This is a genomic window from Leclercia adecarboxylata (assembly GCF_035787115.1).
GTDB classification, from domain to species: Bacteria; Pseudomonadota; Gammaproteobacteria; order Enterobacterales; family Enterobacteriaceae; genus Enterobacter; species Enterobacter adecarboxylatus_E.
In genome coordinates this window covers 57,209-172,551 of the sequence record NZ_JALKTL010000005.1, presented here as the reverse complement: position 1 = coordinate 172,551, position 115,343 = coordinate 57,209, and the positions used below count along the sequence as shown (strand labels likewise).

The window sequence follows — 115,343 nt, the reverse complement described above, 5'->3', positions numbered from 1 at the left end:
TGCAACTGCGCCAGGTGTTACAGCATTTAGTATAGCGTCGACAACTAAGCTTCTGTTGAGTTATGCCCCGTAGCGGGTATTATGCAACGCAACAAAAGTGAAGGGAGAAGAAAAGATGCCATCTTTCGATATTGTTTCCGAAGTTGATATTCAGGAAGTACGTAACGGCGTAGATAACGCCAGCCGCGAGGTTGAGTCTCGCTTTGATTTTCGTGGCGTTGAGGCTTCATTTGAGCTGAACGACGCAAATAAGACTATTAAGGTGCTGAGCGAGTCTGATTTCCAGGTCAATCAGCTGCTGGATATCCTGCGCGCCAAGCTGCTGAAACGCGGCATTGAAGGCACGTCCCTTGACGTGCCGGAAGACTTTGTCCACAGCGGTAAGACCTGGTTTGTTGAAGCCAAACTGAAGCAGGGCATTGAGAGCGCGGTTCAGAAGAAGATCGTGAAGCTCATTAAAGACAGCAAGCTGAAGGTTCAGGCGCAGATTCAGGGCGAGGAGATTCGTGTGACCGGGAAATCCCGTGACGATTTACAGAGCGTCATGGCGCTGGTGCGCGGCGGCGATCTTGGCCAGCCGTTCCAGTTCAAGAACTTCCGCGACTAAGAAAATGCCCGGCTTTGCCGGGCATTTTTTCAGGCTCTCAGCGCCTGCTCAACCTCGAAGCGGTTTGTTATTTTACTGTCAATTTTGACATATACACTGCGCTCTTCGGGCACCAGTAATACCTCACTGATGCCTTCTTTCGCTTCAAGCCGCTGTTTTAAGCCATTGCTAATGTCCACATCACGCGGAATTTCTACCCGCAGACTGCTGACGTACCTGGGTTCTTTCATGGTGCTGGCCACCAGCAGCCAGAGCGTCGCCAGTAACGCACCCGCCAGGAAAACGGTTTGTGAATCAAACAGACCATCAACCCAGCCACCCAGCGACCCGCCGATGGCCACGCCGATAAACTGGCTGGTGGAGTAGATCCCCATCGCCGTCCCTTTGTAGCCTGCCGGTGACTCTTTACTGATCAGCGACGGCAGCAGGGCTTCCATCAGATTGAAGGCGAGGAAAAACAGCTGTACACCTGCAACCAGCTCCCAGAAGTGCGGGCCCGAGCCCCACAATACGATTTCCGCAATCAACAGCAGGGCGACGCAGGCGATAAAGACGCGCTTCATGCGACGCTTCACTTCGGCATAGATAATAAACGGCACTACGGAGACAAACGAGATCAGCATGGTCGCCAGGTAAATTTTCCAGTGCTCGGCCGCAGGAAAACCGGCTGCGGCAAGCTGGCCGGGCAGGGCGACGAAGGTGGACATCAGCAGGATATGCAGACACATGATGCCAAAGTTGAGCTTCAGCAGACGCGGCTCAACCAGCACTTTGCTGAAGCAACCCTTTACCATGCCCGACTCGCGGTTCAGCACATGATTTTTGCTGTCCGGCACCACCCATATTGTCAGGGCGATACCGACAGTAGCCAGTACGGCGATCATCCAGAACAGCGCGTTTAATCCCAGCGCATGTGTGATAACTGGACCAAGAACCATTGCGATGGCAAAGGTTACGCCGAAGCTGACGCCAATAAAAGCCATCGCTTTAGTACGGTTCTGCTCGCGGGTCAGATCGGAGAGCAGTGCCATCACGGCGGCGGCAATAGCGCCGGAACCCTGCAATGCGCGTCCCAAAATAATGCCCCAGATGGAGTGGGAGAGGGCGGCGATCACGCTACCGAGGACGAACACCAGCAGGCCACCGACGATCAACGGCTTGCGGCCGACGCGATCGGATAGCAGGCCAAAGGGGATCTGGAAGACCGCCTGCGCCAGGCCGTAAATACCGATAGCGATGCCAATTAAGGCTTCGCTTGCCCCCTGCAATGCCATGCCGTACGTGGTCAGAACGGGCAAGACCATAAACATGCCGAGCATACGCAGTGAAAAAACCGTCCCCAGACCCCAGGTAGCGCGTAACTCCCCCGGCGTCATTTTATAATCGTTCATTACCACCTCTGTCTAAAAAGCGCGTTCAGTGTAGTGCGAGCGGGCGCCGGGGTAAACAGAACGATGGTGAATAAATATTAATTGCATGAATGTTTTGTGCGATTAAATCGGAGAAAATAGCGAGGGGATCGGGGGAATATATGGGTAGGATAAATACCCTACCCATAATGTAAGGCCTGTTTTACGCGTTAGCCTTGTTCAGGAATGTGTTCCAGTCGCTGGCGGCGTTATTAACAAAGTTTGACCAGCTATTTCCCGCTGTTTCAACAAAACCATTCCAGTTATTTGAACCTGTGGTAACAAAGGTCTGCCAGTTTGACCCGCCAAGTACGAAAGAGCCGAAAGCTAACGCGTTTTCTACTACCATCTCAGCGAAGGCTAAGCCTGATTTCACAACGAAGTTTCCAAAGCCCTGACCGGAGTTAGTGACGAAGTTCAGGAAACCTGTACCGGCGCCAAACAGACTGAAACCGCCAGAGACGTAATTAATTTCCGCTGGAGTAAGTTCTTTCATTTTTTATTTCCTTATTAAATGAATAATCAATATGAGCGCTGTGCTCACTGCGCAAGACTAACACTTTAAAATAAGGATTGAACGGTTTGGTTGTAATTCTCTGCTTTATATGCTGTTTTTTGCCACAAGCAATAAATTATATTAATTGCAAAATGAGTAATAATTAAATATTTATATAGGAAAGGGCAAAGAAGAGTGGCGGTGATAAAAAAACTATCCGAAATAAAAATCCCGCTACCTGGAAGGGAGCGGGATTTTGTACAACAGCGTCGTGCTTACCAGACGTAGGTCAGCAGATTTTGTGAATCTGGCACCATGAAATCGACGGACATCATCACCGAGAGGGAGGTGATAGCGACAATCGAGAACACAAACAGTTTGCGCGCCCAGACTTTGTCGTCTTCCACTTTATAACCTCGCAGTGCCATACCGAGCCACCAGACGCTTACCGCCGCAGCAACCACCAGGTATTTATACCCGGCGTAACCGCCCAGAGAGAGCATCAGCGTAGCAACAGCAAAAGCAATAATGTAGAGCGTGATATGGTTCTTGGCAACGGAAATGCCTTTCACTACCGGCAGAACCGGAATGTTCGCTGCCTGATAATCCTTGAAGCGGAAAATCGCAATGGCATAGGAGTGCGGCATCTGCCACAGGCTAAAGATAGCCAGCAGGATAAGCGCACCGCTGTCGAACTCGTTGGTGACCGCGCAGTAGCCAATCACCGGCGGCGCAGCGCCGGAGAGTGAACCAATCAGCGTACCGTAGACGGAGTGACGTTTCATATACAGACTATAGACGCCCACATAGACCACGAAACCCATCACCCCCAGCCAGCAGGCCAGAGGGTTGGCGCCGAACCACAGCAGCATAAAGCCAGCAATACCCAGCAAGGTGGCGTACACCAGCGAGACGGCAGGGGACATCAGGCCTTTTACCAGCACCCGATTTTTCGTCCTTTCCATCTTCCTGTCGATATCCATGTCGATGTAGTTGTTAAATACACAACCGGACGCAACAACCAGTGACACTCCAATCAGCGTGTAGATAAAGAGGGTGTAATCGATGCTGCCCTTAGAAGCCAGCAGGAACCCTCCGATCACCGAGATCAGGTTGCCAAAGATGATGCCTGGTTTTGTTACTTGCAGGTATTGCTTAAACATACTCGCCGCTCTTAGTGAACCATCATGTTGTAGTTGAGGTTCCACATAATCCAGATGGATCCGACTACCAGGATTGCGATGATAATCACGGTAAAGATAAATGCTGTCATATTCCAGCCTTCATCAGACTTGGTGTTCATGTGCAGGAAGCAAACCAGATGCACCAGAATCTGCACTACCGCGGTAACCAGGATGGTGCCCAGGATTGCCGCGTGAGAAGCCGTACCGCTCATCACCATCCAGAACGGAATGACCGTCAGGATGATCGACAGGATAAAACCTGTCATGTAGGTTTTTACGCTGCCGTGGGAAGCGCCATGATCGTTAGAATGACTCATTACATCGCCCCCATCAGATACACTACAGAGAACACACAGATCCAGACCACATCCAGGAAGTGCCAGAACAGGCTCAGGCACATAATACGGGTGCGGTTAGTGCTGGTCAGGCCGCGACGGGAAATCTGGAACATCAGTACTGCCATCCAGATAAGACCAGAGGTCACGTGCAGGCCGTGAGTCCCTACCAGCGCGAAGAACGCGGACAGGAAGCCACTGCGATCCGGGCCGTAGCCTTCCATAATCAGGTGATGGAATTCATAGATTTCCATCCCGATAAATCCAGCGCCAAACAACCAGGTCAACGCCAGCCAGGAGACTACCTGGCTCTTGTTGTTTTTGTACATGGCGATAGCCGCCATGCCGTAGGTGATGGAGCTGAATAACAGCAGGGCGGTTTCAACCAGAACGAACGGCAGTTCAAAAATGTCCTTGCCGGTCGGGCCGCCCGCTGTGCCGTTCACCAGAACGGCATAGGTCGCGAACAGACAGCAGAACAGAATGCAGTCGCTCATCAGGTAGATCCAGAAGCCGAAAACTTTCGTCGGCCCTGTATCGTGGTGCGCGTGGTCATGCGCATGGGCAGTTGAGTGCGTCAAAGTATCAGTTGCCATTTTTCAGCCCCGCTTTAGAAATCTCATCGAAATGCTGGTTTTCCAGTTTTTCGACTTCACGGACTGGTACGTAGTAGTCCACGTCCTCGTCAAAGCTCTTCACAATCCAGCTAATTACGATGCCGGCGAAGCCAACAATCGCAAGCCACCAGATGTGCCAGATCATTGCGAAACCAAATACCGTTGCGAAGGCGGCGATAACAATGCCCGCACCGCTGTTTTTCGGCATGTGGATCTCTTCGTAATGCGTAGGCTGTTTGTACGCTTCGCCTTTTTCTTTCATTTCCCAGAATGCGTCACGCTCATGAATGTGCGGCACAACGGCAAAGTTATAGAACGGCGGTGGAGAAGAGGTTGCCCACTCCAGCGTACGGCCACCCCACGGGTCACCGGTCAGGTCGCGGTTCAGGTTACGGTCACGGATAGAGACGTAGTACTGAATCAGCTGACATGCAATACCGCAAGCGATCAGCGCCGCGCCGCCCGCTGCAATCAGCAGCATTGGGTGGAACTGCGGATCGATCTGCTGGCTCAGACGACGGGTCATACCCATGAAGCCCAGCACGTACAGCGGCATAAACGCAACGAAGAAGCCGATGATCCAGAACCAGAACGCGCGTTTACCCCAGGTTTCGTTCAGCGTGAAGCCGAACGCTTTTGGCCACCAGTAGGTTACGCCAGCGAAGCAGCCGAAGACGACGCCGCCGATGATAACGTTGTGGAAGTGCGCAATCAGGAACAGGCTGTTGTGCAGAACAAAGTCAGCACCTGGAACAGCCAGCAGTACGCCGGTCATCCCGCCTACGGAGAAGGTCACGATGAAGCCGATAGTCCACAGCATTGCTGAGTGGAACACGATACGGCCCTGGTACATGGTGAACAGCCAGTTGAAGATCTTAACCCCGGTTGGGATTGCGATAATCATGGTGGTGATACCGAAGAAGGCGTTTACGTTCGCGCCCGCACCCATGGTGAAGAAGTGGTGCAGCCAAACGATGAACGACAGAACGGTAATACACACGGTTGCCCACACCAGCGAGGTGTAACCAAACAGACGTTTACGCGAGAAGGTCGCTGCGATTTCGGAGAACACGCCGAACACCGGCAGAACCAGGATGTACACTTCCGGGTGGCCCCAGGCCCAAATCAGGTTGATGTACATCATCATGTTGCCACCCATATCGTTGGTAAAGAAATGGGTGCCCAGATAACGATCCAGGGTCAGCAGCGCGATGGTGACGGTCAGAATTGGGAACGACGCGATAATCAGGACGTTGGCGCACAGAGATGCCCAGGTAAATACTGGCATCTTGAACATCGTCATACCTGGCGCACGCATCTTCAGGATGGTCACGAAGAAGTTAATACCGGTCAGGGTAGTACCGACACCGGAGAGCTGCAGCGCCCAAATCCAGTAATCAACACCTACGCCAGGACTGTATTCAATTCCCGATAGCGGCGGATAGGCCAGCCAACCGGTCTGCGCGAATTCACCGACGCCCAGAGAGAGGTTAACCAGGATCACACCAACAACCGTGAACCAGAAGCTCAGGTTGTTCAGGAACGGGTATGCAACGTCACGCGCGCCGATTTGCAGCGGCACGACCACGTTCATCAGACCGATAACCAGCGGCATCGCCACGAAGAAGATCATGATAACGCCGTGAGCGGTAAAGATCTGATCGTAGTGGTGCGGCGGCAGGAAGCCTGCTTCACCAGCTGAGGCAAGCGCCTGCTGGCTACGCATCATAATCGCATCCGCAAAGCCACGAATTAACATGACGATACCGACGATGCAGTACATGATGCCGAGTTTTTTGTGGTCGACCGAGGTCAGCCACTCATTCCACAGGTAGCTCCACTTACCAAAGTAAGTGATCAGGCCAACTAAGGCCGCGCCACCAATGATAATTGCAGCAATCGTGACCATGATAATGGGTTCATGGTACGGCACTGCATCCAGTGTCAATTTTCCGAACATTTTCTTCCTCGGCCCCTTAGTGAGCGGTTTCCGCGTGGCTCATGTCCATGCCTTCCATACCTTCATGCGCGCTATGCTCGCCTTCAGGCTGGGTCACGTCCATGCTCATGCCATGTCCCATAAATTTGCCAATGACATCTTTGAACAAATTCGGTTTCACGTTAGAGAAGTACTCCACTTTGTTGTATTCGCTAGGCGTTGCCACTTTGTTGAACGCAGCCATGTCAGACATGGTGTTCGGAGACTGTTTCGCTTTAGCAACCCACTGGTCGAAAGCGGCACGGTCAGGCGTGGCAATGGCTTTGAACTTCATACCAGAGAAGCCCGGGCCACTGTAGCTGGCGGAGATACCGTCATAGGTGCCTGCTTCATTGGCGATCAGGTGCAGGTTAGTCTGCATACCGGCCATCGCGTAAATCTGGCTGCCCAGACGCGGAATAAAGAAGGAGTTCATCACGGAGTTAGAGGTCACTTTGAACTCTACCGGAGTGTTCGCCGGGAAGGCGATTTCATTCACGGTAGCAATGCCCTGTTCCGGGTAGATGAAGAACCATTTCCAGTCCATGGAGACCACTTCGATGGTGATAGGTTTCTCATCGTGAACCAGCGGTTTGCTAGGCTCAAGCGAGTGAGTGGTTTTCCATGTCAGTACGGCAAGGAACAGGATGATCAGGATAGGAACCGTCCAGACCACAGCTTCCACTTTATTGGAGTGTGACCAGTTAGGGCTATACTTCGCATCTTTATTGCTCGCACGATACTTCCACGCAAAACCAATAGCCATCAAAATGGCAGGAATAACGACGATCATCATCAGGCCGAAAGCCGTCAGAATCAGGGAACGTTGCTCCAGTCCAATCTGTCCTTTGGGGTCCAGAAGCGCAGAATCACAGCCACTGAGTAATACAGTGCCTGCAATTAACGACAACCAGCCCAAACCTTTATTGTATTTCCTAAGTGTCATTTAACGACCTCAATTCCACGGGGACCTTGGTGGCGTTTAAAGTGTGGGGGCATTTTACGGGAAGGTTACATTACTGTAAACATGATTAGGCCTGTGTCAGGAACGTGTTACCGGGTTCTGCCGGATAAGTCACACATGTTGCAAAGTATGACCATTACCAGACGGGAGTCCCGCTGCACGGGGCTTATAACGGATCCAGCCCTGCCAGGAGCGGAAAGGGGGTAATTGGTATAACCATTGTGAAAAACACACAAATAATTAACAAATAATTATCAATAAGAAGACAATTAAAAAACGGAAAATTAATCTTTCGTTTGCTGAATCGGTTTAAGAAAAATAATGTTTATTCAGCTTCCAATAATTTCCGGAATTCTAAGACGCACGAAACAACAAATATTATTTTAAGCAGGACAGATTTATTCGCCGTTATAATTTCGAAGGGTGATTACAACGGCAAATAACGTTTTTTCCATTTTACGCCGTCTGGGTTTTACGCATGGCCAGATAATCGAGAAGCGCCCCGGTCACGATACCGATCAGCGCCAACAGCGCGCCAACGTCCAGCAACAGCAGGGCAAACGGCAGGGCAAGATCGGTTGTGGCATTCACGATCAGCACAACCAGCCACAGCGCCAGGGCCAGGCATCCCGCCAGTAATACTCTTAAGGCGAAGCGATAAGCGGACGGGTAAAGCGCCCTTTCCATAAAGTGTTCGGTTTGCTGGGTATATTCCAGCGAACGGCGACATATTAATAAAAGGAGTAGTCCTGGAATGGCTGCAAACACTGAGAAAAGATAGAACTCAGCCCAGCCGTGCGTTTCAACGAACCAGCCCGCAATAGGACCGACGTAAACCCGGCCCACCGCAGAGAGCGCGGAAAGCAGGGCGAACTGGGTGGCGGAGAAAGATTTATTGCACAGCGTCATCAGCAGCGCGACAAACGCAGCGGTACCCATCCCACCACACAGGTTTTCGAAGAATACTGCCGCCGCCATGCTGAGCATATGCTTATCCGTGATGGAGAGCAGCCAGTAACCGGCGTTCGAAATTCCCTGCAGGATGCCGAAGATCAGCAGGGCGCGGAACAGGCTTAAGCGTTGCATCAGCACGCCGCCATACAGCGCGCCGATAATGGTAGCAATGAGCCCAAGCGTTTTATTAACAACCCCCACTTCCCCGGCATCAAAGCCCACCCCGCGGATCAGAAAGGTGGTGGTCAGGCTCATCGCAAACGCGTCGCCAAGTTTGTACAACACGATCAGCAGCAGAATGAGCCAGGCATTGTTGCGGCCAAAGAAGTCGCGCAATGGTTCAGCAACCGCCTGTTCGAGCGATCGGGGAACGGGGATAACATCGCTCGGTTCCGGGGCGAGGAGCGTAGCGATCATGCAGGGAATAAGCAGGGCAGCCATCAGCCAGTACATGCCCTGCCAGCCGAGATATCTGTCCGCCAGCCATAAGGCCAGCCCCCCCGAGACCAGCATGCCCAGGCGGTAGCCCAGCACGCTGATGGCGGCTCCGGCACCGCGCTCTTCGGCTGACAGGACGTCCGTTTTCCAGGCATCAAACACGATATCCTGTGATGCAGAGCAGAAGGCAATCACTACCGCCAGCGCGGCCATCCAGCGAAGCTGCGAAGCAGGTTCAAGGAAGCCCATAGCCGCAATCGCCAGCAGCAGCATCGCCTGGGTCATCAAAAGCCAGCCACGACGCCTGCCGAGGAAAGGCGGCGTGTAACGGTCCATCATTGGCGACCATAAAAACTTAAAGACATAGGCCTGGCCGACCAGCGAGAAAAAGCCGATGGTTTTAAGATCGATATTTTCAACGGTCATCCACGCCTGTAGCGTGCCGGAGGTCAGCGCAAGGGGTAAACCGGAGGCGAAACCAAGGATCAGCAGGATAGCTGATTTAGGTTGCTGGAAAATGCGGAAGTATTGATTTGACATGCGTTAAAACTGACCCGACCGAGAGTCGGGTCAGCAGGCAGACTTAACGTGCGTTCTGCTTGATGAATTCGTGAATGCTGGTGTCCTGCGCCATGTCGGCGATGGTATCGGTCAGCACGCTGTTCACCGCGTTAGCAATGTTCTGGTTGGATGCCTGGAACGCACCTTCAACAGAGTAGCTTGCACGGTAGTTTTTGTTCATCTTATTGCCGTTCTTCGCGGTGGCGATGATGGCGATATCGGCTTTGGTGGCGATGTTATAGCGCACGTTGCCCTGAGAGACGTCGGCATACAGGTTATTGACGATGATCTGCAGATCGACCGCACCGCTTGGCCCAACCATATAACCACGAGAGGTCATCTGCTTCTCAAGCACTTCCTGCAGCAGGAAACGCAGATCGCGAGAGGCGGTCAGGGTAACGACCTGGTTGTCGCGGGTGACTTTCGCCAGCGCCTGGTCGCGACGCTGGTCAGCGCCGTTAATGCTCACGGTCACGCCCATCAGGCTTGGATCCTGCTGTGGCAGCGTGATCTTAGGTGAAACATCAATGGTGGTTGGCGGGGTCGCGCAACCAGCCAGCATAAACAGGGCTACTAAGGGGAAAAAGAGTTTTTTTAACATGTTCAGGCTCTCAGAGAATCGTAAGCATATATAGAAAAAAATTGCCGCCATCATAACATCGCCAACGGCAAGGGGAAGTGGTCAACGCATGTAAATTCATCGCCTTGTCTGAAAACTGACCACCTGAAACGCTTTTCCGTTATTCGGACGACAAAACGACTCTTCCCTTATATGACTTCATACGGTTGAATGAGAAAATCAGACGAAAGCTAAATTTTTGTTGTCTTGTTGTTATGCAAGCGGTAAAAGCGGCTAACATTTAAAGGGATGGGTGACATCTCAGCGTTGTCGGAGGAGTAATTTCATGATGATACGTGAACAGATTGAAGATAAGTTAAGGGCGGCGTTTGAACCTGTGTTCCTTGAAGTCGTCGACGAAAGCTATCGTCATAACGTACCGGCAGGCTCCGAGAGCCACTTTAAAGTGGTGCTGGTCAGCGATCGTTTTGCTGGCGAGCGTTTTCTCAATCGTCACCGTATGATTTACGGAACGCTGACGGAAGAGCTCTCAACCACGGTTCATGCGCTAGCACTGCACACTTATACGATTAAAGAGTGGAAGGGGTTACAGGATACGATTTTCGCTTCACCACCCTGCCGGGGAGCGGGGACGATCGCGTAAGAAATCCAGTTTGCAACAGCAGGAGCTTTTCCAGTATGTTGCATAAAGATTACGTCAAAGCGGCCTGCGGGCCGTTTTGTTTTGTCCGGGTTTTGAACCGCTGGCGCGATTTTGAGGCTAAAAATCGCCTTAAATTGTGAAAAAAGCCGCAGCAACATGCGCCAACCGTTCTCGACTCACCAAAGTGATGCCGCTATAATGCCGCGTCTTAATGAATGTCTTCGGGATGATTCTGGCGACAGGGAATGTGAATCTGCTACAAGAGAGCATCCCGGTATTGCGAGGCAAATTCAGAGTTGACCGAGCACTGTGATTTTTTTGAGGTAACAAGATGCAAGTTTCAGTTGAAACCACTCAAGGCCTTGGCCGCCGTGTAACGATTACAATCGCTGCTGACAGCATCGAAAACGCTGTAAAAAGCGAGCTGGTCAACGTAGCGAAGAAAGTCCGTATTGACGGCTTCCGTAAGGGCAAAGTACCAATGAATGTCGTTGCTCAGCGTTATGGCGCTTCTGTTCGCCAGGACGTGCTGGGTGACCTGATGAGCCGCAACTTTGTTGACGCGATCATCAAAGAAAAAATCAATCCAGCCGGTTCCCCGACCTATGTTCCGGGCGAGTACAAACTGGGTGAAGACTTCACCTACGCGGTCGAGTTCGAAGTTTACCCAGAAGTTGAGCTGAAAGGTCTGGACGCGATTGAAGTTGAAAAACCAATCGTTGAAGTGACTGAAGCTGACGTTGACGGCATGCTGGATACCCTGCGTAAGCAGCAGGCGACCTGGAAAGACAAAGACGGCGCTGCTGATGCAGAAGACCGTGTCACCATCGATTTCTCCGGCTCTGTAGACGGCGAAGAGTTCGAAGGCGGCAAAGCGTCTGACTTCGTACTGGCGATGGGCCAGGGTCGTATGATCCCAGGCTTCGAAGACGGTATTAAAGGCCACAGCGCTGGCGAAGAGTTCACTATCGACGTGACCTTCCCGGAAGAATACCACGCTGAAAACCTGAAAGGTAAAGCGGCTAAGTTCGCAATTACCCTGAAGAAAGTTGAAGACCGTGAACTGCCGGAACTGACTGCAGACTTCATCAAACGTTTCGGCGTTGAAGATGGTTCTGTTGAAGGCCTGCGCGCTGAAGTGCGTAAAAACATGGAACGCGAGCTGAAAGGCGCCGTGCGTAACCGCGTGAAGTCTCAGGCGATCGAAGGTCTGGTTAAAGCGAACGAAATCGAGATCCCATCCGCTCTGATCGACAGTGAAATCGACGTTCTGCGCCGTCAGGCTGCACAGCGCTTTGGTGGTAACGAGAAGCAAGCGCTGGAACTGCCACGCGAGCTGTTCGAAGAGCAGGCTAAACGCCGCGTTGTTGTTGGCCTGCTGCTGGGCGAAGTCATTCGTACCCATGAGCTGAAAGCTGACGAGGAGCGCGTTAAAGGTCTGATCGAAGAGATGGCTTCTGCCTATGAAGATCCGTCAGAAGTGGTTGCTTTCTACGGCAGCAACAAAGAACTGATGGAAAACATGCGCAACGTCGCGCTGGAAGAGCAGGCTGTTGAAGCCGTTCTGGCCAAAGCGAAAGTGTCCGAAAAAGCCACTTCTTTCAACGAACTGATGAACCAGCAGGCATAATTCTGCCCGCTTCGTTTAAAGTTTGACCAAAAAACCCGTTGCCTTTCGGCGGCGGGTTTTTTTTATCACAGTTATAAATCACGAAGCGTGATAAAACGCTTTTTCAGTGTTAGCGTTACAACAAAAGATTGTTATGCTTGAAATAGGGCTGAGGCGTCCCCATTAGTGGGAAAGCAGTATTAAAGAGACTGGCTGATAATCCGTCCGCAAGGTTACAATCAGTACAGCAGGTATTTTCATTTTTTATCCAGGAGACGGAAATGTCATACAGTGGCGAACGAGATAACTTTGCACCCCATATGGCGCTGGTGCCAATGGTTATTGAACAGACCTCTCGCGGTGAACGTTCTTTTGATATCTACTCCCGTCTGCTTAAAGAACGCGTTATCTTCATGACCGGCCAGGTGGAAGACCACATGGCGAACCTGATCGTAGCGCAGATGCTGTTTCTGGAAGCGGAAAACCCGGAAAAAGACATTTACCTGTATATCAACTCTCCGGGTGGCGTGATCACCGCCGGGATGTCCATTTACGATACCATGCAGTTCATCAAGCCTGATGTGAGCACCATTTGTATGGGCCAGGCGGCCTCAATGGGCGCATTCCTGCTGACCGCAGGGGCGAAAGGTAAGCGTTTCTGCCTGCCGAACTCCCGCGTAATGATTCACCAGCCGCTGGGCGGGTACCAGGGCCAGGCGACAGACATTGAGATTCATGCCCGTGAAATTTTGAAAGTAAAAGGGCGCATGAATGAACTTATGGCTCACCACACGGGTCAATCACTTGAGCAGATCGAGCGTGATACTGAGCGCGATCGCTTCCTGTCCGCACCAGAGGCAGTTGAGTACGGCTTAGTCGACTCCATTTTGACCCATCGTAATTGATGCCCACGACGCGGGTGTGCCGCTATACTATGGTAGGGCGGCACTTTGCTTACGAGCAGCTTGCGTCTGAGAATGGCATTTGCGTCGTCATGTGCGGCACAAAGAACTTAAAAAGAGGTTTTGACTCATGACAGATAAACGCAAAGATGGATCGGGCAAACTGCTTTACTGCTCTTTTTGCGGCAAAAGCCAGCATGAAGTGCGCAAACTGATTGCCGGGCCATCCGTGTATATCTGCGACGAATGTGTCGACTTATGTAACGACATCATCCGCGAAGAGATTAAAGAAGTCGCACCACACCGTGAGCGCAGCGCGTTACCGACCCCGCATGAGATTCGTCATCATCTCGATGACTATGTCATCGGTCAGGAACAGGCGAAAAAAGTGCTGGCAGTGGCGGTGTACAACCACTACAAACGTCTGCGTAACGGGGATAACAGCAACGGCGTTGAGCTGGGCAAAAGTAACATTTTGCTGATCGGCCCAACCGGTTCCGGTAAAACCCTGCTGGCAGAAACTCTGGCACGTTTGCTGGATGTTCCATTCACCATGGCTGATGCCACCACCCTGACCGAAGCCGGTTACGTGGGTGAAGATGTGGAAAACATCATTCAGAAACTGCTGCAGAAATGTGATTACGATGTGCAGAAAGCACAGCGCGGTATCGTCTATATCGATGAGATCGATAAAATCTCGCGTAAATCCGATAACCCGTCGATCACCCGTGACGTTTCCGGTGAAGGTGTGCAGCAGGCATTGCTGAAACTGATCGAAGGGACGGTGGCCGCTGTTCCACCGCAGGGTGGGCGTAAGCATCCTCAGCAGGAGTTCCTGCAGGTTGATACCTCCAAAATCCTGTTTATCTGTGGCGGCGCGTTTGCCGGTCTGGATAAAGTCATCGCTAACCGTGTTGAAACCGGCTCGGGTATTGGCTTTGGCGCTACGGTGAAAGCGAAGTCTGAAAAAGCGAAAGAGGGCGAACTACTGATGCAGGTTGAACCAGAAGATTTGATCAAATTTGGTCTGATCCCTGAGTTCATCGGTCGTCTTCCGGTTGTCGCTACTCTGACTGAACTGAGTGAAGACGCGCTGATTCAGATCCTGAAGGAGCCGAAAAACGCCCTGACCAAGCAGTACCAGGCGTTGTTCAATCTGGAAGGCGTTGAGCTGGAATTCCGCGATGAAGCACTGGATGCCATTGCTAAAAAAGCAATGGCGCGTAAAACCGGTGCGCGTGGCCTGCGTTCCATTGTGGAAGCCGCCTTGCTTGATACCATGTACGATCTTCCTTCAATGGAAGAGGTCGAGAAAGTGGTTATCGACGAGTCCGTCATTGCTGGTCAAAGTAAGCCGCTGCTGATTTACGGTACGCCGGAAGCGCAGCAGGCATCTGGCGAATAATTCACCAGAGCATACAAGCAGTTAATCAAAAAGGGGGGATTTAATCCCCCCTTTTATTTTTCCGTAAACATGGCGTTGAATGTGTGGGAATCATCCCCATATACTGGATTACATGTTAATGGTTGCATGAAGCACAGTCCTGCAACCTGCTTACCTGGCGGACACTAAACTAAGAGAGAGCTCTATGAATCCTGAGCGTTCTGAACGCATTGAAATCCCCGTATTGCCGTTGCGCGATGTGGTGGTTTATCCGCACATGGTCATACCCTTATTTGTAGGGCGGGAAAAATCTATCCGTTGCCTTGAAGCTGCCATGGATCATGATAAAAAAATCATGCTGGTTGCGCAGAAAGAAGCATCAACGGATGAGCCGGGTGTAAACGATCTTTTCACCGTCGGGACCGTGGCCTCTATTTTACAAATGCTGAAGCTGCCTGATGGCACCGTAAAGGTGCTGGTTGAAGGGCTGCAGCGTGCGCGTATCACCACGCTATCGGATGATGGCGAACACTTTGCGGCAAAAGCGGAATACCTCGACTCGCCTCAGCTTGATGAGCGTGAGCAGGAGGTGCTGGTTCGCACCGCAATCAGTCAGTTTGAAGGCTATATCAAACTGAACAAAAAAATCCCGCCAGAAGTGCTGACGTCGCTGAACAGCATCGACGATCCTGCGCGTCTGGCTGACACCATTGCGGCCCACATGCCGCTGAAGCTGGCCGACAAACAGTCCGTGCTGGAGATGTCCGACGTTAATGAGCGTCTGGAATATCTGATGGCGATGATGGAGTCGGAAATCGATCTGCTGCAGGTTGAGAAACGTATTCGCAACCGCGTTAAGAAGCAGATGGAAAAATCTCAGCGCGAGTACTATCTGAACGAGCAGATGAAGGCCATTCAGAAAGAGCTCGGTGAGATGGACGACGCGCCGGACGAAAACGAAGCGCTGAAGCGGAAAATCGACGCGGCGAAAATGCCGAAAGAGGCCAAAGAGAAAGCGGAAGCCGAGCTGCAGAAGCTAAAAATGATGTCTCCGATGTCTGCGGAAGCGACCGTCGTACGCGGCTACATCGAGTGGATGGTTCAGGTTCCCTGGAACGCCCGCAGCAAGGTCAAAAAGGACCTTCGCCAGGCGCAGGAAATCCTGGATACCGACCACTATGGTCTGGAACGTGTGAAAGACCGTATCCTTGAGTATCTCGCGGTTCAGAGCCGTGTTAACAAGCTCAAGGGCCCAATCTTGTGCCTGGTAGGGCCACCGGGGGTAGGTAAAACTTCTCTGGGGCAGTCCATTGCCAAAGCCACCGGCCGTAAATACATCCGTATGGCGCTTGGCGGCGTGCGTGACGAAGCGGAAATCCGTGGTCACCGCCGGACCTATATCGGCTCTATGCCGGGTAAACTGATCCAGAAAATGGCGAAAGTGGGCGTTAAAAACCCGCTGTTCCTGCTGGATGAGATCGACAAAATGTCGTCCGATATGCGCGGCGATCCGGCTTCTGCCCTACTTGAAGTGCTGGATCCGGAGCAGAACGTGGCGTTCAGCGATCACTACCTGGAAGTGGACTACGATCTGAGCGATGTGATGTTCGTGGCGACCTCTAACTCCATGAATATTCCGGCACCGCTGCTGGATCGTATGGAAGTGATCCGTCTTTCTGGCTACACCGAAGACGAAAAACTGAACATTGCCCGACGTCACCTGCTGTCGAAGCAAATTGAGCGTAACGCCCTCAAAGAGAGCGAACTGACCGTTGATGACAGTGCGATTATCGGCATCATTCGTTACTACACCCGTGAAGCGGGCGTGCGTAGCCTGGAGCGTGAAATTTCCAAGCTGTGCCGTAAAGCGGTGAAACAGCTGCTGCTCGACAAGTCGTTGAAGCATATTGAAATCAATGGCGACAACCTGCACGAATACCTCGGTGTTCAGCGCTACGACTATGGTCGTGCGGACAGCGAAAACCGCGTCGGCCAGGTGACCGGTCTGGCATGGACGGAAGTGGGCGGCGATCTGCTGACCATCGAAACCGCCTGCGTGCCGGGTAAAGGTAAGCTGACCTATACCGGCTCGCTGGGTGAGGTGATGCAGGAGTCCATTCAGGCTGCGTTGACCGTGGTGCGTGCGCGTGCGGAAAAACTGGGTATCAATCCGGACTTTTACGAAAAACGCGACATTCACGTTCACGTGCCGGAAGGGGCAACGCCGAAAGATGGTCCAAGCGCGGGTATCGCCATGTGTACCGCTCTGGTCTCTTGCCTGACCGGTAACCCGGTTCGTGCTGATGTGGCAATGACCGGCGAAATCACTCTGCGTGGTCAGGTATTACCGATTGGCGGTTTGAAAGAAAAACTACTGGCAGCACACCGTGGCGGTATTAAAACGGTCCTCATCCCGTATGAGAACAAGCGCGATCTGGAAGAGATTCCGGACAACGTTATCGCCGATCTGGAGATCCATCCGGTGAAACGTATTGAGGAAGTTCTGACACTTGCACTGCAGAACGAGCCTTACGGTATGCAGGTTGTAACCGCAAAATAGTGACCTCGCGCAAAGAGCGTCAATAAAAACAAGGCTGGTGAGCTATTTCGTGCTTGCCAGCCTTTTTTTGTATAGCTAATTTAGATTGCTGATTGGGCCAGCCATCAACAACGGGTGTTGTAAGGTCATGGCAGGCCTGATATAACTGCTGCGCGGTCGCGTTGTGAAGGATTCAGACGCGATATAAATTATAAAGAGAGGAAGAGAAGAGTGAATAAATCTCAACTGATTGACAAAATTGCTGCGGGTGCTGATATCTCCAAAGCTGCGGCTGGACGTGCGTTAGATGCTTTGATTGCTTCTGTTACCGAATCTCTGCAGGCTGGGGACGACGTAGCGCTGGTAGGTTTTGGTACTTTTGCTGTTAAAGAGCGTGCTGCCCGTACTGGCCGCAACCCTCAGACCGGTAAAGAGATCACCATCGCTGCTGCTAAAGTTCCGGGCTTCCGTGCCGGCAAAGCGCTGAAAGACGCGGTAAACTGATCGCTTTCTTACTTCAGGGAAGTTGAAAAGTACAAGGGCGCATCATTTGATGTGCCTTTTTTGTTTGTCCAGGCCTGATTTATGCGAGTTTATGCGAGTTGTGGGCTGACAATAGCCCCGGTTTCTTGTCACAATACGCCTTTATGCGCTGCGGTCAGGATTCCCGCCAGCGTCAGGTCTCCAGTCACCTACAGCGGAGTGTGGTTACACCATGATGGACAGCTTACGCACGGCTGCTAACAGTCTCGTGCTCAAGATTATTTTCGGTATCATTATCGTGTCGTTCATTTTGACCGGCGTGAGCGGATATCTGATTGGCGGTAGTGCAAACTACGCCGCAAAAGTGAACGACCAGGAAATCAGCCGTGGGCAGTTTGAGAATGCATTTGCTGGTGAACGTAACCGTATGCAGCAACAGCTGGGCGATCGGTTCTCTGAACTGGCGGCGAATGAAGGATACATGAAGAATCTGCGTCAACAGACGCTGAACCGCCTTATCGACGAAGCGCTGCTCGATCAGTACGCCCGCGATCTCGGTCTGAGCATCAGCGATGACCAGGTTAAGAAAGCGATTTTCGCCACCCCGGCTTTCCAGAATGATGGCAAATTCGATAACACCCGTTATACCGCCATCGTTAACCAGATGGGGATGACGCCGGATCAATATGCTCAGGCGCTGCGTAATCAGCTCACCACTCAGCAGCTTATTAACGCTGTCGTGGGCACCGACTTCATGCTCAAAGGCGAAGCAGATGAGCTGGCGACGCTGGTTTCTCAACAGCGCGTCGTGCGCGAAGCCACTTTCGACGTTAACGCTCTGGCTGCTAAACAGCAGGCGAGCGACGAAGAGGTGAAAAGCTACTACGAGCAGAACAAAAACAACTTTACCGCCCCGGAACAGTTCCGTGTGAGCTACATCAAGCTGGATGCAGCAGAGATGCAGGAAAACGCCTCCGAGGCGGAGATCCAGTCTTATTACGATCAGCATCAGGATCAGTTCACTCAGCCACAGCGTAACCGTTACAGCGTTATTCAGACCAAAACCGAAGCCGAGGCAAAAGCGGCGCTGGATGAGCTGAACAAAGGCACCGACTTTGCGACGGTCGCAAAAGAGAAGTCCACCGATATCATCTCTGCGAAAAATGGCGGTGATATGGGCTGGCTGGAAGAGGCTACCACGCCGGACGAGCTGAAAAATGCTGGCCTGAAAGAGAAAGGTCAACTTTCTGGCGTGATCAAATCTTCCGTCGGCTTCCTGGTTGCGCGTCTGGATGATGTTACGCCTGCGACCACCAAACCGCTGGCGGACGTCCATGATGAGATCGCAGCGAAAGTGAAGCAGGAGAAAGCGCTGGATGCCTTCTATGCGTTACAGCAGAAAGTGAGCGACGCGGCCAGCAATGATAACGAATCGCTGGCAGGCGCTGAGCAGGTTACGGGCGCGAAAGCGGTCACTACCGGTTGGTTTGGACAAGATAACCTGCCGGAAGAGCTGAACTTCAAGCCGGTTGCGGATGCCATCTTTAATGGCGGTCTGGTGGGCGAAAACGGTACCCCGGGCAGCAACTCTGACATCATCTCCGTTGACGGTGACCGCGCCTTTGTTCTGCGCGTCAGCGAGCATAAGCCGGAGGCTGTCAAGCCGCTGGACGAGGTGAAAGATCAGATTACTGCGCTGGTGAAACATAACAAGGCCGTGCAGCAGGCGAAGCTGGATGCTGAAAAACTGCTGGCCGATCTGAAAGCCGGTAAAGGTGATGAAGCACTGAAAGCGGCAGGCCTGAGTTTTGGCGAGGCGAAAACGCTGAGCCGTACCGGCCAGGATCCGATCGGTCAGGCGGCATTCACCCTGAGCCAGCCGGCGAAAGACAAACCGAGCTTCGGTATCGCCAACGATATGCAGGGCAACGTAGTGGTTCTGGCGCTGGACGAAGTGAAAGCGGGCACCATGCCGGAAGCGCAGAAGAAAGCGATGGTACAGGGTATCACCCAGAACAACGCCCAGATCGCTTTCGAAGCGCTGATGAGCAATCTGCGTAAAGAAGCCAAAATTAAGCTGGGCGATATCATGACTCAGCAGTAATTACGGCGCTGCTCGCAAATTTGAGCAACGTACTGCAACACCAAAAGGCCGCCTTCGCGGCCTTTTCCATTTCTGTAATCTGCTGTTTGTTCCTGAAAGTCGGCCCGACTAAGGTGAAGGGGCTGTCAACAAACAAGGAGAAAACAGCATGAAACATGGAATTAAAGCCCTTTTTGTCACCTTAGCCCTGGTAACGGCAGGGCTGAGCCACAGCGCGCTGGCGGCGACGCCGGCGGCCAAAACACAGGCCACCCAGAGTAAATCTGAGGCCTCGGTCTCAACCACATCGTCACAGCCGTCGAAAGCGGCGAGCAGTAAAAGCGCTGATGAGGAAGGGGTGCGGATCAGCATCAATTCTGCATCGGCGGAGGAGCTGGCAAAGGTGATGAATGGCGTGGGGATAAAGAAAGCTCAGGCGATCGTCAGCTACCGGGAGGAGTATGGCCCGTTTAAAACGCTGGACGATCTCAGACAGGTTCCCGGTATGGGCGGGGCGCTGGTGGAACGTAATCTTGCGCATCTGACGTTGTAATAACTTGCACAGTGGCAAAAATTTGCCAGGATAAAGAGGTCGTACCAGTTATGACCTCTGAATCTTATAATTAACTACCCTGAAGGCTATTGCGCTATGCAGACCCAAATTAAAGTTCGCGGCTATCACCTGGATGTTTATCAGCACGTTAATAACGCCCGCTATCTGGAGTTTCTCGAAGAGGCACGCTGGGATGGGCTGGAAAACAGCGACAGTTTTCAATGGATGACCGCACACCGTATCGCTTTTGTGGTGGCGAACATCAATATCAACTATCGCCGTCCCGCAGTGCTCAGCGATTTACTGACTGTGACCAGCCAGCTCCAGCAGTTGAACGGTAAAAGTGGGGTATTGAGTCAGGTAATCACCCTGGAGCCGGAAGGGCAGGTGGTGGCAGATGCGCTAATTACCTTTGTGTGCATCGATCTGAAAACGCAGAAAGCGCTGCCGCTGGAAGGCGAGCTGCGTGAGAAGCTGGAGTTATTAATTAAATAACGCAGCAGTGCGATGCCGGGCAGAGCGTACCTTTCACCCGGCATACTGAGTGTGCTTACTTAAGACCGGTTTTCTTCTTCAGGGCCGCCATCACCCCGGCTTTATCCGCCAGGTAGTGATTCAGGCCGTTGGCGCGCAGGTTACAGGCCGCGCACTGACCACAGCCATCGCCTTTAATACCGTTGTAGCAGGTCAGCGTCTCGTTACGCACCAGATCCAGCTTGCCCCAGTAGTCGGCCAGCGCCCAGGTTTCCGCTTTGTCCAGCCACATCAGCGGCGTTTCAAAACGAATATCTTTGGCCATGCCGAGGTTAACGGCGTGGTTAAGGGCTTTGACAAACTCATCGCGACAGTCCGGATAACCCGAGAAGTCAGTTTCACACACGCCGGTGATCACCGCTTCGGCTTTGACCTGATAAGCATAGATTGCCGTCAGGGTCAGGAACAGAATGTTACGTCCCGGCACGAAGGTATTGGGTATACCTTCTGCATCTGGCTCATAGTCCGGCACCGGAATGCTGTCGCGGGTGAGGCTGCTTACCGCCAGTTCATTTAGCAGGGTAACATCCAGCACTTTATGCGCTCGCGCGCCGAGTTCCACGGCCAGTTTCTGCGCGACCGCAATCTCCTCACTATGGCGCTGGCCATAGTCAAAGGTGACACAATGGACTTCATCATATTGCTGCAGAGCCTGTACCAGACAGGTAGTAGAATCCTGGCCTCCACTGAACACGACAACAGCACGTTTCATAAATCTTCCCAACGTTGAGGATTAAACAGATATGTTAACGTCTGCCCGTGATGGCGACCAGCTTCTTCACGTTTTCGGGGCGGGCAACCAGGCTTCGGTAAAATCAAACCAGCCGCGCGGATTCAGCCGGATTCCGTTTACACCCGGCGGGGCGCTGATTTGATATTGATAATTGAACAGCGGCGTCAGTACGGCACGCGCCATCAGGCGGGAGTAGACCGCCTTTAACCCCAGATGACGGGCCCGCGCGTCGGGCTGCGTCTGAACGGCATCCAGGGTCGCCATCAGGTGTGCAAACTGCGGTGCGCTCAGCAGGTGAGGCCACAGTGCGTCGCAGCGCAGCCACTGCTCCAGGGTATATTCTGGCGCCTCGCCAATCAACCTGTCGCCCATCATGATATCGGCGTCTGCCAGGGCAGTGCAGCCATCCCAGTTTTTGGCGTCATGAAAAATCACCGTCAGCTCACACCCTTCCTGCGCCAGAAAGCGCTTAAGCTGCTCCGCCATGGTGTGTAATTCCACCGGCAGATGGTAAAGCAGGGTGAGCCTCTCCGGCAGAACGGTCTCTTGTTCCTGTGGCCACCGGGGAATTGACCAGCCCGGCAGCAACTCCTGGGTCGGGGTGATGAGGTTTTCCTCCAGCGGCAGCGTATACAGCAGCGAGGTATGATGGATGATATCAATCACCCTGCGGGCCTGCGCTTCGCTTAGCCGTTCGCTCTGCTTCAGCGTGAGGTAGCAAAAACCGAGGCTGATGCTGTTGCTGACCAGCCGCAGACTGGCAAGCTCCTCCGGCTCGCCAATGGCGATCTGCACCGGATGACGACAGCTGGTGCCAAGATCCCGATCGAAGAGCTGGGGCGTGATCCAGTATTCAATCGCTTTTAGCAGCGGATGCCCCAGATGGTACTGCTCGTGACTTTCCAGCCGGACAAGGTCGGGGTCGAAGATCGCCAGGCGAAACGGTCCACTCCCGATCAGGGGTTGTTCAGGATGGGCAAGGTGGCTGCAATAGCTTGCCAGCCGGTGCGCCAGCCAGTAGTCGGCGTGATGTAAAACAAAGGTCAGGCACTGAGGGTGGGTTACCTCTATTTGCCTCACGCTGTTAAACAGTTTGCGCAGCGCGGGCAGGGTCAGCAGCTTTGTCAGCTGGCTCTGAAGCTGGGCCGCCTCGACTTTGTCACCGTTATGCCAGTGCAGCGTCGAACGAATATAGAAGTGCCAGCGTAACCCGTCGGGGGCAATCTCCCAGTGATGCGCCAGATCGCCCACGGGCTCGCTGCGGGTGTCGTTAAACCGGGTCAGACCGGAAAAGATCTGCCCCACCAGATGCTGTTCAGCGCGCCCCGGTAAAAAGCCCGGCTGGAGCGGATCGAGTGGACGGTAGTAAGGGATGCGCAGCGTCGGGGTATTGTTCTGCCACTGTCCGCCCAGAAAAGGATGCAGCAGGGCACGCAGCGCCTGGGGAGCCAGCTGTGCCAGCGCCAGGGCGTTGTGCTGCTGCCCGCTTTTCAGCGCCTCTTCCATCATCGCATTACGTAACGATTCCGGCGTGACGTGAAAGCGCAGCTCGCCGCGCTTTCCGCGCCCGGACTGTGCATGCCAGCTTAGCCAGCCCGCCTCCTGCGCCTGGCGCAGCAGCGTGCGGATATGCCGCTCACTGCAAAAACAGCGGCTGGCCAGTTCGGCCACGCTCACCTGCTGTGGGGCTCCGGCTGAGGGTTGCCACAGCCGCTGGTACTGATTAAGTCGATTAAGCTGGCGCATTCTAAACCCGGAACAATAATTTCCATCTATTCAGTATTACTTCCGTATATACCAGGTAATACTGATGCACAAGTTATCCTCTTCACACTTTCGGAGATCCTATGGCGCGGCTGGCTGCATTTGATATGGATGGCACCTTGTTAATGCCGGATCACCGTTTAGGTGAAAAGACGTTAAGCGTACTGAAGCGTTTGCATGAGCGTGATGTCACGCTGACCTTCGCCACGGGCCGGCATGTACTGGAGATGCGCCACTTAATGGGGACGTTCTCTCTCGATGCCTTTTTGATTACCGGCAACGGCACGCGTATTCACTCTCTGGAAGGGGAGGTGCTGTATCGCCAGGATCTCGCCCCGGATGTGGCGGAGCAGGTGCTTCACTCGACCTGGGATACCCGGGCCAGCATCCACGTTTTTAACGATACCGGCTGGCTGACAGGTAAAGAAATCCCGGCGATGCTGGAAGCGCACGTCTATAGCGGTTTTCAGTACCAGCTGACGGATCTGCGCCGGATCCCGGCCCACGCGGTAACCAAAATCTGTTTTTGCGGCGATCATGACGATCTGTGCCGCCTGCGCATTCAGCTCAATGAAGCGCTGGGCAGCCGCGCGCATCTCACCTTTTCGGCAATAGATTGTCTGGAGGTGCTGCCGGTCGGGTGCAACAAAGGTTCCGCTCTGGCGGTGCTGAGCGAGCATCTGGGACTGAGCCTGCAGGAGTGTATGGCGTTTGGCGATGCGATGAATGACTGCGAGATGCTGGGCAGCGTGGGGCGCGGCCTGATTATGGGCAATGCGATGCCGCAGCTGATCGCCGAGCTCTCGCATTTACCGGTTATTGGACACTGCCGCAACGAGGCGGTGTCCCATTTCTTAACTCATTGGCTGGATACACCCGATCTTCCTTATTCCCCCGAATAGTGAGACCCTTCCAGCAAGCCAGACGACAGTCTGGCTTTTTTTATTTTACCAGCCGGGCGATCTCAGCCAGCCAGGGCGCCACATCACCGATATTCGTTTTTACCCACTCGGCGTTGTAGTAGGTGTCCAGATAGCGCTCGCCGCTGTCGCACAGCAGGGTGACAATAGAGCCGGTTTGCCCCGCGTCACGCATCCGCGCGGCCAGCTGCAATGCTCCCCACATATTGGTGCCGGTCGAGGCGCCCACCTTGCGACCCAGCTGCGTTTCCAGCCAGTGGGCGGTGGCGACACTGGCGGCATCGGGCACGCGGAGCATCTCATCCACCACATCCGGGATAAAAGAGGGTTCGACACGCGGACGGCCAATGCCTTCGATTTTACTGCCCACCGGGCTACGCAGGGCAGGGTCGCGTTGCTGCCAGTAATCGAGGAATACCGAGTTCAGCGGATCCACAACCATCAGGCGGGTATCGTATCCCTGGCAACGAATATAGCGGCCAATTGTCGCTGAGGTCCCGCCGGTACCGGCGCTCATCACGATATGTGCGGGCACCGGGTGGGGCTCATTCTGCATCTGACGGAAAATGCTGTCGGCAATATTGTTGTTACCGCGCCAGTCGGTTGCCCGCTCCGCGAAGGTAAACTGGTCCATGTAGTGACCGTTGAGCTCCCGGGCCAGCATCTCAGAGGCGGCATAAATCTCGCAGGCGCTCTCCACAAAGTGGCAGCGTCCGCCGTAAAATTCGATCTGCTCGATTTTGCGTTTTGCCGTACATGAAGGCATGACGGCGATAAACGGCAGGCCGAGCAGGCGGGCAAAATAGGCCTCTGAGACGGCAGTCGAACCGGAAGAGGATTCAATAATGGTAGTGCCTTCATTGATCCAGCCGTTACACAGCCCGTACAGAAACAGCGAGCGCGCCAGACGGTGCTTAAGGCTGCCGGTCGGGTGGGTGCTTTCGTCTTTCAGATACAGCTGGATACCCGGAAAGCCGGGCAGGGTAAGGCGAATAAGGTGAGTATCCGCCGAGCGCTGATAATCGGCGTTAATTTCACTGATGGCGTTTTTAACCCAGGTGCTATTCATCGAAGTAATCCATTTGTCATTTTGTGCCCAGCATAGCGAAAAGCACAGAAAAAATTGTTGCTATCTGGCCTTTAAAATAGAATGACAAGAGAAAAATTTTCTCTGTGGGGTGGGTATGCTAGATAAAATTGACCGTAAGCTGCTGTCCTTACTGCAAAGCGACTGCACCCTCTCTTTGCAGGCGCTGGCGGATGCCGTTAATCTGACCACCACGCCCTGCTGGAAACGCCTGAAACGACTCGAAGACGAAGGCATATTGCTGGGGCGCGTGGCGCTGCTCGATCCCGAAAAACTGGGGCTTGGGCTCACCGCCTTTGTATTGATAAAAACGCAGCACCACAGCAGCGAGTGGTACTGCGGGTTCGTCAGCGTCGTCTCGGAAATGCCTGAAGTGCTGGGCTTCTGGCGCATGGCGGGCGAATACGACTACCTGATGCGCGTTCAGGTGGCGGACATGAAGCGCTATGATGATTTCTATAAACGGCTGGTCAACAGCGTGCCAGGTCTGTCGAATGTCACCTCCAGCTTTGCGATGGAACAGATAAAATACACCACCGCCTTACCCATTGAATAACTTCCCGGCGCTGCCGGAATACGATCCTCAGGAAAAGACCGCGTGCGATTATTTGCTCAGTTAAGCTGGTACTTTCGCCGGGAGTGGCAACGCTATCTCGGTGCAGTGGCCCTGCTTATTATCATTGCTGTTCTGCAGCTCATCCCGCCGAAAGTGGTGGGCTATGTCGTGGACGGCGTCACGGAACAGCATTACACCGCCGCACGGGTGATGATGTGGATAGGCACGCTGGTGCTGACGGCGGTGGTGGTCTACCTGCTGCGTTATGTCTGGCGCGTGCTGCTGTTCGGCGCGTCATACCAGCTTGCCGTCGAGCTGCGGGAGGATTTTTACCGCCAGCTCAGCCGCCAGCATCCGGAATTTTATCTGCGTCACCGCACCGGGGATCTGATCGCCCGCGCCACTAACGATGTCGATCGCGTGGTCTTTGCCGCCGGGGAAGGGGTGCTGACCCTGGTGGACTCGCTGGTGATGGGCTGCGCGGTGCTGATCGTGATGTCGACGCAAATCAGCTGGCAGCTGACGCTGCTGGCGCTCCTGCCGATGCCGCTGATGGCGCTGGCGATCAAGCGCTATGGCGACCAGCTTCACCAGCGCTTCAAGCTGGCGCAGGCGGCGTTTTCCTCCCTTAATGACCGTACCCAGGAGAGCCTGACCAGCATCCGGATGATCAAAGCCTTCGGCCTGGAAGATCGCCAGTCGGCCCTGTTCGCCGCCGATGCAGCGGACACCGGAGCCAAAAACCTGCGCGTCGCCCGAATCGACGCCCGTTTTGATCCCACCATCTACATTGCCATCGGCACCGCGAACCTGCTGGCCATTGGCGGGGGAAGCTGGATGGTGATTAACGGCTCGCTGACGCTCGGACAGCTGACCAGCTTTGCCATGTACCTGGGGCTGATGATCTGGCCAATGCTGGCCCTGGCCTGGATGTTTAACATCGTTGAGCGCGGCAGTGCGGCCTACAGCCGGATCCGCGCCATGCTTGCTGAAGCGCCGGTAGTCGATGACGGTAGCGAGACGGTGCCACAGGGACGCGGAGAATTGAACGTTGCCGTGCGGACTTTTAGCTATCCGCACACGGAACAGGTGACGCTCGAAAACGTCCATTTCATGCTGCAACCGGGGCAGATGCTGGGCATCTGCGGTCCAACGGGGGCGGGAAAGAGCACTATTCTGTCGCTGATCCAGCGTCACTTCGATATTACCCAGGGAGAGATCCGCTTCCACGATATTCCGCTGCCGCAGCTACAGCTGGACAGCTGGCGCAGCCGCCTGGCGGTCGTCAGCCAGACGCCGTTTCTGTTTTCCGATACCGTCGCCAACAATATTGCCCTGGGCTGTCCGCACGCCACCCAGGAAGAGATCGAGCATGTCGCCCGTCTCGCCAGCGTTCATGATGATATTCTGCGCCTGCCGCAGGGCTATGAAACCGAAGTAGGCGAACGCGGCGTAATGCTATCGGGCGGGCAGAAACAGCGTATTTCTATTGCCCGCGCGCTGCTGCTGAACGCCGAAATTCTGATCCTCGACGATGCGCTTTCCGCCGTTGACGGCCGCACCGAACATCAGATCCTTCATAATCTGCGTCAGTGGGGTGAGGGGCGTACGGTCATCATCAGTGCCCATCGCCTGTCGGCGCTGACGGAAGCAAGCGAAATTCTGGTGATGCAGCACGGGCACATTGCCCAGCGCGGGCAGCATGAACAGCTGGTGGAACAGCCGGGCTGGTATCGCGATATGTATCGTTATCAACAACTGGAAGCGGCACTGGATGACGTGCCGGAAACGGACGAGGAGGTCGCCGATGCGTAGTTTTTCCCAGCTGTGGCCCACCCTTAAGCGTCTGCTGGCCTATGGCTCGCCGTGGCGCAAACCGCTGTCGCTGGCGGTGGTTTTACTGTGGATTGCGGCAATAGCCGAAGTGACCGGGCCGCTGCTGATTAGCTATTTCATCGACAACATGGTGGCGAAAAACTATCTGCCGCTCGGCTTAGTCACCGGGCTGGCGGTGGCCTATGTCGGGCTGCAGCTGCTGGCGGCAGGTCTACATTACGTGCAGTCGCTGCTGTTTAACCAGGCCGCCGTTGGGGTAGTGCAGCAGTTGCGCACCGATGTGATGGACGCCGCGCTCCGCCAGCCGCTGAGCGCGTTCGATACACAGCCTGTCGGGCAGATCATCTCCCGCGTCACCAACGATACGGAGGTGATCCGCGATCTGTATGTCACGGTGGTGGCCACGGTACTGCGCAGCGCCGCCCTGGTGGGTGCCATGCTGGTGGCGATGTTCAGCTTGGAGTGGCGAATGGCGCTGGTGGCGATGGCAATCTTCCCGGCGGTAATGATTGTGATGATCATCTACCAGCGTTACAGCACCCCGATTGTGCGCCGCGTGCGAACCTATCTGGCAGATATCAACGATGGCTTTAATGAAGTCATCAACGGGATGAGCGTCATTCAGCAGTTCCGCCAGCAGGCACGCTTTGGCGAGCGGATGGGGGAGGCCAGTCGCTCCCACTATATGGCACGTATGCAGACCCTGCGGCTGGATGGTTTCTTGCTGCGCCCGTTGTTAAGCCTGTTCTCAGCGCTGGTGCTGTGTGGGCTGCTGATGCAGTTTGGTTTTGCCGCGCGCGGCACTATCGAAGTGGGAGTCCTGTACGCCTTTATCAGCTATCTGGGTCGCCTTAATGAGCCCCTGATCGAACTCACTACGCAGCAGTCGATGCTGCAACAGGCGGTTGTCGCCGGTGAGCGCGTCTTTGAGCTGATGGATCGCCCTCGCCAGGCCTACGGCGATGACGCGCGCGAACTGCAGAGCGGCGCGATTGATTTTGACAACGTCTCCTTTGCCTATCGCGACGATCGGCTGGTGTTGCAGGATATTAACCTGCGTGTGCCGTCCCGCAGCTTTGTTGCGCTGGTCGGGCATACCGGCAGCGGTAAAAGCACCCTCGCCAGCCTGCTGATGGGATATTACCCGCTGACCGAAGGGGAAATCCGTCTGGACGGGCGCCCGCTCGCCACCCTGAGTCATGCCGTGCTGCGTAAGGGGGTGGCGATGGTGCAGCAGGACCCGGTGGTGCTGGCCGACACCTTCTATGCCAACGTGACGCTGGGGCGACCGTTTAGCGAAGAGCAGGTGTGGGACGTGCTGGAAAAAGTGCAGCTGGCGGAGCTGGCGCGCGGCCTGCACGACGGCATCCATACCCGGCTGGGCGAGCAGGGTAACAACCTCTCAGTGGGGCAAAAGCAACTCCTGGCGCTGGCCCGGGTATTAATTGATACGCCACAGGTGCTGATACTGGATGAAGCGACGGCCAGCATCGATTCCGGCACCGAGCAGGCTATCCAGCAGGCGCTGGCGGCGGTGCGCGAACACACCACGCTGGTGGTGATTGCCCACCGTCTGTCGACCATTGTCGAGGCGGATACCATTCTGGTGCTTCACCGCGGCCAGGCGGTTGAGCGCGGCACCCACAAGCAACTGCTTGAGGCAAAAGGGCGTTACTGGCAAATGTATCAACTGCAGCTGGCCGGTGAAGAGCTGACCGCCAGCGCGCGGGAAGAGTCACTCAGCGCCTGATGCACTAAAAATAAGCAACCTGCCAGCCGCTGAATCGGTTGGTGCAAAAATGAAACGCACCCTGCACTGTCATGGTGCGTTTTTTTTCGCCACCCTTTCGCCATGCCTCGTATTCCCTCTCTTTTCAACTTTGGCACACCCCTTGCAATACCTGATTCGTTAGCTCGCCAAAACCGAATTTTGACCGGAGGGATATATGAAGCTGGTTACCGTGGTAATCAAACCATTCAAACTCGAAGATGTGCGCGAAGCACTCTCTTCAATGGGTATTCAGGGCCTGACCGTCACCGAGGTGAAAGGCTTTGGTCGACAGAAGGGTCATGCGGAGCTGTATCGGGGGGCGGAATACAGCGTCAACTTTCTGCCAAAGGTGAAGATTGACGTGGCGATTGCCGACGATCAGCTGGATGAAGTCATCGACGTAGTGAGCAAAGCAGCCTACACCGGCAAAATTGGCGACGGCAAAATTTTCGTTGCTGAGCTGCAACGCGTTATTCGCATTCGTACGGGCGAAGCCGACGAAGCGGCACTGTAAAACAGCAGGCACACAGTGATAGGGATCGAGAAAATGAACACAACAACACTTAAAGCAGGTCTGGGGTCTCTGGCGCTGTTGCCGGGGCTGGCAATGGCTGCACCGGCGGTAGCAGACAAAGCCGATAACGCCTTTATGATGATTTGCACCGCGCTGGTGCTGTTTATGACCATTCCCGGGATTGCGCTGTTCTACGGCGGCCTGATCCGCGGCAAAAACGTTCTCTCCATGCTCACCCAGGTCATGGTGACCTTTGCGCTGGTTTGCGTCCTGTGGGTAGTCTACGGCTATTCGCTCGCCTTCGGGGAAGGTAACGCCTTCTTCGGCAGCTTTAACTGGGCGATGCTGAAAAATATCGAGCTGACCGCGGTGATGGGCAGCTTCTATCAGTACATCCACGTGGCGTTCCAGGGCTCGTTCGCCTGTATCACCGTCGGGCTGATTGTCGGGGCGCTGGCGGAACGTATTCGCTTCTCCGCCGTGCTGATCTTCGTGGTGGTGTGGCTCACGCTCTCCTATGTGCCGGTGGCGCACATGGTGTGGGGCGGCGGTCTGCTGGCCTCGCATGGCGCGCTGGACTTTGCGGGCGGTACCGTTGTACACATCAACGCCGCGGTGGCGGGGCTGGTGGGTGCTTACCTGATTGGCAAACGTGTTGGTTTTGGCAAAGAAGCCTTCAAACCGCACAACCTGCCGATGGTATTTACCGGCACGGCTATCCTCTACTTCGGCTGGTTCGGCTTTAACGCCGGTTCAGCAAGTGCGGCAAACGAAATCGCGGCGCTGGCCTTCGTGAATACCGTGGTAGCGACAGCGGGTGCTATCCTCTCCTGGATCTTTGGCGAGTGGGCGGTACGCGGTAAGCCTTCGCTGCTGGGCGCCTGTTCCGGCGCGATTGCCGGCCTGGTAGGCATCACCCCGGCCTGTGGTTTTGTCGGTGTCGGCGGCGCGCTGATCATCGGTATCGTGGCGGGTCTGGCCGGTCTGTGGGGCGTGACGGCGCTGAAACGTGTTCTGCGTGTGGACGACCCTTGTGATGTCTTTGGCGTGCACGGCGTGTGCGGCATCATCGGCTGCATCATGACCGGCTTTTTCGCCTCAACGTCACTGGGCGGTGTGGGCTATGCAGAAGGCGTGACCATGGGACATCAGGTTCTGGTTCAGCTGGAAAGTATCGCTATTACGGTGGTCTGGTCGGGTGTGGTGGCCTTTATCGGCTATAAACTGGCGGACATGACGGTAGGACTGCGCGTACCGGAAGAGCAGGAGCGCGAAGGTCTGGACGTCAACAGCCACGGCGAGAACGCGTATAACGCGTGATAAACAGCAAAACGGCAACCTCGGTTGCCGTTTTTAGTGTTTGTTCCCTCTCCCCGTGGGAGAGGGGCAGGGTGGGGCATCAGGCCGCACATACCATCATCCCCGGTTGCGCATCACCCCTTCCTGCACGGTAGAGGCTACCAGCACACCATCCTGGGTATAGAACTCACCGCGCACAAACCCGCGAGCGCTGGACGCAGACGTACTCTCTACGCTGTACAGCAGCCACTCATTCATATTAAACGGACGGTGGAACCACATCGAATGGTCGATAGTGGCAACCTGCATCCCTTTCTCAAGGAAGCCTACGCCGTGGGGCTGCAGGGCAACCGGCAGGAAATTGAAGTCCGACGCATAACCCAGCAGATACTGATGCACGCGGAAATCTTCCGGCATGGTGCCATTCGCGCGGATCCAGACCTGACGGGCAGGCTCTGCGGTGTGGCCTTTCATCGGGTTATGAAACTCCACCGGGCGGATCTCCAGCGGCTTATCGCAAAGAAACTTCTCTTTAACCTGTGGCGGCAGCAGATGCGCCAGCGCGCGGGCAATGTCAGTTTCTGAACGTAGCTCGTCCGGTGCGGGAGCAGGCGGCATCGTTTTCTGATGTTCATAGCCCGGCTCCGGCGCCTGGAACGATGCCGTCATATAGAAAATCGGCTTGCCGTTCTGCACTGCCGCCACGCGGCGGGCGCTGAAGCTGTTACCGTCGCGCAGGACTTCGACGTCATACACGATGGGCTTCTGGCTGTCGCCAGGGCGCAAGAAGTAGCTGTGAAAAGAGTGCACAAAGCGTTCTGTAGGTACTGTCTCTTTGGCGGCGTAGAGGGCTTGTCCCACAACCTGGCCGCCGAAAACCTGGCGTAAACCCAGATCTTCGCTTTGTCCCCGAAAGAGTCCTTCTTCAATTTTTTCCAGGTTTAATAATGTCAGCAGATTGCTTAGTGCCTGACTCATAGTCGTCCTCAATTAAAACGCCGTGGCGAAAGATAGGCAGAGTATAACGCAGAATTGAAAGTGGTCCGATGGGTGCAATAATCTGAATAACCGGGGGATTCCAGGCATAAATAATTGACATGTGCCACACTTACTCACGTTATGTTTATGTTAGCCACTCATCTGGCGGTATCGATCCCGCTGGTGCATTGATGATAAGGAGAACTCAATGAAACTCGTGCACATGTTAAGTGGTGTAGCGTTAGCGGTTGCTCTTTCTGCCTGTGCGGATAAAAGCGCAGACATTCAGACGCCAGCGCCGAACCCTAACACTGCCGGCGTAGCGACGCAGCCGACCATTCAGCAGCCAAATGTTTCAGGTACGATCTGGATCCGCCAGAAAGTTGCTTTGCCGCCGGATGCGGTATTAACCGTGACCCTGTCTGATGCCTCACTGGCCGATTCACCATCGAAAGTGCTGGCGCAGAGGGCGACGCGTACCGAAGGTAAACAGGCCCCATTCAAATTTGAACTGCCGTTTAATCCAGCGGATGTTCAGCCTGACGCCCGGATTTTGCTGAGCGCGGCGATCACCATTAACGATCAGGTAGTCCTGATGACGGACATCGTGAAACCGGTGATCAACCAGGGCGGTACGAAAGCCGATCTGGTGCTGGTACCTGTGCAGCAGACTTCGCTGCCGCTGCAGCCCGGCGGCGGTGCGGCAACAACGTTGCCTTCAACATCGCCAACCCAGGTCAGCCCGTCTACGGCAACCCCGGCGCCAACCCAGCTTTAATGTTGCACGCCCTTCTCGTCTGAGAGGGGCGTTTTAATATCGCCAGCGGTAACGCTGCAAATCAATCTGCCCGCCCCCTGACACCTGTACCCCTTCGCTGAGCAGTGCCTGACGCTGACGCTGTAAATCCGGCCCTGTTAAGGAGATTGCGCCGTGGCGGTTGACGACCCGATGCCAGGGCAAGGTACTGCCTTCAGGCAGCCGCCTGAGCACGCCGCCCACCTGTCGCGCAGCGCGCGGAGAACCCGCCAGGGTCGCCACCTCACCATAGGTGGTTACGGTACCTTCGGGGATAGCGGCGACTATCTGCCATACCCGCTGGGGAAAAGCGTCGTGTTCGTCCATTTTGATCTCCTGTGTTAAAGGCATGATAAAGAGTAACGGACAAGACAGGAAGAAAACGTCCACTCAGTAAACGCTTTGCGCAATAAACCATCACCCGGTCGCGGTTAACTTGCAATTACTATCCTGTACAGTGATAATGCGCCAGCGCGTTGGTTAACAACGCTCTCAATGGGGGCTCTGTTGGTTCTCCCGCAACGCTACTCTGTTCACCAGGTCAGGTCCGGAAGGAAGCAGCCAGGGCAGACGACGTGTGTGCCGGGATGTAGCTGGCAGGGCCCCCACCCATTTCTGCCTTCCTCAAAATTCAATCCTATTTTCTCTGCGCCTTTTTCCCGCTAACCGTAAGCCCATTCTATTTTTTTAATTCGACCTGTATATTTCGCAAGTTGTCATCATACTGAAACGTAACTGTCATTATTCTGTCATAAATTTTCTGCAGGGTAAGTGTGACATTTTTATGATGTATAAGCAGAGAATATATATCTGGATAATAATGTTAACTTCGTGTATTAATTTAATAAAAAATTGCCAGGGATGTTAATACGATGACGACTGCTGTCCTGAATGTGAAGATTGACGAAGCGCTGAAAGAGAAGCTTCGTCACTATGCCGAAGTGAATAATGAGAATCTTAGCGTTACCACAGAGAAACTGCTGCAGATGGCGTTTTCTGTCGCAGATGAGGCGGGAGTAACGGAGGAGGATATCGACAATCAGCATACGGAAGAAGAGAGTGTAGCTCCATTTACTCCTAAAGAAATCAAAGCATTAAGAAAAATTCTGAAGAAGAAAAAATGAAACAACATCAACAATCAACCGCCAGCAGTTACTCAGAGGCTTGCTCGCTTCTGCGCTCTGGTTATGTCAAACATGTCCGCCTGGGCTGGGACGTTGGCAGTGATGAATTCTTTAGAATTGCGTCTGACTGGTGTGATACAGGCGCAAAAATAAAGAAAGAAGGCGATAGTTTTATTATTTCCCTGAAAGGTTTCCCAATCCCTGCTCAGCACTGATCGCCCCTATGCTGAAAATGTCTGACTGTAACCACTACAGTCAGACATTTTTAAATTGCCTGTTATTCGCCGCTATTTGTGCACCCGCTCACTTTTTCCCGCAATAAATATCAATGTTACAGTCGCTCACAGTACAAAAGCGATTACACCAGTGTGCGTTTTACGGTCTGTCCGCCGTTAATCAGCGCCAGCCACAGCGGCTTGATCCGCATCAGCGCGTTTTCCAGTTCTATCGGCTCCAGTGAAAAGGGCATGCGCAGGTAGCGGTCAAACGCCCCGGAAAGGCCAAAACGCGTCCCGGTCCCCAGATGAATGCCAGCCGCTTCGGCGCGGGTAGCCAGCTGGGTTGCCAGCATATCCGGCAGCTCCACCCAGAAGGAGAGACCCCCTTCCGGCATCCGGAAGCGCCAGTCCGGAAAATGTTCCCGCAGCAGCGCCGCACAGCCATCCCGTCGCTCACGCAGCATCTGCCGCCGGGCAGGTAAAAATGTTTCGCCATTCTCAATCAACCACAGGGTTGCCAGCTGTTCCAGCAGCGGTGAGCCGAGATCGAGCGTATCGCGCGTTTGAGCCAGCGTTGCGATGGTGCGAGCGGGGGCGCGAACCCAGCCCAGACGCAGGCCGCCCCAGAAACTTTTACCCGCCGAGCCGAGGGTAATGACATTGCCACTCTGGCAGAAGGAGGCCAGCGGCGGCGGGGGAGGTGCATCGAACCACAGATCAACCATGGTTTCATCGACCACCAGCGTCGTGCGGGCGCGGGCAGCTACGGCGGCGATGGCCGCCCGGCTCGTCGCCTCCATGCAGCGGCCAGTCGGATTATGAAAATCCGGCATCAGCCAGGCCAGACGCGGCGCGGTCTGGGCGAGGGTGGCGGCAAAGCCGTCGATATCCCAGCCGGAATGCGGCAGCGAGACGCCGACGGGCCGACAAGAGGCTCCCTGAATCGCCGCGATAGCCAGCGGGTAGGTGGGGTGATCCACCACCACCCGGTCCCCCGGACCGGTGAACATGCGCAGCACCAGCGCCAGCCCGCTCACCGCGCCGTTAACCACCATCACCTCCTCTGCCCGGGTAGGCAGTCCCCGTGCCGTGTAACGTGCGGCGATGGCTTCGCGCAGCGCCAGCAGGCCCAGCTGATCGTAGCCGGTTTGCGTCAGATGCTGGGTAATGGCGGTCAGGGCGTAGGTATAGGCCTGATGGATCTCCGGCCCGGCACCCAGCGCGGCGGTAGAGAGATCCAGCGCTGCGCTGGCATTGGCGCGGGTGGGGGGCGTGCGGCTGTCGGGCAGGATCACCCGCGATCCACTGCCGTGCCTGCTTTCGAGATAGCCTTCATCCCGCAGGTGCGCCAGGGCGCTGCTGACGGTGGTCCGGCTGATTTCCAGGGTTAATGCCAGCTCCCGCTCTCCCGGGAGGCGCGTATCCAGCGCCAGTCTGCCATCCAGAATCAGCAGGCGCAGGGCATCGGCCAGCTGGCGCCACAGCGGAGTGCGGGAAGCGCTCTCCTGCCAGTGACCCAACAGGCGAACTAATGACTGGCTTCCAAATCGACGTGATGACACAGGCAGTCCACTTTTTGAAAACTGGACATTAATCATAGGTCCATTTCAGGCAATGATGAAAGCACAAACTACCGGAGAGAGATCATGTTGCGTCGATTACTTCAGCTTTATGTCGGATTGTGCCTGTACGGCCTGTCAACGGCGATGTTTGTGCGGGCGGATCTGGGAGCCGATCCCTGGAATGTCTTTCATCTGGGCGTAGCGAAGCTTCTGGCAATGGATATGGGGACCGTCATCATCCTGACTGGCGTGCTGGTGCTACTGCTCTGGATCCCGCTGCGACAGCGTCCGGGGCTCGGCACCATCAGTAACGTGATTGCCATTGGCCTGGCAGCTGATGTCGCGCTGGCGTTTATTCCGGCTATTGATTCACTCCCGGCCCGCTGTGTGTTGCTGGTGAGTGCGGTGATCGTCAATGCGCTGGCCACCGGGATGTACATTGGTGCCGGATTTGGCGCCGGGCCCCGCGACGGTCTGATGACCGGGATTAACGCCCGCACCGGCTGGTCGGTTCGCACCGTGCGCACGGCGATTGAAATTTCTGTCCTGCTGACTGGCGTCGTGCTGGGAGGCACTTTTGGCGCGGGAACCATACTCTATGCGCTGAGCATTGGTCCGCTGATCCAGATCTGCCTGCCGTGGTTTCGCCAGAAGCCGCGCACGTTAGTCCCGCAGCCTGGCCGCATTGTCTGATTTTGCGAAGCGCTCACATGCTTTACCCCGGCTCTTATGCCAGAATATGCGCCTCTGTCAAAGCAACGTGAAGCGCATGAAAGCCATAACTCTCTATGATGTCGCCCGCCTGGCGGGCGTTTCTTATCAAACCGTCTCGCGAGTCATTAATGATGCGGCTCACGTCTCTGCCCGTACCCGGGAGAAAGTACTGCAGGCGATGGCCGAGCTGCACTATGTTCCCAACCGCGGCGCCCAGCAGCTGGCAGGCAAACGCACCCGCACGTTGGGGTTGATCACCACCGATCTGGCGCTGCATGCCCCCTCGCAAATTGCGTCGGCGGTAAAAACGCGTGCCGGCGAGCGCGGAGCCAGCGTGCTGATCTCGATGGTCGAAAATCCACAGCAGTGCCTGGCGGCGGTGCAGGAGTTGCTGGCGCAGCGCGTGGAAGGGTTACTGGTTAACGTCCCGCTGGAAGACGAGCTGGCAGAAAGCCTGCAGGCGCAGGCCGTTCCGGTACCGGTGTTGTTTCTTGATGTCACGCCCAACGCCCGGGTACATAGCCTGGTATTCGATGCCGGGCAGGGGGCAAATCTGGGGGCGCAACATCTGCTGGCGCTGGGCCATCAGCGGATCGCGCTGCTGGGCGGACCGCAAAGTTCAGTGTCTGCCCGGGCGCGTCTGGCGGGCTGGTTGTCTGCCTTAGACGAGGCGGGTCTGGCACCCTGCGCCATCGCTCAGGGCGACTGGAGCGCGGCGTCGGGTTACGAAAAAGGTCATCAGCTGTTGGCCGGGGGCCTCCTCCCGCAGGCGATCCTGGTGGCAAACGATCAGATGGCGCTTGGCGTAATGCGCGCCTGTGCCGAGAAGGGCATCAACGTGCCGGGTCAGATCTCGGTAGTGGGTTTTGACGATACCACGGACAGCGCATGGTTTACGCCGCCGCTAACCACGGTTCGTCAGGCGTTTCGTGAGGCGGGGCTGCGCAGCGTGGAGTGGCTGCTGGCACAGCAGGGCAATGCCGGAGAGAACCCAATGCAAACCCGCCTGCCGGTGACGCTGATCGAGCGTCATTCCACGGCCCGGGAAGGGATCCCGCAGGGCAGCGACGATCTGGCCCGGCAGCTAAAAAACCTGGCGCTGCTGGCCGAACAACTGGCGCGACGGTAGTGCTTTTGTGATCCTCATCGCTTCATGAAGCTCTCCTGCTTTACCCTGTCACCGCGACAGGGCATTGTGGTTGAAAATTGTGAGCGCTTCGCAAAAGAGGTAATGATGACCCATTCTGCTCCGCTGACCCTCAGCACACTTCTTGCCCGCCGTGACTGGGAAAATCCCGGCGTCACGCAATGGAATCGCCTTCCTGCCCACGTGCCCCTGAGTGGCTGGCGTGATGAATACGCGGCACGGGATGAGGATCTGTCTCCGGCCATCCGCTCGCTGAACGGTGACTGGCGGTTCAGCTTCTTCGCTGCGCCAGAGCAGGTCCCTGACAGCTGGACGCAGGAGGACTGCGCGGATGCGGTTGTTATGCCGGTTCCCTCTAACTGGCAGATGCAGGGCTTTGATACCCCTATCTATACCAACGTCACTTATCCCATTGCGGTGAACCCGCCGTTTGTGCCGACAGAGAACCCAACCGGTTGTTACTCGCTCACATTCGATATGGACGCCAGCTGGCTGGAGAGCGGACAGACGCGGCTGGTTTTTGAAGGCGTCAACTCAGCCTTTTACCTGTGGTGCAACGGGAAGTGGGTGGGTTACTCGCAGGACAGCCGCCTGCCGGCGGAGTTTGATGTTACCCCCTTCCTGCGCGCAGGCAGTAACCGCCTGGCGGTGATGGTGCTTCGCTGGTGCGATGGCAGCTATCTTGAAGATCAGGATATGTGGCGGATGAGCGGTATCTTCCGGGATGTCACCCTGCTGCATAAACCGGCTACCCATATTGCTGATTATCACGTAGTGACGGCGCTGAACGCCGATTATGACCGGGCACAGCTTCAGCTGGGGCTGACCCTTGGGGGCAACGACTACGCGGGCTGCGAGGTGAGCATTAAGCTGTGGCGTAATGGAGAGCCTGTCGCCAGCGCCACCGGCACACCGGGCTCGGCGGTTGTCGATGAGCGTGGTCACTGGCAGGAGAGGGTGAATGTTTCACTGAAGGTGGAACAACCGCATCTCTGGAGCGCGGAAATTCCCGCCCTTTACCGGCTGACGCTCACGCTGCGCGACGCTCAGGGCCAGGTCCTGGACGTTGAAGCCTGCGACGTCGGTTTTCGCCGGGTAGAAATCAGTAACGGGCTGCTGAAGCTCAACGGCAAGCCGCTGCTGATCCGCGGGGTGAACCGTCACGAACATCACCCCGAGCGCGGGCAGGTGATGGATGAAACCACCATGCGTCGCGACATTGAGCTGATGAAACAGCACAATTTTAATGCCGTGCGCTGCTCTCACTATCCTAACCATCCACTGTGGTACCGTCTGTGCGACCGCTACGGGCTCTATGTGGTGGATGAGGCTAACATCGAAACGCACGGCATGGTGCCGATGAGCCGGCTGGCGGACGATCCGCGCTGGCTGCCCGCCATGAGCGAACGCGTGACCCGGATGGTGCAGCGAGACAGGAATCACCCGTCGATCATTATCTGGTCGCTGGGCAATGAGTCCGGTCATGGCGCCAGCCACGACGCCCTGTATCGCTGGGTGAAGGCGACGGATCCCACCCGCCCGGTGCAGTATGAGGGCGGCGGGGCCAATACCGCGGCAACCGACGTTATCTGTCCGATGTACGCCCGCGTCGATCGGGATCAACCCTTCCCGGCGGTACCGAAGTGGTCCATTAAAAAGTGGATCGGCATGCCGGATGAGACGCGCCCGCTGATCCTCTGCGAATACGCCCATGCGATGGGCAACAGCTTTGGCGGTTTCGCTAAATACTGGGAAGCTTTCCGCAAACATCCTCGCCTGCAGGGTGGTTTCGTCTGGGACTGGGTGGACCAGGCGCTGACGAAGTATGACGAGCAGGGCAATGCCTTCTGGGCCTATGGCGGTGACTTTGGCGATAAGCCTAACGATCGGCAGTTTTGCCTGAACGGGCTGGTCTTCCCCGATCGTACACCGCATCCCGCCCTGTATGAAGCCCAGCGCGCCCAGCAGTTCTTCACTTTTACCCTGCAGAGCCACTCCCCGCTGGTGGTGGAAGTGCAGAGTGATTATCTCTTCCGCGCCACGGACAACGAGCAGCTGCGCTGGTCGGTGATGCGCGATGGCGAGGTGCTGGCCACTGACGTTGTGGCACTTAACGTCCCGGCGCTTGGCACGCAGCGGCTGGAGCTTGCTTTGCCGCAATGGGAGGCCGCCCCGGGCGATCTCTGGCTGAACGTGGAGGTTGTCCAGCCTGCGGCCACGCCGTGGTCCCCTGAAAACCACCTCTGCGCCTGGGATCAATGGCCGCTGCCCGCGCCGTTATGGGTCGCACCGCCAAAGGCCGCAGGGGAAGCCCCACAGCTATCTCATGAGAATGACGCGCTGGTGGTGACCCATCAGCAGCAGCGCTGGCATTTTGACCGCGCCAGCGGCAATCTGACCCAATGGTGGCGCGAGGGCGAGCCGACCCTGCTCTCACCGCTGACCGATAACTTTACCCGCGCCCCGCTGGATAACGATATCGGCGTCAGCGAAGCCACCCGCATCGATCCCAACGCCTGGGTTGAACGCTGGAAGGCGGCGGGAATGTACAGCCTCACGCCTCGTCTGCTGCAGTGCGACGCAGAACAACTACACCAGGCGGTGACTATCGTCACGCTCCATGCCTGGGAGCACGACAATCAGGTGCTTTTCCTGAGCCGTAAATGCTGGCGTATCGATAGCCAGGGTGTGCTGGAGGGCGACGTTGAGGTGCAGGTAGCGAGTGATATGCCAGAGCCTGCGCGTATCGGGCTCAGCTGTCAGCTGGCGCAGACGCCGCAGACCGTAAGCTGGCAGGGACTGGGGCCGTATGAGAACTACCCGGATCGCAAGCTCGCCGCCCGTCAGGGGCGCTGGACGCTGCCGCTTGCTGAGCTGCACACCCCCTATATTTTCCCGACCGACAACGGCCTGCGCTGCGATACGCGTCAGTTGAGCCTGGGGCAGCACCAGTTGCAGGGCGATTTCCACTTCTCCGTAAGCCGTTATAGCCAGACGCAGCTGCGCGAGACGTCACATCACCATCTGTTACGTGAGGAGCCCGGCTGCTGGCTGAATCTCGACGCGTTCCATATGGGCGTCGGCGGCGATGACTCGTGGAGCCCAAGCGTGTCGCCGGAGTTTATTCTGCAGGGCAAAAAGGTGCGTTACGCCTTTCGCTGGCAACAGAACTAAACTTAATCGCTGATGCGGTCACACCGCGTGGCCGCACATTCACTTCGGAGGTTTATCTGATGAAGTATGTCGATGGTTTTGTGGTTGCCGTTCCCGCGGATAATAAGGAGGCTTATCGCGAGATGGCGGCGAAAGCCGCGCCGCTGTTTAAAGAGTTTGGCGCGCTTCGCATCGTAGAGTGCTGGGCAGACGACGTACCTGACGGCAAATTAACGGACTTTCGCATGGCGGTGAAGGCGGAAGAGAACGAAGAAGTGGTTTTCAGCTGGATCGAATATCCTTCGAAGGCGGTTCGCGATGAGGCGAATCAGAAGATGATGAACGATCCCAGAATGAAAGAATTTGGTGAAGCCATGCCTTTTGATGGTAAGCGCATGATTTATGGCGGCTTCTCGCCTCTGCTGGACGAGTAAAAGTGCTGCCCGGCGGCGCTTCCCGCCGGGCGTCAGGTCTGTGTCTCGGGGTCGAGATTGTTTTCAGCCCACTGGATAAACGCCTCTTTCGGCAGTGCTTTGCTGTACAACCAGCCCTGGCCGTACTGCACCCCGTGGCAAAGAAGCCATGCCAGCTGACCTTCGGTTTCAATTCCTTCAGCCACCATATCCAGATGGAGCGATTTGGCCATCTCAATGATGTGCGAGGTGACATTTTTATATTCCAGCGCGTCCACAAATGACTTATCGATTTTCAGCGTATCGACATCCAGATCCTGCAGATAGCTGAGGCTGGAATAGCCCGTTCCGAAATCATCGATATAAACAGAGTGTCCTGCGCGTCTGAACGCGGCGATGGCAGGGGCGCTGACGGCAGGATCGGCGAACCCGCGTTCAGTAAGCTCCAGCGCAATCTGCGAGGGCTGTAGCTGCCACTGATTCAGCAGGCGGCTCAGCAGCGGGAGTACGTTACCTGAGATCAAATCCTCCGGCGCCAGATTAATCGAGATATGATGGCCCGGATGCTGGCGTAGCCACTCGCCCATCTCCTCAAAGACCTTTTCGATAATCAGCGTAGTCAATTGATTCGTCAGGCCCGTTTGCTCCGCCAGAGAGACGAAAATATCGGGTGATAGGTAGCTGCCGTCCGGCTGCGGCCAGCGGGCGAGGGCTTCCGCACCGGTCAGCCTGCCGCTGTTGAGTGCTACTATCGGCTGGAAATGAACCTGAAACTCCCTGGCATTGATGGCATCCAGTAAACGATAGCGGGGCGACTGCAGGCGGCGTAATAGACGCAATATAAACCAGGATGTCAGAAGACTGATCAGAATGCCAAAAGGCAGCCAGAATATAAGCTGATAGTGCCAGCTCTCATTTAAAGGGGTCAGGGAAGACCACGCCACAATGGTAAACCCTAAATCGGATACGTCGTGCCGGTTATACATCACCCCGTTATGCTGAAAATGCGTGCTGTCGCTGCGCTGCATTTCATTGAACACCTGCATATCCAGGCTGCTACTGCTGGCGAAAACAATATTGCGGCGAAGCCCTACCAGAGCTACGTCGATCGGCCATGAGCCAAAGGGGATCACATCGATCAGCGAGGCCGGGTCGATCATGACAACGTAATGTTCTGTGCCAATCGCGGCCATATAGCGATCGAGGCCCAGATCGTTATGCGTCGTGACCCAGGCCCGATAGCCGTCGGAGGTGATCCGCATTGCCGGAGGAAAAGGGGCGGCATGGCTCTCTTGTTCCAGCGACGAACAGCGCGGTTTCAGATCTTCGACGTAAAGGACCTCCTGAATATAACGCCAGGAAAATGAGGCGCGGCGCATGGCCATCGCATGTTCGTAACTGCACGGGATCCCTTTGAACGACTGCATCTCCTTCAGGGCCGATTCCGCCTGGTTAATCACTCTGTCGGTACGCACCTGCACGCGGGAAGAGTAGTTATCCAGATCGTCGACAAACTTATCTTCCGCATTGCGGTGCGCCAGCCAGACGCTCAGGCAGACAGGAGCAAGGACGGCAAAAATGAGTACACAGGTAATCACACTAACCAGGTGTCGGGTTGTCATGTTCCTGTTTCCTTTTATAACGCCGAACGTCGGGCGCCCAGGTCGATGGCGTCATAACAAAAGAGCCGCTGAAGTGTAGTGTTATAGCATGCGGCGAACAGACAATTCATTCAGCAATTGAGCCTTTGAATTAAATACTCTTTTAAGTAACTTTTTCGTATAGCGAAAACCGCACTTTGCTCGCTTTCGGCATGGGTTGTTTTTGTCGCTTTACTCAGATATGCTAATTGTTATGTTATAACAAATCACTTTCGAGGTAAGCATGCAGGTTCTGAATTCATTGCGCAGTGCCAAACAACGTCATCCAGATTGTCAGATTGTGAAGCGTAAAGGGCGGCTGTATGTGATTTGCAAATCCAATCCGCGCTTTAAGGCGGTACAGGGACGTAAGAAGAGAGGTTAAGCAGGGTATGGCACCTGCCGCCGACGGTAAGACTGTTGACGGCAGGTAAGAAGAGGTTTCAGGCTGCCACGCGGGAGAGCGTGAAGACGTCGTAGAAAGAGAGCTCACCTTTGGTGGCGATCATCTTCTGCAGTTTCTCTTTTTGCTGTGACTCAACGTTAGGAGAGTGCAGAATGTTCTCGATCAGCTGGCGGGGCACAAAGCGCGTGTTGTACCACTCACCGTTGTAACAGACGCGGAAATCAAGCACATCAATATCTTCATAACGATAGCGTGGATTGACGTCAAAAAAGAAGAAGGCGTTAAAAACGATGAACAAGCCAACCAGCAACCAGACGGAACCGATTAAAGTTTCGGATTGCAGCATTACCACCAGCGTAGCCAGCCACGCCGCGTACATGGCAACAAACAGACCAGGGTGTTTGCGAATAAAGCTGATGCTAAAGCGCGGTTTGTTGTCACGCTTTTCACGAACATTGAGATCGTCAATGGTTTCGGTAAGCAGGCGTTGTATCTCGGTCATGTTCTGCCCTTTCTGAATTCAACTCAATACGAAGGATCCGTATATTTTAAGTGACCACAATGTTTGTGGACAGTAACAGTTATGCTAAGAAAAATCATAACAGTTACCTGCGAAGGGCGGGTGAGATGAGGTGGACTGTCTGTTCACTACAACGCAATTTCTCCACGGGCGTTAGCGCAGGCCCAGGCGGAAGACGAACGGCCTGTCACATAAAAGAGGAACACATCTGAAAGTCGAGTCATTACCTTTGACATCTGTTGAACGCAATCAGCGTACAAACTTCCAGACCGCGGTAGGAATTTTATCGTACAGCTTATTCATCGTAAGTTCAGCCAGGCGATGATCGGCTGCTGAATAGAATACCGCAAGCTCATTATCAGAAAGCTCGTATTTATTTTTTTCAATTACGCGTTCAAGTGTGTCAATTGACTGACAGCGACGCAAACGCATCAAATAATCAGTCTTGGTTAATGGTTTATCAGACATAAATTCACCTAATTGTTTGTAATAATTTTAACAGGAGAAGCTAAAGGATTAGCTCTGCTTGCATTGACAAAACAACGAAAAAGCCGATTGCCCGATTTACGCCATTTTTGCAAATCCTGTGCGTTAATGCCGTAGCTACTGAATAACATAAAAGTGTCATCCAGGTATTCGTCAATTTGCTCAATCAATTTATTATCTTCGTTATACTTAATTTTATAATTAAGCGCGAAGGTCGCTATATGCTCAATCAACTCGTTTAACTGCAAATTAATGGCAGAAGTCGGGTCATTTACCCAGCCATGATTGCTTTCATCGAGATTGGTCAGGCAGTCATGGTACAGGGATTCACAAAGGAATTTCAACTGTGCAATATCTTGCCTTTTGGGCGAGTATTCGTCCATAGCGCATCCCCTTTTTGAGTGATTTTTTACTCACCGAACATCGTTGTCGGGAAGGGTACAACTGACTTAGCGTCAACGTCTACTGTTATGCCTCTTGCTTTAACTATAATCTACTCTAATCAGGATTTCACCGCGCTATTACGAAAAATTACAATTACGCCTCATCTTACAGGATTTAGCCTTCACTGTGTTATATATTGGTTTTATCCTGATACGGATCTCTTCTTATCCCCCGGCGAGATTTCTCATTTGAGACAAACATCGCTGGCAGGCGCGTTTAAAATCAAAAAACACCAGGAATATTCTTAATACCTAAGAAGCAACGCACGAATTTGAGAATCTTTGTAAGAAGTCCAGGCAAAATATGATAAGCCGTTTAAGCGTGACATAAAATATATAAACCCTCAATAAGCTAATTTTATGATTTTCAATTGTAAAAAAAGGCCGCATATGCGGCCTTTTTAAAGGTTAAACCCGTATCTTTGTCATCACACCGAATGATTGTGTTCGACGTCTTCGTTCTTACGGCTGAAACGGCGACGTACGACCACAAAGAACACCGGCACGAAGAAGATAGCCAGGACGGTCGCTGTTATCATCCCGCCCATTACGCCGGTACCTACGGCGTTCTGCGAACCGGAGCCAGCACCCGAGCTAATAACCAGCGGCATAACGCCGAGGATAAAGGCCAGAGAGGTCATCAGGATTGGACGCAGACGCATACGCACCGCTTCCAGCGTCGCTTCAATCAGGCCTTTCCCTTCTTTATCCATCAGATCTTTGGCGAATTCGACGATTAATATCGCGTTCTTCGCCGACAAGCCAATGGTTGTCAACAGGCCCACCTGGAAGTAGACGTCGTTGCCCAGCCCGCGGAAGGTCGCCGCCAGCAGCGCACCGATAACCCCGAGCGGAACCACCAGCATGACCGAGAACGGAATCGACCAGCTCTCGTACAGCGCCGCCAGACACAGGAATACCACAATCAGCGAGATGGCATACAGGGCAGGGGCCTGGTTACCGGACAGACGTTCCTGATAGGACATCCCCGTCCAGTCGTAGCCAATACCCGCCGGCAGTTTCTGCGCCAGTTCTTCCATCAGGTTCATGGCTTCACCGGTACTTCTGCCCGCCGCCGCCTGGCCCAGGATCTCCATGGATGGCAGACCGTTGTAACGTTCCAGACGCGGGGAACCATATTCCCAGCGAGAGGTAGAGAAGGCTGAGAATGGCACCATCTGGCCGTCGCTGCCGCGCACGTACCAGTTATTGATATCGTTCGGCAACATACGATACTGGGCTTCAGACATCACGTACACTTTCTTCACGCGACCACGGTCGATGAAGTCGTTGACGTAGCTGCCGCCCCAGGCCGCGCCCAGTGTAGTGTTGATATCACTGATTGATACGCCCAGCGCCTGTGCTTTTTCCTGATCGATATCCACTTTGAATTGCGGGGTATCTTCCAGGCCGTTCGGACGAACGCTGGTCAGCAGGTCAGGATGCTTGGCCACTTCGCCCAACAGCTGGTTACGCGCCTGGGTCAGTTTTTCATGGCCCAGACCACCCTGGTCGATAAGCTGGAAGTCAAAGCCGGTCGCTGTACCCAGTTCAACAATCGCCGGCAGGTTAAAGGCGAAGACCATCGCGTCTTTAATCTGCGAGAAGGTGCCCATGGCACGGCCCGTGATCGCCTCAACTTTGTTCTCATCACCCGGACGCTCGCTCCAGTCTTTCAGAGAAACGAAGGCAATACCGGTGTTCTGACCACGACCTGCAAAGCCAAAGCCGTTAACCGCAAACACCGATTCAACGTTGGCTTTCTCTTTAGTGAGGTAATAGTCGGTCACCTCATCCAGCACTTTCTGGGTACGTTCCTGTGTTGCACCCGCAGGCAGCTGGGCCATCGTCAGGAACACGCCCTGGTCTTCGTCCGGCAGGAAGGAGCTTGGCAGGCGAACGAACAGGTACGCCATGCCGACCACAATGATGATGTAGAGCAGCAGATAACGACCGGTGCTGCGCAGGATGTTGCCTATGCTGTCGGTGTAGTGGTGCGTGCTCTTATCGAACATGCGGTTAAACCAGCCGAAGAAGCCTTTTTTGTGCTCGCCGTGGTCGCCTTTGGCCACCGGTTTCAGCATGGTGGCGCACAGCGCCGGGGTCAGGATCAACGCAACCAGAACCGACAGGGCCATCGCAGAAACGATAGTGATCGAGAACTGACGGTAGATCGCACCGGTAGAGCCGCCAAAGAAAGCCATCGGGATAAATACCGCCGACAGAACCATCGCGATACCCACCAGTGCGCCCTGAATCTGGCCCATGGATTTACGGGTCGCCTCTTTCGGCGGCAGCCCCTCTTCGGACATCACACGCTCGACGTTTTCGACCACCACGATGGCGTCATCCACGAGCAGACCGATCGCCAACACCATCCCGAACATCGTCAGGGTGTTTATTGAGAAGCCGAAGGCCGCCAGGATAGCAAATGTCCCCAGCAGAACCACCGGTACGGCGATGGTCGGGATCAACGTCGCACGGAAGTTTTGCAGGAACAGATACATCACGATGAATACCAGGATGATCGCTTCTACCAGGGTTTTCACTACTTCGTGAATAGAGATTTTCACGAACGGCGTAGTGTCATACGGGTAAACGATTTTCAGGCCTGACGGGAAGAAAGGTTCCATTTTCTTCAGTTCGGCACGGATCGCGGTAGCGGTATCCAGGGCGTTAGCGCCTGTCGCCAGTTTAATCCCCAGACCGGACGCCGGCTGGCCGTTAAACTTGGCGATCACGTCGTAGTTCTCACCACCCAGCTCAACTTTTGCCACATCGCGCAGGCGAACCTGGGAACCGTCCGGGTTCACCTTCAGCAGAATTTTACTGAACTCGTCCACGGAGGTCAGACGGGTCTGGGCGATGATTGAGGCGTTCAGCTGCTGGCCTTTCACCGGCGGCGTGCCGCCTAACTGACCGGCTGCCACCTGGGCGTTCTGCGCCTTAATAGCGTTGATCACGTCTACCGGCGTCAGCTGGAAGTTGTTCAGTTTGTTCGGGTCCATCCAGATACGCATTGCGTACTGAGAACCGAAGAGCTGAACGTCACCGACACCCGAAGTACGGCTAATGGCGTCCTTCATGTTGGCACCCACGTAGTCGGAAATATCCTCCTGCGTCATGGTGCCGTTGGTGTTGATAACGCCGACAACCATCAGGAAGCTACTGGAGGATTTCTCCACGCTCACACCCTGCTGCTGTACTTCTTGCGGCAGCAACGGCATCGCCAGCTGCAGTTTGTTCTGCACCTGTACCTGGGCGATGTCCGCATCCGTACCGGATTCGAAGGTCAGCGTGATCTGCACCGTACCGGTGGAGTCACTGTTGGAGGACATGTACATCAGGTTATCGATACCGTTCATGTTCTGTTCGATAACCTGCGTGACGGTGTCCTGCACCGTTTTGGCATCAGCCCCTGGGTAGGTTGCGGCGATTGAAATTGCTGGCGGCGCAATAGTTGGATATTGCGCGACAGGCAGCTTCAGGATCGCAAGTCCCCCGGCTAGCATGATGATGATGGCGATCACCCACGCAAAAATGGGGCGATCGATAAAGAAATTAGGCATGTCTTAACGGCTCCTGTTTAAGTTAAGACTTAGGTTGTTCTGACTGACCGCCTGCTGAGGCTTGTTGTTGATTGTCAGACGTGACCTCTTGCGCTTTTACCTTGGCGCCTGGACGGACTTTTTGTAATCCGGTAATGATGACGCGATCGCCATCTTTCAGACCGTCGGTCACCAGCCATTTATCACCAATGGCCTGGGTTGCCTTGATCTGACGAACTTCAACTTTGTCTTCAGCGCCAATCACCATCGCACTGGCATCGCCGCGCGGGGTACGGGTCACGCCCTGCTGTGGCACCAGCAGTGCGGTTGGGTTGGTCCCTTCTTCCAGGCTGGCACGAACGAACATTCCCGGTAACAGCGTATGGTTCGGGTTCGGGAAGATAGCGCGCAGGGTAATCGAACCGGTGGTCTGATCGACCGTCACGTCAGAGAACTCCAGGCTGCCGGCTTCAGGGAACTTAATACCATCGCTGGTAATCAACTCAACTTTTGCTTTGCCATCTTCCTGCTTCAGGGTGCCGTTCTCCAGCTCCTGTTTCAGACGCAGGAAATCATTACTCGACTGGGTGACATCCACATAGATCGGATCAAGCTGCTGCACGGTCGCCAGCGCATTGGTCTGGCCATTCTGCACCAGCGCCCCTTCGGTTACAGAGGATTTACCAATGCGGCCGCTGATAGGGGAGGTGACTTTGGTATAGGCCAGGTTAATGCGTGCAGTTTCAACCGCCGCTTTTGCTGCAATGACGGCAGCGTTTGCCTGCTGGGCATCCGCCTGAGCACTGTCATATTCCTGCTGACTGATGTACTGAGTACCCAACAGTTTCTGATAACGGTTGACGGTCAGCTGGGCAATTTTTGCCGCAGCCTGCGCTTTCGCCAGATCGCCTTTCGCGCTTTCGTAATTAGCCTGGTAGGTCGCAGGATCAATCTGATACAGAGAATCACCCGCTTTAACATCACCACCCTCAGTAAAATTACGTTTCAGGATGATGCCACTCACCTGTGGACGCACTTCAGCAATGCGGTAAGCGCTGGTTCGGCCGGGTAATTCAGTTGTTATCTGGAGAGGTTCGGTTTTGAGCGTCACGACGCCAACTTCTGGCACCTGCTGAGCTCCTTGTTGAGCCTGTTCTTCGTCACATCCTGTAAGCGCTAAGCTGCCTGAGAGCATCAGAACGATCGCCAGAGGCGTTAACCCTCTGTTTTTGTTCATATGTAAACCTCGAGTTTCCGATTTCAAATTGATCAATGGATCAAGCGTCCACAAACCCATTGCTGCGTTTATATTATCGTCGTGCTATGGTACATACATTCATAAATGTATGTAAATCTGACTCCTGTAAATTCACCTGCGCATGGCACGAAAAACCAAACAACAAGCACTTGCAACACGCCAACACATCCTTGATGTCGCTTTACGCTTGTTTTCGCAACAGGGAGTTTCGTCCACCTCTCTGGCACAGATTGCTCAGGCGGCTGGGGTAACCCGGGGAGCGATTTACTGGCATTTCAAAAATAAGTCAGATTTATTCGGCGAAATTTGGGAGCTGTCAGAGTCCAGTATTGGGGATCTCGAGACTGAGTATCGGGCAAAATTCCCTGACGATCCACTCTCAGTTTTGAGAGAGATATTGGTCTATATCCTTGAGGCGACCGTTATTGAGGAACGACGCCGCCTGATGATGGAGATCATCTTCCATAAATGCGAATTTGTCGGGGAAATGGCGATTGTTCAGCAGGCGCAACGCAGCCTCTGTCTTGCTAGTTATGATCGCATTGAACAGACCCTGACGCACTGCATTAAAGCTAAAATGCTCCCCGCCAATCTTTTAACCCGTCGCGCCGCTATTCTGATGCGCAGCTATATATCCGGCATTATGGAAAACTGGCTGTTTGCCCCGCAGTCATTTGATCTTCAACGTGAAGCCCGGGATTATGTCGCGATCCTGCTGGAAATGTACCAGCTCTGCCCCACGTTACGTGCCCAGCCTGAACCCCTGCTGGCCTGACTCCCAGGAATTATCCAGGAGCCAACAGTTCGCGCTATTTTGCTTTCCATCGCCGTGATATTCTTCACGCCGATATATTTGCTCATTCATCACACAAATTACACACTACTATGCCGCACTACACACGCAAACAGCATCCTGTTTTTGCCTTTATTCTGGTTCTTATTTTCACGTTGCTGGCTTCGCCGGTTGTGTTTGCACGTGGTGATGCGACCAGTGACACGCCAACCCGGGCAGATATCCAGAGTCAGCTTGACGCGCTGAGCAAACAAAAAGAGCTGACTCCGCAGGACAAGCTGGTGCAGCGGGATCTCACGGAAACCCTGGAGACCATCGATAAGATTGAACGGGTCAAGTCCGAAACCACCCAATTGCGTCAGAAGGTGGCTCAGGCACCGGAGATGATGCGCAAGGCAACAGAGAGCCTGAATGCACTGGGTGATGTGGATAATGATGAGGAAACCCGCAAAACGCTGGCCACGCTCTCATTGCGCCAGCTGGAACTACGCGTGTCACAACTGCTGGACGATCTCCAGACCGCCCAGAGCGATCTCGCCACTTATAACAGCCAGCTGGTTTCCCTGCAAACCCAGCCGGAGCGCGTGCAGAATGCGATGTATACCGCCTCTCAGCAGCTGCAGCAGATCCGCAACCGCCTGAACGGCACCTCTGCGGGCGAGGCGGCATTGCGCCCCACGCAGCAAACCTTACTGCTGACGCAGCAGCTTCTTCTCAATGCGCAGATCGAACAGCAGCGTAAGAGCCTGGAAGGCAATACCGTGCTGCAGGATACCCTGCAAAAACAGCGCGACTATGTTACCGCCAACATCAACCGTCTGGAGCATCAGCTGCAGCTGTTGCAGGAGGCGGTGAACAGCAAGCGCCTTACCCTGACCGAGAAAACCGCACAGGAAGCCGTAAACCCGGACGAAACCGCCCGCATCCAGGAAAATCCGCTGGTGAAGCAGGAGCTGGATGTTAACCATCAGCTCAGCCAGCGATTGATTAACGCGACCGAAAACGGCAACTCGCTGGTTCAGCAGAATATCAAAGTCAAAAACTGGCTGGATCGCGCCCTGCAGTCGGAGCGCAATATTAAAGAGCAGATTGCCGTCCTGAAGGGTAGCCTGCTGCTGTCGCGTATCCTCTATCAGCAACAGCAGACCTTGCCTTCTGCCGATGAACTTGAGGATATGACCAACCGTATTGCCGATTTGCGTCTTGAGCAGTTTGAGGTCAACCAGCAGCGCGACGCTCTGTTCCAGAGCGATGCGTTTGTTGCCAGACTGGAAGAGGGGCACAGCAGCGACGTGAATGATGAAGTGCACGATGCGCTGTTGCAGGTGGTGGATATGCGCCGCGAGCTGCTGGACCAGATGAATAAACAGCTGGGTAACCAGCTGATGATGGCCATTAACCTGCAGATCAATCAGCAGCAGCTGGTGAGCGTCTCCAAAAGCCTGCAGGAAATCCTCACCCAGCAGATCTTCTGGGTAAACAGCAACAAACCGATGGACTGGGACTGGATTAAATCTTTCCCGGGTATGCTGAAGGACCAGATTAAGGGGATGAACATCACCGTTAACTGGGAAAAAGCAGGCCCTGCGGTGGCGTTTGCATTCCTGGCGGGGCTGCCGCTGTTGCTGATTGCCGGGTTAATTCGCTGGCGTCTTGGCTGGCTGAAAAAATACCAGGTGAAGCTGGCGCAGGAAGTCGGGCAGCTGCGCAATGACAGCCAGCTTCATACCCCGAAAGCGATTCTTATCGATCTGATCCGCGCCTTGCCGGTCTGCCTGCTGATTCTTGCCGCCGGTCTGATCCTGCTGACCATGCAGCTCAACATCAGCGATCTGCTGTGGGCCTTCAGTAAGAAACTGGCGCTGTTCTGGCTGGTTTTTGGACTGTGCTGGAAAGTGCTGGAGAAAGACGGCGTGGCGGTAAGCCACTTCAATATGCCAGCGCAGCTCACCAGCCACTGGCGACGCCAGATTGTGCGCATTAGCCTGGCGCTGCTGCCGCTGCACTTCTGGTCGGTGGTGGCGGAACTCTCTCCGCTGCATCTGATGGATGACGTGCTGGGTCAGTTCGTTATTCTGCTTAACCTGCTGCTGATCAGCGTGCTGATGTGGCCGATGTGCCGTGACAGCTGGCGCGACAAAGAGTCGCATACCATTCGTCTGGTAACGGTCACCGTACTTTCTGTCATTCCGGTGGCGCTGATGGTGCTGACGGCAACCGGCTACTTCTATACCACCCTGCGTCTGTCAGGGCGCTGGATTGAAACCGTCTATCTGGTGATCTTCTGGAACCTGCTGTATCAGACCGTTCTGCGCGGGCTGAGCGTTGCCGCCCGCCGGATTGCCTATCGTCGCGCGCTGGCGCGTCGGCAGAATATGGTGAAAGAGGGGGCCGAGGGCGCTGAGCCGCAGGAAGAACCGACCATCGCCCTCGAGCAGGTTAACCAGCAAACGCTGCGTATTACCATGCTGCTGATGGTGGCTCTGTTTGGCGTGATGTTCTGGGCAATCTGGTCTGATTTAATCACCGTATTTGCGTATCTCGACAGCATTACGCTGTGGCACTACAACGGTACCGAAGCGGGGGCAGCGGTGGTGAAAAACGTCACCATGGGCAGCCTGCTGTTTGCGCTGGTCTCGTCGGTGGTGGCCTGGGCGTTGATCCGAAACTTACCTGGTCTGCTGGAAGTGCTGGTGCTTTCGCGCCTGAATATGCGCCAGGGGGCCTCCTACGCCATCACCACTATCCTGAACTATGTGATTCTGGTCGCCGGTGCCATGACCGTTTTCGGATCGCTCGGGGTGTCGTGGGACAAGCTGCAATGGCTGGCGGCGGCACTGTCGGTAGGTCTTGGTTTTGGTTTACAGGAGATCTTCGGTAACTTCGTCTCCGGTCTTATCATTCTGTTCGAACGTCCGGTGCGTATTGGCGATACCGTCACCATCGGTACCTTCTCGGGGACGGTCAGCAAGATCCGCATCCGGGCGACCACCATCACCGATTTCGATCGCAAAGAGGTGATCATCCCGAACAAAGCGTTCGTGACCGAGCGGTTAATTAACTGGTCGCTTTCGGACACCATCACCCGCGTGGTGATCCGCCTTGGCGTGGCCTATGGATCCGATCTGGACGCGGTGAAGAACGTGCTGCTGAAAGCGGCGATGGATCATCCAAAAGTGATGCACGATCCGGAGCCGGCCGTCTTCTTTACCACCTTCGGGCCAAGCACGTTAGATCATGAGCTGCGCCTGTACGTGCGCGAACTGCGCGATCGCAGCTACACGGTGGATGAACTGAACCGCACCATCGAACGCCTGTGCCGCGAGAACAACATTAATATCGCGTTTAACCAGCTGGAAGTGCATCTGCGCAACGAGAAGGGCGACGAGCACACTGAAGTGAAACGTGAAATTAAGGGCGACGACCCGACTCCAGCGTAACTTTATCCCTCACCCTAACCTTCTCCCTTTCAGGGAGAGGGCAGGGGTGTAGGTCTTTTCCCTTCATAATCCCGCTTCACAATCTCCAGCGCCTTCAGCACCGTCTCGGTTGGGATCGCATGGTTTTCCAGCAACATGATCAGGTCGACGGCCAGCTTGACTTCATCGGGAGCGTTTTCCAGTGACACACACTTCTCCTGTTAACGGGTCAGACGCGCGATGGCGCGTTCAATATCATCCAGCGCTTTACGACAGCGTTCAAGCCGTCCTTCCAGCGCGGTAATTTCGCGCATTAGCATCTGTTGTTCTTCCAGGGTTTCCGTCTGATTCAGCCGCACCTCGCGTTCGCGCTTCATTCCACAGAGCCGGCGTTCAAACTCCTGGTGTTCAAGGCGCTTGCGCTGCCATTTAGTGGTGCCGGCAGAGGAACCATCCCAGACGCGTAGCGGCCAGGCGGCAATCTCCCGGTGCAGGGCGGCAATCTGTTCCGCCAGATGTCCGGCCAGCCAGGTCACCTGCTCAGACTGCGCTTGTTCCACCGCGTGGCGCAGCTCATCCAGGTTGTGCTGGGCTTCATCCAGATAATCTTTCATTACCGTGCTGCGGGTGCGAAACAGCTGCCGGTCAAAACGCGGCTTCAGGGTGGCGTGCTGCAACAGCGGGGAGGCCTGCGCGCGCAGGGCCGTCAGCTGATTTTGCAGCGTCTGTAAAAGCAAGGCTGTTTTCAATCCGCACTCCAGTGGTACAGTAGCCGTTCAGTTTGATAACAATTCGCATTATGCAGCGTACTATTCTAATCATCATTGGCTGGCTTGCGGTAGTGCTCGGCACGCTGGGTGTCGTTTTACCCCTTCTACCGACCACCCCCTTTATACTGCTGGCGGCATGGTGCTTTGCCCGCTCCTCGCCGCGTTTTCATCACTGGCTGCTGTACCGCTCATGGTTTGGCGGCTATCTGCGGCACTGGCAACAGTACCGTGCGATGCCGCCCGGGGCTAAGCCGCGGGCCATTGCGGTGATCCTGGTGACCTTCGCCATTTCATTATGGATGGTCAAAATTATATGGGTGCGGATCCTGCTGCTGACGATCCTTGCCTGCCTGCTGATTTTCATGTGGCGGATCCCCGTTGTTGATGAAAAGCAACAAAAGCAATAATCATGAGTATGGCTGTTGCAATTCTTGTGCGCAGCCAGTAAATTCGACCGTTTTCGAGCACGGGCGCGCCTGGTCAAAGGTTAAACAATTGTTACTTTGACAGGCCATTAATCCGCTCCGTGAGTAACACCGTTTTCATCAGGCATCCATTTATGACCGCAACTGCGCAGCAGCTTGAATTTCTTAAAAACAGCATCAAAAGCATCCAGGATTATCCGAAGCCTGGCATTCTTTTCCGTGATGTCACCAGCTTGCTGGAAGACCCGAAAGCGTACGCGCTCAGCATTGAACTGCTGGTTGAGCGTTATAAAAACGCTGGGATCACCAAAGTTGTAGGAACCGAAGCCCGTGGCTTCCTGTTTGGCGCTCCGGTAGCGCTGGCGATGGGCGTGGGCTTTGTACCAGTGCGCAAGCCGCGCAAGCTGCCACGCGAAACCATCGCTGAAAGCTATGAGCTGGAATACGGCACCGACCAGCTTGAGATCCATGTTGATGCGATCAAGCCTGGCGACAAAGTGCTGGTGGTTGACGATTTGCTGGCAACCGGCGGCACCATTGAAGCGACCGTGAAGCTGATCCGTCGCCTGGGTGGTGAAGTGACCGATGCGGCATTCATCATCAACCTGTTCGATCTGGGCGGTGAACAGCGCCTCGAAAAACAGGGCATCACCAGCTACAGCCTCGTGCCTTTCCCGGGACATTAATCCTCCCGCCCGCAACCTCGCCCAACGGGTGAGGTTGTGTTAGCATTACCCCCTGATTATCCACCTTCCAGCGTTGCAGAGCCTGCCCATGAGTTATCAGGTGTTAGCCCGTAAATGGCGACCCCAAACCTTTGCTGACGTTGTCGGCCAGGAACATGTGCTGACCGCCCTGGCGAACAGCTTATCGCTAGGACGCATCCATCACGCCTGGCTGTTTTCCGGCACCCGCGGCGTCGGTAAAACCTCTATTGCCCGTTTGCTGGCGAAAGGCCTTAACTGCGAAACCGGCATCACCGCCACGCCGTGCGGTGTCTGCGATAACTGCCGTGAAATCGAGCAGGGGCGCTTTGTCGATCTGATTGAGATCGATGCCGCATCACGTACCAAAGTTGAAGATACCCGCGATCTGCTGGATAACGTGCAGTACGCCCCGGCGCGTGGCCGCTTCAAGGTCTATCTGATCGATGAAGTGCATATGCTGTCGCGCCACAGTTTTAACGCCCTGCTGAAAACGCTGGAAGAACCGCCTGCACACGTTAAATTCCTGCTGGCGACCACCGATCCGCAAAAGTTGCCGGTCACCATCTTATCCCGCTGCCTGCAGTTCCACCTGAAGGCGCTGGACGTCACGCAGATCCGCGATCGGCTCGAATACATCCTGAATGAAGAGCAGGTGGCGCATGAGCCGCGTGCACTGCAGCTGCTGGCGCGTGCTGCCGATGGCAGCCTGCGCGATGCGCTCAGCCTCACCGATCAGGCGATTGCCAGCGGTGAAGGCAAGCTGACGACCCAGGCGGTGAGCACCATGCTCGGCACGCTGGACGACGATCAGGCGCTGTCGCTGATTGAGGCGGTCGTCGATGCCAACGGCGAACGGGTGATGGAGCTGGTGAATGCCTCGGGATCACGCGGCGTCGAGTGGGAAGCCCTGCTGGTGGAGATGCTCAGCCTGCTGCACCGGATTGCGATGGTGCAACTCTCTCCGGCGGCGCTGGGTCCGGATATGGCGGCCATTGAACAGCGGATGCGCGAGCTGGCCCGCACTATCCCGCCTACGGACGTGCAGCTTTACTATCAAACCCTTTTAATTGGCCGCAAGGAACTGCCGTTCGCGCCCGACAGACGTATGGGGGTTGAGATGACCCTGCTGCGCGCGCTGGCGTTCCATCCGCGTATGCCGCTACCTGAACCCGAAGTACAGCCGCAGTCGTTCGCGCCGTCCGCGCCGACGGCAGTGCTTACGCCGCCGCAGGTGCCCGCACAGCAGAGCGCACCGCGGCCTGATGTGCCGTTGTCGGACGCCACCAGTTCGGTGCTTGCTGCCCGCAGCCAGCTACAGCGCGCGCAGGGAGCACCCAGACCAAAAAAGAGTGAACCGGCAGCGCCTGCAAGAGCGCGGCCGGTAAATAACGCCGCGCTTGAACGTTTGGCTTCGGTCACGGATCGCGTTCAGTCGCGTTCGGCATCGACCACTTCAGAGCCGCAGGCTCCGGTAAAAAAAGAGGCCTATCGCTGGAAAGCCACTACCCCCACCGAAGAGGTGAAGGTAGAGATTGCCACGCCGAAGGCGCTGAAGAAGGCGCTGGAGCACGAGAAAACGCCGGAACTCTCCGCGAAGCTTGCCGAGGAGTCGCTTGCGCGTGACGGCTGGGCGGCAGAGGTCAGCAAACTGAAGCTGCCGAAGCTGGTGGAGCAGGTTGCGCTGAACGCCTGGCGTGAACAGGACGGCAACCGGATCTGCCTGCATCTGCGCCCGGGGCAGCGTCACCTGAACTCGGCGAGCGCGCAGCAGGTGCTGACTGAGGCGCTCTCCACATTACAGGGTACGCCTGTTGAATTGACCATCATTGAAGATGATAATCCGGCGGTCCTTACGCCGCTGGAGTGGCGTCAGGCCATTTACGAAGAGAAGCTCACGCAGGCGCGTGAGGCAATTATCGCGGATAATAACATTCAGACCCTGCAGCGTTACTTTGATGCAGAACTGGATGAAGAGAGTATTCGACCCATTTGATCGTGAGTCTGACTTACGGTTGTTATCTTTAACGTGAAAGAAGAGAGAAGCCTATGTTTGGTGGTAAAGGCGGTCTGGGTGGTCTGATGAAGCAGGCCCAGCAGATGCAGGAAAAAATGCAGAAAATGCAGGAAGAGATCGCGCAGATGGAAGTCACTGGCGAATCTGGCGCAGGTCTGGTCAAAGTGACCATTAACGGCGCACATAACTGCCGTCGCGTTGAGATCGACCCAAGCCTGCTCGAAGACGACAAAGAGATGCTGGAAGATCTGGTTGCCGCTGCATTTAACGATGCTGCGCGCCGTATCGACGAAACGCAGAAAGAAAAAATGGCCTCTGTATCCTCCGGAATGCAGCTGCCACCGGGCTTTAAGATGCCGTTCTGATGCAAACCAGTCCGCTGCTTACGCAGTTAATGGAAGCGCTACGCTGCCTGCCGGGCGTGGGCCCGAAGTCGGCGCAGCGCATGGCGTTTACCCTGCTGCAACGCGATCGCAGCGGCGGAATGCGCCTGGCGCAGGCCCTGACCCGCGCCATGTCAGAAATCGGCCACTGTGCCGACTGCCGCACCTTTACCGAGCAGGACGTGTGTAACATTTGCGCCAACCCGCGCCGTCAGGAAAATGGTCAGATCTGCGTGGTGGAGAGTCCGGCGGACATCTATGCCATCGAACAGACCGGGCAATTTTCTGGCCGCTACTTTGTGCTGATGGGCCACCTTTCACCGCTGGACGGTATTGGTCCGGATGATATCGGTCTGGATCGGCTGGAGCAGCGCCTGAAATCGGAAACGATCAACGAGGTGATCCTCGCCACCAACCCAACGGTGGAAGGGGAGGCGACAGCTAACTATATCGCTGAGCTGTGCGCCGAGTCGGGCGTGGAAGCCAGTCGTATCGCCCACGGTGTTCCGGTTGGCGGTGAGCTGGAGATGGTCGATGGCACCACGCTGTCACACTCTCTTGCTGGTCGTCACAAGATTATTTTCTGACCAAACGGAGGCTGCAGGCGTGGCCTCCGCTTGAAAAATTTCCCCCCTGGCCCCATCTCTCCCTCAACGCTTTTAAACCCCATTAAATGGCATTGTTGAGGTCGACTTAGTATGAAAGGACAAGAAACCCGTGGTTTCCAGTCAGAGGTAAAACAACTTCTGCACCTGATGATCCATTCTCTTTATTCCAATAAAGAAATTTTCCTGCGCGAGCTTATCTCTAACGCCTCTGATGCGGCAGACAAGCTGCGCTTTCGCGCGCTCTCGAAGCCAGAGCTGTATGAAGGTGACGGCGAGCTGCGCGTGCGCGTCTCGTTTGATAAAGAGAACCGCACCCTGACCATCGCGGACAACGGGATCGGTATGACCCGTGATGAAGCTATTGACCATCTCGGTACTATTGCTAAATCGGGTACTAAAGCCTTCCTGCAGTCGATGGGTTCCGATCAGGCCAAAGACAGCCAGCTGATTGGACAGTTCGGCGTCGGTTTCTACTCCGCCTTCATCGTGGCCGATAAAGTTACCGTCCGCACCCGTGCGGCAGGCGAAAGCGCCGAAAGCGGCGTGTTCTGGGAATCCCACGGCGAGGGTGAATACACCGTTGCCGACATCACCAAAGCCGATCGCGGCACCGAAATCACCCTGCACCTGCGCGAAGGGGAAGACGATTTCCTCAACGACTGGCGCGTACGCTCCATCATCAGCAAATATTCCGACCATATCGCCCTGCCGGTCGAGATCGAAAAACAGGAAGAGCAGGACGGCGAAACCGTTATCTCCTGGGAGAAGATCAACAAGGCGCAGGCGCTGTGGACGCGCAACAAGTCTGAAATCAAAGACGAAGAGTACAACGAGTTCTACAAACATATCGCCCACGACTTTACCGATCCACTGACCTGGAGCCACAACCGCGTGGAAGGGAAGCAGGAGTACACCAGCCTGCTGTACATCCCGGCGCAGGCGCCGTGGGATATGTGGAATCGCGATCACAAGCACGGCCTGAAGCTGTACGTGCAGCGCGTGTTCATCATGGATGAAGCCGAGCAGTTCATGCCGAACTACCTGCGCTTTGTGCGTGGCCTGATTGATTCTAACGATCTGCCGCTGAACGTCTCCCGTGAGATCCTGCAGGACAGCACTGTAACCCGCAATTTGCGTACCGCGCTGAGCAAGCGTGCGCTGCAGATGCTGGATAAGCTGGCGAAAGACGACGCGGAAAAATACCAGACCTTCTGGAAACAGTTCGGCCTGGTGCTGAAAGAGGGCCCGGCGGAAGATACCGCCAACGTCGAAGCCATTGCTAAACTGCTGCGCTTCGCCTCCACGCATACCGACTCTTCCGAGCAGAACGTGTCGCTGGAGGAGTACATCTCCCGCATGAAAGAAGGGCAGGAGAAAATCTACTACATCACCGCCGACAGCTATGCCGCGGCGAAGAGCAGCCCGCATCTGGAGCTGCTGCGTAAGAAAGGCATCGAAGTGCTGCTGCTTTCCGATCGCATCGATGAGTGGATGATGAACTACCTGACCGAGTTCAGCGGTAAAGCCTTCCAGTCCGTTGCCAAAGCCGATGAGTCCATCGACAAGCTGGCGGACGAGGTAGACGACACCGCGAAAGAGGCGGAAAAAGCGCTGGAGCCGTTTGTTGAGCGCGTGAAAACCCATCTGGGCGATCGCGTGAAAGAGGTGCGTTTCACTCACCGTCTCACCGATACCCCGGCTATCGTCACCACCGATGCCGATGAGATGAGTACCCAGATGGCGAAGCTGTTCGCCGCTGCGGGCCAGAGCGTACCGGACGTGAAATACATCTTTGAGCTGAACCCGGATCACGCCCTGGTGAAACGCGCAGCCGAGACTCAGGACGAAGCTCGCTTCGCCGAGTGGGTTGAACTGCTGCTGGATCAATCCCTGCTGGCCGAACGCGGCACGCTGGAAGATCCAAACCAGTTCATCAAGCGCGTGAATGCATTGCTGCTGGCGTAATAAAACTTTACCCCTCACCCTGACCCTCTCCCCAAAGGGGAGAGGGAATTATCCCCCCCTCTCCCTTTCAGGGGAAGGGCCGGGTGAGGGTCATCAAGCGCACCCTCTAATAAATTCCCCTCATTAACCGTTTCAGCCTTCCCGCCTTCCTTGAGCGATACCCTTTCTGGTGGTATTGTTTAGCGCTTTTTGAAAAATTGAATCGACATGTGAGGGGATTTTCGCAATGCGTATTATTCTGCTTGGCGCTCCGGGCGCGGGTAAAGGAACTCAGGCTCAGTTCATCATGGAGAAATACGGTATTCCGCAAATCTCTACCGGTGACATGCTGCGTGCCGCTGTTAAATCTGGCTCCGAGCTGGGTAAACAGGCGAAAGACATTATGGACGCCGGCAAGCTGGTGACCGACGAGCTGGTTATCGCTCTGGTTAAAGAACGCATTTCTCAGGAAGATTGCCGTAACGGTTTCCTGCTGGACGGTTTCCCACGTACCATTCCTCAGGCTGATGCCATGAAAGAAGCGGGCATCAACGTGGACTACGTGCTGGAGTTCGACGTACCGGACGAACTGATCGTTGATCGTATCATCGGTCGTCGTGTACACGCTGCTTCCGGCCGCGTTTACCACGTTAAGTTCAATCCACCGCAGGTGGAAGGCAAAGACGACGTGACCGGCGAAGAACTGACCACCCGTAAAGACGATCAGGAAGAGACCGTGCGTAAGCGCCTGGTGGAATACCATCAGATGACCGCGCCGCTGATCGGCTACTACTCTAAAGAAGCGCAGGCGGGTAACACCAAATACGCTAAAGTTGACGGCACCAAAGCCGTTGCTGACGTGCGTGCAGAGCTGGAAAACATCCTCGGCTAATCGCGCCACCACTAAATCATTCGGGTTGCATCGCGGCGGCAAGCACGCGAATCCCCAGGAACATAGATCACTATGTGACTGGGGTGAAAGTGCGCAGCCAACAAAGAGGCAGCCTGAAGAATGAAGTGGTTCTCACCCGGGCCTCCGGGTGAGAAATATTCTCACCTTTCACTGCAATTGGTTCCGTTTACGCGCTTTTCAGATACACTTATCAGCCAGTTAAATGGTTATGAGGCGTGAATGAGTCAGGCGAAAACCGGCATCCTGCTTGCCAATTTAGGTACCCCCGAAGCCCCAACACCCGCAGCGGTAAAGCGTTATCTGCGCCAGTTTCTGAGCGATACGCGCGTTGTGGATACCCCACGCCTGCTGTGGTGGCCGTTACTGCGCGGTGTAATTTTACCGATCCGTTCACCACGGGTGGCAAAGCTCTACCAGTCCGTCTGGATGGAAGAAGGCTCGCCGCTGATGGTCTACAGTCGTCGCCAGGAGAAGGCGCTGGCCGCCCGACTGCCGGATATGCCGGTAGCGCTGGGCATGAGCTACGGGAAACCTTCCCTGAAAAGTGCCGTCGATGACCTGCTGGCGCAGGGCGTTGACCACATTGTGGTGCTGACGCTCTATCCGCAATATTCCTGCTCCACCGTGGCCGCGGTCTGGGATGAGCTGGCGCGCATTCTGGCAACCCGCCGTCGCATTCCTGGCGTGACCTTTATTCGCGACTATGCAGATAACGACCTCTACATTCAAGCCCTTGCCAGCAGCGCCCGCGCGTCGTTTGAGAAACACGGCGAGCCGGATCTGCTGCTGCTCTCTTATCACGGTATTCCGCAGCGATTCGCCGATGAAGGGGACGACTATCCGCAGCGCTGTCGTGACACGACGCGTGAGCTGGTCTCCGCCCTCGGTCTGCCGCCGGAGAAAGTGATGATGACCTTCCAGTCGCGCTTTGGCCGCGAGCCCTGGCTGACCCCTTATACCGATGAAACCCTCAAAATGCTGGGCGAGAAGGGGATTAAGCATATTCAGGTGATGTCGCCAGGCTTTGCGTCGGACTGTCTGGAAACCCTGGAGGAGATCGCGGTGCAAAACCGGGAGTTTTTCCTCGAAGCGGGCGGAACGAAGTACGAGTATATTCCGGCGCTTAACGACAATCCTGAGCACATCGAGATGATGGCGTCGCTCGTCACCCACAGCCGCTGATCGCACTCTGCGCCGGGTTTGTGCTACCATTCCCGGCCCATCCGTCACTCGTAGCGCCAGAACATGAAATTTCCCGGTAAACGTAAATCCAAACACTACTTTCCCGTTAACGCCCGCGATCCGCTGCTCCAGCAAATTCAGCCGGAAAATGAGACCAACGCCGCCTGGGTGGTGGGTATCGATCAGACGCTGGTGGATATTGAAGCAAAAGTGGACGATGCGTTTGTCACCCGTTACGGCCTGAGCGCCGGGCACTCTCTGGTGATTGAGGACGATGTGGCGGAAGCGCTGTATCAGGAGCTGGTGCGTGACAACCTGATTACCCACCAGTTTGCCGGCGGCACCATCGGCAATACCATGCACAACTACTCCGTGCTGGCGGACGACCGCTCGGTGCTGCTGGGGGTGATGTGCAGCAACATCGAAATTGGCAGTTACGCCTACCGCTATCTCTGCAATACCTCCAGCCGTACCGATCTGAACTACCTTCAGGGCGTGGATGGGGCGATTGGCCGCTGCTTCACGTTGATCGGTGAATCCGGCGAGCGTACCTTCGCCATCAGCCCGGGGCACATGAACAAGCTGCGGGCAGAGAGCATCCCTGAAGCGGTGATTGCCGGGGCGTCAGCACTGGTACTGACCTCTTATCTGGTGCGCTGCAAGCCGGGCGAGCCGATGCCGGAAGCGACCATGAAGGCGGTGGAGTACGCGAAGAAATACAACGTGCCGGTAGTGCTGACCCTCGGCACCAAATTTGTTATCGCCGATAACCCCGAGTGGTGGCAGGCGTTCCTGAAAGAGCACGTTTCTATTCTGGCGATGAACGAAGAAGAGGCCGAAGCCCTGACCGGAGAGAGCGATCCGCTGCTGGCATCCGATAAGGCGCTGGACTGGGTCGATCTGGTGCTCTGCACCGCCGGGCCGGTAGGGTTGTATATGGCCGGCTTTACCGAAGAAGAGGCAAAACGCAAGACCCAGCATCCACTGTTGCCGGGGGCGATTGCCGAGTTCAACCAGTTTGAGTTTAGCCGCGCCATGCGGCATAAAGACTGCGTGAATCCGCTGCGTATCTTCTCCCATATCGCCCCGTACATGGGCGGCCCGGAGAAGATCATGAACACCAACGGTGCTGGCGACGGCGCGCTGGCGGCGCTGCTGCACGATATCACCGCCAACGCCTTCCACCGCACCAACGTGCCCAACTCCAGCAAACACAAGTTTAACTGGCTGACCTACTCGTCGCTGGCTCAGGTGTGTAAGTACGCGAACCGCGTGAGCTATCAGGTGCTGAACCAGCACTCACCGCGCTTAACGCGCGGCCTGCCGGAGCGGGAGGATAGCCTGGAAGAGTCCTACTGGGATCGGTAAAAGAAAACCCCTCACCCTAACCCTCTCCCCATAGGGGAGAGGGAACGTGACCCCCCTCTCCCCTGTGGGGAGAGGGCCGGGGTGAGGGGCTCAGACCGCACCAACTACCCCGGCACCGCCGCTTCAACCGGGGGTTTCTCCAGCAGCGAGAGCATGGTATTGGCAATTTCGCGCTCGCCCATCACTACCTGATTAGCGCCGCGCGCCAGAATGTATTCCACTTCGTCGTCGTAATGCGCCCGGGCAATAATCTCCAGGTGCGGGTATTTTTCGCGGGCGGAGATCACAATCTCCCCGGCCTCGTAACCGTTGGGAATGGTCAGCAGCAGCCAGCGCGCGCAGTCCAGATGCGCCAGCTGCATGATCTCTTCGTTAGCTGCATTCCCCAGTACCGCACGGATCCCGCGTTCACGCAGCTCATCCACGCGGGTACGGGAGGTTTCGATCACCACCAGCGGAATGCCCTGGGCCATCAGTTTTTCACCCAGCAGGCTGCCGACACGACCAAAGCCCACCAGCAGCGCGTGGTTGCAGATATCCACCGGAATCTGCTTCTCTTCTTCCGTCGCCTCTTCCAGGGTCTGTTCTTCGAGGGTTTCGGTTTTCTCGAGGTATTTTTCCAGCAGCGCAAACAGCACCGGGTTCAGCATAATGGAGAGGATCGCCCCCGCCAGCACCAGGTTTTGCCCGGCCTGCGGCAGCAGATCCAGCGCCATGCCCAGTCCGGCAAGGATAAACGCAAACTCACCAATCTGCGCGAGGCTGGCAGCGATGGTCAGCGCGGTACGCGGCGAATGGCCGAACATGCGCACCAGGAAGAACGCGGCGACCGACTTACCAAAGATAATGATTGCCAGGGTGCCAAGTACCGCCAGCGGTTGCTCAACCAGAATCATCGGGTTGAACAGCATCCCCACCGAGACGAAAAACAGGACGGCAAACGCGTCGCGCAGGGGAAGGGTATCGTGGGCCGCACGGTGGCTTAGCTCCGATTCGTTCAGCACCATCCCGGCAAAGAAAGCGCCCAGCGCGAAGGAGACATCGAACAGCTCCACGGCGCCAAAGGCAATGCCCAGCGCCAGAGCCAGCACCGAGAGGGTGAACAGCTCACGCGAGCCGGTAGACGCGCTGCGGGAGAGGATCCACGGCACCAGGCGGCGACCCACCAGCATCATAATGGCGATAAACGCCACCACTTTACCAATGGTGATACTCATATCCAGCGCCAGCGAGGCTAAACCGACGTTGTCTTTCTCGAGCATTCCGGCGACTGCTGGCAGCAACACCAGGGTTAAGACCATCACCAGATCTTCAACAATCAGCCAGCCGATGGCGATCTGCCCCCGCTGGCTGTCAATCAGCTGTCTCTCTTCAAGCGCGCGCAGCAGCACCACGGTACTGGCGGTGGAGAGACACAGACCAAACACAATGCCGGTCATCAGCGGCCAGCCCAGCATCGCTGAAAGCGCCATACCCAGCAACGTCGCCACGGCTATCTGGGCGATCGCGCCGGGAATGGCGATGGACTTTACCGCCATCAAATCCTTCAGCGAGAAATGCAGTCCCACACCGAACATCAGCAGGATCACGCCAAGCTCCGCCAGCTCCGGGGCAAGTTTAGTATCAGCAACAAAACCAGGGGTAAACGGACCGGCTAACACGCCCGCTAACAGATAGCCCACCAGGGGGGAAATGCGCAGTTTGTTGGCAATCATGCCGAGTATAAAAGCGAGTACAAGTCCACCAACAATGGTGGTAATAAGCGGTGTGGCGTGGTGCATTCCGTCTCCTTTCGTTGCTATGTGACTCCATTTTTGGTCCGGAAACCAAAAAGCCGTGTAATAGTTTATGACAAAATTAATGATTATGTTTATGAATAATTATTGAATTTTGATAAAAACAGCAATAAGGCTTAAACGAAAGCCCATCCGGACCATTTATCTGAGGTGATGCGAAGAAAGGCTGATGGGAGAAGGGAAGGAGGCGGCTAAACATGGAGTTTAGCCGCTAATAAATCAGGCTTTATGCCGGTTATCAGGCAGAAATATAGTCAACATCCCAAGAAGTGGCAGGAAAGCGCAGATTTTGTAGACCAGGAAGATGCTGGTATGGTCTGCAATCAGCCCTAATACCGCCGCGCCAAGGCCGCCCATCCCAAAGGCAAAACCAAAAAATAGCCCGGAAACCATGCCGATACGCCCCGGAAGCAGCTCCTGGGCATAAACCAGAATGGCAGAAAAAGCGGACGCAAGGATAAATCCAATGATCACGGTTAAAATACCGGTCCACCACAGCGTTGCATAGGGCAAAATAAGCGTGAAGGGCGCAACGCCAAGGATAGAGCCCCAAATCACATATTTACGCCCAATTTTGTCGCCCAGCGGCCCACCAATAAAGGTTCCGGCGGCAACGGCAAACAGGAAGGCGAACAGATGAAACTGGGCGTTTTGTACCGATAATCCGAATTTTTCCATCAGGTAAAAGGTGTAATAGCTACTGATGCTCGCCATATAAAAATATTTGGAGAAAATCAGCATCAGCAGGATGCCGACCGCCAGAATAACCTTGTTACGCGGCAGAGGGTTGATAACCGGCGCTTGTGGTTTGCCTTTATTGACCCGATGCTGAGCGGCGTACCAGCGGCTGATTTGCGCCAGCACCACAATGGCCAGCAGCGCAGCCAGTACAAACCAGGCCACGTTCCCTTTGCCATACGGGGCAATAATCACCGCCGCCAGCAGCGGGCCGAGGGAGCTGCCAAAGTTACCGCCCACCTGGAACAAGGATTGCGCCAGACCGTGACGGCCGCCGGACGCCATTCGCGCCACACGGGAAGATTCCGGGTGAAAGACCGACGAGCCCGTGCCCACCAGAGCGGCAGCCACCAGCACGCCCTCAAAGCTTCCCGCCATCGCCAGCAGAATCAGGCCGCTCAGGGTAAAGCACATGCCGATGGGAAGAGACCACGGCATTGGATATTTATCCGTCCAGTAGCCGACCACCGGTTGCAGCAGCGAGGACGCCAGCTGGAAGGTAAGCGTGATCATGCCGATCTGAACGAAGGTAAGAGAAAACTCGGACTGCAGTAACGGGTAGATCGCCAGAATAAGCGACTGGATCATATCGTTAAGCAGATGCGAAAGACTGATTGCACCGAGAATACCAAATGAGGTGCGGGCCTTAGCCGCCGACACCGGAGGAGTAGTTTCACTGATTGCCATAAATACCACGTCGATTGTTATTAGAAGTGCAGGGAGTAATTATTATCCGACTAACATACCTGCCTCTGACATTTGAGGAAAGTCGCAATTCTGAAAACATATTTGTCTATTCTGATTACTCATTGTAATTTTTGCGTTTGTCTATGCATCAGGGAGTGAAGAAATGAAGTTAATGAAGCGAGGCGTCGCGCTGGCAATAATAGCAGCGTGCGGACTGCTCAGCCTGCCAGCTCAGGCCTGGGAACAGGATAAAACCTATAACATCACCATCCTGCATACCAACGATCATCACGGCCACTTCTGGCGCAGCGAATACGGCGAATATGGTCTTTCGGCGCAAAAAACGCTGGTGGACGGGATCCGTAAAGAGGTGGCGGCAAAGGGCGGCAGCGTGCTGTTGCTCTCGGGCGGCGACATTAATACCGGCGTGCCGGAGTCTGATTTACAGGATGCAGAACCCGATTTTCGCGGCATGAACCTGATTGGCTACGATGCGATGGCCGTGGGCAACCATGAGTTTGATAATCCCATCGAAGTATTACGCCAGCAGGAGAAGTGGGCAAAATTTCCGTTCCTCTCCGCCAATATTTACCAGAAAAGTACCGGGGAGCGCTTATTTAAGCCCTGGGCCATTTTTAAACGCCAGGATATTAAAATTGCGGTGGTGGGGCTAACCACCGATGACACGGCAAAAATTGGCAACCCGGAATATTTTACCGATATCGAATTCCGTAAGCCGGCCGACGAAGCGAAGCTGGTGATCCAGGAGCTACAGCAGAACGAAAAACCGGACGTGATCATCGCCACCACCCATATGGGGCATTACGATAACGGCGAGCACGGCTCGAACGCGCCGGGGGATGTCGAGATGGCGCGCAGCCTGCCGGCAGGGTCGCTGGCGATGATTGTGGGCGGCCACTCTCAGGATCCGGTCTGCATGGCTGCTGAAAATAAAAAGCAGGTGGACTATGTGCCGGGCACGCCGTGCGCGCCCGACAAGCAGAACGGGATCTGGATTGTGCAGGCGCATGAGTGGGGCAAATACGTGGGCCGCGCCGATTTTGAATTCCGTAACGGCGAGATGAAGCTGGTGCACTATCAGCTGATCCCGGTCAACCTGAAGAAGAAGGTGACCTACGACAACGGCCAGAGCGAGCGCGTTCTCTATACGCCAGAGATTGCGGAAAACCCACAGATGCTCTCTCTGCTGACCCCTTTCCAGAATAAAGGTAAAGCGCAGCTGGAAGTGAAGATCGGCACGCTCAACGGCCGCCTGGAAGGCGATCGCAGCAAGGTACGCTTCGTGCAGACCAATATGGGCCACCTGGTGCTGGCCGCACAGATGGCGCGCACCAACGCCGATTTTGCGGTTATGAGCGGCGGCGGGATCCGCGACTCCATTGAAGGCGGGGATATCACCTATAAAGACGTGCTTAAAGTGCAGCCGTTCGGCAACGTGCTGGTGTATGTCGATATGAGCGGCAAAGAGGTGACCGACTACCTGACCGCGGTGGCGCAGATGAAACCGGATTCCGGGGCCTACCCGCAGTTTGCCAACGTGAGCTTTGTGGCGAAGGACGGGGTGCTCAACGACCTGAAGATCAAGGGCGAACCGGTTGATCCGGCGAAAACCTACCGTATGGCGACGTTGAGCTTCAACGCCACCGGGGGCGATGGCTATCCGCATATCGATAATAAACCGGGCTATGTAAATACCGGCTTTATCGATGCCGAGGTGCTGAAGCAGTATATCCAGCAGAACTCACCGCTGGATGTGAATGCCTATGAACCGCAGGGTGAGGTGAGCTGGCAGTAAGCGCCGTCAGTGCCGGAGGCGCTTCGAGGTAAAAGCAAAACGGTAACGTCCGTTACCGTTTTTAATGTTTGCGCCCTCTCCCGGTGGGAGAGGGACGGGGTGAGGGCACCAGGCCGCACAGCCGTCACCGGGCAATGTCTTAATCCCGACGCGCAATATCCGCAAACTGCGCATCCAGCATTTTCGCCAGATCGCCCGCCGCCAGTTCGATATCCAGCCCGCGCTTGCCGCCGGAAATATAGATTGTTTCAAACCCCTGCGAGGGCGCATCAATCAGCGTCGGCAGGCGTTTCTTTTGCCCCAGCGGGCTAATTCCGCCCACCAGGTACCCCGTCGTGCGTTGCGCCACCATCGGGTCCGCCATATCCACTTTTTTGGCGCCAAGCGCTTTTGCGACCTTCTTGAGATCCAACTGGCTGGCAACCGGCGTTACCGCCACGGCGAGGTGTTTCATATCGCCGTTGACCGCGACCAGCAGGGTTTTATAAACCTGATCCGCATTCAGACCCAGTTTGCGCACCACTTCATCGCCAAAATTGGTTTCACCCGGATCGTGGTCGTAGCTGTGGATCCGAAACGCAATTTTGTTTTTTTCGAGTAATTTAACGGCGGGAGTCATAGCAATCCTTCTTAGCCCGGACAATAAACGCCTTCAGAATACGCCTCAAAAGAGGCTAAAAAATAGCACCATCTTGCGCAATAGTGTTGGCAGTGATGGTCACTTTGAGCGACAATCCTCTGAACCGGAGGTCTCCTCCGGCATAATAACAATGATGAAATTCCTCTTTGACGGGCCAATAGAAATATTGGCCACTTTTTTATCTCAGCAGCGACGGCAGATTCCCCTCGCCGTACAGATGTAACGCCCCCACCGCCACCACATACCGCCCGGCAGGCAGCGCGTGCAGCTTTTCGCACCACGCCTGATTGCGCTCGTGCATCAGCACGTCATACAGCGATTCGCTGAAGGTGGCCGGCAGCGCCAGCTTATCCACCGCTGGGGGCGAGTCCAGCCACCAGCTCACCATGGTTTGCAGCAGGCGGGCATTGGTGTGCCAGTGGGTCAGGGTATCTTCCAGCAGCAGCAAACCGTCGTTCGGCATCTGATGCAGCAGCGCAATCTGGCTGGCGGCCCCCTCCAGTTCGATTACCGGCAACTGCTGCGCGCGCGCGGCGTTCAACAGCTGATAATCGATGCCGTAATCTCCGCGTAATCCCAGCCGCTGCGCCTGGGTCGCCTGCAACACCATCGCGATTTGCCATAGCGGCTGGCTCTCAAGCTGGGTAAGCGATAACCCAAGCTCATCGGCAACCCGTTGTAATTCAGCCAGCTGCGCCGGGGTGAGACGTGTCTCCAGCGGAGGCGGGATCGCAAGCCCGGCGAAGGGCGACTCATCCCCGGAAATATCCGCTTCGACGATCAGCGCATCGGCGTGTTGCAACCGGGTTATCAGTCCTTCGGGCAGCGGAGACATATCCCGCGTGCCCATATGGATGCTGCCGACCAGATGCAGATGCTGTCCACCAGGAAGAGAAATATCAAGACCAGGCCAGCGATAGCGGCGGGGGAAAAGGGCGCGAAACGATGCTTTCAGACGTTGAAACAGACCCATACGCGCTCCCTGAATGAAAAATTCATGCTAGCGCGTGGGAAGGAGCGGCGCAAGACGTCCGTGTCCTGCGGCAAGCCTGGGCTTAGGGTTTAAAGCGCAACAGGCGGTTGGCGTTGCTGACCACGGTAATAGAAGAGAGGGCCATGGCGGCGCCCGCCACTACCGGGTTCAGCAGCGTGCCGGTCAGCGGCCATAAGATCCCGGCGGCGATGGGAATACCGATGGCGTTATAGATAAAGGCTCCCAGCAGGTTCTGCTTCATGTTGCGCAATGTTGCTTTCGAGATGGCAAGCGCGTCGGCCACACCGGTCAGGCTGTGGCGCATCAGGGTAATGGCCGCCGTTTCGATGGCGACATCGCTGCCGCCGCCCATCGCAATGCCTACATCCGCCTGGGCCAGCGCTGGCGCGTCGTTGATGCCGTCGCCAATCATCGCCACCTGACGCCCCTGACTTTGCAGTCTGATAATCGCGTCCGCTTTGCCATCCGGCAGCACGCCGGCAATCACCTCATCAATGCCGGCTTCCCGGGCGATAGCCTGCGCGGTGGTGGCGTTATCGCCGGTCAGCATCACCAGACGATAGCCCTCCCGGTGCAGGCGTTGCAGCGCGGCTACGCTGTCTGCGCGCAGCGGATCGCGAACGGCAAACAGCGCCGCGGCCTCTCCGTCTACCGCCAGCAATACCGGCGTTGCCCCCTGCGAGGCATACTTTTGCAGATGTTCATCCAGCGCCCCGGTATCAATGCCGTTTTCCGCCAGCAGCGCCTGGTTGCCCAGCAGCAGCGTCTGGCTATTGACTTCGCCGCTGACCCCCAGCCCACGCAGGGTGCGGAAGTTATTCACCTGCGGTAAAGCGCTGTCCGCTTTCTCCAGAATCGCCCGGGCCAGCGGATGGCTGGAGCCCTGCTCCAGTGCGCCCGCCAGACTCAGGGCGTCGGCTTCGCTCATCCCGCGCAGGGTATGGACGGCCACCACCTGCGGTTTACCTTCGGTGAGGGTCCCGGTTTTATCAAACACCAGGGTGTCTAAGGTGCTGGCGCGCTGCAGCGCATCGGCATCGCGCACCAGAACGCCCGATTCTGCGGCACGCCCGACGCCGGAGATAATCGACATCGGCGTGGCCAGCCCCAGGGCGCACGGGCAGGCAATGATCAGCACCGTGGTGGCGATCACCAGGGTATAGACAATCTGCGGTGCGGGGCCAAAGACGTACCAGATCGCGGCGCTGAACAGCGCGATACCTACCACCACCGGCACGAAAATGGCGGAAATTTTATCCGCCAGCTTGCCGATCTCCGGCTTGCTGCTCTGTGCCTGGCGCACCATGCGGATAATGCGCGCCAGCGTTGTCTGGCTGCCGACCGCGCTGGCGCGGAACAGCACGCTGCCATCCTGCACTACCGTACCGGCGTGAACGCTTTCCCCGGCACTTTTTTGCTGCGGCACCGGTTCGCCGGTAAGCATGGCTTCGTCAAACCAGGCGTCGCCCTGAGTAATTTCACCGTCCACCGGCACGCGATCCCCGGTAGTCAGGCGCAGGATCATGCCTGCTTCAACGTCCGCCAGCGGCACGCTCTGTTCGCCGCTGTCGGTTACCACCCGGGCGGTGGGCGGCGTCAGGTCGAGTAATCTTTCCAGCGCTTTTGAGGAGCGCTGACGTGCCCGCGCCTCCAGCATATGGCCCAGGTTGATCAGACCAATAATCATCGCGCTGGCTTCGTAATAGAGGTGGCGGGCTTCCATCGGGAACCACTGCGGCCAGACGTTGACGCTCATCGAGTAGAGCCACGCCGCGCCGGTACCCAGCGCCACCAGCGTGTCCATGGTGGCGGTGCGGTTTTTCAGGCTTTTCCAGGCGCTGGTGTAAAAATGGCCGCCCGCGAAAACCATCACCCCAAGGGTGAGGAAGCCTATTACCAGCCACAGTGTGCGGTTGTCGTCGGTGACCATCATGTTGTCGCCGAGCATTCCCCAGCCCATCACCGGGATCCCCACCAGCAGGGCGACGATTGCCTGCCAGCGAAAACGTTTCATGGTGGCGATGGCCGTCTCCTGCTGGCGCGCCCGGCGTTCGAGGTCATCCTCAATCGCCTCGGCACCGTAGCCGGCTTTTTCAACGGCCTGCACTAACTCAGCGGCGGAGGCGCTGCCCATGACCAGCGCAGTGCGTTCCGCCAGATTGACCCGTGCCTGTGCCACACCCGGAACCGCCTGCAGGGCATCCTGGACGCGGGTGACGCAGCTGGCGCAGCTCATGCCATTGATCAACAGCTGCTGGCTGTCATCGCTATCGTGAGCTGCCGGAAGCTCAGAGGGGGCCGCTGTCAGTGCTTCCGACGGAGTTGTTGACGCTGTCAGCGGATCAGCCTTTGGGTGGCTTAACGCCGCACCGTACCCGGCCTGTTTGATGGTGTCGATCAGGGCATCGGCGCTGGCGCTGCCGGTGACGGCCGCGTGGTCGATGGTCACCTCTGCATTTTCCACGTCCGGGCGTTGCTCCAGACTCTCTTTAACGCGTTTGACACAGTGGCCGCAGGAGAGGCCATCCAGTGTCAGCTCGATGGTATGAGACATAGGTAAACTCCTTATAAATCGCCAGCCAGATATTGACCGGAGAGACACTTTCATCTAACTGTTATGAAGGTTAAACCTTCCATCAAGGGGAAGGTCAAGGGGGAAACGTGAATATCAGTGATGTTGCCAAAAAAACCGGCTTAACCAGCAAAGCGATTCGTTTTTACGAAGAGAAAGGGCTGGTGACGCCGCCGCTGCGCAGTGAGAACGGCTACCGGAGCTATACGCAAAAGCACCTCGATGAGCTGACGCTGCTGCGCCAGGCGCGGCAGGTGGGGTTCAATCTGGAGGAGTGCGGCGACCTGGTTAACCTGTTTAACAATCCCGCGCGCCACAGTGCCGACGTTAAAAGCCGCACGCTGGAAAAGGTGGCAGAGATTGAACGTCATATCCTGGAGTTACAGGCGATGCGCGAACAGCTACTGGCGCTGGCCGAGAGTTGCCCGGGGGATGACAGCGCCGACTGTCCGATCATCGACAATCTTTCCGGCTGCTGTCATCGCAAGGTCAAGGCTTAGCTGGCTTTGACCCGAAGGGTGATCCCTTCCACCGCCACCACTTCTACTTTTGTCCCGGCGAGCAGATCGGCATCGGCCACCACCGGCCATGAGCTGTCGCCCACCCGCATATGGCCGCGCCCGTTTACCAGCGAGGTATCCAGCGTAAAGTGCATCCCCACCAGCTGTTTTCTGCGCTGGTTGAGCCGGGCATCGGCGGGCTTCTGGGCGCGTACCTGGCGTGACAGCCAGCGCCACCAGAGCCAGGCGGCAATCAGGGTCAGCACTGCAAACAGCGCCCCCTGCCAGGCCCAGTCAAACGGCAGGATCCACACCAGCAGCCCGGTAATAACGGCTGCCACGCCGCTCCACAGCAGATAGCCGTTGCCGCCAAGCATCTCTGCCGCCAGCAGCAGGCCGCCGAGGCTAAGCCAGAAGACGTGCGGGTGTGCAGCAATCATCTCAATCATAATTTGCGCTCGTTGCCGCTGTTTTTGATCAATTCCGCGATCCCGCCGATCGAGCCCATCAGGCTGCTGGCATCCAGCGGCATCATCACCACCTTGCTGTTATCCGCCGAGCCGATGGCCTGCAGCGCCTCGGTGTACTTCTGCGCCACAAAGTAGTTAACCGCCTGGATATCCCCGGCAGCGATAGCCTCCGAGACCATTTTCGTGGCGCGGGCTTCGGCTTCCGCCGAACGTTCGCGGGCTTCAGCCTGTAAAAAAGCGGACTGGCGTTCGCCTTCGGCTTTGAGGATCTGCGACTGTTTTTCCCCTTCCGCCTTGAGGATCTCCGCCTGACGGACCCCTTCGGCCTCCAGAATGTAGGCGCGCTTGGTTCGCTCGGCCTTCATCTGAGCGTTCATTGAGGTGATCAACTCTGCCGGTGGCCGCACGTCACGAATCTCAATACGCGTGACTTTAATGCCCCACGGGTTGGTGGCTTCATCCACGATGTGCAGCAGGCGGGTGTTGATACTGTCGCGCTGGGAGAGCATTTCGTCCAGCTCCATTGAACCCAGCACGGTTCGAATATTGGTCATGGTCAAATTAATGATGGCTAATTCAAGGTTGCTGACCTCGTAGGCCGCTTTCGGCGCGTCAATCACCTGAATAAAGCACACGGCGTCGATGGTGACATTGGCGTTATCCCGGGAGATGACCTCCTGAGACGGTATATCGAGCACCTGCTCCATCATATTTATCTTGCGGCCAATGCGATCCATAAAGGGCACGACCAGGCTCAGGCCCGGCTGCAGCGTAGTGGTGTAGCGACCAAAACGCTCAACCGTCCACTGGTAACCCTGCGGAACAATTTTGACGCCAGCGGCAACGATCACCAGCGCCACGAAGATAAGAACAGGGATGACGATGAACATGTAAAACCTCCTGTTTTGTATTCCATGTTGCGATAACAACTGTTCGTTTGTTGCCCATAAGTATACCGACAAACAGGGGGGAATTCGCGTCAAATCAACGAGACGGGCGGGATCCAGACATAAAAAAGCCCCGCTAAAAATAGCAGGGCAACGGGTATTCACGCGACGACAGAACCTCAGCTCCCGGTATGGGTATAAGAGAAATCGGCGATATACTGCTCGCCCGCGTCATTGATCGCCCGTGCCAGCCCGGCATAGTAGTTTTCCAGGCCAATCGCTTCAATCTGCTGCAGCTGCTCGCGCACCGGCGCGCAGAACAAGCCAGCGTTCCCGGCCTCTACGCGCTTGTTATTCGGCGGCAGATCGCCGGTAATCGCTTTAAACCAGGTGCGGATCCCCTGTTTGAGGCTATTCGGCGCTTTCGACAGATTCTCGATTCCCGTCAGCACCTGCAGGGTGGGGAACCGATCTTCCGCCACGGCGCTTTTCAGGCGGGCGAAGAACTGGCTGAACAGCTCAAAGGAGCCCAGCTCGATAATTTTAGGCTTGGTGGTTTTGCCGTTTTTATTGCCGATTTTACTCGCCGAAGGCACGCTGGACGGCACAATGCCTGCCTTTTGCAGGTCTAACCCGAACAGCAGATTGCAGTGGGCGCGACGCTCTTTCAGCGGGTAAGACATCAGTACGTCGATAAACTTCGTTGCCATTACATCCGATAGCTTATGGTTGATCAGCCATCGCGAGCGGGAAAAATCTGCCGGGGAGACAAACCACGCAGGCACCTCGTTATAACGCTTCGATTTACCTTTGCCGTCAAATTCAATGAAATGGGTGCCGTTGTCGAAGGCAAATCTGCAATTTTTAAAGCTGATAATAGTGGTGTTAACGATCAACGCTTTTTTGACAAAATCAACCACCTCAGGGCCAATAACAAAGCTGGTCTCTGCCGAAGAGTTGATGACTTGCATTAATGTTTCTACATCAGGAACACCCGGCTTCAGGGAGGTGAACTCATAAAAGATATGTGTCATACGGCATACTTCCTGTAGTTATTAGCCTGCCATTTTAATTACGAAAAATTTTAACACCTCCCATAAGATGAGGCTATTAGCACCGCGCGCGAGAATTTTGCGCCGATCACAAATGGAAGATAAACGTTACTACAGGCGGACTATCCGTTCAAAAGAGTGGACATGACGAAGGCTATATTTTACATCGTTAAAGTCTCATTAACCTTTTTTCAAAGTTAAACATTAGAAAGACTTAATAAACGCTATCAGCTGAGATAAAAAAGCCGCCATAACGGCGGCCATGATAAGTGATGACGTAACGCTGGGGTGATCAGTACAGCAGCGCGTAAAGCTTACGGCGATAGCTGGAGGCCAGCGAGTCACCCGTGCCGAGCGCCGCCAGAATTTCCTGGAACGTTTTACGCGCCTGGCCGTCACCCGCGGTCAGATCCTTTTTCAGATGGCTGAACAGCAGCTCCAGCGCTTCTTCGTTGCGACCCACCTGATGCAGCTGCAATGCCAGCTGGCTGGCCAGCGCAGCATCATCCGGATTATTGGCAACGTGCTGCTGCAGTTGCTGAATTTCCGGGGTGTCCGCCGCTTGCTTCAGCAGTTCAATTTGCGCCACCAGCCCCTGATAGCGGGTATCCTGATCCTGCAGTGGGATGGTTTTCAGCACCACTTCAGCATCTTCAGAACGCTTTAAGACAATCAGCGTTTCCGCCAGCAGCAGGCCAGTTTCGCTGTTCTGACCAGAGAGCTGCCACGCCTCTTTAAGCAGCGGCAGGGCTTCGTCATGTTTACCTTCGGCCATCAATGCCGCCGCCTGCTGCGCTTTAAGCTCCTCTTCACGCGGCAGCACTTTATCCAGCAGGGCGCGGATCGCCTCTTCCGGCTGCGGGCCCTGGAAGCCATCTACCGGCTGACCGTTCTGGAACAGATAAACCGTTGGAATGGCGCGCAGGCCAAACTGCGAGGCGATCATCTGCTCGGCATCGCAGTCCAGCTTCGCCAGAATGAACTGGCCGTTGTACTGGGCCGCAAGCTTCTCAAGCACCGGGGTCAGTTCCAGACAGTGCTGACTACGTTCAGACCAGAAGTAGAACAGCACCGGTTTGGTCATCGACTGTTCAAGGGTCTGGTGCAGGTTTGCTTCGGTAATGTTGACAATATTCTGTACGGACATGCGGCTATCCCAATTATGAGTTTCTGTTTACATGGGGGCGTGGCGCGTGGCTTCAACTCAGCCCTGTAAAATTTTGTCCATCATCCGGCCTGGCAGCAGGCGCTTCAGCAGACCGACGGCATGGGTCACCAGCGTGACCGGATAACGCATTTTGGGGTTTTTGCTCTCAAAAGCATGGCGCACTTTGGCGACCACCGCCTCCGGCCCCAGCGTAAAACGTGCGGCAATGCCGGGATTTTCTACCGGCTTGTCGGCCTGAGTTTGGTTGACATTGTCGGTAAAGCGGGTGCGGATGGGACCGGGTTCAATCAGGCTTACCTTGATGCCGCTGTGGCGCAGCTCCATGCGCAGTGCGTCTGACCAGGCTTCCAGCGCATATTTGCTGGCGGCGTAAGCCCCGCGACCCGGCGTGGAGATGAGCCCCATCACCGAGGAGGTCATCACAATCCGGCCTTCGCCGTGGGGCAGCATGGCGGGCAGCAGGCGCATGGTCAGCTGATGGACCCCGAAGAAATTGGCAGAAAACTGCTGCTCAAGCTGCTGGCGCGTCACGCTTTGCAGCGGGCCGTAAACGCCATAACCCGCGTTATTAAACAGGCCGTACAGGCGATTTCCGGTCAGGGCGATCACCTCCTCGGCGGCGCGCTCTATGCTTTCTGCACAATCCAGATCCAGCAGCACGCCGGTTAAGCCCATGCCGTTCATCCGTTCAACGTCTTCCGGCTTGCGGCAGGCAGCCAGCACCCAGAATCCCTGACGCTTCAGCTCAAGGGCGCTTTCAAGGCCAATTCCGCTGGAACATCCTGTTATTAAGACCGATTTTTGCATAACTTTACCTGTCAGGATCTCCGCTGAATTACGAGTCATGTTTAACTAAAGGAGCCAGCCGGGTCGCCATCCAGTCGGCGATAAACGGCTGGGCGTCCCGATTGGGGTGAATACCGTCGTCCTGCATCCACTGCGGTTTCAGGTAGACCTCTTCCATAAAAAAGGGCAGCAGCGGGACATCGAACTCTTTGGCAAGCTTCGGATATATCGCGCTGAAGGTTTCATTATACCGACGACCGTAGTTGGCGGGCAGGCGAATTTGCATCAGCAGCGGCTGGGCGTTCGCGTCGCGGATATCCTGCAAAATTTTGCGCAGGGTTTGCTCCGTCTGCTGTGGCTGGAAGCCGCGCAGACCGTCATTGCCGCCGAGCTCCACCAGCACCCAGCGGGGCTGGTGCTGTTTCAGCAGGGCTGGCAGGCGGGAAAGCCCTTGTTGGGAGGTATCCCCGCTGATGCTGCCGTTAATAACCGACGTTTTGCTCTGCCATTTATCATTCAGCAGCGCAGGCCAGGCGGCGCTGGCCGCCATACGGTAGCCAGCGCTCAGACTGTCACCCAGAATTAACAGCGTGTCCGCTGCCGCGGCGCGAAATGAGAACAGAATCAGAAACAGGAAGGGCAAATGCCAGCGGAAAACATTGTTGAAGTTCATCATCTTAAGAAGTCCGTGGGTCAGGGTGAGCACGAGCTTTCCATCCTCACCGGAGTTGAACTCATTGTCAAACGCGGGCAGAGCATCGCGCTGATTGGTGAATCGGGTTCGGGCAAATCCACGCTGCTGGCGATCCTCGCCGGTCTGGATGACGGCAGCAGCGGCGAGGTCAACCTTGTCGGGCAACCCCTGCATAAGCTGGATGAAGAGGCGCGCGCCGCGCTGCGGGCCAGGCATATCGGCTTTGTTTTCCAGTCGTTTATGTTGATTCCAACCCTTAACGCGCTGGAGAACGTCGAACTGCCGGGGCTACTGCGCGGCGAGAATAGCGCCCAGAGCCGGGATAGCGCCAGCGCCCTGCTGCAACAGCTGGGGCTGGGTAAACGCCTCGATCATCTTCCGGCGCAGCTCTCCGGCGGTGAGCAGCAGCGTGTGGCGCTGGCCCGGGCATTCAATGGCCGCCCGGAGATGCTGTTTGCTGATGAACCCACCGGCAACCTCGATCGCCAGACCGGGGACAAAATTGCCGATCTGCTCTTTTCCCTTAACCGTGAACACGGCACGACGCTGATCCTCGTTACCCACGATCCGCAGCTGGCGGCCCGCTGCGATCGCCGCCTGCGCCTGGTCAATGGCGAACTGCAGGAGGAAGCATGATTGCCCGCTGGTTCTGGCGCGAATGGCGCTCCCCCTCGCTGCTGATCGTCTGGCTGGCGCTAAGCCTGGCGGTGGCCTGCGTGCTGGCGCTCGGCAGCGTCAGCGATCGGATGGAAAAGGGGCTCAGCCAGCAAAGCCGTGAGTTTATGGCGGGGGACCGGACGCTGCGCAGCTCCCGCGAGGTGCCGCAGGTGTGGATCGAAGAGGCGAGAAAGCAGGGGCTGAAGGTCAGCGAGCAGATAAGCTTCCAGACCATGACCTTTGCCGCCGATACCCCGCAGCTGGCGAGCGTAAAGGCCGTCGATAACCTTTACCCGCTTTACGGAGAGCTCCAGACCAGCCCGCCCGGACTGAAGCCCGCCCCCGGCACGGTGCTGCTGGCCTCGCGTCTGATGGCGCTGCTGAATCTGAAAACCGGCGACAGCATTGATGTCGGCGATGCCACGCTTCATATCGCCGGGGAAGTGGTTCAGGAGCCGGACTCCGGGTTTAACCCATTCCAGATGGCGCCGCGCCTGCTGATGAATTCCGCTGATGTCGCCAAAACCGCGGCGGTACAACCCGGTAGCCGCGTCACCTGGCGCTTTAAGTTTGGCGGCACCCCTGCCCAGCTAAGTGCTTATGAAAAATGGCTGCTGCCGCAGCTGAAGCCGGAGCACCGCTGGTCCGGGATGGAGCAGGAGGAGGGCGCGCTCGGCAAGTCCCTTGAGCGCTCCCAGCAGTTCCTGCTGCTCTCTGCGCTGCTAACGCTGCTGCTGGCGGTAGCGGCGGTGGCGGTGGCGATGGGTCACTACTGCCGCAGTCGCTACGATCTGGTGGCGATCCTCAAAACGCTGGGGGCGGGCAGGGCGCAGCTGCGCAAGCTGATCGTCGGTCAGTGGCTGATGGTGCTTGTCCTCTCTGCCGTTACCGGCGGGGCGATGGGGCTGCTGTTTGAGAAGGTGCTGATGGTGCTGCTCAAGCCGGTGCTGCCCGCCGCGCTGCCGCCTGCCAGCCTGTGGCCATGGCTGTGGGCTGTCGGGGCGATGACGGTGATTTCGCTGCTGGTGGGGCTGCGCCCTTACCGCCTGCTGTTGGCGACACAGCCGCTGCGCGTTCTGCGCCGCGACGTAGTGGCCAGCGTCTGGCCGCTGAAATATTACATTACGGCGATTGTGGCGGTGGTGGTCGTGCTGCTCGCCTGGCTGATGGGCGGCAGTATGCTGCTGTGGGCCGTGCTGGCCGGGGCGGTGGTGCTGGCGCTGCTCTGCGGCGTACTGGGCTGGATGTTGCTCAGCGTGCTAAAAGGGCTCAGGGTAAAATCGCTGCCGGTGCGGCTGGCGGTGAATCGCCTGCTGCGCCAGCCGTGGTCCACCCTCAGCCAGCTCTCGGCGTTTTCGCTGTCGTTTATGCTGCTGGCGCTGCTGCTTGTGTTGCGCGGCGACCTACTGGATCGCTGGCAACAGCAGCTCCCGGCGGAAAGCCCGAACTACTTCCTGATCAACATTGCCCCGGAGCAGGTCACGCCGCTGAAAGCGTTTCTCGCCGAGCACCAGATTATCCCGGAGTCTTACTACCCCATCGTGCGGGCGCGCCTGACGCAGATTAACGGTCAGTCCACGGAGGGCAATAAAGATGAATCTCTCAACCGCGAGCTGAACCTGACCTGGCAGGATAAACGCCCGGATCATAACCCGATCACCGCCGGAAGCTGGCCGCCAAAAGCCGGTGAAGTGTCGATGGAGGAGGGGCTCGCGAAACGCCTGAACGTCGCCCTGGGCGATACGGTGACCTTTACCGGGGATACCCAGGACTTCAGCGCTAAAGTAACCAGCCTGCGCAAGGTGGACTGGGAGAGCCTGCGGCCTAACTTCTTCTTTATCTTCCCTTCCGGGGCGCTGGACGGGCAGCCCCAGAGCTGGCTGACCAGCTTCCGCTGGGAGAACGGCAACGGCATGCTCACCCAGCTTAACCGTGAGTTCCCGACCATCAGCCTGCTGGATATTGGGGCGATCCTGAAGCAGGTCGGGCAGGTGCTGGATCAGGTGAGCCGTGCGCTGGAAGTCATGGTAGTGCTGGTGACCCTTTGCGGCGTCCTGCTGCTGCTGGCCCAGGTGCAGGTCGGGATGCGTCAGCGTCATCAGGAGCTGGTGGTCTACCGTACCCTGGGCGCGGGTAAAAAGCTGCTGCGCACCACCCTGTGGAGCGAGTTTGCTCTGCTGGGGCTGGTGGCAGGTCTGGTGGCGGCCATCGGCGCAGAGACCGCGCTGGCGGTGCTGCAAACCCGGGTGTTTGACTTCCCCTGGGAGCCGGACTGGCGTCTGTGGGTGATCCTGCCGCTCAGTGGCGCGGTGCTGCTCTCACTGTGCGGCGGCTGGCTGGGTGCCCGACTGCTGAAAGGCAAAGCGCTGTTCCGCCAGTTTTCCGGTTAATGCCTTTCTGTCATCATGTGCCGGTTTTTATACCGGCACATTCGTTGTAAACAGCATAAAAAGATAAAACACTGCATTTTAGTGGCACAAATCATTAAAAACCGGGCAACACGGACAGATAAATCCTGGTTAATATTCACCAGCTAAATAAATAGCGGTGTGTGTATCAAGGAAAAATAATGACAATAAAAAAAGCGCTGGCAGTTGCCATCGGCGCAGCAGTGGCATTGACGTCTTTCGCATCCCAGGCTGAAATCACCATCCTGAAACAGGATCCCCAGGCGGGTAACCCCCTGAGCCGTCTGAACTTCACCGTAGGCGGCAGTATTCGTCCCCAGTTCCAGAACATGACCGGTGACGACGGCAAAAACAGCTACAAACGTAACGGCTTCGACGGCGGCACACGCTTCCGGTTCGCGGCGGATTACTACCTGTTTGATGACATCAGCTGGGTGAGCTACTACGAGCTCGGTGTGAACATTCCGGCCCAGTTCAACTGGGATAATCACCATGCAGACGGCGCGCACGACACCTCCCGCCGTATGCTCTATACCGGCCTGAAGAGCGACACCTGGGGCACCCTGACCTTTGGTCAGCAGAACAGCGTCTATTACGATGTGGTCGGTGCGAAAACCGATATCTGGGACTACGATATGATCGGCCAGGCGCCGGGTAACGGCATCAACGGCGACTATGACGGCTCTTACCGTTCACGCCAGATGCTGAAATATAAGAAAACCCTGGGCGATGCCGATATCTACGCCTCTTACCTCTTCGAAGACAGCGAATATCTGCCGGGCAACGGCCTGCGTTACAAGCGTAAAGGCGGCGGCTCTCTGGGCCTGGACTATCGTCTGACTACCGACCTGACCTGGGGCGCGGCGTGGAACTACACCCGTGCGGATATGCGTAACCCCGATAACGGCGACAGCAAGACCTGGGATCAGAACATCCTCGGCACCGCGCTGAGCTGGACTCCGGACAACTGGACCTTCTCCGCGGGCGGCGGCTGGTATCAGAACTTTATGACCAGTAAAAAAGTCTCGGTCAACGACTACTTCGCGGGCGACGCCTGGGGTATTGAGTACTTTGCAGGCTATAAATTCCCGGTGGGTCAGTATGCGGTGAAATCCATCCAGCCTTACTTCATGGGCGATCGTATTGAGACCATGAATGGCCGCAACTACCAGCGCATCGACAACGGCTTAGGCATCAGCGTCCAGCTGGATTACGGCTTCCGCGTCGATTACGAGCACGTGTTCACCTCCAGCACCGACGATCTGGGCGATATGAACCTGGTGCGTCTGCGCTACGACTTCTGAGTCGTCTGTTCCCCGGTGCGGTCTGATGCCCTCACCCCAACCCTCTCCCCCGGGGAGAGGGTGCAAATACCAAAAACGGCAACCTGAGGTTGCCGTTTTACTTTTATCTCGCCACCCGGCTTTTTTCAGCGGCTAAGCCACTCCGCAACTTCTGCATACGTCCCGCGATAAACAATCTTCTCCGCTTTTTTCTCCAGCTGATAGCTGTACATCGGGTCGTAATAGTCTTTCAGCAGGGGGGCAAGCCAGCTAAAGTGCGCCTCGGTGCTGCCGGAACGCTGCTGGTCGATAAGGGCAGAATCTAACAGGGCGGTAAATTCAGCATAGCGCTGTAACCCCAGCCGACGCCGAATGGCAAACAGCCCGTGATGCAGGTACTCGCCATATTCCAGCCAGCCCGCCTCTTCCCCCCGTGCCGCGCGAAAAGCCTGCCACATCTGGTCGAAATACTCGTCGCGCAGGCGCTCAAGACGCACCTCAAACGGATCTTCCACCACCACAATCGGCGACTGCGCCATGCGGTCACGCAGGCACTCCGGCAGGTGGTTAGAGCCAATCATCCTGCCTTCGTCTTCCAGCACCCAGCGCGTGGCGTCTTTCTTCAGTAGCGCGACCGCGAGATGATTTTCAAAGCTGGCCTGGGAAAGCTGCGGGGCCAGGGTACGGCCAAAGGAGGAGCCGCGATGATGGGCCAGCCCTTCGAGATCGATGCCTTCAGGATGCGCCTTCACCAGCAGCGTTTTGCCGCTCCCGGTGCAGCCGCCAATCAGCACGCTGGGTTTTTGCGCCTGCTCAAGGGTCGCCTGTATCGCCGCCTGACGCAGGGCCTTATAGCCGCCCTGGATCAGTGGGTAATCCACCCCGGTCTCTTTCAGCCACGCCTGCACGATATGCGAGCGCTGCCCACCCCGGGCGCAGCAGATATATCCCTGCGGTTGAGCATGGCAGGCGCTGCGCCAGGCCTCAAGCCGCTGTTCGCGCGTCTTGCCGCTCACCAGACGGTGGCCGAGCGCGAGCGCAGCTTCTGGCCCCTGGCGCTTGTAGCAGGTTCCCACGGCGGCGCGTTCGTCGTCGTTCATTAAAGGCAGGTTGATTGCCGCAGGCATAGCGCCCTGGGCAAATTCCACGGGCGCGCGCACGTCAATTAATGGCGTGTCGGCGGTAAGTATGGCGCGGTAGTCCGTCCCATCGTTCATAAGGATCCCTCAAAACAGCGATGGGCAGGATTTTACGCCGGGGAAGGGGAAGATCAACTCCCCGGCGGTATGACTTAGCTCAGCGTGGCCTGCGCCCAGGCAATACCGCTGGCGTATTCTTGCGGCAGCAGCGGCACAATAGCTTCGAGCGTGGCGGAGAGACGTGGGATATCGCTGTCGTTCAGGTTCAGGTGGCCGACCTTACGGCCCGGGCGGACCTCTTTGTCGTACCAGTGCAGATGCACCAGCGGCAGGTTCAGCCAGTCATAGTTCAGATCGGTGCCGATCAGGTTGATCATCACCGACGGGCTGTTAACCACCGGCTTTGGCAGCGGCAGACCGGTGATGGCGCGCAGATGCAGTTCGAACTGGCTGATGGACGCGCCGTTTTGCGTCCAGTGGCCGCTGTTGTGCACCCGCGGGGCCAGCTCGTTGATCAGCAGGCCTTCCGGCGTAACGAAGCACTCCATCGCCATGACGCCGACATAGCCCAGCGCCTGCATGATGGCAGAGAGCATACTCTCTGCCTGCGCCTGCTGGGCTGCATTGGCCTGCGGGAAGACCACGCTGGTACGCAGAATGCCGTCCTGATGCAGGTTGTGGGTCAGAGGATAAAAGACCGTGCTGCCGTCGTGGGCGCGGGCGCCGACCAGCGACACTTCGCCGCTGAAATTAATGCCCTGCTCAACGATGCACTCGCCGTAGCACTCGTCCGGCAGCTGGTCGGTCTCTCCGGCGCGCAGACGCCACTGGCCGCGTCCGTCGTAGCCGCCTACGCGGCGCTTGACGATCGCCAGTTCGCCCAGGCTGCCAAACACGCCTGGCCACTGGCCTTTCTCGGTTAACAGCTGCCACGGCGCGGTGGCAAGATGCAGATCGTCGAACAGCTGCTTTTGCGTCAGGCGATCGGCGATGATCGGGAACACGTCGCGGTTAACGAAGGCGTTGTGGCGAGCCAGCTCCCGGGTTAACGGGGTCTCCGGCCAACGTTCAATCTCGGCGGTGATAACGCTTTGCTGAAACGGCACGGCTTCGGGTTCATCGTCCAGCCCGACCGGCCAGACGGCGATCCCCAGCGGTTCCCCGGCCTGACGCAGCATACGGCCTAACTGACCGTTACCCAGGACGCAAACCTGCTTCATGCCGCACCTCGCGGATCGGGATTCTCCAGTACCTCGTTGGTCTGGGCGTTACGCCAGTCGACCAGGCGCTGGTGGAGGGCTTTATCATGCGTCGCCAGGATCTGTGCCGCCAGCAGGGCGGCGTTGGCGGCACCCGCTTTACCAATGGCCAGCGTTCCGACAGGAATGCCGCGCGGCATCTGCACGATGGAATAAAGGCTGTCGACGCCGCTCAGGGCAGCGCTCTGAACCGGAACGCCGAGTACCGGCACCAGGGTTTTGGCGGCAATCATGCCGGGCAAATGCGCGGCACCGCCGGCACCGGCAATAATCACCTGATAGCCGTTCTCTTCTGCGCCTTCGGCGAAGCTGAACAGTTTATCGGGGGTGCGGTGTGCGGAGACCACTTCAACATGGTGAGGAACGTTCAGGATGTCAAAGATTTCGGCGGCGAACTGCATGGTAGCCCAGTCGCTTTTGGACCCCATTACGATGGCGACACGCGCCGGATTATTGCTGGAAGACATGCGTCTTAAAACTCCTGTGGTGCACAACTCTCGGCTTTTGAGGTCACAGAGAATAGCACGATAGACAGGCAAGGAAAACGGTTGCGCGGCTAAAACTTCAGCCAAAGTCGGCTTCTTCCGGTAACAAAAAGACCGCCTTTCGGCGGCCTGGTAAGGAGTGCGGCGTGGGTTTTTTACAGAAGATTGCCTGCGGTCAGGTTCTCTTTGTCAAAGGCATGGTTCACATCAATATGATTGCTATGCACAGCCGTGTCGATATTGGAGCCTGCCTCCGGGGTGGAAACCTGTTTCTGTGCAGCCATCGCGCCAGATGACAGTGAAGCGGCCAGCAGCAGGGCGCTGACGATACTGATAGTTTTCATTCTCTTTTCCTTTTTCATCGTATTGTCGCTGTCGCTTGTCTCGTATCTGGCGGCACGGCGATCGGGCACATTATTTAGTCAGTTCAGCGGTCATGTGTACGCGGTTATCGAACTGGGCGCTGGTAATTTTGTAAGCGGCACCTTCTTTAGCGGCCTGAGCAGCGATTTTGGCTTCAGCGCGATCCAGCGTAGAGGCGGTGGCGCTGACGCTCTGGGCAAAAGAACCGAAAGAGATCAGAGACAGAGCGGCAACTGCAACGAAAGTTTTGATGGATTTCATGGTCGTATTCCTTAAGCTGTTTTGTTTGGAGTAGGGCGTTGTTGCCCTGATGTGAATAATCATAGGCCGACCAGAGTGTGATTAAAATCAAAACAATTTGCGGAGAGAGTTCAAAAAATTTGAATGATTTCTGGGCGGGAATTTCAGAACGGGAAGGCGATAAGCTCCACGCCCTGTGGCGTGACTTTGACCATCGAGCCTTCGGTGTGCCAGGCCCCTAATACCACGCGCCGGGCGGGCTCGCCGTTAATGGTAAGGTTGTGCACGTCCGGACGATGGGTATGACCGTGGATCAGCCACTGGACCTGATGTTTTTCCATCACGTTGACCACCGCCTGCGGGTTTACGTCCATGATGGTCATGGATTTACTGCTGTTGGCGGCCTTACTGCCGGCGCGCATTTTTGCGGCGATACGGCTGCGGATAAACAGCGGCAGGGCGAGAAACAGGGTCTGGATCCAGGGGGTATGCACTTTGGCGCGAAACGCCAGATAGCCGGTATCGTCGGTGCAGAGCGTGTCGCCATGCATGATCAGCAGCTTACGGCCATAGAGGTCGAGGACGGTCTCTTCCGCCAGCAGCGTCATGCCGCTTTCACGGGCGAAGCGTTTGCCCAGCAAAAAGTCGCGGTTGCCGTGAATAAAGAAGCAGGGAACGCCGGAGTCGGCCAGCGCTTTAAGCGCACTCGCTATTTCGCGGTGCAGCGGGTTCGGATCGTCGTCGCCTATCCAGGCTTCAAACAGATCGCCCAGGATGTAAAGCGCGTCGGCGTGACGGGCTTCACCCTGTAAAAAACGCAGAAAACCGGCGGTGATCGCCGGTTCTTCTGATTGCAGATGCAGATCTGCAATAAAGAGTGTCGCCACGAATTATTCGCTGACGGTCACGCTTGTGATCACAACGTCTTCTTTTGGAACGTCCTGGTGCATGCCGCTGCGGCCGGTAGAAACGCCTTTGATCTTGTCAACCACGTCCATACCTTCAACCACTTCTGCAAACACGCAGTAGCCCCAACCCTGCAGGCTTTCGCCGGAGAAGTTCAGGAAGTCGTTGTCCGCCACGTTGATGAAGAACTGCGCGGTGGCAGAGTGTGGCGCCTGAGTACGGGCCATTGCCAGCGTACCGCGGGTGTTTTTCAGACCGTTGTTCGCTTCGTTTTTGATCGCCGCTTTGGTCTCTTTCTGGTTCATACCAGGCTCAAAACCGCCGCCCTGGATCATAAAGCCGTTAATCACACGGTGGAAAATGGTGTTGTTGTAGAAACCTTCGCGGCAGTAGTCCAGGAAGTTTTTAACTGTTTCAGGCGCTTTGTCATCAAAGGTTTTGATTACGATATCGCCATGATTAGTGTGGAAAGTAACCATTTTTGCATCCTGTTCCGTTTATAGTGGTGCTTCGACCCCGCCAGGGGCCACAATAAGCGCCTGTTATAGCATAACCTCACGGCGCGATCACCTTGCATTACTTGCTGCTTCAGGTTTGAATTACCATTAGAATATGCCGTTTTCACCCACACACGTCTCACATGGAATCTTCGATGTTAAAAATCTTCAACACACTGACGCGCCAAAAAGAGGAATTCAAACCTATTCATGCCGGGGAAGTCGGCATGTACGTGTGTGGTATTACCGTTTACGATCTCTGTCATATCGGCCATGGGCGTACCTTTGTCGCCTTCGATGTGGTATCACGCTATCTGCGCTTCCTTGGGTACAACCTTAAGTATGTACGCAATATCACCGATATCGACGACAAAATTATCAAGCGCGCAAACGAAAACGGGGAAAACTTCGTTACGTTGGTCGATCGCATGATCGGCGAAATGCACAAGGATTTTGACGCGCTGAATATCAAGCGCCCGGATCTGGAGCCGCGGGCGACGCACCATATTCCGGAGATCATCGAGATCACCGAGCAGCTGATTGCCAAAGGCCACGCCTACGTGGCGGACAACGGCGACGTCATGTTCGACGTGCCGACCGACCCGCATTACGGCCAGCTTTCCCGTCAGGATCTGGAGCAGCTCCAGGCCGGGGCCCGAGTGGATGTGGTAGACGTGAAGCGCAACCCGATGGATTTCGTGCTGTGGAAGATGTCCAAAGAGGGTGAGCCGAGCTGGCCATCCCCGTGGGGGGCGGGCCGTCCTGGCTGGCACATCGAATGTTCAGCCATGAACTGCAAACAGCTGGGCAACCACTTTGATATTCACGGCGGCGGTTCAGACCTGATGTTCCCGCACCATGAAAACGAAATCGCTCAATCCACCTGCGCTCACGATGGCGAATATGTGAACTACTGGATGCACTCCGGGATGGTGATGATTGACCGCGAGAAGATGTCCAAATCGCTGGGCAACTTCTTCACCGTGCGTGACGTGCTGAAGTATTACGATGCCGAAACCATCCGTTACTTCCTGATGTCCGGCCACTATCGCAGCCAGCTGAACTACAGCGAAGAGAACCTCAAGCAGGCGCGTTCCGCTCTGGAGCGTCTGTACACCGCGCTGCGCGGGACCGACACCGCCGTGGCGGCTGCCGGCGGCGAGGCGTTTGAAGCGCGCTTTGTCGAGGCGATGAACGACGACTTCAACACCCCGGAAGCGTATTCCGTGCTGTTCGATATGGCGCGCGAAGTGAACCGCCTGAAGGGTGAAGATGCGCAGGCTGCTAACGCGCTGGCCTCCCATATGCGTAAGCTCTCGGGCGTGCTGGGGCTGCTGGAGCAGGAACCGGAAGCGTTCCTGCAGAGCGGTGCCCAGGCGGATGACGGCGAAGTGGCGGAGATTGAAGCCTTGATCAAGGCGCGTCTGGAAGCGCGTCAGGCGAAGGACTGGGCCGCGGCCGATGCCGCGCGAAACCGTCTGACCGAGATGGGTATCATTCTGGAAGATGGCCCGCAGGGTACGACCTGGCGCCGTAAGTAAGTCTGGTGCGTGCTGATGACCTCACCCCGCCCCTCTCCCACAGGGAGAGGGTGCAAACACTAAAAACGGCAACCTGGTTGCCGTTTTGCTTTTACCTCCGTTTCCACCACAACATCCCCATCACAATAACCCCCGGCAGCCACACCCACAGCAGCTCCGAGATAATCACCTGATGCCCGTAGGGCGTGGTGTAACGCGACAGCGCAAAAGGCGCGACCTTAATCACCTGCCACGGCGCAAAGAAGCGTTCATCCGACCACGGCCACAGCCAGCCGACCCCTTTCCCGCCCGTTGTCACCGAGTCCAGCAGGCTGTGCGACAGCAGCGACACGGTTAAAAACAGCCAGCAGCGCATGAGCCCGGCCCGGAACCATCGTCGGCCTATCAACACGCAGAGTATGGGTACCACAAAGGCAAACAGCAGCGAGTGGGTAAAACCGCGATGACCAAAAATATTGCCGTAGGCGACGCCAAACTTAAATGCCAGCACGTCGGCATCCGGCAGCATGGCGAGGACAATCCCGGCGAACAGCAGGCGAGGGGGAATAACCCGGGTGCCCAGCCCTAAGCCCAGGCAAATCGGCACGGCGGCGTGGGTAATGATGGTTGGCATAGTGATAATCCATGGCAAATCATGGAAATATAGCAGAGTGCGGCAGGGCGCAGGGCCGGGCGGAAATCTGAATTATGCCGATTCCCGCGCGACGAGCTGCCCGGAGAGGGTAATGCGCTGGGTTTGCAGCTCAGGCTCTTTCAGCTGGCGGATCATCAGCCCGGCTGCCTGACGCCCGGTCTCTTCGCTGGCGGAGGAGACATAGGTAAACGACGGAGAGGTGAGATTGACGTGCAGCATATCCTCAAATCCCACCAGCGCCACCTGCTGGGTAAGAAACACATCTTTCCCCACGGTGCGGCCCACATGATGGATGCCGGAGATAGAGCCGATCATCGCATCCGGCGAGTGGCAGAGCAGGGCGGTGATGGTGTTGTTTTTCTCCAGCAGTTGCCGGGTGGCGAAGCTCACCGCCTGGGTGTCGTCGCGGCAGGCGGGGGCGGATTCCTCGCGGAACACCAGCCCGTTTTGCGTCATCGCGCTGCGAAAACCCAGCAGGCGCTGCTCGCGGATCAGATCCCCTTCCGTGCCGCCGATATAGGCGATATTGCGATGGCCGCGCTCAATCAGATAGCGGGTAGCCAGATGCGCCGCCTGGCGGTTATCGCGCATCACCAGATTGCAGGTTTCATTGAGCAGCGACTGTGACACCGCCACCAGCGGCAGCGGACACTCACGAATCAACGCTGGCAGGGTGGCATGACGCGCGCTGGAGGAGAGATAGATCACCCCGGCGACCCCCTGCTGCTTAAAAGAGAGCAGGCAGCGTTCGAGGTGTTCGCCATCGTTCAGCGGCTGGCCCAGAAAGACCATGTAACCCTGTTTTTCCAATTCCTGGACGATGCTCGCCATCACTTTTATGGAAAAGCTGTCGCTGAAATCGCGCAGGATCAGGCCGATAAGATTGGAGGTGTTGGCGCGAAGATTGGCGGCGGCCACGTTATGCACGTAGCCCAGGGCAGTGATGGCGGCATGGACTTTTTCAATCGTCGCCTCTGAGATCTTTCCTTTCTGACGCAGAACCAGCGAGACGGTAGAGACTGAGACCCCCGCCTCTCTGGCGACATCAATGATGCTGACCTTCTTCACATCTTCTCCCTGAAATGCCTGATAAGACAACGCCTCCCGTAAGAGTACAGGAGACGTGTCGGTCAGGCAGCTTATTATTTACCGATCATGGTCGACATCGTCTGGGCGATAAACTGCGCCCGGGCGCCAAAGATAACCTGAATGCCGGAGTCGCCGACAAAGACCACGCCGCGCGCGCCAAGGCCGTTCAGACCGTCTTTATCCACCATGTCGCTCTTCGCCACTTCCAGACGCAGGCGGGTAATACAGGAGCCAACGGAGTCGATATTCTGCGCCCCGCCCAGCAGGCCGATAATTTCGGTGGCGATTTCGGTGTCGGTTTTATCATCCGCGTTGGCCGTCACGTCGGTGCGGCCCGGCGTTTTCACGTCGAAACGACGGATCACGAAGCGGAAGGTGAAGTAGTAAATCAGCGCCATCGGAATACCGATGATAATGGCGTTCAGGAAGTTGGTCTGATAGCCATTAAACGACGGCAGGATCCCGAACGACAGGTAGTCGATAAAGCCCGCAGAGAAGGACTTGGCGATATGCGCATGCATCAGGTACATGGTCATGTAGGCCAGGCCCGCCATAATGGCGTTAAAGACGTAGAGGATCGGCGCCACGAAGATAAAGGTGAACTCTACCGGCTCGGTGATCCCCGTCAGGAAGCAGGTGAGCGCCGCGGAGAACAGGATACCGGCGGCAATCTTTTTGTTTTTGGTATGCGCTTCGTGATACATCGCCAGACAGGCCGCAGGCAGCGCAAACAGCATCAGCGGGAACTCACCCTGCATGAATTTACCGGCGTTCTGATAGGTATCGCTGCTGAAGGATTTCACGCCTTCTTCCAGCATCTTGAACCAGATGGTCTGGTCGCCGTGGATCACCTGGCCCGCCTGGGTGGTGTAATCCCCGAACGAGTACCAGAACGACGGATACCAGATATGGTGCAGACCCAGCGGGATCAGCGCCCGTTCAACCAGACCAAAGATAAAGGTCGAGGCCGCCTGGTTATCGCCGTTCACGATCACCGACAGGGCGTCGATACCGGCCTGAATATGCTGCCAGACGTAGGGCAGCAGCAGACCCATCACAAACGACAGGAACGCCGTGGCAATCGCCACAAAACGCTTCCCGGAGAAGAAGCCGAGGAACTCCGGCAGCTGCATGGTATGGAAGCGGTTGTAACACCACGCGGCGAGGATGCCGCACAGCAGCCCGCCAAAAACGCCCATCTGCAGCGTCGGGATGCCGACCACCATCGCGTATTTACCGCCCTGAGAGGCCATCTCCGGCGTAATACCGAGCACGGTGCCAATGGTGATATTAGTGACAAACACCGCCACCGCCGCCGACAGCGCCGCGATCCCGGATTCAGACGCCAGCCCGACGGCAGAGCCGATGGCAAACAGCATCGGCAGATTATCAAAAATGACGCCGCCAGCGTTCATCATCAGCGGCAGATGGAACTTATCGCCGAAGGCCAACAGCAGGCCCGCAGCAGGAAGCAGCGAGATCGGCAGCATTAAGGCGCGACCAATCATCGACAGTTTTGACAACGATTTAACAAACCCTGATATCAGACTCATGCTGATTTCCCCCGAGTGCGCTCTGTGAGCGCTGTTATAGTGAGTATAACGTTTTAGTAGAACGTTCTACTTATCGTGAGGAAAGCCTGAAATTCGCGCAACTTAATTTTCACATTTCAACAGATGAAATAGTGATTATTTGAAGTTGATCGATAATTAACCGTGATGGGGATAGGGGATTGTTGAAAAGCGTTGCCGGGTGGCGGCTGATTGTTCCCTCCCCCCTATGGGGAGAGGGTTAGGGTGAGGGGACTCAGGCGGTAACCGTAATGCTCTGACCTTCAAAGCTCACGGTCTGACCGGCAACGATCTTGCAGCGCTTGCGGGTCTCTACCACACCGTCCACTTTAACCAGCCCGTCGGCAATGACGATCTTGGCCTGGGCACCGCTTTCGCTCCAGCCTTCCAGCTTGAGCAGATCGCACAGCTCAACGTGCGGATGTTTACCTAATGAAAATGTCGCCATCTTACGCTTCCTCTACGTCGTGATACTCCTCGCACGCCTGCAAGGTATTCTGAATCAATGTTGCTACAGTCATCGGGCCTACGCCGCCCGGAACCGGAGTGATATAAGAGGCGCGGGCGGCGGCATCTTCATACACCACATCGCCGACCACCTTGCCGCTCTCCAGACGGTTGATCCCCACGTCTACAACAATCGCCCCCTCTTTGATCCACTCGCCCGGAATAAAGCCCGGCTTACCTACCGCCACGATCAGCAGATCGGCGTTCTCGACGTGCTGGCGCAGGTTTTTGGTAAAGCGGTGGGTTACGGTAGTGGTGCAACCCGCCAGCAGCAGCTCCATGCTCATCGGGCGACCGACGATATTGGACGCGCCAATCACCACGGCGTTCAGGCCGTAGGTGTCGATATTATAACGCTCCAGCAGCGTAACGATCCCGCGCGGCGTACATGGACGCAGGCGAGGCGCACGCTGGCACAGACGACCCACGTTGTACGGGTGGAAACCGTCCACGTCTTTATCTGGCGCAATACGTTCCAGCACTTTCACATTGTCGATGCCCGCAGGGAGCGGCAGCTGTACCAGAATGCCGTCAATCTCGTTGTCGGCGTTCAGGGTGTCAATCAGCTCAAGCAGCTCTGCTTCCGAGGTGGTTTCAGGCAGATCGTAAGAGCGGGAGAGAAAGCCGACCTCTTCGCACGCTTTACGTTTGCTGCCGACATAAATTTGTGAAGCCGGGTTGCTGCCGACCAGCACAACCGCCAGGCCGGGGGCGCGTTTTCCTGCGGCCAGACGTGCTGCCACTTTTTCCGCAACCTCAGAGCGCACCTGCTGCGCAATCGTTTTACCGTCAATAATCTTTGCTGCCATCAGAGAGAAGATTCCGTCTGTAAGGAGTGAAAGGGGGGATGAACATATTTTGTCAGAAGCGCGCGCTGCTGTCAGTCACACTTTGCGGATTTTCCTGTTAAGCGGTGCTGTTGCGGGGCATGGGTATGAATGACAAGAGGATTGTACTAAAATGCATTGACTCAACCTGAGTTGACCGTATAATTCCACGCGCTTCATCACTGCGAAGTCTCTTCTTCTCCGTGCGCCCTTAGCTCAGTTGGATAGAGCAACGGCCTTCTAAGCCGTAGGTCAAAGGTTCGAATCCTTTAGGGCGTGCCATTCAAACACCGTTTTCTCCCGCTGATCTTTCACTTTTATTGATTCTGCGTCCCATACCTTTCGTTCCATTCTGCGATATAGTAGGGGCATTCTCGTCTCTCCTTCTGACAGGTAATACCGGCAATGGCTCTGATCCCAAAAAACTACGCGCGGCTGGAAAGCGGCTACCGTGAGAAAGCCCTTAAAATCTACCCCTGGGTCTGCGGACGTTGCTCGCGGGAGTTTGTCTATTCAAACCTGCGCGAGCTGACGGTTCATCATATCGATCACGACCATACCAATAACCCGGAAGATGGCAGTAACTGGGAGCTGTTGTGTCTGTTCTGCCATGACCACGAGCACTCGAAGTACACCGAAGCTGACATCTACGGAACAACCGTCGTGGCAGGTGAAGATGCGCAAAAAGATGTAGGTGCCGCAACCTACAACCCCTTTGCCGATCTGAAATCCATGTTAAACAAGAAGTAATTGATATAGCGCCGTAGGCCGGGCAAGCGAAGCACCCCCGGCAACGCCCGCGCTGATGGCGGGTGAGTGTTAAGAGGGAATGATGTCCGGTATTGCGCATTACTATGTACAGCAGCAGAGCGTGAACACGCAGCAAGTGGCAACGCTATCGGCTCAAACCTCGTCTTCAGGGGCGTCGCAGACCAGCGTCCCGGCCTCTTTTCAGCAGATCTCCACCGCGTCGCAGCCGATTATTACGCAGCCTGTCGGGCCGACGCTGCACGCCGCCGATACCCGCCAGGCAACCGCTGCAGCCACGCCTGCCTCGTTTGGCCAGCTGGAGCAGTACGCCCGCATGCAGGGCTGGAGTGAAAACCAGCTCGCGCTGATGAAGCGCCTGTCGCAGGTCAAAAACAGCCGCTTCGGCCCGACGTGGACGGCGCCGGGTGGCCGCGTTCGCGGTATTCGCAATAACAATCCCGGTAATCTGGAAGCCAGCTGGGCCTTTAGCTGGCAGGGGCAAAATGGCACTGACGGGCGTTTCGCCACCTTCGCCACGCCTGAACACGGGATACGTGCGCTGGGGGTAAACCTGCTCTCCTACCAGCGTCGTGGCCTGGATACCATCAGTAAAATTATTTCGCGCTGGGCGCCACCGCAGGATAACAACGATACCACGGCCTATATTCAGAACGTCAGCCAGGCGCTGGGCGTCTCGCCCACAACCCGGCTGGATGTGACCTCGCCGGCGGTATTGCGCGCCTTAAGTAAGGCGATTATTCGCCAGGAAAATGGGGGCGTGCCTTTTTCTGATGAGGTCATCAACAGCGGCGTCTTTTCGGCGCTGGGGATGGCGGAGCTTTCCCCCACTCAGGCGGTGGCCCTGCAAAGTGCGCCGATCCATGAACCTCACTCCCCGTTTGTACTGCAGGCCCGCAAAAATTAGCGAAGCGTTCAACGCGTCTTTCACCAGCCAGCGCTTTTTACTTTGTTTCGCCTGTTTACACTTGATTACACAAGGATAATGAGTATAGTTCTCATTCTCTTTAGTGTTTGCGGGTGCGCAGGGAATTTTCCGCAATAACAGTGAGCGCAGATCTCACACGGAACACTGAGTGTTAATGGTGACTCTGCACGGGGCTTTGGCCCTGATATCACAACCATAATCGCAACGCTAATGCGACGCAGACGTCCACCGCAAATTCGATTTGTACGGTAAAGGATGTTCCTGATGTCAAAAAAATTATCCGCCCTGGCACTGCTGGTTGCCGTCTCGCTTACCGGCTGCGCTGCACAACACACCGCAACAACCGCGCCCGCCGCTGAAGCCCCGAAACCTGCTGTTCCTGCGCAGACTAACGTCGTTAAACGCGATCTGGCTGACGGCCTGTATGAAATGGTGCTGAGCCCGAAAGGGGATGCGCTGTATGTTGCCAGCTCTGAAGGCTTTAAGGACGTGCAGGGCGGGGTAGTGTACAAGCTCGACCCGGCAACCCTGAAGACCACTGGCCGCAGCCATACCGATCTGAAAAACTTCGCTCTCGCTATCTCTCCGGATGGCAAAACGCTCTATACCACTAACTCGCTGGACGGCGGGATCAGCGCCATCGACACCGCCGACGGCAAAGTCAAAAAACGCCTGCTGTTTACCGAGCGCAACAAAGAGGGCTATCCCTACGGCGCGCGTCAGGTTCTGCTGCATAACGACGTTCTGTATATCGGCGGCGTAGCCGATCCGGCGGTGATCTGGGTGGTGGATGCCAAAACCCTGACGCTGAAAAAAACCATCAAAAACGCGGGGCAGTGGGTCACCGGCCTGATGTGGTCGGAACAAACCGGACGTCTCTACGTGGCCAACGGCGGCGGGGAAATCCTGATTGTTGACCCACGCAGCAACCGCATTGAAAAACGCTGGAAGCCGCTCGGCGATAAACCGGCGCTGCTGCTCAACCTGGCGGAAGATCCTGCCACCGGCCGCCTGTTTGTCACCGACAACTCAAAAGCCAAAACCACGCTGGTGCTGAATATCCACACCGGGGAGCTCATCAGACAGCTCGACGTGGGCGACTCGCTGGCGGTGAAATTTAACGCCAAACGCAACGAGCTCTACATCACCCAGCGTGAAAGCGGCAAGCTGCTGAGCCTCGATGCCACCACCTATGCGGTGAAGCAGAGCTGGGATCTGCCGCCGAACCCGAACAGCCTGCAGCTGTCGGCGGATGGCCAGACGCTGTACGTCACCGTGAAACAGGCGTTTAACAAAGATCACTCCACCAACGGGCCGGACAGCGTTGTCCGTATCGCCCTGAAATAAGCATTTTCATAACAATTGAGGCCCGGCGACGGGCCATTTTGCGCGCACTTTGAACGAGTTAATCATGAACAACACCAGAAAAATGAACAAAACGCTGCTGGCGCTCGCCATCGGTGCTATCGCTCATTCCGCCGTCGCGGCAGAGAGCAAAAAAGAAGAGACCATCGTGGTGCAGTCCGCTGCCAGCGACTTTAAACCCGGCGGCGACCAGCTGGTACCGGCCTTCCTGGACGGGCAGGTGGCGAACGGCGGACGCATGGGGATGCTCGGTCAGCAAAATGCCATGGACGTGCCCTTTAACATCATCAGCTACACCTCGAAGCTGGTGGAAGATCAGCAGGCCCGCACCATCGCGGACGTCGTGGCGAACGACGCGGGCGTCCAGTCCGTACAGGGCTACGGCAACAGCGCGGAGAGCTATCGCATTCGCGGCCTGAAGTTCGACGGCGACGACATGACCTTTGGCGGCCTTTCCGGCGTGCTGCCGCGTCAGGTGGTGGATGCCCAGATGGTGGAGCGTATTGAAATCTTCAAAGGCGCTAACGCCCTGATGAACGGTGCGGCCAGCTCCGGCGTGGGGGGGATGATCAACCTTGAGCCGAAACACGCGGGCGCAATTCCGCAGGCGAAAGTGGGCGTGGACTACACCTCCGATTCCCAGATTGGCACCACCCTGGACGCCGGTCGTCGCTTCGGCGACAGCGACCAGTTCGGCGCCCGCGTTAACCTGGTTCACCGGGAAGGTGAAGCCCCGGTGGCAAACGATCGCCGCCGCACCACGCTGCTCTCCACCGGCCTGGACTATGCGGGTGACAAGTTCCGCAGCTCCGTGGACCTGGGGTATCAGAAGAAAACCTTCCACGGCTCTGAAACCGGGGTCAACATCTCCGGGGTGGATTTTGTGCCAGAGCCGCCGAAAAACGATCGTAACTACTCGCAAAAATGGGCCTACAGCAACATCGAAAACGAATTCGGCATGTGGCGCAGCGAGTACGACATCACCGACAGCTGGACGGCCTATACCGGCCTGGGAGCTCAGCATGCCCACGAAGAGGGGCTCTACAGCGGTGCGAAGCTGGTCGACAAGAGCGGCAAAGCCACCGCATCCCGCCTGGATACTAACCGCATCAGCGACAGCGTGAGCGGCATGGCGGGCATTCGCGGTAACTTCGATACCGGCTTTGTGTCGCACAAGGTGAACGTTGGCTACTCGGCGATGACCAAAAACGAAAAAATCGCCTGGAAGATGTCAGCGGCAAAAGATAATCCGGTAACCAATATCTACCACAACACCGGCGTGGATGCGCCGCCGAGCACCAACCTGAATGGCTCGGGCGGTTACTACAGCGATCCGCTGACCAGCGGGCGCACCCGCACCCAGGGCTGGCTGCTGAGCGACACCCTCGGCGTGCTGGATGATACCCTGCTGTTTACCGTCGGCGCCCGTCATCAGAAGGTGGTGATCCGCGGCTATAACAAATCTACGGGAGCAGAAAATGCGGCGGACAGCTTCGACGGCAGCCGCTGGATGCCCACCTATGGCGTAGTCTATAAGCCGTGGGAGACGGTGTCGCTGTATGCCAACCACACCGAGGCGCTGCAGCCGGGTAAAACCGCACCTAATACCGCCACCAACTACGGCCAGAGCACCGGTATTGTTCACTCTAAGCAGAATGAAGTGGGCGTGAAGGCCGATTTCGGTCGCGTCGGCGGCTCGCTGGCGCTGTTTGAGATCAAAATGCCCTCCGCCATTCTCGACAGCCAGACCAAACACTACGGTCTGGATGCCGAACAGCGTAACCGCGGCGTGGAGCTGAACGTCTTTGGCGAGCCGATGCTGGGTCTGCGCCTGAACGCCAGCGCCACCTGGCTGCAGGCGGAGCTGACCAAAACCAACAACGGCGTCAACCAGGGCAACGACGCGATTGGCGTACCGAACTTCTACGGCGTACTGGGCGCCGAGTATGACATCAAGCCCGTCGAGGGGCTGACCGCCACCGCGCGCGTCAACCACTCCGGCTCGCAGTATGCGGATCTGGCTAACAGCAAAAAGCTCGACAGCTACACCACCCTGGATCTGGGCATGCGTTATCGCTTCGCGGTTAACAATAACCAGAACCAGATGACCGTTCGCGCCGGGATCGAAAACGTCACCGACGAGAACTACTGGGCAAGCGTGGACGACGGCGGCACCTACCTGTTCCAGGGGGAGGCGCGCACCTTTAAGGTCTCCGTCGGCTACGAGTTCTGAGTTCGACCCTCGTTATTCGGGGCAGGGATGCCCCACTTCCCCCGCTGTTATAAAAATGTAATCAATTGTTCTTATAGTGTTTCCACTTTGTCATTTCTTAGCCTAAAGAAAGGAAGCCATCGTGGGTAAACCTCTTAAGTCCGTATTCAAAAAAGAACATCGCGACGATGTCAGCAATCCCAGCGCTAACCCGGTATTCTCCAGCGTGGCGGAGATGTTTCTCTCCCGCCGCCGTTTCCTGCAGATGGGAGCGGTAGCCGGCGCCGCCGCCTCTTTCCCGTTCCTGCTTAAGCCTGAAAGCGCCTTCGCGGCGGTCTCACAGCCCTCCGCCCTCGCCAGAGCGGTTTCGCTCGGCTTTACCAGCATTCCGGTCTCGACTGACGATACGGTCCGCGTGCCCGAGGGCTATATCGCCCGTCCTTTCTACCGCTGGGGCGACGCTACCGGCATTAAGGGATCCCTGCCGGCATTCAAATTTGACGCCAGCAACACTACCGACGAGCAGGCGGCGCAGGCGGGGATGCACCACGACGGCATGGCGTGGTTCAGCCTGCCACAGGGGGAGGAGAACCCCGACCACGGCCTGCTGGCGATGAACCACGAGTATATCGACAACGGCATGCTCTTTACCGACGGCACCGCCAGCTGGAGCCTGGACAAAGCGCGTAAAGGCCAGAACGCGATGGGCGTGTCGGTTATCGAAGTGAAAAAGAGCGGCAGTGACTGGGAAGTGGTGCGCCCGTCCGGTTTTGCCCGCCGCATTACGGTGAATACCCCGATGCAGCTCAGCGGCCCGGCGCGACATCAGGAGGCGATGAAAACCGCCGCCGATCCGCAGGGCGAGCAGGTGCTTGGCACCATGCAGAACTGTGCCAACGGCTATACCCCCTGGGGCACCTATCTCACCTGTGAAGAGAACTGGTCGGATATTTTCGTCAAGAAAGGTGAGCGTAACGCGCTGGAGAAGCGCTACGGCATCAGCGACAGCGATGAGTCCTATCGCTGGAGCGAAGTGGACGACCGGTTTAACGTGGACAAAACGCCCAACGAGCCGAACCGCTTTGGCTGGGTGGTGGAGATCGATCCGTACAACCCGGACTCCACGCCGCGCAAGCACACCGCCCTGGGACGCTTCAAGCATGAAGGCGCTGCCGTCACCCTGGCCGCCGATAAGCGCGTGGTCACCTATATGGGCGACGACCAGAAGTTTGAGTACATCTACAAATTTGTCTCCGACAATAAATATAACCCGGCGGATCGCGACGCTAATATGCAGCTGCTGACGTCCGGCACGCTCTACGTGGCGCGCTTCAACGACGACGGCACCGGCGAGTGGCTGCCGCTGATCTTCGGCCAGAACGGGCTGGATAAGAGCAAAGGCTTCGAAAACCAGGGCGATCTGCTGATTAAAACCCGCCTCGCGGCCGATGCGGTGGGTGCCACCAAAATGGACAGGCCGGAATGGATCGCGGTCGATCCGCACAGCAGCGGCAGCGTTTACTGTACGCTGACCAACAACAGCGATCGCGGCAAAGAGGGCAAGGCGCCGGTGGATGCGGCCAACCCGCGGGCCAATAACGCGTTCGGCCACATCATGCACTGGCACGAAGAGGGCGGCGATCCGGCGGCATTACGTTTCAAATGGGATATCCTGGTGCTGGCCGGGCGCACGGATACCACAGATGAAAAGGCGAAGGGCAGCATGAAGGGGGCCGAGTTTGGCAGCCCGGACGGCCTGTCGTTCGACCATCAGGGGGTGCTCTGGATCCAGACCGACGTCTCCTCCAGCACCATTAACAAGAAAGCGTACGAGGGGATGGGCAATAACCAGATGGTAGCCACCATTCCGGGCACCAACGAGTATCGCCGCTTCCTGACGGGCCCTCGCGGCTGCGAGATCACCGGCATCGCCTTCACCCCGGACAACCGCACGCTGTTTATCAATATTCAGCATCCGGGCGAGGGCGGGGACGACATTACCGACCCGGCAAACCCGCGTGCCGTCTCCAACTGGCCGGATAACAATCCGAACGGGCGTCCCCGCGCCTCGACGGTGGTCATCACCAAAGCGGACGGTGGCCTTATCGGGTCGTGATCCCCTCCTGCCGGGCAGCGCCCGTTGCCCGGCGTTTAACTTGCTCCCGTCTGTCTGAAGTGTTAAAAGGTGCCCCTTCCATAAAAGAGACAGGGCCAGGCCGTGAGAAACGCCTCATCCGCTTCAGACAAAAGTGTTGCTGAAGCCGCGTCGGAACAGACACCGACGCTGCATCGTGGTTTACAAAACCGCCATATTCAACTTATCGCCCTCGGCGGCGCGATTGGTACCGGGCTGTTCCTCGGTATCGGGCCCGCTATTCAGATGGCCGGCCCTGCCGTGCTGCTGGGATATGCCATTGCGGGCATGATCGCGTTTCTGATCATGCGCCAGCTCGGCGAGATGGTGGTGGAAGAGCCAGTGTCCGGCTCCTTCGCCCATTTCGCCTACAAATACTGGGGGCCTTTCGCCGGCTTCCTGTCGGGCTGGAACTACTGGGTAATGTTCGTGCTGGTGGGGATGGCGGAGCTGACTGCCGCAGGCATCTACATGCAGTACTGGCTACCGGACGTGCCGACCTGGGTCTGGGCCGCGGCGTTCTTCGTTATCATTAACGCGGTCAACCTGGTGAACGTGCGCCTGTACGGAGAGACCGAGTTCTGGTTTGCCTTAATCAAGGTACTGGCGATCATCGGCATGATCGGCTTTGGCCTGTGGATGCTCTTCTCCGGACACGGCGGCGAGCGGGCGACTATCGACAACCTCTGGCAGCACGGCGGCTTCCTCGCCACCGGCTGGAAGGGGCTGGTGCTGTCGCTGGCGGTGATCATGTTCTCCTTTGGCGGGCTGGAGCTGATCGGCATTACCGCCGCCGAAGCGCAGGATCCGCATAAAAGCATCCCGAAAGCGGTTAACCAGGTGGTGTACCGTATTCTGCTGTTCTATATCGGTTCGCTGGTGGTGTTGCTGGCGCTCTATCCATGGGTGGAAGTGAAGTCCGACAGCAGCCCGTTTGTGATGATTTTCCACGATCTGAACAGCAACGTGGTGGCGTCGGCGCTGAACTTCGTGATTCTGGTGGCCTCGCTGTCGGTCTATAACAGCGGCGTCTACTCCAACAGCCGGATGCTGTTTGGCCTCTCCGTGCAGGGTAACGCGCCGAAGTTCTTAACCCGCGTCAGCCGTCGCGGCGTGCCGGTCAACTCGCTGCTGCTCTCCGGGGGCATTACCTCGCTGGTGGTGTTGATCAACTATCTGCTGCCGCACGAAGCCTTTGGCCTGCTGATGGCGCTGGTGGTGGCGACCCTGCTGCTGAACTGGATCATGATCTGCCTGGCGCACCTGCGGTTCCGCGCGGCGATGCGTCGCAAAGGGCGCGAGACGCAGTTTAAGGCGCTGCTCTACCCGGCGGGTAACTACCTCTGTATCGCCTTCCTGGCGATGATTCTGGTGCTGATGTGCACCATGGACGGCATGCGCACCTCGGCGATCCTGCTGCCGGTATGGGTAGTATTCCTGTTTGTGGCGTTTAAGCTCTCTCGTAGGTAAAAGCAAAAAGCAACGGCAGTTGCTTTTTTAGTGTTTGTTCCCTCTCCCCGTGGGAGAGGGGCAGGGTGAGGGCATCAGGCCGCACACACCGCTTTCGCCCGGTGGCGCTTCGCTTAGCGGGCCTACATGTTCGGGGCCGTTATTATTTTGTAGACCGGGTAAGCGCAGCGCCACCCGGCAGCTCTCTGCACCGATCCACATCTTTATCGTGACTCCCTTCGCACTTCTCAATCAACTCACAGGATCTTTATTTTGTAATCGATTACTTTTCATTTGATACGGTTTTGTAATCGATTACTTTTTAAGGGTGGGGCTGATCATGGTGTCAACAACTGAAAGTAGTGGAAAGGTGACGGGGCAGCACCGGCTGCTGGTGCCGCGCCTGTCGCTGATGATGTTCCTGCAGTTTTTTATCTGGGGTAGCTGGTCGGTCACCCTCGGTCTGGTGATGACCCAGCACAACATGTCCCTGCTGATTGGCGATGCCTTCTCCGCCGGGCCAATCGCTTCTATCTTATCGCCGTTCGTCCTCGGCATGCTGGTGGACCGCTTCTTCGCCTCGCAAAAGGTGATGGCGGTGATGCACCTGGCGGGGGCGGCGATCCTGTGGTTCGTGCCGGGCGCGCTGATCGCGGAAAACGGCGCGCTGCTTATCGGCCTGCTGTTTGGCTACACGCTGTGCTACATGCCGACCCTGGCGCTGACCAACAATATCGCCTTCCACAGCCTGGCGAACGTCGATAAAACCTTCCCGGTGGTGCGGGTGTTTGGCACCATCGGCTGGATTGTGGCCGGGATTTTTATTGGCGTCACCGGCGTGGCATCCAGCGTCACCATCTTCCAGGTGGCGGCGGCAAGCTCCGTTCTGCTGGCGCTCTATAGCCTGACGCTGCCGCACACCCCGGCCCCGGCCAAAGGGATGCCGGTGAAGATGCGCGACCTTTTCTGTGCCGACGCCTTTGCGCTGCTGAAAACCCGTCACTTCTTTATCTTCTGCCTGTGCGCGATGCTGATCTCCGTCCCGCTGGGCACCTACTACGCCTACACCGCCTCCTATCTGGCGGATGCCGGGATCGCGGATGTCAGTACCGCCATGTCCTTCGGCCAGATGTCCGAAATCTTCTTTATGCTGGTGATCCCGCTGCTGTTCCGCCGCCTGGGCGTGAAATACATGCTGCTGATCGGCATGCTGGCGTGGTTCGTTCGTTATGCGATGTTTGCGCTGGGCGTGAGTGAAGAGGGGCGCATTCTGCTCTATCTCGGCATTCTGCTGCACGGCGTCTGCTATGACTTCTTCTTTGTTGTGGGCTTTATCTATACCGACCGCGTGGCGGGCGAGAAGGTAAAAGGCCAGGCGCAGAGCATGATCGTGATGTTCACTTACGGTATCGGCATGCTGCTGGGCTCACAGATTTCCGGCGCGCTGTACAACCGCCTGGTGGCGGGGCAGACCGTACCGCAGGCGTGGGTCACCTTCTGGTGGATCCCGGCGGTAGCGGCTGCGGTCATCGCGCTCGTTTTCCTTGTCTCGTTCAAATATGACGAAGACAAGGCGCAATAACTGGAGGTGGTATGAGGACAATTAAAGGCCCGGGGATTTTTCTGTCGCAGTTTATCGGCGCGCAACCGCCGTTTAATAGCCTCGACGGGCTGGCAGGCTGGGCGGCGGAAAAGGGCTACAAGGCGCTGCAAATTCCCTGTAATCATAAAGCGATTTTTGACGTGGAGCAGGCGGCAGAAAGCCAGACCTACTGCGATGAGATAAGCGGCAGGCTGGCGGAGAAGGGGCTGGTTATCAGCGAGCTTTCCACCCACCTGGAGGGGCAGCTTATCGCCGTCAACCCGGCCTACGACGAGGCATTCGACAACTTTGCCCCGCCCGCGGTACGGGGCAACGCCATCGCTCGCCAGGCCTGGGCCACGGATATCGTCAAAAAGGCGGCGATGGCCTCGTCACGGCTCGGCTTAACGGCTCACGCCACCTTCTCAGGATCGCTGGCCTGGCCGTTTATGTACCCCTGGCCGCCGCATAACGAGGCGCGATTCGAGGAGGCGTTCAGCGAACTGGCCCGCCGCTGGCGGCCGATTCTGGATGTTTTCGATGAGCAGGGGGTAAACCTCTGCTACGAGATCCACCCCGGGGAAGATCTGCACGACGGCGTTACCTTCGAGCGTTTTCTGGCGCTTCTGGACAACCATCCGCGCTGCAACATCCTCTACGATCCGAGCCACCTGCTGCTGCAGCAGATCGATTATCTGAGCTATATCGATCACTACCACAGCCGCATCAAGGCGTTTCACGTAAAGGATGCCGAGTACCGCCCCAACGGGCGCAGCGGGGTGTACGGCGGCTATCAGAGCTGGATCAACCGCGCCGGACGCTTCCGCTCGCCGGGTGACGGGCAGATTGATTTTAAAGGCATCTTCAGCAAGCTGACCCAGTACGACTACGACGGCTGGGCGGTACTGGAGTGGGAGTGCTGCCTGAAGGATGGCGACACCGGGGCGCGGGAAGGGCGTGAGTTTATCTCCCGCCATATTATTCCGGTCTCCGATCGGGCGTTTGACGATTTCGCCGCAGGAGAGCTTCATGATTAACGTTGGCATTATCGGCAGCGGCTTTATCGGCCCGGCACATATCGAAGCCCTGCGCCGTCTCGGCTTTGTGCAGGTGGTCGCCCTGTGCGACGGCACGCTGGCCCAGGCCGAAGAGAAAGCCCGGGCGCTGAACATTCCCCACGCTTACGGCAGCGTGGAGGCGCTGCTGGCGCACCCGGATCTGCACGTGGTGCACAACTGCACGCCCAATCATCTGCATGCGGCGATCAACCGCCAGATCCTGCGGGCCGGCAAGCACGTCTTCTCCGAAAAACCGCTGTGCATGACGCCGGACGAGGCGCGGGAGCTGGTGGCGCTGGCGGAGCAGGCGGGCGTGGTGCACGGCGTCAGCTTTGTCTATCGTCAGTTTGCGATGGTGCGCCAGGCGGCGAGCATGATAGAGGAGGGCAGCCTCGGGCGGCTGTTCGCCGCTCACGGCAGCTATCTGCAGGACTGGATGCTGCTGGAGACAGACTACAACTGGCGGGTCGATGCCGCATTAGGGGGCGCCTCGCGGGCGGTGGCCGATATCGGTTCCCACTGGTGCGACACCGTTCAGTTTGTTACCGGGCGGCGCATTGTGGAGGTGATGGCCGATCTGTCGATCGTCTGGCCGACCCGTAAGGCGAATCTGGCCGGGAATCAGACCTTCAGCCAGGTGGGAGAGGCGATGTATGAAGATAGACCCGTTACCACTGAGGATTTCGGCTCGGTCCTGTTCCGCTTTGAGGATGGCAGTAAGGGCAGTTTTAACGTCTCGCAGGTCAGCGCCGGGCGTAAAAACCGCCTGAGCCTCGAGGTGAACGGCAGCGAGGCCTCCGTGGCCTGGGATCAGGAGGTGCCGCAGCAGCTGTGGGTGGGCCATCGCGCCCGGGCCAACCAGACGCTGACGGACGATCCGGGCCTGATGAACCGCGATGTGGCGAACAGCGCCCACTTCCCCGGGGGGCATATCGAAGGCTGGCCGGACGCCTTTAAAAACATGATGGCGCAGTTTTATCATGCGGTGCAGGCTGGCAGGATGCCGGAGAAGCCGGTATTCGCCACCTTCCATGACGGGGCGAACGTGATGTATATCATCGATGCCATCATGAAGAGTCATCAGCAGCAACGCTGGGTAAAAGTGGAACGCTAACGCGCAGCCCGGTTCGCCGGGCTGCGAATTTATGGTAGCCTGCCGGGAACCTTAACTGCAGGATCACTCGTCGCTATGTCCATTCAGAAAATCGCCCAGCTGGCGGGCGTGTCGGTGGCGACGGTATCGCGCGTACTGAATAACAGCGATACCGTTAAAGCCAAAAATCGCGATCGCGTCTTGCAGGCGATTAAAGATGCTAACTATCAGCCCAACCTTCTGGCCCGCCAGCTGCGCACCGCGCGCAGCTATATGGTGCTGGTGATGGTCTCCAACATTGCTAACCCGTTCTGTGCCGAAGTGGTCAAAGGAATTGAGGAGCAGGCGGAAAAAAACGGCTATCGCATTCTGCTGTGCAATTCCGGCTCGGATATTGAACGCTCCCGTTCTGGCTTAAGCCTGCTTAGCGGCAAAATCGTCGATGGCATTATCACCATGGACGCCTTCACCAGGCTGCCCGAACTCTCAGCCCTGATTGGCGCGGCGCCCTGGGTGCAGTGCGCGGAATACGCCGATGCGGGCGCGGTCTCCTGCGTGGGGATCAACGATGTGGATGCCTCCCAGCATGTGGTTAGCCAGCTTGCCGATCGCGGCTATAAACGCATTGCGCTGATCAACCATGATTTAAGCTACAAATACGCTCGTCTGCGCGAGCGCGGCTACAAGAGCGTATTGCATCTGCGCAGTCTTGAGTATCAGCGGGTCGAGTACGCCAGCGATCTCAGCGCCAGCGCCGGGATAGCGGCGATGAAAAAACTGCTGGCAGATAACCCGCCGGATGCGGTGTTTGCGGTGTCGGACACGCTCGCCGCCGGGGCGCTGCGCGCCATTCAGCAGGCGGGCTTACGCGTGCCGCAGGATATTGCAGTGGTCGGTTTTGACGGCACGGAGCTCTCGGAGATGGTCTCCCTGACCACCATCGAGCAGCCGTCGCGGGATATCGGGCGCAAGGCCGTCGATCTGCTGTTGAATAAAATCGACAATCCCGATGCGCCCACGGAACGGGTGATGATGGACTGGCGCTTTATTTCCCGCGCCAGCGCCTGAGTTATTTCGTCAGTGCCCCGGCCAGGGAGCGAATATCGTTCCCGGTGGGCGACTGATGAATACGCAGGCCAAATTCATCGACCACGGCAAAAATATGATCGAAGATATCAGCCTGAATCGCCTCATATTCCGCCCAGATTACCGTGTTGGTAAAGGCGTATATTTCAATCGGCAGGCCATTGGCGTCCGGCGCAAGCTGGCGCACCATTAAGGTCATATCCTTGCGGATATTCGGGTGGCTGCGCAGATATTCATTCAGGTAGGCGCGGAAGGTGCCGATATTGGTCATCTTGCGCAGATTCAACACCGAACCGCCGTCGCCATTTTGCTGATTCCACAGATTGATTTCCTCATGACGCGCGGCCAGATAGGGCTTGAGCAGCTTCGCCTGAATCAGCTGCTGCTGTTCCTGCTCGCCGAGAAAATGAATGCTGGTGGTATCAATATTCAGGCTACGCTTAATGCGTCGTCCGCCGGAGGCCGACATGCCGCTCCAGTTAATAAAGGCGTCCGACACCAGCGCCCAGGTGGGAATGGTGGTGATGGTATTGTCAAAATTACGCACCTTCACGGTGGTCAGGCCGATATCGGTCACCGTGCCGTTGGCGCCGTATTTCGGCATCTCCAGCCAGTCGCCGAGCTTGAGCATATCGTTTGCAGACAGCTGTATGCCGGCGACCAGCCCCAGAACCGGGTCTTTAAACACCAGCATTAATACCGCCGCCATCGCACCCAGGCCGCTAATCAGAATGGCGGGGGACTGACCAATCAGCAGGGAGATAATCAGGATCCCTACTAGAATGGCGCTCACCAGCTTAATGCCCTGGAAGATCCCTTTCAGCGGCAACTGCGAGGCCACGGCCATCTTTTGTGACAGATTAAAAACGACGTCCAGCAGCGAGAAAAAGGTGAGCAGGGCATACACCATCATCCACAGTTTCGCGCAGGTGGTTAATAATTCTGCCGCGTCGCTGCCGCTTTGCAGCCACAGCTTCGCCTGGATGTTGACGATTATCCCCTGCAGGGTGAAGGCCAGACGGTAAAATAATTTATTCTGGGTAATGATCTGTAGCCATAAATGGCTACTGGCCCGGGCGCGTTTTTCAAATGCCCGCAAAACGACTTTATGTAATATAAAATGAATAATGAGTGCAGTCAGAAAGATAAGCCCAAAAATAATCACCAGGCCAGTGGTGTGATTAATTTCGATGCCTGTCTCTTCGACCAGGGAAATAAACTCCTGCATAACGTCTCCTGTATAAAAGCAGCCGCCATAATGGCGGCTGAGGAACGGTTATGCAAATTTGTGAGGCTTATTTAGCGGCCTGACAGGCCTTGACCACGGGCAGGCACAGGCGATGACGCAGCCGCAGGGTGGCCAGCGCCAGCACGATCATCATCCCCGTTTCTACCGCCAGGAAAACGTTGATTGCAGCGGCGTAATCCCCGTGATGGCTTTGCAGGGCGTGGAGCAAAATCGCGCCGAATATCGCCGGGCCGAGACCGAGCGCCGCCTGTTGCAGGGTGCTCAGAATGGCGCTGGCGGCGCCGGCGTCGTCGGGCTGAATATCCCGCATGCCAATGCGGTAGAAACTGTTCACAATCAGGGCCTGGCCGTAGCCCACCAGCCCGGTGGCCGGGGCCAGGGTCAGCGCGGTGTTATCCATTCCCCAGAGACGGAAGGTGACGATCAGCGCCAGCAGGCCGGTTATCTGGATTGCCAGCCCGGTCAGCAGAATGGTGCTGGTGCTGTAGCGGGCAATCAGGCGCGGGGCAAACCACGCGGAGACAAAATAGGTCACCCCAAGGGCAATAAAGCTGTTGCCGGACTGCCACGGCGCCATCCCCAGACCGGTTTGCATGGTTAACGCCATGCAGAACATAAAGCCCGACCAGACGCTGAAAAAGAGCACCGCAATCAGCACGCCGAAGCGGATGCTGCCGAGCTGCAGCAGGCGTGGCGGGATCAGCGGGTGCGCATCCGCTCGCTCTTTTTTACGCGCATTCAGCGCCATTAAATATGCCAGAGGAATAACCGCGAGCAGCATGGCCTTCAGCGGCCACGACCAGTGCCACTGCGGCCCCAGCGCCATAGGGAACAGCAGACAGCAGAGAATAGCCGCAAGCAACGCGGTGCCCTGCCAGTCAATGCGCGACGGCGTGTCGCGACGGGTTTCCGGCACATAGCGGCGGCTCAGAGCCAGCACCACCAGACAGATCGGCACGTTGATAAAGAAAGCGTTGCGCCAGCCCAGCCCGGCGATATCCGCTGATACCAGCCAGCCGCCGCCCATCTGCCCGACGATAAAGGCGATCCCGCCGATGCCGCCAAACAGGCTAATGGCTTTGGCGTGGGCGGTCCCTTTCAGGGTAACGTGCAGGGTGGCCAGAATTTGCGGCATGATTAGCGCCGCTCCCGCTCCCTGAAGAACGCGCGCCGCAAGCAGCTGCTCCACGCTTCCCGCCATGCCGCACAGCAGCGAGGCCAGACCAAAGCTCGCGACCCCCCACATAAAAAGACGACGACGGCCAAGGTTATCCCCCAGCTTGCTGCCGAGCGCCAGGCAGACGGCGAAGGCCACGCCGTAAAGCGCGACAATCAGCTCCAGTTCGGTGGCGGTCGCGCGTAACGAGTGGGTGATGGCGTCCAGCGCCACGTTGGTGATCGAGGTATCAATCAGCGGCAGCATCTGGCCGGTTAACAGTAATATCAGGCCTGCGCGACCCGGTGAAACAACTGACGTATTCATGATGACTCCATTGCGTCAAACAGCGTTGCGTCGTAGCATCCTCTATCTGATAAACGGGTACCAGTTCTTGCTTATACTGGTACTGGTACTACCATGCAGGGGGCAATATGGCGTTAATGTCTGAACCCGTCACCTCACTTGAGGATGACACCCGCAAACAGCTGGGGGCTTTTTTACGCGCCCGACGCGAAAGCCTCGATCCGCAGCGTCTTGGCTTACCGCGTAGCGGTCGCCGCCGCACGCCGGGCCTGAGGCGTGAGGAGGTGGCTCTGCTGGCGGATGTCGGCGTCACCTGGTACACCTGGCTGGAGCAGGGCAGGGATGTGAACCCGTCCAGCGCGGTGATGGCCGCGGTGGCGAAAGCGCTGCAGTGTACCCCGACCGAATCCCGCCACCTGTTTTTGCTGGCCGGATTACCGCCGGGTGAAGCGCCTCAGGCGGTGTGCTGTGAGGGCATCAGTGAGGGCACGCGCCGTCTGCTCGATACCCTGATGCCAAAACCCGCCAGCATCCAGAAACCGAATTTCGATATCGTGGCGTGGAACGACAGCTTCGGCCATCTGATGGGGGTTGATTTCAACGCCATCCCGCCCGAAGACCGCAACTGCATCTATCTCTTCCTGACCCATCCCGCGTGGCGCGCCCGTCTCGGCAAGCGCGACGACGTGCTGCCGATTTTTGTCTCCTACTTCCGCGCGGCGATGGCGGAGCACCGGGGCGACCCGCAGTGGGAAGCCAAACTGGCGCGCTTTTTTGCGGTGTCGGAGGAATTTAAAACCCTGTGGCACCAGCGCAACGACGTGCGCGGTGTGGAAAATCAACTGAAGCTCTTTACCCATCCTGAGCTGGGCGATTTTAACCTCCAGCAGATGTACTGGTACTCCGCCCCGCGCAACGGCTCCCGGCTGCTGGTCTATCTGCCGGTGGATGAGGCGGGGGAGCGGGTGATGGAGTGGCTGGCTGCAGCAAAATAATTTCTGCGAGGGGCTTTCAGGGAATAGAAGTGACTCCGGTATCGCCTGGATAAAGGGTGTAAGGTCAATCACGAAAGGTAAAATTAGCCTTTAATGCAAATTGCCTTACATGCTAATCTCTTCAGGGATGAAAAAACAGGTTCAGACTTATCGTGCATCAGGCAGTCAGAGAAGAGATCCTCTCGTTGCCTGCAGGCGTACAGGCGAAGCTGATTCGTCAGATTGATAAATTGCGCACTCACCCAACAGCGCTGCGGGAGCCCGACAGCAAGCCATTACCTTATGGTTTGTTTGAAATAAGAACCGTCGGTCTGATCCATAGTCGTGGGATCTATGTTTATCAGCGGGAAAACACAATTTATCTGTTGCGTGTATTTATCAAGAAGCCGCAAAAAACGCCTTCTGCTGAAATTCGTCTGGCACTGAAACGACAACAGGAGATGTTGGATGAGCAAGAAGATTATTAACTGGGATGCGTTAAGAGCTGAGCTGCTAAGCGACTCAGACGTGCAGGCTGCCTTTGACGCCGAAGAGCGCAAGGAGCGCCTGCGCGAGATGCTGGCGCAATGGCGGAAACAGGCTGGACTGACGCGTGCGCAAGTGGCGGAGCGAATGGGAGTCAGTGCGCCAACCGTATCCCGAATGGAAGCCAATGTTACCCGGGCGAGTCTGGATACCTTAACGCGGTATGCGCTGGTGTGCGACGTTAAGCATCCGCAGATTACGCTTTATTGAAAACTGGCACGCCGGGGCCCGGCGCGCCAGCAGTCATTAGCACTCAGTCACAATGGTGTTCAGCGGCAGGCGTGATTTCGGCAGCGTGGCGTTGAAATCTTCCACGCTGTGATGCCCGACCGGCACCACCACCAGGCTGGTGAAGCCCTTCTCTTTCAGGCCAAACTCTTCGTCGAGGATCGCCGCGTCGAAGCCTTCAATCGGCACCGCGTCCAGACCCATCGCGCCCACGCCCAGCAGGAAATTCCCGACGTTCAGGTAAACCTGTTTCGCCATCCAGTGATGATCGTCTTTCAGATCGACCCGGTGCATATCGGCGAAGAAGGTGCGGCCCTTGTGGTTGGCGGCTTTGGCTTCCGGGGTGGCGAACCGGCCATCGGCCTCTTCCTGATCCACCACGCGATTCAGCCAGGCATCGTCCATCGCGGTTTTAGCGCAGAACACCACCACGTGAGAAGCATCCAGCATTTTGCGTTCGTTGAACACAAAGCCACCGGCTGCGGATTTCGCCACGCGGGCTTTACCTTCCTCGGTGCTGGCGACGATGAAGTGCCACGGCTGGGAGTTGGTGCTGGACGGGCTGTATTGCAGCAGGGTTTTAATCTGTTCTGCCTGGTCGGCGGTCAGTTTTTTGCTCGGATCAAAGGCCTTTGTTGAGTGACGTTTTAAGGCAACAGAGATGATATCCATAACGACTCCTGGGGTTAACATCGCCCATCGGGGCGAAAACGAAAAGATTACAAGAGGAAAGGGGCAAAGATAAGGGCATTCAGAGCTTATAGACCAGGACGCAGACGCTTTTGCTCTTTTTTCGGCAGCTTATCCACCACCAGATGCCATGAATCGTTAATCAGGTCGGCCACCAGTTCCGGGGTGATATCGTCCGCCGCGTAAACCGAGATCCAGTGCTTTTTATTCAGATGATAACCAGGCTCAATGCCCCGATAGATCTGCTGGTTGAGCAACGATTTCTGCGGATCGGATTTCAGGCTGACGTGCAGGCGCCCGTGGGCCACGGCGATTAGCATAAAAATCTTGCCGCTAACCTTGAACACATCGTACTCCGGACCAAAGGGCCAGCAGTGCTCGGTAAAGGGCAGATCCAGCGCCACCTGCTTTGCACAGGCCGCAAGCGTTTTACTGTCCATCGGAATCCTCTTCGGCCAGCGCTCGCCACATCGCTTCAAAACCCAGCGCCTTGAATTCTACCGCGCGGGCCGGTTCGCGGGTGGCGAAGGACATGGTGGTCTCCGCCAGTGACAGAAACAGCGCGTCGCCAAACAGACGAAATTCTTCGGACATAAACACCGGGCGAATATGGCGACGACAGAGTTCGTGCAGCTCCGGGAACATCTCGTGCACCGCCTGTTCGGTTTCGGCATTGATCTTCTCGCTCACCCCGAGCTGGCGGATTGCGCCGTGGGCCACCGGGTTGCGGATCCCCCAGTCAACGTAGCTGTTCCAGATATTCCGGGTGTGCTCTTTCGGCTGGGTGAGGGCGCGGTCCATATTTGCCAGCATGGTCTGGCACAGATCCTGTTTCAGGTGCAGATAGAGGGCGTTAAGCAGATCGTCTTTAGTAGCGAAATAGCGAAACAGGGTGCCTTCAGCCACCCCTGCGCTGCGGGCGATGAGCGCGGTAGAGGCCGCAATGCCCGACTGGGCAAAAGCGGTGGTTGCCGCGTCCAGCAACGCCAGTTTTTTATCTTCACTCTTCGGACGAGCCACTGCATTTCCTCCAGGTAATTTGCAAAAACCCCGATTGAATCATGCTCTTTGTGGGGCTGCAACGCGGAATGTCAAAGATCTTAAAACGTCTTGACGACTTTCGCATCACTTCTATAATGAGTGCTTACTCACTCATAATCAAGTTTTGCCCGCGCACGCCAGCGGATGGGGCGCGAATTCGGGTCGGGATATGAAAAAGCGTTTCATTGTTAGCGTGGTGGTAATGATGATTATTGCATCCGCGGCGAGTTTGCCGTTTGTACTGAACGCCGGGTTCGGCCAGCCGCCACAGGGCGCGCAGCTGAGTGAGTTTGCCGCCTCGCCGCAGTATCGCGACGGGCAGTTTCACAACACCCTGCCGACCCCCGGCTTTACCGGCAATAAAAATATGCTGGCGGCATGGTGGGATTTTCTGGTGACGAAGCGTGAGAACGCGCGTCCGGCGCAGCCGCTGCCGCTGGTGAAAACCGATCTGGCACAGCTGCCGCGGGAAAAGGAGACGCTGGTCTGGCTCGGCCACTCCTCGTGGTATCTCCAGCTGGCGGGCAAACGCATCCTGATCGATCCGGTGTTCAGCAGTTATGCCGCACCTTTCTCCTTTCTCAACAAAGCCTTTGCCGGAGACTACCCCTGGCGTGCCGAGGAGATGCCCGATATCGATCTGCTGATCGTTTCGCACGATCACTACGATCATCTCGACTATGCCACCATCAAGGCGCTGAAGCCCAAAGTGAAACGCGTGGTCACCCCGCTCGGGGTGGGATCGCATCTGCGCTACTGGGGTATGGATCCGGCAATTATTGAGGAGCGGGACTGGGAGCAGTCGGTGCGTATCAGCGATGACCTGACCGTACATGTCCTGCCGGCGCGCCACTTCTCCGGCCGCGGGCTGAAGCGCAACCAGACCCTGTGGGGCAGCTTTATGTTTGTCACCCCGCAGAAAAAGGTGTTCTACAGCGGTGATTCCGGCTACGGCCCGCACTTTAGCGCCATCGGCCAGCGCTTCGGCAGCGTCGATCTGGCGATCA

Annotated in this window: 106 protein-coding genes, 1 tRNA gene, 1 other RNA gene and 1 other annotated feature (1 of these 109 cut by a window edge); of the genes, 57 read left to right on the top strand and 51 right to left on the bottom strand. The window is 56.5% G+C overall.

What is annotated here, in order from left to right; genetic code table 11:
- Positions 1-115 precede the first annotated feature (115 nt).
- The gene (locus MXM41_RS16625; RefSeq protein ID WP_103178471.1) at positions 116-607 is read left to right on the top strand and encodes a YajQ family cyclic di-GMP-binding protein; all 492 of its coding nucleotides are present in this window, start codon (positions 116-118) and stop codon (positions 605-607) included.
- A 29-nt stretch (positions 608-636) separates the two neighbouring features.
- Here the strand turns inward: MXM41_RS16625 and MXM41_RS16620 are convergent, their stop codons facing one another.
- From MXM41_RS16620 to MXM41_RS16580, 9 genes are all read right to left on the bottom strand, one after another.
- On the bottom strand, positions 637-1,998 hold the full coding sequence (locus tag MXM41_RS16620) for an MFS transporter (RefSeq protein WP_325933160.1): 1,362 nt from the start codon (positions 1,996-1,998) through the stop codon (positions 637-639).
- Positions 1,999-2,179: 181 nt separating this feature from the next.
- The gene (locus tag MXM41_RS16615) at positions 2,180-2,512 is read right to left on the bottom strand and encodes a hypothetical protein (RefSeq protein WP_325933159.1); all 333 of its coding nucleotides are present in this window, start codon (positions 2,510-2,512) and stop codon (positions 2,180-2,182) included.
- 275 nt (positions 2,513-2,787) lie between these two features.
- On the bottom strand, positions 2,788-3,675 hold the full coding sequence (cyoE, locus tag MXM41_RS16610; RefSeq protein ID WP_325933158.1) for a heme o synthase: 888 nt from the start codon (positions 3,673-3,675) through the stop codon (positions 2,788-2,790).
- 11 nt (positions 3,676-3,686) lie between these two features.
- Positions 3,687-4,013, bottom strand: coding sequence for a cytochrome o ubiquinol oxidase subunit IV (locus MXM41_RS16605; protein ID WP_103178475.1), 327 nt, complete (start codon positions 4,011-4,013; stop codon positions 3,687-3,689).
- Positions 4,013-4,627, bottom strand: a complete 615-nt coding sequence (locus MXM41_RS16600; RefSeq protein ID WP_325933157.1) for a cytochrome o ubiquinol oxidase subunit III — start codon at positions 4,625-4,627, stop codon at positions 4,013-4,015. The genes MXM41_RS16605 and MXM41_RS16600 overlap by 1 nt, the downstream gene beginning before the upstream one ends.
- Positions 4,617-6,608: a cytochrome o ubiquinol oxidase subunit I gene (gene cyoB / locus MXM41_RS16595; RefSeq protein WP_325933156.1), complete on the bottom strand. Its 1,992-nt coding sequence runs from the start codon at positions 6,606-6,608 to the stop codon at positions 4,617-4,619. Before cyoB ends, MXM41_RS16600 begins: the two co-directional genes overlap by 11 nt.
- A gap of 16 nt (positions 6,609-6,624) precedes the next feature.
- Entirely contained in the window at positions 6,625-7,572 is a 948-nt protein-coding gene (cyoA, locus tag MXM41_RS16590) for a cytochrome o ubiquinol oxidase subunit II (RefSeq protein WP_325933155.1), read from the bottom strand.
- Between the two features lie 474 nt (positions 7,573-8,046).
- On the bottom strand, positions 8,047-9,522 hold the full coding sequence (gene ampG, locus MXM41_RS16585) for a muropeptide MFS transporter AmpG (RefSeq protein ID WP_325933154.1): 1,476 nt from the start codon (positions 9,520-9,522) through the stop codon (positions 8,047-8,049).
- A gap of 43 nt (positions 9,523-9,565) precedes the next feature.
- Entirely contained in the window at positions 9,566-10,144 is a 579-nt protein-coding gene (locus tag MXM41_RS16580; protein WP_325933153.1) for a lipoprotein, read from the bottom strand.
- A 304-nt stretch (positions 10,145-10,448) separates the two neighbouring features.
- On the opposite strand from MXM41_RS16580, the gene bolA reads away from it, so the two are divergent.
- The 9 genes from bolA to MXM41_RS16535 all read left to right on the top strand — a co-directional run bounded on the left by bolA (position 10,449) and on the right by MXM41_RS16535 (position 20,814).
- Positions 10,449-10,766 (top strand): transcriptional regulator BolA, encoded by a 318-nt coding sequence (gene bolA, locus MXM41_RS16575; protein ID WP_039032378.1) that lies wholly within the window; start codon positions 10,449-10,451, stop codon positions 10,764-10,766.
- A 331-nt stretch (positions 10,767-11,097) separates the two neighbouring features.
- Positions 11,098-12,396 carry a trigger factor gene (tig, locus tag MXM41_RS16570; protein ID WP_142488437.1) on the top strand — a complete coding sequence of 433 codons (1,299 nt, stop codon included), beginning with the start codon at positions 11,098-11,100 and terminating at the stop codon, positions 12,394-12,396.
- A gap of 260 nt (positions 12,397-12,656) precedes the next feature.
- Entirely contained in the window at positions 12,657-13,280 is a 624-nt protein-coding gene (gene clpP / locus MXM41_RS16565; RefSeq protein WP_032616835.1) for an ATP-dependent Clp endopeptidase proteolytic subunit ClpP, read from the top strand.
- Between the two features lie 127 nt (positions 13,281-13,407).
- Complete coding sequence (gene clpX / locus MXM41_RS16560) at positions 13,408-14,682, top strand: ATP-dependent protease ATP-binding subunit ClpX (protein WP_325933150.1); 1,275 nt, start codon at positions 13,408-13,410, stop codon at positions 14,680-14,682.
- Positions 14,683-14,866: 184 nt separating this feature from the next.
- Positions 14,867-17,221, top strand: a complete 2,355-nt coding sequence (gene lon / locus MXM41_RS16555) for an endopeptidase La (protein ID WP_325933148.1) — start codon at positions 14,867-14,869, stop codon at positions 17,219-17,221.
- Between the two features lie 210 nt (positions 17,222-17,431).
- Positions 17,432-17,704 (top strand): nucleoid-associated protein HU-beta, encoded by a 273-nt coding sequence (gene hupB / locus MXM41_RS16550; RefSeq protein WP_002444653.1) that lies wholly within the window; start codon positions 17,432-17,434, stop codon positions 17,702-17,704.
- 211 nt (positions 17,705-17,915) lie between these two features.
- A complete protein-coding gene (ppiD, locus tag MXM41_RS16545) occupies positions 17,916-19,787 on the top strand; it encodes a peptidylprolyl isomerase (RefSeq protein ID WP_325933146.1) in 1,872 nt (623 codons plus the stop codon).
- A 148-nt stretch (positions 19,788-19,935) separates the two neighbouring features.
- On the top strand, positions 19,936-20,319 hold the full coding sequence (locus tag MXM41_RS16540) for a helix-hairpin-helix domain-containing protein (RefSeq protein WP_325933144.1): 384 nt from the start codon (positions 19,936-19,938) through the stop codon (positions 20,317-20,319).
- 96 nt (positions 20,320-20,415) lie between these two features.
- Entirely contained in the window at positions 20,416-20,814 is a 399-nt protein-coding gene (locus MXM41_RS16535; protein ID WP_039032384.1) for a YbgC/FadM family acyl-CoA thioesterase, read from the top strand.
- 55 nt (positions 20,815-20,869) lie between these two features.
- Here MXM41_RS16535 and queC read toward each other — a convergent pair whose 3' ends face one another.
- Positions 20,870-21,565, bottom strand: coding sequence for a 7-cyano-7-deazaguanine synthase QueC (gene queC / locus MXM41_RS16530; protein ID WP_325933143.1), 696 nt, complete (start codon positions 21,563-21,565; stop codon positions 20,870-20,872).
- A gap of 66 nt (positions 21,566-21,631) precedes the next feature.
- Positions 21,632-23,332 (bottom strand): SgrR family transcriptional regulator, encoded by a 1,701-nt coding sequence (locus MXM41_RS16525; RefSeq protein WP_325933142.1) that lies wholly within the window; start codon positions 23,330-23,332, stop codon positions 21,632-21,634.
- Between the two features lie 101 nt (positions 23,333-23,433).
- Here MXM41_RS16525 and cof point away from each other — a divergent pair, with 101 nt between their 5' ends.
- On the top strand, positions 23,434-24,252 hold the full coding sequence (gene cof, locus MXM41_RS16520) for an HMP-PP phosphatase (RefSeq protein WP_325933141.1): 819 nt from the start codon (positions 23,434-23,436) through the stop codon (positions 24,250-24,252).
- Between the two features lie 40 nt (positions 24,253-24,292).
- Here the strand turns inward: cof and MXM41_RS16515 are convergent, their stop codons facing one another.
- Positions 24,293-25,339 carry a PLP-dependent cysteine synthase family protein gene (locus MXM41_RS16515; RefSeq protein ID WP_325933140.1) on the bottom strand — a complete coding sequence of 349 codons (1,047 nt, stop codon included), beginning with the start codon at positions 25,337-25,339 and terminating at the stop codon, positions 24,293-24,295.
- A 115-nt stretch (positions 25,340-25,454) separates the two neighbouring features.
- Here MXM41_RS16515 and MXM41_RS16510 point away from each other — a divergent pair, with 115 nt between their 5' ends.
- From MXM41_RS16510 to amtB, 5 genes are all read left to right on the top strand, one after another.
- Positions 25,455-25,913, top strand: coding sequence for an Lrp/AsnC family transcriptional regulator (locus MXM41_RS16510; RefSeq protein WP_325933139.1), 459 nt, complete (start codon positions 25,455-25,457; stop codon positions 25,911-25,913).
- Between the two features lie 42 nt (positions 25,914-25,955).
- A complete protein-coding gene (locus MXM41_RS16505) occupies positions 25,956-27,728 on the top strand; it encodes a SmdA family multidrug ABC transporter permease/ATP-binding protein (protein ID WP_325933137.1) in 1,773 nt (590 codons plus the stop codon).
- Positions 27,721-29,499, top strand: a complete 1,779-nt coding sequence (locus MXM41_RS16500; RefSeq protein ID WP_325933136.1) for a SmdB family multidrug efflux ABC transporter permease/ATP-binding protein — start codon at positions 27,721-27,723, stop codon at positions 29,497-29,499. Before MXM41_RS16505 ends, MXM41_RS16500 begins: the two co-directional genes overlap by 8 nt.
- Before the next feature lie 196 nt (positions 29,500-29,695).
- Positions 29,696-30,034 carry a P-II family nitrogen regulator gene (gene glnK, locus MXM41_RS16495; RefSeq protein WP_012016323.1) on the top strand — a complete coding sequence of 113 codons (339 nt, stop codon included), beginning with the start codon at positions 29,696-29,698 and terminating at the stop codon, positions 30,032-30,034.
- Positions 30,035-30,067: 33 nt separating this feature from the next.
- Complete coding sequence (gene amtB / locus MXM41_RS16490; RefSeq protein WP_325933135.1) at positions 30,068-31,354, top strand: ammonium transporter AmtB; 1,287 nt, start codon at positions 30,068-30,070, stop codon at positions 31,352-31,354.
- Positions 31,355-31,450: 96 nt separating this feature from the next.
- Here the strand turns inward: amtB and tesB are convergent, their stop codons facing one another.
- Entirely contained in the window at positions 31,451-32,311 is an 861-nt protein-coding gene (tesB, locus tag MXM41_RS16485) for an acyl-CoA thioesterase II (protein WP_325933134.1), read from the bottom strand.
- Between the two features lie 208 nt (positions 32,312-32,519).
- Between tesB and MXM41_RS16480 the strand changes: the two genes are divergently transcribed.
- Entirely contained in the window at positions 32,520-33,089 is a 570-nt protein-coding gene (locus tag MXM41_RS16480; protein ID WP_325933133.1) for a YbaY family lipoprotein, read from the top strand.
- 33 nt (positions 33,090-33,122) lie between these two features.
- On the opposite strand, the gene MXM41_RS16475 is transcribed toward MXM41_RS16480, so the two are convergent.
- Positions 33,123-33,458 (bottom strand): MGMT family protein, encoded by a 336-nt coding sequence (locus tag MXM41_RS16475; RefSeq protein WP_418936796.1) that lies wholly within the window; start codon positions 33,456-33,458, stop codon positions 33,123-33,125.
- Between the two features lie 154 nt (positions 33,459-33,612).
- On the opposite strand from MXM41_RS16475, the gene ffs reads away from it, so the two are divergent.
- The 3 genes from ffs (at position 33,613) to MXM41_RS16460 (ending at position 34,446) form a co-directional block, all read left to right on the top strand.
- Positions 33,613-33,709, top strand: an RNA gene (gene ffs, locus MXM41_RS16470) — signal recognition particle sRNA small type.
- A 270-nt stretch (positions 33,710-33,979) separates the two neighbouring features.
- Positions 33,980-34,231: a hypothetical protein gene (locus tag MXM41_RS16465; RefSeq protein WP_032616854.1), complete on the top strand. Its 252-nt coding sequence runs from the start codon at positions 33,980-33,982 to the stop codon at positions 34,229-34,231.
- A complete protein-coding gene (locus tag MXM41_RS16460) occupies positions 34,228-34,446 on the top strand; it encodes a hypothetical protein (RefSeq protein ID WP_325933131.1) in 219 nt (72 codons plus the stop codon). The genes MXM41_RS16465 and MXM41_RS16460 overlap by 4 nt, the downstream gene beginning before the upstream one ends.
- A gap of 143 nt (positions 34,447-34,589) precedes the next feature.
- Here MXM41_RS16460 and MXM41_RS16455 read toward each other — a convergent pair whose 3' ends face one another.
- On the bottom strand, positions 34,590-36,011 hold the full coding sequence (locus MXM41_RS16455; protein WP_325933130.1) for a PLP-dependent aminotransferase family protein: 1,422 nt from the start codon (positions 36,009-36,011) through the stop codon (positions 34,590-34,592).
- Positions 36,012-36,095: 84 nt separating this feature from the next.
- Between MXM41_RS16455 and MXM41_RS16450 the strand changes: the two genes are divergently transcribed.
- The 4 genes from MXM41_RS16450 to MXM41_RS16435 all read left to right on the top strand — a co-directional run bounded on the left by MXM41_RS16450 (position 36,096) and on the right by MXM41_RS16435 (position 41,459).
- Entirely contained in the window at positions 36,096-36,704 is a 609-nt protein-coding gene (locus MXM41_RS16450) for a hypothetical protein (protein WP_325933129.1), read from the top strand.
- 76 nt (positions 36,705-36,780) lie between these two features.
- Positions 36,781-37,854, top strand: coding sequence for a LacI family DNA-binding transcriptional regulator (locus tag MXM41_RS16445; RefSeq protein ID WP_325933128.1), 1,074 nt, complete (start codon positions 36,781-36,783; stop codon positions 37,852-37,854).
- Positions 37,855-37,959: 105 nt separating this feature from the next.
- Positions 37,960-41,046: a beta-galactosidase gene (locus tag MXM41_RS16440; protein WP_325933127.1), complete on the top strand. Its 3,087-nt coding sequence runs from the start codon at positions 37,960-37,962 to the stop codon at positions 41,044-41,046.
- Between the two features lie 59 nt (positions 41,047-41,105).
- A complete protein-coding gene (locus MXM41_RS16435; protein ID WP_325933126.1) occupies positions 41,106-41,459 on the top strand; it encodes a DUF1428 domain-containing protein in 354 nt (117 codons plus the stop codon).
- A gap of 32 nt (positions 41,460-41,491) precedes the next feature.
- On the opposite strand, the gene MXM41_RS16430 is transcribed toward MXM41_RS16435, so the two are convergent.
- On the bottom strand, positions 41,492-43,060 hold the full coding sequence (locus MXM41_RS16430) for an EAL domain-containing protein (protein WP_325933125.1): 1,569 nt from the start codon (positions 43,058-43,060) through the stop codon (positions 41,492-41,494).
- A 262-nt stretch (positions 43,061-43,322) separates the two neighbouring features.
- On the opposite strand from MXM41_RS16430, the gene ykgO reads away from it, so the two are divergent.
- On the top strand, positions 43,323-43,463 hold the full coding sequence (gene ykgO, locus MXM41_RS16425; RefSeq protein WP_032608666.1) for a type B 50S ribosomal protein L36: 141 nt from the start codon (positions 43,323-43,325) through the stop codon (positions 43,461-43,463).
- A gap of 58 nt (positions 43,464-43,521) precedes the next feature.
- Here ykgO and MXM41_RS16420 read toward each other — a convergent pair whose 3' ends face one another.
- The 5 genes from MXM41_RS16420 to acrA form a co-directional block, all read right to left on the bottom strand.
- Positions 43,522-43,986, bottom strand: a complete 465-nt coding sequence (locus MXM41_RS16420) for a YlaC family protein (protein ID WP_325933124.1) — start codon at positions 43,984-43,986, stop codon at positions 43,522-43,524.
- A 267-nt stretch (positions 43,987-44,253) separates the two neighbouring features.
- Entirely contained in the window at positions 44,254-44,472 is a 219-nt protein-coding gene (locus MXM41_RS16415; protein ID WP_032616864.1) for an HHA domain-containing protein, read from the bottom strand.
- Positions 44,473-44,480: 8 nt separating this feature from the next.
- Complete coding sequence (tomB, locus tag MXM41_RS16410) at positions 44,481-44,873, bottom strand: Hha toxicity modulator TomB (RefSeq protein WP_180208997.1); 393 nt, start codon at positions 44,871-44,873, stop codon at positions 44,481-44,483.
- Between the two features lie 488 nt (positions 44,874-45,361).
- Positions 45,362-48,502 (bottom strand): multidrug efflux RND transporter permease subunit AcrB, encoded by a 3,141-nt coding sequence (gene acrB, locus MXM41_RS16405; protein WP_325933120.1) that lies wholly within the window; start codon positions 48,500-48,502, stop codon positions 45,362-45,364.
- A gap of 22 nt (positions 48,503-48,524) precedes the next feature.
- Complete coding sequence (acrA, locus tag MXM41_RS16400; RefSeq protein ID WP_325933118.1) at positions 48,525-49,718, bottom strand: multidrug efflux RND transporter periplasmic adaptor subunit AcrA; 1,194 nt, start codon at positions 49,716-49,718, stop codon at positions 48,525-48,527.
- A gap of 142 nt (positions 49,719-49,860) precedes the next feature.
- On the opposite strand from acrA, the gene acrR reads away from it, so the two are divergent.
- Together acrR and mscK are read left to right on the top strand one after the other, a co-directional pair.
- Entirely contained in the window at positions 49,861-50,514 is a 654-nt protein-coding gene (acrR, locus tag MXM41_RS16395; RefSeq protein ID WP_325933117.1) for a multidrug efflux transporter transcriptional repressor AcrR, read from the top strand.
- 110 nt (positions 50,515-50,624) lie between these two features.
- Positions 50,625-53,972, top strand: coding sequence for a mechanosensitive channel MscK (mscK, locus tag MXM41_RS16390; RefSeq protein WP_325933116.1), 3,348 nt, complete (start codon positions 50,625-50,627; stop codon positions 53,970-53,972).
- Between the two features lie 29 nt (positions 53,973-54,001).
- Here mscK and rsmS read toward each other — a convergent pair whose 3' ends face one another.
- Complete coding sequence (gene rsmS / locus MXM41_RS16385) at positions 54,002-54,160, bottom strand: pleiotropic regulatory protein RsmS (RefSeq protein ID WP_325933115.1); 159 nt, start codon at positions 54,158-54,160, stop codon at positions 54,002-54,004.
- Between the two features lie 12 nt (positions 54,161-54,172).
- A complete protein-coding gene (priC, locus tag MXM41_RS16380) occupies positions 54,173-54,700 on the bottom strand; it encodes a primosomal replication protein N'' (protein ID WP_325933114.1) in 528 nt (175 codons plus the stop codon).
- 50 nt (positions 54,701-54,750) lie between these two features.
- Here priC and MXM41_RS16375 point away from each other — a divergent pair, with 50 nt between their 5' ends.
- From MXM41_RS16375 to MXM41_RS16335, 9 genes are all read left to right on the top strand, one after another.
- Complete coding sequence (locus tag MXM41_RS16375; RefSeq protein WP_325933113.1) at positions 54,751-55,128, top strand: DUF454 family protein; 378 nt, start codon at positions 54,751-54,753, stop codon at positions 55,126-55,128.
- 152 nt (positions 55,129-55,280) lie between these two features.
- Positions 55,281-55,832 carry an adenine phosphoribosyltransferase gene (apt, locus tag MXM41_RS16370; RefSeq protein WP_010428187.1) on the top strand — a complete coding sequence of 184 codons (552 nt, stop codon included), beginning with the start codon at positions 55,281-55,283 and terminating at the stop codon, positions 55,830-55,832.
- Between the two features lie 88 nt (positions 55,833-55,920).
- Complete coding sequence (dnaX, locus tag MXM41_RS16365) at positions 55,921-57,846, top strand: DNA polymerase III subunit gamma/tau (RefSeq protein WP_325933112.1); 1,926 nt, start codon at positions 55,921-55,923, stop codon at positions 57,844-57,846.
- Positions 57,176-57,240, top strand: a sequence feature (DnaX frameshifting element). Its footprint overlaps the gene before it by 65 nt.
- A gap of 53 nt (positions 57,847-57,899) precedes the next feature.
- Positions 57,900-58,232, top strand: a complete 333-nt coding sequence (locus tag MXM41_RS16360; RefSeq protein ID WP_014882811.1) for a YbaB/EbfC family nucleoid-associated protein — start codon at positions 57,900-57,902, stop codon at positions 58,230-58,232.
- The gene (gene recR / locus MXM41_RS16355; RefSeq protein WP_325933110.1) at positions 58,232-58,837 is read left to right on the top strand and encodes a recombination mediator RecR; all 606 of its coding nucleotides are present in this window, start codon (positions 58,232-58,234) and stop codon (positions 58,835-58,837) included. Before MXM41_RS16360 ends, recR begins: the two co-directional genes overlap by 1 nt.
- A gap of 111 nt (positions 58,838-58,948) precedes the next feature.
- A complete protein-coding gene (gene htpG / locus MXM41_RS16350; RefSeq protein ID WP_325933109.1) occupies positions 58,949-60,823 on the top strand; it encodes a molecular chaperone HtpG in 1,875 nt (624 codons plus the stop codon).
- A gap of 226 nt (positions 60,824-61,049) precedes the next feature.
- Positions 61,050-61,694, top strand: coding sequence for an adenylate kinase (gene adk, locus MXM41_RS16345; RefSeq protein WP_325933108.1), 645 nt, complete (start codon positions 61,050-61,052; stop codon positions 61,692-61,694).
- 240 nt (positions 61,695-61,934) lie between these two features.
- Complete coding sequence (hemH, locus tag MXM41_RS16340; protein WP_325933106.1) at positions 61,935-62,897, top strand: ferrochelatase; 963 nt, start codon at positions 61,935-61,937, stop codon at positions 62,895-62,897.
- 63 nt (positions 62,898-62,960) lie between these two features.
- Entirely contained in the window at positions 62,961-64,265 is a 1,305-nt protein-coding gene (locus MXM41_RS16335; protein ID WP_325933104.1) for an inosine/guanosine kinase, read from the top strand.
- 104 nt (positions 64,266-64,369) lie between these two features.
- Here the strand turns inward: MXM41_RS16335 and ybaL are convergent, their stop codons facing one another.
- A complete protein-coding gene (ybaL, locus tag MXM41_RS16330; protein ID WP_325933103.1) occupies positions 64,370-66,046 on the bottom strand; it encodes a YbaL family putative K(+) efflux transporter in 1,677 nt (558 codons plus the stop codon).
- A gap of 234 nt (positions 66,047-66,280) precedes the next feature.
- Entirely contained in the window at positions 66,281-67,486 is a 1,206-nt protein-coding gene (locus tag MXM41_RS16325; RefSeq protein ID WP_325933101.1) for an MFS transporter, read from the bottom strand.
- A 163-nt stretch (positions 67,487-67,649) separates the two neighbouring features.
- On the opposite strand from MXM41_RS16325, the gene ushA reads away from it, so the two are divergent.
- The gene (gene ushA / locus MXM41_RS16320; protein ID WP_325933100.1) at positions 67,650-69,302 is read left to right on the top strand and encodes a bifunctional UDP-sugar hydrolase/5'-nucleotidase UshA; all 1,653 of its coding nucleotides are present in this window, start codon (positions 67,650-67,652) and stop codon (positions 69,300-69,302) included.
- A gap of 139 nt (positions 69,303-69,441) precedes the next feature.
- Here the strand turns inward: ushA and ybaK are convergent, their stop codons facing one another.
- From ybaK to copA, 3 genes are all read right to left on the bottom strand, one after another.
- A complete protein-coding gene (ybaK, locus tag MXM41_RS16315) occupies positions 69,442-69,921 on the bottom strand; it encodes a Cys-tRNA(Pro)/Cys-tRNA(Cys) deacylase YbaK (protein ID WP_325933099.1) in 480 nt (159 codons plus the stop codon).
- A 199-nt stretch (positions 69,922-70,120) separates the two neighbouring features.
- Entirely contained in the window at positions 70,121-70,915 is a 795-nt protein-coding gene (locus MXM41_RS16310) for a TraB/GumN family protein (RefSeq protein ID WP_325933098.1), read from the bottom strand.
- A gap of 82 nt (positions 70,916-70,997) precedes the next feature.
- Positions 70,998-73,490 carry a copper-exporting P-type ATPase CopA gene (gene copA / locus MXM41_RS16305; RefSeq protein ID WP_325933097.1) on the bottom strand — a complete coding sequence of 831 codons (2,493 nt, stop codon included), beginning with the start codon at positions 73,488-73,490 and terminating at the stop codon, positions 70,998-71,000.
- 107 nt (positions 73,491-73,597) lie between these two features.
- Here copA and cueR point away from each other — a divergent pair, with 107 nt between their 5' ends.
- On the top strand, positions 73,598-74,008 hold the full coding sequence (gene cueR / locus MXM41_RS16300) for a Cu(I)-responsive transcriptional regulator (protein WP_325933096.1): 411 nt from the start codon (positions 73,598-73,600) through the stop codon (positions 74,006-74,008).
- Here cueR and MXM41_RS16295 read toward each other — a convergent pair.
- The 6 genes from MXM41_RS16295 to tesA all read right to left on the bottom strand — a co-directional run bounded on the left by MXM41_RS16295 (position 74,005) and on the right by tesA (position 79,044).
- Positions 74,005-74,457, bottom strand: a complete 453-nt coding sequence (locus MXM41_RS16295; RefSeq protein WP_325933095.1) for an NfeD family protein — start codon at positions 74,455-74,457, stop codon at positions 74,005-74,007. The two genes, cueR and MXM41_RS16295, sit on opposite strands and share 4 nt — an antisense overlap.
- Complete coding sequence (locus MXM41_RS16290) at positions 74,454-75,368, bottom strand: SPFH domain-containing protein (protein WP_325933094.1); 915 nt, start codon at positions 75,366-75,368, stop codon at positions 74,454-74,456. Before MXM41_RS16290 ends, MXM41_RS16295 begins: the two co-directional genes overlap by 4 nt.
- 176 nt (positions 75,369-75,544) lie before the next feature.
- Positions 75,545-76,399 (bottom strand): hypothetical protein, encoded by an 855-nt coding sequence (locus MXM41_RS16285; protein WP_325933093.1) that lies wholly within the window; start codon positions 76,397-76,399, stop codon positions 75,545-75,547.
- Positions 76,400-76,709: 310 nt separating this feature from the next.
- Positions 76,710-77,564, bottom strand: a complete 855-nt coding sequence (locus MXM41_RS16280; RefSeq protein WP_325933092.1) for a co-chaperone YbbN — start codon at positions 77,562-77,564, stop codon at positions 76,710-76,712.
- A gap of 57 nt (positions 77,565-77,621) precedes the next feature.
- On the bottom strand, positions 77,622-78,431 hold the full coding sequence (locus tag MXM41_RS16275; RefSeq protein ID WP_325933091.1) for an SDR family oxidoreductase: 810 nt from the start codon (positions 78,429-78,431) through the stop codon (positions 77,622-77,624).
- Positions 78,421-79,044, bottom strand: coding sequence for a multifunctional acyl-CoA thioesterase I/protease I/lysophospholipase L1 (tesA, locus tag MXM41_RS16270; protein WP_325933303.1), 624 nt, complete (start codon positions 79,042-79,044; stop codon positions 78,421-78,423). The genes MXM41_RS16275 and tesA overlap by 11 nt, the downstream gene beginning before the upstream one ends.
- Between tesA and ybbA the strand changes: the two genes are divergently transcribed.
- The 3 genes from ybbA to MXM41_RS16255 all read left to right on the top strand — a co-directional run bounded on the left by ybbA (position 79,015) and on the right by MXM41_RS16255 (position 83,434).
- A complete protein-coding gene (ybbA, locus tag MXM41_RS16265; protein ID WP_325933090.1) occupies positions 79,015-79,701 on the top strand; it encodes a putative ABC transporter ATP-binding protein YbbA in 687 nt (228 codons plus the stop codon). The genes tesA and ybbA overlap by 30 nt on opposite strands.
- Positions 79,698-82,112, top strand: coding sequence for a putative ABC transporter permease subunit YbbP (ybbP, locus tag MXM41_RS16260; protein ID WP_325933089.1), 2,415 nt, complete (start codon positions 79,698-79,700; stop codon positions 82,110-82,112). Before ybbA ends, ybbP begins: the two co-directional genes overlap by 4 nt.
- A gap of 179 nt (positions 82,113-82,291) precedes the next feature.
- A complete protein-coding gene (locus MXM41_RS16255) occupies positions 82,292-83,434 on the top strand; it encodes a porin (protein WP_325933088.1) in 1,143 nt (380 codons plus the stop codon).
- Between the two features lie 125 nt (positions 83,435-83,559).
- Here MXM41_RS16255 and mnmH read toward each other — a convergent pair whose 3' ends face one another.
- The 7 genes from mnmH to ppiB all read right to left on the bottom strand — a co-directional run bounded on the left by mnmH (position 83,560) and on the right by ppiB (position 88,284).
- Positions 83,560-84,630, bottom strand: coding sequence for a tRNA 2-selenouridine(34) synthase MnmH (gene mnmH, locus MXM41_RS16250; protein WP_325933086.1), 1,071 nt, complete (start codon positions 84,628-84,630; stop codon positions 83,560-83,562).
- A 74-nt stretch (positions 84,631-84,704) separates the two neighbouring features.
- A complete protein-coding gene (purK, locus tag MXM41_RS16245; RefSeq protein WP_325933085.1) occupies positions 84,705-85,772 on the bottom strand; it encodes a 5-(carboxyamino)imidazole ribonucleotide synthase in 1,068 nt (355 codons plus the stop codon).
- On the bottom strand, positions 85,769-86,278 hold the full coding sequence (purE, locus tag MXM41_RS16240; RefSeq protein ID WP_325933084.1) for a 5-(carboxyamino)imidazole ribonucleotide mutase: 510 nt from the start codon (positions 86,276-86,278) through the stop codon (positions 85,769-85,771). The genes purK and purE overlap by 4 nt, the downstream gene beginning before the upstream one ends.
- 173 nt (positions 86,279-86,451) lie before the next feature.
- Positions 86,452-86,640 (bottom strand): hypothetical protein, encoded by a 189-nt coding sequence (locus MXM41_RS16235; RefSeq protein ID WP_325933083.1) that lies wholly within the window; start codon positions 86,638-86,640, stop codon positions 86,452-86,454.
- A 70-nt stretch (positions 86,641-86,710) separates the two neighbouring features.
- Complete coding sequence (locus MXM41_RS16230; protein ID WP_039032584.1) at positions 86,711-86,920, bottom strand: YdgH/BhsA/McbA-like domain containing protein; 210 nt, start codon at positions 86,918-86,920, stop codon at positions 86,711-86,713.
- Positions 86,921-87,063: 143 nt separating this feature from the next.
- Positions 87,064-87,786: a UDP-2,3-diacylglucosamine diphosphatase gene (gene lpxH / locus MXM41_RS16225; RefSeq protein WP_325933082.1), complete on the bottom strand. Its 723-nt coding sequence runs from the start codon at positions 87,784-87,786 to the stop codon at positions 87,064-87,066.
- 3 nt (positions 87,787-87,789) lie between these two features.
- Entirely contained in the window at positions 87,790-88,284 is a 495-nt protein-coding gene (ppiB, locus tag MXM41_RS16220) for a peptidylprolyl isomerase B (protein WP_325933080.1), read from the bottom strand.
- Between the two features lie 173 nt (positions 88,285-88,457).
- Between ppiB and cysS the strand changes: the two genes are divergently transcribed.
- Positions 88,458-89,843 carry a cysteine--tRNA ligase gene (cysS, locus tag MXM41_RS16215; protein ID WP_325933078.1) on the top strand — a complete coding sequence of 462 codons (1,386 nt, stop codon included), beginning with the start codon at positions 88,458-88,460 and terminating at the stop codon, positions 89,841-89,843.
- A 91-nt stretch (positions 89,844-89,934) separates the two neighbouring features.
- Here cysS and MXM41_RS16210 read toward each other — a convergent pair whose 3' ends face one another.
- The 5 genes from MXM41_RS16210 to folD form a co-directional block, all read right to left on the bottom strand.
- Positions 89,935-90,456, bottom strand: a complete 522-nt coding sequence (locus MXM41_RS16210) for a metal-dependent hydrolase (RefSeq protein ID WP_325933077.1) — start codon at positions 90,454-90,456, stop codon at positions 89,935-89,937.
- Positions 90,457-90,528: 72 nt separating this feature from the next.
- A complete protein-coding gene (malI, locus tag MXM41_RS16205) occupies positions 90,529-91,545 on the bottom strand; it encodes a Mal regulon transcriptional regulator MalI (protein ID WP_325933076.1) in 1,017 nt (338 codons plus the stop codon).
- A gap of 74 nt (positions 91,546-91,619) precedes the next feature.
- Entirely contained in the window at positions 91,620-93,119 is a 1,500-nt protein-coding gene (locus MXM41_RS16200) for a PTS transporter subunit EIIC (protein WP_325933075.1), read from the bottom strand.
- A gap of 253 nt (positions 93,120-93,372) precedes the next feature.
- Positions 93,373-93,585 carry a ribosome-associated protein YbcJ gene (gene ybcJ, locus MXM41_RS16195; RefSeq protein WP_325933074.1) on the bottom strand — a complete coding sequence of 71 codons (213 nt, stop codon included), beginning with the start codon at positions 93,583-93,585 and terminating at the stop codon, positions 93,373-93,375.
- A 1-nt stretch (position 93,586) separates the two neighbouring features.
- On the bottom strand, positions 93,587-94,453 hold the full coding sequence (folD, locus tag MXM41_RS16190) for a bifunctional methylenetetrahydrofolate dehydrogenase/methenyltetrahydrofolate cyclohydrolase FolD (protein ID WP_325933073.1): 867 nt from the start codon (positions 94,451-94,453) through the stop codon (positions 93,587-93,589).
- A 223-nt stretch (positions 94,454-94,676) separates the two neighbouring features.
- On the opposite strand from folD, the gene MXM41_RS16185 reads away from it, so the two are divergent.
- The 11 genes from MXM41_RS16185 to MXM41_RS16135 all read left to right on the top strand — a co-directional run bounded on the left by MXM41_RS16185 (position 94,677) and on the right by MXM41_RS16135 (position 108,128).
- Positions 94,677-94,753: transfer RNA gene (locus MXM41_RS16185), tRNA-Arg, on the top strand.
- A gap of 123 nt (positions 94,754-94,876) precedes the next feature.
- Positions 94,877-95,221, top strand: coding sequence for an HNH nuclease YajD (yajD, locus tag MXM41_RS16180; protein ID WP_325933072.1), 345 nt, complete (start codon positions 94,877-94,879; stop codon positions 95,219-95,221).
- A 121-nt stretch (positions 95,222-95,342) separates the two neighbouring features.
- Positions 95,343-96,146 carry a hypothetical protein gene (locus MXM41_RS22865; RefSeq protein ID WP_418936795.1) on the top strand — a complete coding sequence of 268 codons (804 nt, stop codon included), beginning with the start codon at positions 95,343-95,345 and terminating at the stop codon, positions 96,144-96,146.
- A gap of 285 nt (positions 96,147-96,431) precedes the next feature.
- A complete protein-coding gene (locus MXM41_RS16170; protein WP_325933071.1) occupies positions 96,432-97,514 on the top strand; it encodes a YncE family protein in 1,083 nt (360 codons plus the stop codon).
- A 64-nt stretch (positions 97,515-97,578) separates the two neighbouring features.
- Entirely contained in the window at positions 97,579-99,765 is a 2,187-nt protein-coding gene (locus MXM41_RS16165; protein WP_325933070.1) for a TonB-dependent siderophore receptor, read from the top strand.
- Positions 99,766-99,886: 121 nt separating this feature from the next.
- Positions 99,887-101,860, top strand: coding sequence for a PhoX family phosphatase (locus tag MXM41_RS16160; RefSeq protein ID WP_325933069.1), 1,974 nt, complete (start codon positions 99,887-99,889; stop codon positions 101,858-101,860).
- Between the two features lie 102 nt (positions 101,861-101,962).
- Positions 101,963-103,348 carry a phenylalanine transporter gene (gene pheP / locus MXM41_RS16155; protein WP_325933068.1) on the top strand — a complete coding sequence of 462 codons (1,386 nt, stop codon included), beginning with the start codon at positions 101,963-101,965 and terminating at the stop codon, positions 103,346-103,348.
- A 319-nt stretch (positions 103,349-103,667) separates the two neighbouring features.
- Positions 103,668-104,909 (top strand): MFS transporter, encoded by a 1,242-nt coding sequence (locus MXM41_RS16150; protein WP_325933067.1) that lies wholly within the window; start codon positions 103,668-103,670, stop codon positions 104,907-104,909.
- Between the two features lie 11 nt (positions 104,910-104,920).
- On the top strand, positions 104,921-105,946 hold the full coding sequence (locus tag MXM41_RS16145) for a sugar phosphate isomerase/epimerase family protein (protein WP_325933066.1): 1,026 nt from the start codon (positions 104,921-104,923) through the stop codon (positions 105,944-105,946).
- On the top strand, positions 105,939-107,081 hold the full coding sequence (locus tag MXM41_RS16140; RefSeq protein ID WP_325933065.1) for a Gfo/Idh/MocA family oxidoreductase: 1,143 nt from the start codon (positions 105,939-105,941) through the stop codon (positions 107,079-107,081). Before MXM41_RS16145 ends, MXM41_RS16140 begins: the two co-directional genes overlap by 8 nt.
- A 75-nt stretch (positions 107,082-107,156) precedes the next feature.
- Positions 107,157-108,128, top strand: a complete 972-nt coding sequence (locus tag MXM41_RS16135; protein WP_325933064.1) for a LacI family DNA-binding transcriptional regulator — start codon at positions 107,157-107,159, stop codon at positions 108,126-108,128.
- 1 nt (position 108,129) lies between these two features.
- On the opposite strand, the gene MXM41_RS16130 is transcribed toward MXM41_RS16135, so the two are convergent.
- Together MXM41_RS16130 and MXM41_RS16125 are read right to left on the bottom strand one after the other, a co-directional pair.
- Positions 108,130-109,374 (bottom strand): mechanosensitive ion channel family protein, encoded by a 1,245-nt coding sequence (locus MXM41_RS16130; RefSeq protein ID WP_325933063.1) that lies wholly within the window; start codon positions 109,372-109,374, stop codon positions 108,130-108,132.
- 67 nt (positions 109,375-109,441) lie between these two features.
- Positions 109,442-110,878, bottom strand: a complete 1,437-nt coding sequence (locus tag MXM41_RS16125; protein ID WP_325933062.1) for an MFS transporter — start codon at positions 110,876-110,878, stop codon at positions 109,442-109,444.
- A 107-nt stretch (positions 110,879-110,985) separates the two neighbouring features.
- Here MXM41_RS16125 and MXM41_RS16120 point away from each other — a divergent pair, with 107 nt between their 5' ends.
- From MXM41_RS16120 to MXM41_RS16110, 3 genes are all read left to right on the top strand, one after another.
- Complete coding sequence (locus tag MXM41_RS16120) at positions 110,986-111,852, top strand: helix-turn-helix transcriptional regulator (protein ID WP_325933061.1); 867 nt, start codon at positions 110,986-110,988, stop codon at positions 111,850-111,852.
- A gap of 152 nt (positions 111,853-112,004) precedes the next feature.
- Positions 112,005-112,319 (top strand): type II toxin-antitoxin system RelE/ParE family toxin, encoded by a 315-nt coding sequence (locus tag MXM41_RS16115; protein ID WP_325933059.1) that lies wholly within the window; start codon positions 112,005-112,007, stop codon positions 112,317-112,319.
- Positions 112,300-112,587, top strand: coding sequence for a helix-turn-helix transcriptional regulator (locus tag MXM41_RS16110; RefSeq protein ID WP_325933058.1), 288 nt, complete (start codon positions 112,300-112,302; stop codon positions 112,585-112,587). The genes MXM41_RS16115 and MXM41_RS16110 overlap by 20 nt, the downstream gene beginning before the upstream one ends.
- Before the next feature lie 36 nt (positions 112,588-112,623).
- On the opposite strand, the gene nfsB is transcribed toward MXM41_RS16110, so the two are convergent.
- From nfsB to MXM41_RS16095, 3 genes are all read right to left on the bottom strand, one after another.
- Positions 112,624-113,277: an oxygen-insensitive NAD(P)H nitroreductase gene (nfsB, locus tag MXM41_RS16105; RefSeq protein ID WP_325933057.1), complete on the bottom strand. Its 654-nt coding sequence runs from the start codon at positions 113,275-113,277 to the stop codon at positions 112,624-112,626.
- A gap of 86 nt (positions 113,278-113,363) precedes the next feature.
- Positions 113,364-113,735, bottom strand: coding sequence for an MmcQ/YjbR family DNA-binding protein (locus MXM41_RS16100; RefSeq protein ID WP_325933056.1), 372 nt, complete (start codon positions 113,733-113,735; stop codon positions 113,364-113,366).
- Positions 113,725-114,315: a TetR/AcrR family transcriptional regulator gene (locus MXM41_RS16095; protein WP_325933055.1), complete on the bottom strand. Its 591-nt coding sequence runs from the start codon at positions 114,313-114,315 to the stop codon at positions 113,725-113,727. Before MXM41_RS16095 ends, MXM41_RS16100 begins: the two co-directional genes overlap by 11 nt.
- A 190-nt stretch (positions 114,316-114,505) precedes the next feature.
- Between MXM41_RS16095 and MXM41_RS16090 the strand changes: the two genes are divergently transcribed.
- Positions 114,506-115,343, top strand: the 5' portion of a protein-coding gene (locus tag MXM41_RS16090; protein WP_325933054.1) for an MBL fold metallo-hydrolase. The gene runs 266 nt beyond the window's last position; 838 of the gene's 1,104 nt are visible here — the first part of the coding sequence; it begins with the start codon at positions 114,506-114,508; the stop codon falls past the right edge of the window.

What these genes read in the sequence shown, in the direction of transcription:
- MXM41_RS16125 (WP_325933062.1), bottom strand. Translation starts at nt 110,878, where the DNA reads ATGAATACGTCAGTTGTTTCACCGGGTCGCGCAGGCCTGATATTACTG.
- MXM41_RS16535 (WP_039032384.1), top strand. Translation starts at nt 20,416, where the DNA reads ATGCAGACCCAAATTAAAGTTCGCGGCTATCACCTGGATGTTTATCAG.
- ykgO (WP_032608666.1), top strand. Translation starts at nt 43,323, where the DNA reads ATGCAGGTTCTGAATTCATTGCGCAGTGCCAAACAACGTCATCCAGAT.
- ybbA (WP_325933090.1), top strand. Translation starts at nt 79,015, where the DNA reads ATGCCAGCGGAAAACATTGTTGAAGTTCATCATCTTAAGAAGTCCGTG.
- tesA (WP_325933303.1), bottom strand. Translation starts at nt 79,044, where the DNA reads ATGAACTTCAACAATGTTTTCCGCTGGCATTTGCCCTTCCTGTTTCTG.
- MXM41_RS16525 (WP_325933142.1), bottom strand. Translation starts at nt 23,332, where the DNA reads ATGCGCCAGCTTAATCGACTTAATCAGTACCAGCGGCTGTGGCAACCC.
- purE (WP_325933084.1), bottom strand. Translation starts at nt 86,278, where the DNA reads ATGTCTTCCAGCAATAATCCGGCGCGTGTCGCCATCGTAATGGGGTCC.
- MXM41_RS16615 (WP_325933159.1), bottom strand. Translation starts at nt 2,512, where the DNA reads ATGAAAGAACTTACTCCAGCGGAAATTAATTACGTCTCTGGCGGTTTC.
- MXM41_RS16620 (WP_325933160.1), bottom strand. Translation starts at nt 1,998, where the DNA reads ATGAACGATTATAAAATGACGCCGGGGGAGTTACGCGCTACCTGGGGT.
- MXM41_RS16255 (WP_325933088.1), top strand. Translation starts at nt 82,292, where the DNA reads ATGACAATAAAAAAAGCGCTGGCAGTTGCCATCGGCGCAGCAGTGGCA.
- lon (WP_325933148.1), top strand. Translation starts at nt 14,867, where the DNA reads ATGAATCCTGAGCGTTCTGAACGCATTGAAATCCCCGTATTGCCGTTG.
- copA (WP_325933097.1), bottom strand. Translation starts at nt 73,490, where the DNA reads ATGTCTCATACCATCGAGCTGACACTGGATGGCCTCTCCTGCGGCCAC.
- MXM41_RS16445 (WP_325933128.1), top strand. Translation starts at nt 36,781, where the DNA reads ATGAAAGCCATAACTCTCTATGATGTCGCCCGCCTGGCGGGCGTTTCT.
- MXM41_RS16290 (WP_325933094.1), bottom strand. Translation starts at nt 75,368, where the DNA reads ATGTTCATCGTCATCCCTGTTCTTATCTTCGTGGCGCTGGTGATCGTT.
- MXM41_RS16140 (WP_325933065.1), top strand. Translation starts at nt 105,939, where the DNA reads ATGATTAACGTTGGCATTATCGGCAGCGGCTTTATCGGCCCGGCACAT.
- ybaL (WP_325933103.1), bottom strand. Translation starts at nt 66,046, where the DNA reads ATGCACCACGCCACACCGCTTATTACCACCATTGTTGGTGGACTTGTA.
- MXM41_RS16360 (WP_014882811.1), top strand. Translation starts at nt 57,900, where the DNA reads ATGTTTGGTGGTAAAGGCGGTCTGGGTGGTCTGATGAAGCAGGCCCAG.
- MXM41_RS16310 (WP_325933098.1), bottom strand. Translation starts at nt 70,915, where the DNA reads ATGGGTCTGTTTCAACGTCTGAAAGCATCGTTTCGCGCCCTTTTCCCC.
- adk (WP_325933108.1), top strand. Translation starts at nt 61,050, where the DNA reads ATGCGTATTATTCTGCTTGGCGCTCCGGGCGCGGGTAAAGGAACTCAG.
- cof (WP_325933141.1), top strand. Translation starts at nt 23,434, where the DNA reads ATGGCGCGGCTGGCTGCATTTGATATGGATGGCACCTTGTTAATGCCG.
- tesB (WP_325933134.1), bottom strand. Translation starts at nt 32,311, where the DNA reads ATGAGTCAGGCACTAAGCAATCTGCTGACATTATTAAACCTGGAAAAA.
- MXM41_RS16280 (WP_325933092.1), bottom strand. Translation starts at nt 77,564, where the DNA reads ATGTCCGTACAGAATATTGTCAACATTACCGAAGCAAACCTGCACCAG.
- MXM41_RS16515 (WP_325933140.1), bottom strand. Translation starts at nt 25,339, where the DNA reads ATGAATAGCACCTGGGTTAAAAACGCCATCAGTGAAATTAACGCCGAT.
- queC (WP_325933143.1), bottom strand. Translation starts at nt 21,565, where the DNA reads ATGAAACGTGCTGTTGTCGTGTTCAGTGGAGGCCAGGATTCTACTACC.
- MXM41_RS16625 (WP_103178471.1), top strand. Translation starts at nt 116, where the DNA reads ATGCCATCTTTCGATATTGTTTCCGAAGTTGATATTCAGGAAGTACGT.
- MXM41_RS16230 (WP_039032584.1), bottom strand. Translation starts at nt 86,920, where the DNA reads ATGAAATCCATCAAAACTTTCGTTGCAGTTGCCGCTCTGTCTCTGATC.
- MXM41_RS16375 (WP_325933113.1), top strand. Translation starts at nt 54,751, where the DNA reads ATGCAGCGTACTATTCTAATCATCATTGGCTGGCTTGCGGTAGTGCTC.
- apt (WP_010428187.1), top strand. Translation starts at nt 55,281, where the DNA reads ATGACCGCAACTGCGCAGCAGCTTGAATTTCTTAAAAACAGCATCAAA.
- mnmH (WP_325933086.1), bottom strand. Translation starts at nt 84,630, where the DNA reads ATGAACGATGGGACGGACTACCGCGCCATACTTACCGCCGACACGCCA.
- MXM41_RS16605 (WP_103178475.1), bottom strand. Translation starts at nt 4,013, where the DNA reads ATGAGTCATTCTAACGATCATGGCGCTTCCCACGGCAGCGTAAAAACC.
- MXM41_RS16110 (WP_325933058.1), top strand. Translation starts at nt 112,300, where the DNA reads ATGAGCAAGAAGATTATTAACTGGGATGCGTTAAGAGCTGAGCTGCTA.
- MXM41_RS16325 (WP_325933101.1), bottom strand. Translation starts at nt 67,486, where the DNA reads ATGGCAATCAGTGAAACTACTCCTCCGGTGTCGGCGGCTAAGGCCCGC.
- ppiB (WP_325933080.1), bottom strand. Translation starts at nt 88,284, where the DNA reads ATGGTTACTTTCCACACTAATCATGGCGATATCGTAATCAAAACCTTT.
- clpP (WP_032616835.1), top strand. Translation starts at nt 12,657, where the DNA reads ATGTCATACAGTGGCGAACGAGATAACTTTGCACCCCATATGGCGCTG.
- MXM41_RS16580 (WP_325933153.1), bottom strand. Translation starts at nt 10,144, where the DNA reads ATGTTAAAAAAACTCTTTTTCCCCTTAGTAGCCCTGTTTATGCTGGCT.
- hemH (WP_325933106.1), top strand. Translation starts at nt 61,935, where the DNA reads ATGAGTCAGGCGAAAACCGGCATCCTGCTTGCCAATTTAGGTACCCCC.
- ybcJ (WP_325933074.1), bottom strand. Translation starts at nt 93,585, where the DNA reads ATGGCGACATTTTCATTAGGTAAACATCCGCACGTTGAGCTGTGCGAT.
- MXM41_RS16540 (WP_325933144.1), top strand. Translation starts at nt 19,936, where the DNA reads ATGAAACATGGAATTAAAGCCCTTTTTGTCACCTTAGCCCTGGTAACG.
- yajD (WP_325933072.1), top strand. Translation starts at nt 94,877, where the DNA reads ATGGCTCTGATCCCAAAAAACTACGCGCGGCTGGAAAGCGGCTACCGT.
- MXM41_RS16170 (WP_325933071.1), top strand. Translation starts at nt 96,432, where the DNA reads ATGTCAAAAAAATTATCCGCCCTGGCACTGCTGGTTGCCGTCTCGCTT.
- dnaX (WP_325933112.1), top strand. Translation starts at nt 55,921, where the DNA reads ATGAGTTATCAGGTGTTAGCCCGTAAATGGCGACCCCAAACCTTTGCT.
- ampG (WP_325933154.1), bottom strand. Translation starts at nt 9,522, where the DNA reads ATGTCAAATCAATACTTCCGCATTTTCCAGCAACCTAAATCAGCTATC.
- MXM41_RS16295 (WP_325933095.1), bottom strand. Translation starts at nt 74,457, where the DNA reads ATGATTGAGATGATTGCTGCACACCCGCACGTCTTCTGGCTTAGCCTC.
- ybbP (WP_325933089.1), top strand. Translation starts at nt 79,698, where the DNA reads ATGATTGCCCGCTGGTTCTGGCGCGAATGGCGCTCCCCCTCGCTGCTG.
- acrB (WP_325933120.1), bottom strand. Translation starts at nt 48,502, where the DNA reads ATGCCTAATTTCTTTATCGATCGCCCCATTTTTGCGTGGGTGATCGCC.
- MXM41_RS16120 (WP_325933061.1), top strand. Translation starts at nt 110,986, where the DNA reads ATGGCGTTAATGTCTGAACCCGTCACCTCACTTGAGGATGACACCCGC.
- tig (WP_142488437.1), top strand. Translation starts at nt 11,098, where the DNA reads ATGCAAGTTTCAGTTGAAACCACTCAAGGCCTTGGCCGCCGTGTAACG.
- MXM41_RS16430 (WP_325933125.1), bottom strand. Translation starts at nt 43,060, where the DNA reads ATGACAACCCGACACCTGGTTAGTGTGATTACCTGTGTACTCATTTTT.
- folD (WP_325933073.1), bottom strand. Translation starts at nt 94,453, where the DNA reads ATGGCAGCAAAGATTATTGACGGTAAAACGATTGCGCAGCAGGTGCGC.
- ybaK (WP_325933099.1), bottom strand. Translation starts at nt 69,921, where the DNA reads ATGACTCCCGCCGTTAAATTACTCGAAAAAAACAAAATTGCGTTTCGG.
- purK (WP_325933085.1), bottom strand. Translation starts at nt 85,772, where the DNA reads ATGAAGCAGGTTTGCGTCCTGGGTAACGGTCAGTTAGGCCGTATGCTG.
- MXM41_RS16510 (WP_325933139.1), top strand. Translation starts at nt 25,455, where the DNA reads ATGCTAGATAAAATTGACCGTAAGCTGCTGTCCTTACTGCAAAGCGAC.
- MXM41_RS16600 (WP_325933157.1), bottom strand. Translation starts at nt 4,627, where the DNA reads ATGGCAACTGATACTTTGACGCACTCAACTGCCCATGCGCATGACCAC.
- MXM41_RS16165 (WP_325933070.1), top strand. Translation starts at nt 97,579, where the DNA reads ATGAACAACACCAGAAAAATGAACAAAACGCTGCTGGCGCTCGCCATC.
- MXM41_RS16130 (WP_325933063.1), bottom strand. Translation starts at nt 109,374, where the DNA reads ATGCAGGAGTTTATTTCCCTGGTCGAAGAGACAGGCATCGAAATTAAT.
- MXM41_RS16135 (WP_325933064.1), top strand. Translation starts at nt 107,157, where the DNA reads ATGTCCATTCAGAAAATCGCCCAGCTGGCGGGCGTGTCGGTGGCGACG.
- bolA (WP_039032378.1), top strand. Translation starts at nt 10,449, where the DNA reads ATGATGATACGTGAACAGATTGAAGATAAGTTAAGGGCGGCGTTTGAA.
- MXM41_RS16210 (WP_325933077.1), bottom strand. Translation starts at nt 90,456, where the DNA reads ATGCCAACCATCATTACCCACGCCGCCGTGCCGATTTGCCTGGGCTTA.
- MXM41_RS16100 (WP_325933056.1), bottom strand. Translation starts at nt 113,735, where the DNA reads ATGGACAGTAAAACGCTTGCGGCCTGTGCAAAGCAGGTGGCGCTGGAT.
- MXM41_RS16460 (WP_325933131.1), top strand. Translation starts at nt 34,228, where the DNA reads ATGAAACAACATCAACAATCAACCGCCAGCAGTTACTCAGAGGCTTGC.
- ushA (WP_325933100.1), top strand. Translation starts at nt 67,650, where the DNA reads ATGAAGTTAATGAAGCGAGGCGTCGCGCTGGCAATAATAGCAGCGTGC.
- MXM41_RS16275 (WP_325933091.1), bottom strand. Translation starts at nt 78,431, where the DNA reads ATGACTCGTAATTCAGCGGAGATCCTGACAGGTAAAGTTATGCAAAAA.
- cyoA (WP_325933155.1), bottom strand. Translation starts at nt 7,572, where the DNA reads ATGACACTTAGGAAATACAATAAAGGTTTGGGCTGGTTGTCGTTAATT.
- amtB (WP_325933135.1), top strand. Translation starts at nt 30,068, where the DNA reads ATGAACACAACAACACTTAAAGCAGGTCTGGGGTCTCTGGCGCTGTTG.
- MXM41_RS16500 (WP_325933136.1), top strand. Translation starts at nt 27,721, where the DNA reads ATGCGTAGTTTTTCCCAGCTGTGGCCCACCCTTAAGCGTCTGCTGGCC.
- MXM41_RS16285 (WP_325933093.1), bottom strand. Translation starts at nt 76,399, where the DNA reads ATGACACATATCTTTTATGAGTTCACCTCCCTGAAGCCGGGTGTTCCT.
- glnK (WP_012016323.1), top strand. Translation starts at nt 29,696, where the DNA reads ATGAAGCTGGTTACCGTGGTAATCAAACCATTCAAACTCGAAGATGTG.
- htpG (WP_325933109.1), top strand. Translation starts at nt 58,949, where the DNA reads ATGAAAGGACAAGAAACCCGTGGTTTCCAGTCAGAGGTAAAACAACTT.
- MXM41_RS16440 (WP_325933127.1), top strand. Translation starts at nt 37,960, where the DNA reads ATGACCCATTCTGCTCCGCTGACCCTCAGCACACTTCTTGCCCGCCGT.
- MXM41_RS16335 (WP_325933104.1), top strand. Translation starts at nt 62,961, where the DNA reads ATGAAATTTCCCGGTAAACGTAAATCCAAACACTACTTTCCCGTTAAC.
- MXM41_RS16475 (WP_418936796.1), bottom strand. Translation starts at nt 33,458, where the DNA reads ATGCCTTTAACACAGGAGATCAAAATGGACGAACACGACGCTTTTCCC.
- MXM41_RS16150 (WP_325933067.1), top strand. Translation starts at nt 103,668, where the DNA reads ATGGTGTCAACAACTGAAAGTAGTGGAAAGGTGACGGGGCAGCACCGG.
- MXM41_RS16235 (WP_325933083.1), bottom strand. Translation starts at nt 86,640, where the DNA reads ATGAAAACTATCAGTATCGTCAGCGCCCTGCTGCTGGCCGCTTCACTG.
- MXM41_RS16145 (WP_325933066.1), top strand. Translation starts at nt 104,921, where the DNA reads ATGAGGACAATTAAAGGCCCGGGGATTTTTCTGTCGCAGTTTATCGGC.
- nfsB (WP_325933057.1), bottom strand. Translation starts at nt 113,277, where the DNA reads ATGGATATCATCTCTGTTGCCTTAAAACGTCACTCAACAAAGGCCTTT.
- MXM41_RS16465 (WP_032616854.1), top strand. Translation starts at nt 33,980, where the DNA reads ATGACGACTGCTGTCCTGAATGTGAAGATTGACGAAGCGCTGAAAGAG.
- MXM41_RS16200 (WP_325933075.1), bottom strand. Translation starts at nt 93,119, where the DNA reads ATGAGTCTGATATCAGGGTTTGTTAAATCGTTGTCAAAACTGTCGATG.
- cyoE (WP_325933158.1), bottom strand. Translation starts at nt 3,675, where the DNA reads ATGTTTAAGCAATACCTGCAAGTAACAAAACCAGGCATCATCTTTGGC.
- MXM41_RS16415 (WP_032616864.1), bottom strand. Translation starts at nt 44,472, where the DNA reads ATGTCTGATAAACCATTAACCAAGACTGATTATTTGATGCGTTTGCGT.
- MXM41_RS16480 (WP_325933133.1), top strand. Translation starts at nt 32,520, where the DNA reads ATGAAACTCGTGCACATGTTAAGTGGTGTAGCGTTAGCGGTTGCTCTT.
- clpX (WP_325933150.1), top strand. Translation starts at nt 13,408, where the DNA reads ATGACAGATAAACGCAAAGATGGATCGGGCAAACTGCTTTACTGCTCT.
- recR (WP_325933110.1), top strand. Translation starts at nt 58,232, where the DNA reads ATGCAAACCAGTCCGCTGCTTACGCAGTTAATGGAAGCGCTACGCTGC.
- cyoB (WP_325933156.1), bottom strand. Translation starts at nt 6,608, where the DNA reads ATGTTCGGAAAATTGACACTGGATGCAGTGCCGTACCATGAACCCATT.
- tomB (WP_180208997.1), bottom strand. Translation starts at nt 44,873, where the DNA reads ATGGACGAATACTCGCCCAAAAGGCAAGATATTGCACAGTTGAAATTC.
- MXM41_RS16420 (WP_325933124.1), bottom strand. Translation starts at nt 43,986, where the DNA reads ATGACCGAGATACAACGCCTGCTTACCGAAACCATTGACGATCTCAAT.
- acrA (WP_325933118.1), bottom strand. Translation starts at nt 49,718, where the DNA reads ATGAACAAAAACAGAGGGTTAACGCCTCTGGCGATCGTTCTGATGCTC.
- acrR (WP_325933117.1), top strand. Translation starts at nt 49,861, where the DNA reads ATGGCACGAAAAACCAAACAACAAGCACTTGCAACACGCCAACACATC.
- ppiD (WP_325933146.1), top strand. Translation starts at nt 17,916, where the DNA reads ATGATGGACAGCTTACGCACGGCTGCTAACAGTCTCGTGCTCAAGATT.
- MXM41_RS16450 (WP_325933129.1), top strand. Translation starts at nt 36,096, where the DNA reads ATGTTGCGTCGATTACTTCAGCTTTATGTCGGATTGTGCCTGTACGGC.
- MXM41_RS16435 (WP_325933126.1), top strand. Translation starts at nt 41,106, where the DNA reads ATGAAGTATGTCGATGGTTTTGTGGTTGCCGTTCCCGCGGATAATAAG.
- mscK (WP_325933116.1), top strand. Translation starts at nt 50,625, where the DNA reads ATGCCGCACTACACACGCAAACAGCATCCTGTTTTTGCCTTTATTCTG.
- cysS (WP_325933078.1), top strand. Translation starts at nt 88,458, where the DNA reads ATGTTAAAAATCTTCAACACACTGACGCGCCAAAAAGAGGAATTCAAA.